At 64.0% G+C, this 114,597-nt stretch carries 103 protein-coding genes, 1 tRNA gene and 4 pseudogenes (1 of these 108 only partly in view); 78 read left to right on the plus strand and 30 right to left on the minus strand.

The annotated features are described in order from the left end of the window. The coding region (locus tag AX729_RS17965; RefSeq protein ID WP_349643758.1) for an ABC transporter permease subunit at positions 1-420 on the minus strand (420 nt) is incomplete at its 3' end. Continuing rightward, complete coding sequence (locus AX729_RS17970) at positions 417-1,199, minus strand: ATP-binding cassette domain-containing protein (RefSeq protein WP_061025376.1); 783 nt, start codon at positions 1,197-1,199, stop codon at positions 417-419. The genes AX729_RS17965 and AX729_RS17970, both read right to left, overlap by 4 nt. 139 nt (positions 1,200-1,338) lie before the next feature. Between AX729_RS17970 and AX729_RS17975 the strand changes: the two genes are divergently transcribed. From AX729_RS17975 to AX729_RS18020, 10 genes are all read left to right on the plus strand, one after another. Further along, positions 1,339-2,157, plus strand: a complete 819-nt coding sequence (locus tag AX729_RS17975) for an ABC transporter ATP-binding protein (protein ID WP_061025378.1) — start codon at positions 1,339-1,341, stop codon at positions 2,155-2,157. Further along, positions 2,157-2,927, plus strand: a complete 771-nt coding sequence (locus AX729_RS17980; RefSeq protein WP_061025380.1) for an ABC transporter permease — start codon at positions 2,157-2,159, stop codon at positions 2,925-2,927. Before AX729_RS17975 ends, AX729_RS17980 begins: the two co-directional genes overlap by 1 nt. 90 nt (positions 2,928-3,017) lie before the next feature. Beyond that, positions 3,018-4,043, plus strand: coding sequence for an ABC transporter substrate-binding protein (locus tag AX729_RS17985; RefSeq protein WP_061025382.1), 1,026 nt, complete (start codon positions 3,018-3,020; stop codon positions 4,041-4,043). Between the two features lie 28 nt (positions 4,044-4,071). Continuing rightward, the gene (locus AX729_RS17990) at positions 4,072-4,776 is read left to right on the plus strand and encodes an NUDIX hydrolase (protein ID WP_061025384.1); all 705 of its coding nucleotides are present in this window, start codon (positions 4,072-4,074) and stop codon (positions 4,774-4,776) included. A gap of 94 nt (positions 4,777-4,870) precedes the next feature. Further along, positions 4,871-6,181 (plus strand): ABC transporter substrate-binding protein, encoded by a 1,311-nt coding sequence (locus tag AX729_RS17995; protein ID WP_061025385.1) that lies wholly within the window; start codon positions 4,871-4,873, stop codon positions 6,179-6,181. A 15-nt stretch (positions 6,182-6,196) separates the two neighbouring features. Continuing rightward, positions 6,197-6,964 (plus strand): ABC transporter ATP-binding protein, encoded by a 768-nt coding sequence (locus AX729_RS18000; protein ID WP_061025387.1) that lies wholly within the window; start codon positions 6,197-6,199, stop codon positions 6,962-6,964. Between the two features lie 3 nt (positions 6,965-6,967). Next, the gene (locus AX729_RS18005) at positions 6,968-7,672 is read left to right on the plus strand and encodes an ABC transporter ATP-binding protein (RefSeq protein ID WP_061025389.1); all 705 of its coding nucleotides are present in this window, start codon (positions 6,968-6,970) and stop codon (positions 7,670-7,672) included. A gap of 5 nt (positions 7,673-7,677) precedes the next feature. Continuing rightward, on the plus strand, positions 7,678-8,559 hold the full coding sequence (locus AX729_RS18010; RefSeq protein WP_061025390.1) for a branched-chain amino acid ABC transporter permease: 882 nt from the start codon (positions 7,678-7,680) through the stop codon (positions 8,557-8,559). After that, positions 8,556-9,575 (plus strand): branched-chain amino acid ABC transporter permease, encoded by a 1,020-nt coding sequence (locus AX729_RS18015; RefSeq protein WP_061025392.1) that lies wholly within the window; start codon positions 8,556-8,558, stop codon positions 9,573-9,575. Before AX729_RS18010 ends, AX729_RS18015 begins: the two co-directional genes overlap by 4 nt. Further along, positions 9,535-10,464: a polyphosphate kinase 2 family protein gene (locus tag AX729_RS18020; RefSeq protein WP_061025394.1), complete on the plus strand. Its 930-nt coding sequence runs from the start codon at positions 9,535-9,537 to the stop codon at positions 10,462-10,464. Before AX729_RS18015 ends, AX729_RS18020 begins: the two co-directional genes overlap by 41 nt. A 286-nt stretch (positions 10,465-10,750) precedes the next feature. On the opposite strand, the gene AX729_RS18025 is transcribed toward AX729_RS18020, so the two are convergent. After that, positions 10,751-11,641 carry an MBL fold metallo-hydrolase gene (locus AX729_RS18025; protein WP_061025395.1) on the minus strand — a complete coding sequence of 297 codons (891 nt, stop codon included), beginning with the start codon at positions 11,639-11,641 and terminating at the stop codon, positions 10,751-10,753. Positions 11,642-12,341: 700 nt separating this feature from the next. Here AX729_RS18025 and AX729_RS18030 point away from each other — a divergent pair. The 4 genes from AX729_RS18030 to AX729_RS40520 all read left to right on the plus strand — a co-directional run bounded on the left by AX729_RS18030 (position 12,342) and on the right by AX729_RS40520 (position 17,663). Next, positions 12,342-14,681, plus strand: a complete 2,340-nt coding sequence (locus AX729_RS18030; RefSeq protein ID WP_061025397.1) for a mechanosensitive ion channel domain-containing protein — start codon at positions 12,342-12,344, stop codon at positions 14,679-14,681. Between the two features lie 309 nt (positions 14,682-14,990). Further along, positions 14,991-16,643 carry an NAD-dependent malic enzyme gene (locus AX729_RS18035; RefSeq protein ID WP_283807807.1) on the plus strand — a complete coding sequence of 551 codons (1,653 nt, stop codon included), beginning with the start codon at positions 14,991-14,993 and terminating at the stop codon, positions 16,641-16,643. A gap of 235 nt (positions 16,644-16,878) precedes the next feature. Then, positions 16,879-17,397, plus strand: a complete 519-nt coding sequence (locus tag AX729_RS18040; protein ID WP_061025401.1) for a septal ring lytic transglycosylase RlpA family protein — start codon at positions 16,879-16,881, stop codon at positions 17,395-17,397. A 98-nt stretch (positions 17,398-17,495) separates the two neighbouring features. Further along, a complete protein-coding gene (locus AX729_RS40520) occupies positions 17,496-17,663 on the plus strand; it encodes a hypothetical protein (RefSeq protein ID WP_197433619.1) in 168 nt (55 codons plus the stop codon). Between the two features lie 17 nt (positions 17,664-17,680). Here the strand turns inward: AX729_RS40520 and AX729_RS18045 are convergent, their stop codons facing one another. The 3 genes from AX729_RS18045 to AX729_RS18055 all read right to left on the minus strand — a co-directional run bounded on the left by AX729_RS18045 (position 17,681) and on the right by AX729_RS18055 (position 21,163). Then, complete coding sequence (locus AX729_RS18045; protein WP_061025403.1) at positions 17,681-17,986, minus strand: hypothetical protein; 306 nt, start codon at positions 17,984-17,986, stop codon at positions 17,681-17,683. Positions 17,987-18,070: 84 nt separating this feature from the next. Next, positions 18,071-18,343 carry a hypothetical protein gene (locus AX729_RS18050; RefSeq protein ID WP_061025405.1) on the minus strand — a complete coding sequence of 91 codons (273 nt, stop codon included), beginning with the start codon at positions 18,341-18,343 and terminating at the stop codon, positions 18,071-18,073. Positions 18,344-18,475: 132 nt separating this feature from the next. Continuing rightward, complete coding sequence (locus AX729_RS18055) at positions 18,476-21,163, minus strand: flavin-containing monooxygenase (protein ID WP_061025407.1); 2,688 nt, start codon at positions 21,161-21,163, stop codon at positions 18,476-18,478. Between the two features lie 191 nt (positions 21,164-21,354). On the opposite strand from AX729_RS18055, the gene AX729_RS18060 reads away from it, so the two are divergent. Both AX729_RS18060 and AX729_RS18065 read left to right on the plus strand, forming a co-directional pair. Beyond that, positions 21,355-21,603: a hypothetical protein gene (locus AX729_RS18060; protein WP_061025409.1), complete on the plus strand. Its 249-nt coding sequence runs from the start codon at positions 21,355-21,357 to the stop codon at positions 21,601-21,603. Between the two features lie 75 nt (positions 21,604-21,678). Next, positions 21,679-23,148: a carboxylesterase/lipase family protein gene (locus tag AX729_RS18065; RefSeq protein ID WP_061025410.1), complete on the plus strand. Its 1,470-nt coding sequence runs from the start codon at positions 21,679-21,681 to the stop codon at positions 23,146-23,148. An 8-nt stretch (positions 23,149-23,156) separates the two neighbouring features. On the opposite strand, the gene AX729_RS18070 is transcribed toward AX729_RS18065, so the two are convergent. Further along, positions 23,157-23,336 carry a hypothetical protein gene (locus AX729_RS18070; RefSeq protein WP_061025412.1) on the minus strand — a complete coding sequence of 60 codons (180 nt, stop codon included), beginning with the start codon at positions 23,334-23,336 and terminating at the stop codon, positions 23,157-23,159. A gap of 155 nt (positions 23,337-23,491) precedes the next feature. On the opposite strand from AX729_RS18070, the gene AX729_RS18075 reads away from it, so the two are divergent. Further along, positions 23,492-24,289 (plus strand): DODA-type extradiol aromatic ring-opening family dioxygenase, encoded by a 798-nt coding sequence (locus tag AX729_RS18075; RefSeq protein ID WP_061025414.1) that lies wholly within the window; start codon positions 23,492-23,494, stop codon positions 24,287-24,289. Between the two features lie 41 nt (positions 24,290-24,330). Here AX729_RS18075 and AX729_RS18080 read toward each other — a convergent pair whose 3' ends face one another. Genes AX729_RS18080 through glgC form a run of 3 tightly spaced genes read right to left on the minus strand, consistent with a single transcriptional unit; the run spans position 24,331 to position 27,337 of the window. Then, positions 24,331-24,591: a SemiSWEET transporter gene (locus tag AX729_RS18080; RefSeq protein WP_061025416.1), complete on the minus strand. Its 261-nt coding sequence runs from the start codon at positions 24,589-24,591 to the stop codon at positions 24,331-24,333. A 32-nt stretch (positions 24,592-24,623) separates the two neighbouring features. Continuing rightward, positions 24,624-26,078 (minus strand): glycogen synthase GlgA, encoded by a 1,455-nt coding sequence (glgA, locus tag AX729_RS18085; RefSeq protein WP_061025417.1) that lies wholly within the window; start codon positions 26,076-26,078, stop codon positions 24,624-24,626. Beyond that, positions 26,075-27,337, minus strand: coding sequence for a glucose-1-phosphate adenylyltransferase (glgC, locus tag AX729_RS18090; RefSeq protein ID WP_061025420.1), 1,263 nt, complete (start codon positions 27,335-27,337; stop codon positions 26,075-26,077). The genes glgA and glgC overlap by 4 nt, the downstream gene beginning before the upstream one ends. Before the next feature lie 331 nt (positions 27,338-27,668). Here glgC and AX729_RS18095 point away from each other — a divergent pair, with 331 nt between their 5' ends. Then, a complete protein-coding gene (locus AX729_RS18095) occupies positions 27,669-28,148 on the plus strand; it encodes a hypothetical protein (protein ID WP_061025423.1) in 480 nt (159 codons plus the stop codon). A gap of 124 nt (positions 28,149-28,272) precedes the next feature. On the opposite strand, the gene AX729_RS18100 is transcribed toward AX729_RS18095, so the two are convergent. Then, positions 28,273-29,253, minus strand: a complete 981-nt coding sequence (locus tag AX729_RS18100) for an ABC transporter substrate-binding protein (protein ID WP_061025626.1) — start codon at positions 29,251-29,253, stop codon at positions 28,273-28,275. A gap of 474 nt (positions 29,254-29,727) precedes the next feature. On the opposite strand from AX729_RS18100, the gene AX729_RS18105 reads away from it, so the two are divergent. The 8 genes and pseudogenes from AX729_RS18105 to AX729_RS39725 form a co-directional block, all read left to right on the plus strand. Continuing rightward, positions 29,728-30,831: an ABC transporter substrate-binding protein gene (locus tag AX729_RS18105; RefSeq protein ID WP_061025424.1), complete on the plus strand. Its 1,104-nt coding sequence runs from the start codon at positions 29,728-29,730 to the stop codon at positions 30,829-30,831. After that, positions 30,809-31,831 carry an ABC transporter permease gene (locus AX729_RS18110; RefSeq protein ID WP_061025427.1) on the plus strand — a complete coding sequence of 341 codons (1,023 nt, stop codon included), beginning with the start codon at positions 30,809-30,811 and terminating at the stop codon, positions 31,829-31,831. The genes AX729_RS18105 and AX729_RS18110 overlap by 23 nt, the downstream gene beginning before the upstream one ends. Beyond that, complete coding sequence (locus tag AX729_RS18115) at positions 31,825-32,610, plus strand: ABC transporter ATP-binding protein (RefSeq protein WP_061025430.1); 786 nt, start codon at positions 31,825-31,827, stop codon at positions 32,608-32,610. Before AX729_RS18110 ends, AX729_RS18115 begins: the two co-directional genes overlap by 7 nt. Beyond that, a complete protein-coding gene (locus AX729_RS18120) occupies positions 32,604-33,776 on the plus strand; it encodes an acyl-CoA dehydrogenase family protein (protein ID WP_061025432.1) in 1,173 nt (390 codons plus the stop codon). Before AX729_RS18115 ends, AX729_RS18120 begins: the two co-directional genes overlap by 7 nt. A gap of 29 nt (positions 33,777-33,805) precedes the next feature. After that, on the plus strand, positions 33,806-34,906 hold the full coding sequence (locus AX729_RS18125) for an LLM class flavin-dependent oxidoreductase (RefSeq protein WP_061025434.1): 1,101 nt from the start codon (positions 33,806-33,808) through the stop codon (positions 34,904-34,906). Further along, positions 34,903-35,841, plus strand: coding sequence for an ABC transporter substrate-binding protein (locus AX729_RS18130; RefSeq protein WP_061025436.1), 939 nt, complete (start codon positions 34,903-34,905; stop codon positions 35,839-35,841). Before AX729_RS18125 ends, AX729_RS18130 begins: the two co-directional genes overlap by 4 nt. A 335-nt stretch (positions 35,842-36,176) precedes the next feature. Then, positions 36,177-37,022, plus strand: coding sequence for a CmcJ/NvfI family oxidoreductase (locus AX729_RS18135; protein WP_061025438.1), 846 nt, complete (start codon positions 36,177-36,179; stop codon positions 37,020-37,022). A 90-nt stretch (positions 37,023-37,112) separates the two neighbouring features. Beyond that, positions 37,113-37,265, plus strand: a pseudogene (locus AX729_RS39725) (gfo/Idh/MocA family oxidoreductase); the annotation flags it as partial. Positions 37,266-37,524: 259 nt separating this feature from the next. Here the strand turns inward: AX729_RS39725 and AX729_RS18145 are convergent. Further along, entirely contained in the window at positions 37,525-38,757 is a 1,233-nt protein-coding gene (locus AX729_RS18145) for an SMP-30/gluconolactonase/LRE family protein (protein ID WP_061025442.1), read from the minus strand. 306 nt (positions 38,758-39,063) lie between these two features. Here AX729_RS18145 and AX729_RS18150 point away from each other — a divergent pair, with 306 nt between their 5' ends. The 9 genes from AX729_RS18150 (at position 39,064) to AX729_RS18185 (ending at position 54,154) form a co-directional block, all read left to right on the plus strand. After that, on the plus strand, positions 39,064-39,327 hold the full coding sequence (locus AX729_RS18150; RefSeq protein ID WP_061025443.1) for a hypothetical protein: 264 nt from the start codon (positions 39,064-39,066) through the stop codon (positions 39,325-39,327). A gap of 438 nt (positions 39,328-39,765) precedes the next feature. Beyond that, the gene (locus AX729_RS18155; RefSeq protein ID WP_061025444.1) at positions 39,766-44,886 is read left to right on the plus strand and encodes a beta strand repeat-containing protein; all 5,121 of its coding nucleotides are present in this window, start codon (positions 39,766-39,768) and stop codon (positions 44,884-44,886) included. Between the two features lie 446 nt (positions 44,887-45,332). After that, the gene (locus tag AX729_RS18160; protein ID WP_061025445.1) at positions 45,333-46,895 is read left to right on the plus strand and encodes a 2-isopropylmalate synthase; all 1,563 of its coding nucleotides are present in this window, start codon (positions 45,333-45,335) and stop codon (positions 46,893-46,895) included. Positions 46,896-47,066: 171 nt separating this feature from the next. Further along, entirely contained in the window at positions 47,067-51,200 is a 4,134-nt protein-coding gene (locus AX729_RS18165; protein WP_061025446.1) for a beta strand repeat-containing protein, read from the plus strand. 178 nt (positions 51,201-51,378) lie between these two features. Then, positions 51,379-52,380: a TRAP transporter substrate-binding protein gene (locus tag AX729_RS18170; protein ID WP_061025448.1), complete on the plus strand. Its 1,002-nt coding sequence runs from the start codon at positions 51,379-51,381 to the stop codon at positions 52,378-52,380. A gap of 194 nt (positions 52,381-52,574) precedes the next feature. Beyond that, positions 52,575-53,177 (plus strand): Spy/CpxP family protein refolding chaperone, encoded by a 603-nt coding sequence (locus tag AX729_RS18175; protein ID WP_197433620.1) that lies wholly within the window; start codon positions 52,575-52,577, stop codon positions 53,175-53,177. A gap of 167 nt (positions 53,178-53,344) precedes the next feature. After that, positions 53,345-53,420 (plus strand) — tRNA-Lys (locus AX729_RS18180). A 244-nt stretch (positions 53,421-53,664) separates the two neighbouring features. Further along, complete coding sequence (locus AX729_RS41525; protein ID WP_283807808.1) at positions 53,665-53,790, plus strand: hypothetical protein; 126 nt, start codon at positions 53,665-53,667, stop codon at positions 53,788-53,790. A gap of 160 nt (positions 53,791-53,950) precedes the next feature. Continuing rightward, the gene (locus tag AX729_RS18185; RefSeq protein WP_061025452.1) at positions 53,951-54,154 is read left to right on the plus strand and encodes a hypothetical protein; all 204 of its coding nucleotides are present in this window, start codon (positions 53,951-53,953) and stop codon (positions 54,152-54,154) included. Positions 54,155-54,158: 4 nt separating this feature from the next. On the opposite strand, the gene AX729_RS39735 is transcribed toward AX729_RS18185, so the two are convergent. The 3 genes from AX729_RS39735 to AX729_RS18195 form a co-directional block, all read right to left on the minus strand. Further along, entirely contained in the window at positions 54,159-54,332 is a 174-nt protein-coding gene (locus AX729_RS39735; protein WP_156457033.1) for a hypothetical protein, read from the minus strand. Positions 54,333-54,510: 178 nt separating this feature from the next. After that, positions 54,511-55,476 carry a polysaccharide deacetylase family protein gene (locus tag AX729_RS18190; RefSeq protein WP_349643759.1) on the minus strand — a complete coding sequence of 322 codons (966 nt, stop codon included), beginning with the start codon at positions 55,474-55,476 and terminating at the stop codon, positions 54,511-54,513. An 8-nt stretch (positions 55,477-55,484) separates the two neighbouring features. Then, the gene (locus AX729_RS18195; RefSeq protein WP_061025454.1) at positions 55,485-56,615 is read right to left on the minus strand and encodes an FAD-dependent oxidoreductase; all 1,131 of its coding nucleotides are present in this window, start codon (positions 56,613-56,615) and stop codon (positions 55,485-55,487) included. A gap of 300 nt (positions 56,616-56,915) precedes the next feature. Here AX729_RS18195 and AX729_RS18200 point away from each other — a divergent pair, with 300 nt between their 5' ends. The 4 genes from AX729_RS18200 (at position 56,916) to AX729_RS18215 (ending at position 60,101) form a co-directional block, all read left to right on the plus strand. Next, positions 56,916-57,887: an ABC transporter substrate-binding protein gene (locus AX729_RS18200; protein WP_063817259.1), complete on the plus strand. Its 972-nt coding sequence runs from the start codon at positions 56,916-56,918 to the stop codon at positions 57,885-57,887. A 110-nt stretch (positions 57,888-57,997) separates the two neighbouring features. Further along, the gene (locus AX729_RS18205) at positions 57,998-58,705 is read left to right on the plus strand and encodes an ABC transporter ATP-binding protein (protein WP_245325246.1); all 708 of its coding nucleotides are present in this window, start codon (positions 57,998-58,000) and stop codon (positions 58,703-58,705) included. Positions 58,706-58,708: 3 nt separating this feature from the next. Continuing rightward, entirely contained in the window at positions 58,709-59,473 is a 765-nt protein-coding gene (locus AX729_RS18210; protein ID WP_061025456.1) for an ABC transporter permease, read from the plus strand. Between the two features lie 31 nt (positions 59,474-59,504). Then, positions 59,505-60,101, plus strand: a complete 597-nt coding sequence (locus tag AX729_RS18215) for a MarR family winged helix-turn-helix transcriptional regulator (protein WP_061025458.1) — start codon at positions 59,505-59,507, stop codon at positions 60,099-60,101. 402 nt (positions 60,102-60,503) lie between these two features. Here the strand turns inward: AX729_RS18215 and AX729_RS18220 are convergent, their stop codons facing one another. Continuing rightward, positions 60,504-61,559 carry an alpha/beta hydrolase gene (locus AX729_RS18220; protein WP_061025460.1) on the minus strand — a complete coding sequence of 352 codons (1,056 nt, stop codon included), beginning with the start codon at positions 61,557-61,559 and terminating at the stop codon, positions 60,504-60,506. A 15-nt stretch (positions 61,560-61,574) separates the two neighbouring features. Beyond that, positions 61,575-62,510, minus strand: coding sequence for an MBL fold metallo-hydrolase (locus tag AX729_RS18225; RefSeq protein ID WP_061025635.1), 936 nt, complete (start codon positions 62,508-62,510; stop codon positions 61,575-61,577). A gap of 230 nt (positions 62,511-62,740) precedes the next feature. Between AX729_RS18225 and AX729_RS18230 the strand changes: the two genes are divergently transcribed. The 3 genes and pseudogenes from AX729_RS18230 (at position 62,741) to AX729_RS18235 (ending at position 64,287) form a co-directional block, all read left to right on the plus strand. Next, positions 62,741-63,700 carry a LysR family transcriptional regulator gene (locus AX729_RS18230; protein ID WP_061025462.1) on the plus strand — a complete coding sequence of 320 codons (960 nt, stop codon included), beginning with the start codon at positions 62,741-62,743 and terminating at the stop codon, positions 63,698-63,700. A 75-nt stretch (positions 63,701-63,775) separates the two neighbouring features. Beyond that, positions 63,776-63,998: pseudogene (locus tag AX729_RS38715) on the plus strand (hypothetical protein); the annotation flags it as partial. Beyond that, entirely contained in the window at positions 63,979-64,287 is a 309-nt protein-coding gene (locus AX729_RS18235; protein ID WP_245325248.1) for a PNPOx family protein, read from the plus strand. The pseudogene AX729_RS38715 and the gene AX729_RS18235, both read left to right, overlap by 20 nt. Positions 64,288-64,354: 67 nt before the next feature. Here AX729_RS18235 and AX729_RS18240 read toward each other — a convergent pair whose 3' ends face one another. The 4 genes from AX729_RS18240 to AX729_RS18255 are packed head-to-tail and all read right to left on the minus strand — an operon-like array spanning position 64,355 to position 69,513. Further along, positions 64,355-65,365 (minus strand): IclR family transcriptional regulator, encoded by a 1,011-nt coding sequence (locus AX729_RS18240; protein WP_245325250.1) that lies wholly within the window; start codon positions 65,363-65,365, stop codon positions 64,355-64,357. Beyond that, on the minus strand, positions 65,284-66,378 hold the full coding sequence (locus tag AX729_RS18245; RefSeq protein WP_061025466.1) for an extracellular solute-binding protein: 1,095 nt from the start codon (positions 66,376-66,378) through the stop codon (positions 65,284-65,286). Before AX729_RS18245 ends, AX729_RS18240 begins: the two co-directional genes overlap by 82 nt. 31 nt (positions 66,379-66,409) lie before the next feature. Next, positions 66,410-68,200, minus strand: a complete 1,791-nt coding sequence (locus tag AX729_RS18250; protein ID WP_061025469.1) for an ABC transporter permease subunit — start codon at positions 68,198-68,200, stop codon at positions 66,410-66,412. Next, the gene (locus AX729_RS18255) at positions 68,197-69,513 is read right to left on the minus strand and encodes an ABC transporter ATP-binding protein (protein ID WP_245325251.1); all 1,317 of its coding nucleotides are present in this window, start codon (positions 69,511-69,513) and stop codon (positions 68,197-68,199) included. Before AX729_RS18255 ends, AX729_RS18250 begins: the two co-directional genes overlap by 4 nt. 86 nt (positions 69,514-69,599) lie before the next feature. Between AX729_RS18255 and AX729_RS18260 the strand changes: the two genes are divergently transcribed. The 8 genes from AX729_RS18260 (at position 69,600) to AX729_RS18295 (ending at position 77,349) form a co-directional block, all read left to right on the plus strand. Continuing rightward, positions 69,600-70,406, plus strand: coding sequence for a CoA transferase subunit A (locus AX729_RS18260; protein ID WP_061025637.1), 807 nt, complete (start codon positions 69,600-69,602; stop codon positions 70,404-70,406). Then, complete coding sequence (locus AX729_RS18265) at positions 70,406-71,164, plus strand: CoA transferase (protein ID WP_061025473.1); 759 nt, start codon at positions 70,406-70,408, stop codon at positions 71,162-71,164. Before AX729_RS18260 ends, AX729_RS18265 begins: the two co-directional genes overlap by 1 nt. Further along, on the plus strand, positions 71,161-73,473 hold the full coding sequence (locus tag AX729_RS18270) for a molybdopterin-dependent oxidoreductase (RefSeq protein WP_061025475.1): 2,313 nt from the start codon (positions 71,161-71,163) through the stop codon (positions 73,471-73,473). Before AX729_RS18265 ends, AX729_RS18270 begins: the two co-directional genes overlap by 4 nt. 14 nt (positions 73,474-73,487) lie before the next feature. Continuing rightward, entirely contained in the window at positions 73,488-74,057 is a 570-nt protein-coding gene (locus tag AX729_RS18275) for a peroxidase-related enzyme (RefSeq protein WP_061025477.1), read from the plus strand. A 126-nt stretch (positions 74,058-74,183) separates the two neighbouring features. After that, positions 74,184-74,843 (plus strand): hypothetical protein, encoded by a 660-nt coding sequence (locus AX729_RS18280; RefSeq protein WP_349643760.1) that lies wholly within the window; start codon positions 74,184-74,186, stop codon positions 74,841-74,843. Between the two features lie 20 nt (positions 74,844-74,863). After that, positions 74,864-75,556, plus strand: coding sequence for an L-fuculose-phosphate aldolase (locus tag AX729_RS18285; RefSeq protein WP_061025640.1), 693 nt, complete (start codon positions 74,864-74,866; stop codon positions 75,554-75,556). Between the two features lie 31 nt (positions 75,557-75,587). Then, entirely contained in the window at positions 75,588-76,550 is a 963-nt protein-coding gene (locus tag AX729_RS18290) for a carbohydrate kinase family protein (protein ID WP_061025481.1), read from the plus strand. Positions 76,551-76,602: 52 nt separating this feature from the next. Beyond that, positions 76,603-77,349, plus strand: a complete 747-nt coding sequence (locus tag AX729_RS18295; protein ID WP_061025483.1) for an SDR family NAD(P)-dependent oxidoreductase — start codon at positions 76,603-76,605, stop codon at positions 77,347-77,349. A gap of 408 nt (positions 77,350-77,757) precedes the next feature. Here the strand turns inward: AX729_RS18295 and AX729_RS18300 are convergent, their stop codons facing one another. Continuing rightward, entirely contained in the window at positions 77,758-78,399 is a 642-nt protein-coding gene (locus tag AX729_RS18300; RefSeq protein ID WP_061025485.1) for an RNA polymerase sigma factor, read from the minus strand. Between the two features lie 242 nt (positions 78,400-78,641). On the opposite strand from AX729_RS18300, the gene AX729_RS18305 reads away from it, so the two are divergent. Further along, positions 78,642-79,079 carry a hypothetical protein gene (locus tag AX729_RS18305; RefSeq protein ID WP_061025493.1) on the plus strand — a complete coding sequence of 146 codons (438 nt, stop codon included), beginning with the start codon at positions 78,642-78,644 and terminating at the stop codon, positions 79,077-79,079. A gap of 130 nt (positions 79,080-79,209) precedes the next feature. Here AX729_RS18305 and AX729_RS18310 read toward each other — a convergent pair whose 3' ends face one another. The 3 genes from AX729_RS18310 to AX729_RS18320 are packed head-to-tail and all read right to left on the minus strand — an operon-like array spanning position 79,210 to position 82,572. Continuing rightward, on the minus strand, positions 79,210-79,707 hold the full coding sequence (locus AX729_RS18310) for a DUF427 domain-containing protein (RefSeq protein WP_061025494.1): 498 nt from the start codon (positions 79,705-79,707) through the stop codon (positions 79,210-79,212). Between the two features lie 37 nt (positions 79,708-79,744). Next, entirely contained in the window at positions 79,745-81,256 is a 1,512-nt protein-coding gene (locus AX729_RS18315; protein WP_061025497.1) for an alpha/beta hydrolase, read from the minus strand. Continuing rightward, positions 81,253-82,572: a DUF3422 family protein gene (locus AX729_RS18320; protein WP_061025498.1), complete on the minus strand. Its 1,320-nt coding sequence runs from the start codon at positions 82,570-82,572 to the stop codon at positions 81,253-81,255. The genes AX729_RS18315 and AX729_RS18320 overlap by 4 nt, the downstream gene beginning before the upstream one ends. A gap of 333 nt (positions 82,573-82,905) precedes the next feature. Between AX729_RS18320 and bchI the strand changes: the two genes are divergently transcribed. Together bchI and AX729_RS18330 are read left to right on the plus strand one after the other, a co-directional pair. Next, entirely contained in the window at positions 82,906-83,928 is a 1,023-nt protein-coding gene (gene bchI, locus AX729_RS18325; protein ID WP_061025500.1) for a magnesium chelatase ATPase subunit I, read from the plus strand. Beyond that, the gene (locus AX729_RS18330; protein ID WP_061025502.1) at positions 83,925-85,682 is read left to right on the plus strand and encodes a magnesium chelatase subunit D; all 1,758 of its coding nucleotides are present in this window, start codon (positions 83,925-83,927) and stop codon (positions 85,680-85,682) included. The genes bchI and AX729_RS18330 overlap by 4 nt, the downstream gene beginning before the upstream one ends. Here AX729_RS18330 and AX729_RS39740 read toward each other — a convergent pair. Next, positions 85,679-85,801 (minus strand): annotated as a pseudogene (locus AX729_RS39740) (uroporphyrinogen decarboxylase family protein); the annotation flags it as partial. The gene AX729_RS18330 and the pseudogene AX729_RS39740 overlap by 4 nt on opposite strands. A gap of 122 nt (positions 85,802-85,923) precedes the next feature. Between AX729_RS39740 and AX729_RS18335 the strand changes: the two are divergent. The 6 genes from AX729_RS18335 (at position 85,924) to AX729_RS40525 (ending at position 91,570) form a co-directional block, all read left to right on the plus strand. Continuing rightward, positions 85,924-86,883 carry an alpha/beta fold hydrolase gene (locus tag AX729_RS18335; protein WP_061025503.1) on the plus strand — a complete coding sequence of 320 codons (960 nt, stop codon included), beginning with the start codon at positions 85,924-85,926 and terminating at the stop codon, positions 86,881-86,883. Positions 86,884-86,891: 8 nt separating this feature from the next. Continuing rightward, positions 86,892-87,782, plus strand: coding sequence for an alpha/beta fold hydrolase BchO (gene bchO, locus AX729_RS18340; protein WP_061025506.1), 891 nt, complete (start codon positions 86,892-86,894; stop codon positions 87,780-87,782). Between the two features lie 62 nt (positions 87,783-87,844). Beyond that, entirely contained in the window at positions 87,845-89,392 is a 1,548-nt protein-coding gene (locus tag AX729_RS18345; RefSeq protein WP_061025509.1) for a phytoene desaturase, read from the plus strand. Next, a complete protein-coding gene (locus tag AX729_RS18350) occupies positions 89,389-90,447 on the plus strand; it encodes a phytoene/squalene synthase family protein (RefSeq protein WP_061025511.1) in 1,059 nt (352 codons plus the stop codon). The genes AX729_RS18345 and AX729_RS18350 overlap by 4 nt, the downstream gene beginning before the upstream one ends. A 10-nt stretch (positions 90,448-90,457) precedes the next feature. Beyond that, positions 90,458-91,360 (plus strand): oxygen-dependent coproporphyrinogen oxidase, encoded by a 903-nt coding sequence (hemF, locus tag AX729_RS18355; protein WP_061025513.1) that lies wholly within the window; start codon positions 90,458-90,460, stop codon positions 91,358-91,360. A gap of 63 nt (positions 91,361-91,423) precedes the next feature. Continuing rightward, entirely contained in the window at positions 91,424-91,570 is a 147-nt protein-coding gene (locus AX729_RS40525; protein WP_197433621.1) for a hypothetical protein, read from the plus strand. A gap of 11 nt (positions 91,571-91,581) precedes the next feature. Here AX729_RS40525 and AX729_RS18360 read toward each other — a convergent pair whose 3' ends face one another. Together AX729_RS18360 and crtD are read right to left on the minus strand one after the other, a co-directional pair. Then, complete coding sequence (locus AX729_RS18360) at positions 91,582-92,445, minus strand: carotenoid 1,2-hydratase family protein (RefSeq protein ID WP_245325252.1); 864 nt, start codon at positions 92,443-92,445, stop codon at positions 91,582-91,584. Continuing rightward, complete coding sequence (crtD, locus tag AX729_RS18365) at positions 92,442-93,980, minus strand: 1-hydroxycarotenoid 3,4-desaturase CrtD (protein WP_061025514.1); 1,539 nt, start codon at positions 93,978-93,980, stop codon at positions 92,442-92,444. Before crtD ends, AX729_RS18360 begins: the two co-directional genes overlap by 4 nt. 104 nt (positions 93,981-94,084) lie before the next feature. Here crtD and AX729_RS18370 point away from each other — a divergent pair, with 104 nt between their 5' ends. The 17 genes and pseudogenes from AX729_RS18370 (at position 94,085) to AX729_RS18450 (ending at position 109,875) form a co-directional block, all read left to right on the plus strand. Next, a complete protein-coding gene (locus AX729_RS18370) occupies positions 94,085-94,951 on the plus strand; it encodes a polyprenyl synthetase family protein (protein WP_061025516.1) in 867 nt (288 codons plus the stop codon). An 89-nt stretch (positions 94,952-95,040) separates the two neighbouring features. Next, complete coding sequence (locus tag AX729_RS18375; protein WP_061025643.1) at positions 95,041-96,183, plus strand: methyltransferase; 1,143 nt, start codon at positions 95,041-95,043, stop codon at positions 96,181-96,183. A gap of 70 nt (positions 96,184-96,253) precedes the next feature. Continuing rightward, complete coding sequence (gene bchC, locus AX729_RS18380; RefSeq protein WP_061025517.1) at positions 96,254-97,195, plus strand: chlorophyll synthesis pathway protein BchC; 942 nt, start codon at positions 96,254-96,256, stop codon at positions 97,193-97,195. Further along, positions 97,192-98,187: a chlorophyllide a reductase iron protein subunit X gene (locus tag AX729_RS18385; RefSeq protein ID WP_061025520.1), complete on the plus strand. Its 996-nt coding sequence runs from the start codon at positions 97,192-97,194 to the stop codon at positions 98,185-98,187. The genes bchC and AX729_RS18385 overlap by 4 nt, the downstream gene beginning before the upstream one ends. A gap of 25 nt (positions 98,188-98,212) precedes the next feature. Then, positions 98,213-99,817 carry a chlorophyllide a reductase subunit Y gene (gene bchY, locus AX729_RS18390; RefSeq protein WP_082770468.1) on the plus strand — a complete coding sequence of 535 codons (1,605 nt, stop codon included), beginning with the start codon at positions 98,213-98,215 and terminating at the stop codon, positions 99,815-99,817. Next, a complete protein-coding gene (bchZ, locus tag AX729_RS18395) occupies positions 99,817-101,268 on the plus strand; it encodes a chlorophyllide a reductase subunit Z (protein ID WP_061025522.1) in 1,452 nt (483 codons plus the stop codon). Before bchY ends, bchZ begins: the two co-directional genes overlap by 1 nt. 2 nt (positions 101,269-101,270) lie before the next feature. Then, the gene (locus tag AX729_RS18400) at positions 101,271-101,579 is read left to right on the plus strand and encodes a hypothetical protein (RefSeq protein ID WP_245325253.1); all 309 of its coding nucleotides are present in this window, start codon (positions 101,271-101,273) and stop codon (positions 101,577-101,579) included. Between the two features lie 118 nt (positions 101,580-101,697). Continuing rightward, a complete protein-coding gene (gene pufB / locus AX729_RS18405; RefSeq protein WP_021076708.1) occupies positions 101,698-101,916 on the plus strand; it encodes a light-harvesting antenna LH1, beta subunit in 219 nt (72 codons plus the stop codon). 12 nt (positions 101,917-101,928) lie between these two features. Then, entirely contained in the window at positions 101,929-102,120 is a 192-nt protein-coding gene (gene pufA, locus AX729_RS18410; protein ID WP_015684467.1) for a light-harvesting antenna LH1, alpha subunit, read from the plus strand. Positions 102,121-102,238: 118 nt separating this feature from the next. Beyond that, the gene (gene pufL, locus AX729_RS18415) at positions 102,239-103,075 is read left to right on the plus strand and encodes a photosynthetic reaction center subunit L (RefSeq protein ID WP_061025524.1); all 837 of its coding nucleotides are present in this window, start codon (positions 102,239-102,241) and stop codon (positions 103,073-103,075) included. Positions 103,076-103,103: 28 nt separating this feature from the next. Continuing rightward, positions 103,104-104,027: a photosynthetic reaction center subunit M gene (gene pufM, locus AX729_RS18420; protein WP_061025526.1), complete on the plus strand. Its 924-nt coding sequence runs from the start codon at positions 103,104-103,106 to the stop codon at positions 104,025-104,027. 243 nt (positions 104,028-104,270) lie between these two features. Then, positions 104,271-105,656, plus strand: coding sequence for a transcriptional regulator PpsR (gene ppsR / locus AX729_RS18425; RefSeq protein WP_245325254.1), 1,386 nt, complete (start codon positions 104,271-104,273; stop codon positions 105,654-105,656). After that, entirely contained in the window at positions 105,634-106,542 is a 909-nt protein-coding gene (gene chlG / locus AX729_RS18430; RefSeq protein ID WP_245325255.1) for a chlorophyll synthase ChlG, read from the plus strand. The genes ppsR (AX729_RS18425) and chlG overlap by 23 nt, the downstream gene beginning before the upstream one ends. Before the next feature lie 2 nt (positions 106,543-106,544). Beyond that, a complete protein-coding gene (locus tag AX729_RS18435) occupies positions 106,545-107,900 on the plus strand; it encodes a BCD family MFS transporter (RefSeq protein WP_061025530.1) in 1,356 nt (451 codons plus the stop codon). Next, positions 107,897-109,079, plus strand: a pseudogene (locus tag AX729_RS18440) (geranylgeranyl diphosphate reductase). The gene AX729_RS18435 and the pseudogene AX729_RS18440 overlap by 4 nt, the downstream one beginning before the upstream one ends. Then, positions 109,079-109,567 (plus strand): TspO/MBR family protein, encoded by a 489-nt coding sequence (locus AX729_RS18445; RefSeq protein ID WP_061025531.1) that lies wholly within the window; start codon positions 109,079-109,081, stop codon positions 109,565-109,567. Before AX729_RS18440 ends, AX729_RS18445 begins: the two are co-directional and overlap by 1 nt. Positions 109,568-109,608: 41 nt before the next feature. Then, positions 109,609-109,875: a hypothetical protein gene (locus AX729_RS18450; RefSeq protein WP_061025534.1), complete on the plus strand. Its 267-nt coding sequence runs from the start codon at positions 109,609-109,611 to the stop codon at positions 109,873-109,875. A gap of 129 nt (positions 109,876-110,004) precedes the next feature. Here the strand turns inward: AX729_RS18450 and AX729_RS18455 are convergent, their stop codons facing one another. Further along, complete coding sequence (locus AX729_RS18455) at positions 110,005-110,397, minus strand: c-type cytochrome (RefSeq protein WP_061025536.1); 393 nt, start codon at positions 110,395-110,397, stop codon at positions 110,005-110,007. 422 nt (positions 110,398-110,819) lie between these two features. On the opposite strand from AX729_RS18455, the gene ppsR (AX729_RS18460) reads away from it, so the two are divergent. Next, complete coding sequence (gene ppsR, locus AX729_RS18460) at positions 110,820-112,193, plus strand: transcriptional regulator PpsR (protein ID WP_061025537.1); 1,374 nt, start codon at positions 110,820-110,822, stop codon at positions 112,191-112,193. Position 112,194: 1 nt separating this feature from the next. Next, complete coding sequence (locus AX729_RS18465) at positions 112,195-114,375, plus strand: GAF domain-containing protein (protein WP_061025538.1); 2,181 nt, start codon at positions 112,195-112,197, stop codon at positions 114,373-114,375. Positions 114,376-114,400: 25 nt separating this feature from the next. Here the strand turns inward: AX729_RS18465 and AX729_RS18470 are convergent, their stop codons facing one another. After that, positions 114,401-114,597: the final stretch of a biliverdin-producing heme oxygenase gene (locus AX729_RS18470; RefSeq protein ID WP_061025539.1), read on the minus strand. Its footprint extends 496 nt past the window's final position; the window shows 197 of its 693 coding nt (coding positions 497-693); its start codon lies beyond the right edge, outside the window; it ends in the stop codon at positions 114,401-114,403.

Genomic DNA, 114,597 nt, shown 5'->3' on the forward strand with positions numbered 1-114,597 from the left:
CCGCGCGGTCATGCCGACGCCCTTGGCGGCTTCGATCAGCGCGGGATCGATGCCGTTGAGACCGGTGATGCCGTTGCGCAGCACCGGCAGCATCGAATAGAGCGCCAGCGCCAGCATCGCCGGCAGGAATCCGAAGGCGGAGAAGGAAACGCCGAACCAGGCCAGCGTGACGGAAGCAGCTAGCAGCAGCAGCGGATAGAACAGCGCAAGCAGCGCCAGCCCGGGCACGGTCTGCACGATGCTGGCGAACGCGAGCAGCATGCCGCGCGGCGCCGGGCGGTTGCGCGTGAGGATTGCCAGCGGCAGGCTCACGGCAAGGCCGAGGGCGAGCGCGGCGAGACTCACCCGCACATGGTTGCCGAGATAGTCGGGCAGATGCGCCAGCGCCTCGCCCCAGCGTGGGTCGGCGAGGAAGCTCATGCCGCCCCGCTCTGCGGCAACAGCGCATTCAACCGCTCGACCTGGCGACGCGGCGTTCGCAGCAGCTCCAGCACGTAGGCGTCGTCGCTCTTGGTGAGCTCGTTGGGCGTCCCTTGCGCGAGCAGCCGTCCACTGCGCATCACCGCGATGCGGTCGGCGAGCAGGATCGCCTCCGTCATGTCATGCGTGATCATCACGGTGGTCAGACCGAGCTTGCGATGCAGCGAACGATAGTCGTCGCCGAGCGCGTCGCGGGTGAGGGGGTCGAGTGCGCCGAACGGTTCGTCCATCAGCACGATGCGGGGCTTTGCCGCGAGCGCCCGCGCCACGCCGACGCGCTGGCGCTGGCCGCCCGAGAGCGCGTCCGGCAGCCGGTCGCGATGCGCAGCGCGGTCGAGCTGTACGAGCTCCAGCAGCTCGTCGACGCGCGCTGCGATATCCGCCGCCGACGCACCCAGCAGTCTTGGTGTGATCCCGATGTTGTCGGCGACGCTCAAATGCGGAAACAGCCCGCCGCTCTGGAAGACGTAGCCGATCCGCCGCCGCAACGCGACCGGATCGACATTCCTCACGTCCTCGCCGTCGACCGTGATGGTGCCGCCGTCGGCTTCGATCAGCCGGTTGGCAAGCCGCAGCAGGGTGGTCTTGCCGGAACCTGAGCCACCGACGATGGCCAGAAATTCGCCTTGCGCGATGTCGAGCGACAAATCGTGGACGGCCCTGAGCGCACCGAAGCTCCTGGTGACCCGGGCGTAGCTGATGGCCAGCTTGGAGGACATCGATGGCAGACTCGCTCTTCCCTAACCCTGCCTCAGCGAAGGGGCAGCACACGCGAGCCCATGCGTAGCACGCTTACCGGGCCGATTGAACTTGGCCGCGCGAGCGGCTAAGGCATCGGCCCGAGTTCGGAGGAAGCATATGTCGACGCCCACGGCGGTGGCGCTGGAGGATACCAAGGTCGCGTTCCGCCTCGGGGACGGTCGGGTCTACACGGCGGTGGAGAAGGCGCATCTCGCGGTGGCGCAGGGCGAGTTCGTCGCCATCGTCGGTCCGACCGGCTGCGGGAAATCGACGCTGCTCAACGTGGCCGCCGGCCTGCTGAAGCCCGCTGCGGGCAGCGTCACGATTTTCGACCGGCCGCTGACGGGGCTGAACCGGGATGCCGGCTACCTGTTCCAGGCCGATGCGCTGTTCCCGTGGAAGACCGCCCTCGACAACGTTGCGATCGGGCTCGAGGTCAAGGGCACGCCGCGTGCAGAGGCGCAGCCGCGGGCGCAGAAATGGCTTACCTCCGTCGGCCTCGGTGCCTTCGCGAACCGCTATCCGCACATGCTCTCGGGCGGCCAGCGCAAGCGGGTGGCGCTGGCGCAGGTGCTGATCCGCGATCCCAGGATCCTGCTGATGGATGAGCCGTTCGGGCCGCTCGATGCGCAGACCCGCCAGGTCATGGGCAACCTCCTGCTCGACCTCTGGAACGCGGACCGCAAGGCGGTGCTGTTCGTCACCCACGATCTCGAAGAGGCGATCGCGCTCGCCGACCGCGTCGTGATCATGTCGGCGGGACCGTCCTCGCGCATCATCGGCGATTGGCGCGTGAGTCTGCCGCGCCCGCGCGACATCTTCGAGGTCCGGCTCGACAAGGCGTTCCATGAGCTCCATCGCGAGATCTGGGGCGTGCTCAAGGACGAGGTGATGAAGGGCTACGCGCAATCCGCGCAACCGGCGGAGGCGGTCTGATGTCGCGCCCGACGCTGCTTGCGCTTCAAATCCTGGTCGCCGTCGTCTGCATCGTGCTGTGGCAAGTGCTGTCGACCGTCCCCGTGTTCGGCAAGATCCTGCTGCCGCCGTTCTTCTTCTCCAACCCGTTCGACGTGTTCAGCCAGATCGTGAAATGGTTCTCGTCCGGCGTGATCTGGAAGCATCTCGGCATCACATTGACGGAGTCGATCCTCGCTTTCGTGATCGGATCCCTCGGCGGCGTGCTGGTCGGCTTCTGGTTCGCGCGCCAGCCGCTGGTGGCTGCGGTGTTCGACCCCTACGTGAAGATGGTCAACGCGCTGCCGCGCGTCGTGCTGGCGCCGATCTTCGCGCTGTGGCTCGGGCTCGGCATCTGGTCCAAGGTCGCGCTCGGCGTCACCCTGGTGTTCTTCATCGTCTTCTTCAACGTCTATCAAGGCGTGAAGGAAGTCAGCCGCACCGTGCTCGACAACGGCCGCATGCTCGGCATGAGCGAGCGGCAGTTGATGCGGCACGTTTATTGGCCGTCGGCGCTGTCCTGGATGTTCTCCTCGCTGCACACCTCGGTCGGTTTCGCGGTGGTCGGCGCGGTCGTCGGCGAGTATCTGGGATCGGCGGCAGGGCTCGGCTATCTGATTCAGCAGGCCGAGGGCATCTTCGACGGCATGTTCGTGCTGTCGGCCTTCGTCATCCTGATCGACTTCGGCGTCACGCTGGTCGAGCGTCGCCTCCTGGTGTGGCGGCCGACCGCGTCTGACGGGCGCGGCTAGGCTGCGGCGGTCTCGATCGAATGGGCCGAGGAGCGCTTCTCAAGCCAGCCTCGCTGCTCTATGGTGCCGCCGGCCGAACGGAGTAAACCAATGAAGAACACGATTGCCAGGCTCGCCGGCGCGCTGCTCGCGCTGACGCTCACCACCTCGCTTGCCGCGGCGCAAAGCAAAGTGACTATCGCTGTCGGCGGCGGCTCTTGCCTATGCTACTTGCCCACGGTGCTGGCCAAGCAGCTCGGTGAATACGAGAAGGCCGGCCTCAATGTCGAGCTCGTGGACCTCAAGGGCGGTTCGGACGCGCTGAAAGCCGTGCTCGGCGGCAGCGCCGACGTGGTCTCTGGCTATTTCGACCATTGCGTCAATCTCGCGGCCAAGAAGCAGGAGCTCCAGGCTTTCGTGGTCTATGACCGCTATCCCGGTCTCGTGCTGGTGGTCGCACCCTCGCGCACCAACGACATCAAATCGGTCAAGGATCTCGCCGGCAAGAAGGTCGGTGTGAGCGCGCCGGGCTCCTCCACCGACTTCTTCCTCAAATACATGCTCAAGAAGAACGGGCTCGATCCCGCCGATACCGCCGTGATCGGGGTCGGCCTCGGCGCCACCGCAGTTGCCGCCATGGAGCAGGGCCAGATCGATGCGGCCGTGATGCTCGATCCATCCGTCACCGTGCTTCAGGGCAGCCACAAGGATCTGCGCATCCTCTCGGACACCCGCACCCAGAAGGACACGCTGGAGACCTTCGGCGGCGAATATCCGGGCGGCGCGCTGTACTCGACGGTGGCCTGGATCAATGGTCACGAGAAGGAGACGCAGGCGCTCACCAATGCGATCCTCGCGACGCTCGCCTGGATCCACTCGCACTCGCCCGAGGAGATCATGGCGAAGATGCCGGAGCAGGTGGTCGGCAAGAACAAGGATCTCTATCTCGCCGCGCTGAAGAACACGATCCCGATGTTCTCCGAAACGGGCAAGATGGATCCGAAGGGCGCCGACGCCGTGCTCGCGGTGTTCAGCGTCGGCTCGCCCGAGGTCGCGAACGCCAAGATCGACGTCAGCAAGACCTTCACCAACAAGTTCGTCGATCAGGCCAAGAAGACGACGGGGAATGCCAAATAGCTGACGCGAAGATGCGGTATCGTCCCTCATGACGACACCAATCATTCATCGCGTCACGACGCTCGATCTCGCCGTTCGGCCGGGAATGTGGCCGTTCGCGGAGGAGCGCCGCGCCGAGATCGCGGCGCATTTCGCCGAAAAGCAGCGCGAGCGGCCGAAGATCTGGAATGGCCGCATCCTGCTCGGGCGCGACCCCGTATTTGCGGGCGGCCATCTCGCCGCGACGTACTTCGAAACCGATTTCGCCAGCTTCCTCGCCTGGCGCGACTGGGGCTTTCCCGATACGGCCGTGTTCAACGGTTTCGGCATGGGCGCGCTGCGGGCCTCCGACGGCGCCTTCGTGATGGGCGAGATGGCGCCGCACACCGCCAACGCCGGACGCATCTATTTCCCGTCGGGCACGCCCGACCTCGGCGACGTCAGGGATGGCGCCCTCGACATTCCCGGCAGCGTCGTTCGCGAGATCGCGGAAGAGACCGGGCTGACCGCCGACGACTACGCGGCGGAGCCGGACTGGCACTGCGTCGTCTCCGGCCGCGCGATTGCGATGATCCGGATCCTCAACCTGGACATGCCGGGCGACGAGGCCCGGGCCCGGATCGAAGCCAATCTCGCGCGCGAGGCCGAGCCTGAACTGTCGGCCATCCATCTCGTGCGCGACATGGGTGATCTCAGGCCGTCCATGCCGCGATTTGTCACGGCTTTCGTCGAGCGCCAGTTCGCCACGCGCTGATGCGCGAGGCTTGACATCGCCGCGCTCAACCCATGTGATGGGCCAAAAGCAAAAGCAACGACAATGCGATGCACAATCGTCCAGGGAGGTTTTGATGCGCCTGCGCATGGCTACCCGTTTGGTACGTGGGCTGTTGGTCGCGATATCAGCGACAGGCTTGGCGGTGTCCGCCGAGGCCCAGGAGAAGAAGCTCAAGATCGGTGTCATCTACGATCTGACCGGCCCGCTCGCCGGCGGCGGCTCGGAGCTGCAATATACCGGCGCAAGAATCATGCTGGATCAGTACAGCGCGAAGGATGTCGAGGGCTACAAGATCGAGGCGATCTATGCCGATGCTCAGAGCAAGCCGGACGTCGCCATCAATGAAGCGATCCGTTTGATCGAGCAGGAAAAGGTCGACATGCTGCTCGGCTTCTTTTCCTCGGCGCAGTGCGTGCCGGTGGCAGCGCGCGTCGAGCAGCTGAAGAAGTTCATGTGGATCACGACCTGCATTTCGTCCGCGGTGCTGGAGAACAAGAACTACAAATACGTGTTTCGGCCGCAGGCCTCCGGCGATCAGTTCGGCATGATGACGATGGACTTCATCGCGCAGAACACGAAGGAAAAATTGGGCAAGGATCCGAAGGACCTGCGGGTCGCCATCATCCATGAGGACGGCGCCTACGGCGTCGACGTCGCCAAAGGCAATGAAGCCGGTGCCAAGAAGGCCGGTTTCAACATCGTGCTCAGGGAAGGCTATTCGGCCACGGCCCCGGATTTGTCCGCGCTGGTCACCAAGCTGAAGCGGGCCAAGCCGGATGTGATCTTCCACACCGGCTACAATCCCGACATCACCCTGTTGCTCCGGCAAGCGCGCGAACAAGGGCTGAAGTTCGGTGCGCTGGTGGGACATGGCGCCGGCTACGGGGTCTATGAGAAGCTGAAGGAAGGCCTGGGCGCCGATGTAAACTACTTCTTCAACACCGATCCGATCTCGATCTGGCTCGCCAACCAGAAGAGCATGGATCCGAAGCTGCCGCCGATCATCAAGGCGGTTGGCGAGGAGTTCGACAAGCGCAAGCCGGGCGTCGCCATCCGTTCGGCTCATGTCGGCATGGCTGCGTCCAACACCTACCTGTTTCTGACCGACGTGCTGCCGCGAGCGATCAAGAAATATGGCGGCATAGATCCCGACTCCCTGCGCAAGGCAGCACTCGATACCGACATACCCGAAGGCGGCACCATGCTCGGCTTCGGCGTCAAATTTCACGGCGAGGGCTCGCCAATGGCCGGCCAGAACGAGCGCTCGTTCCCCGTCGTAATCCAGTACGTCGACGACAAGTCCTACGTGGTGTGGCCCAAGAGTCAGGCGCAGCGCGAGGCCGTGCTGCCGCTGCCGAAAGGCACCACCTACAGCAACCAGTAGCGGCGGAGAGCGGCGGTGCTGGAAGTGAACGGGCTGGTGAAGCGGTTTGGCGGCTTCACCGCCGTGAATAACGTGTCGTTCAGGGTCGACCAGGGCGAGATCCTCGGCCTGATCGGCCCCAACGGTTCGGGCAAGAGCACGATCTTCAACATGCTCTCCGGGACACTGGCGCCGACTTCAGGTTCGATCCTGTTTGCCGGCCACGAGATCGCGGGCCTTCCGCCGCACCGGATCATCAATCGCGGCATCGGCCGCACCTTCCAGATTCCGCGCCCTTTCCGTCGCCTGACCATCTTCGAGAACGTCGTGCTCGCCGGCTTCTACGGCCAGGGCCGCCACAGTCGCGCCAAGGCCGAGGAAGCGGCCGAGCGCGCGCTGGCGATGGTCGGCCTGCCCACCGATCGCCATGCCAGTGTCGATGGTCTCGGCGCTGCTGGCCTGAAGAAGCTCGAACTCGCAAAGGCGCTCGCCACCGCGCCCAAGCTGCTGCTCGCCGACGAGAGCCTCGGCGGTCTCGACGAGGCCGAGATGGACCAGGCGGCTGACATGCTGCGCAACATCCGAGACGAGCTCGGCATCACGATCATCTGGGTCGAGCACATCATGGGTGTGCTGATGCGGGTCGTCGATCGCGTCATGGTGCTCGATCACGGCGAGAAAATCTCGGAAGGCCTGCCGAGCGCGGTCGCCGGTGATCCGCGCGTGATCGAGGTCTATCTCGGCACCGATGCCGAGACCACGCAGGCCGCGGCCGCCGAAGCGCGCCGCCGCGCGGGAGGCTAGCCGATGCTGGAGCTTCGCGGCGTCAATGCCGGCTATGGCACGTTCCAGGCGCTGTTCGATGTCAATATCGACGTGAGAGCCGGCGAAGCCGTCGGCGTCATCGGCCCGAACGGCGCCGGCAAGACCACCTTGATGCGCGTCATCTCCGGCCTGATCCGCCCCTCGCGCGGGTCGGTCAGGATGGAAGGTGTCGACGTCGTGACCACCCCGGCGCACAAGATCGTCAGCCTGGGCATTGCGCATGTGCCGGAGAACCGCCGGCTGTTCCCGCAGCTCACGGTCGACGACAATCTCAAGATGGGCGCCTTCATGAAGGAGGCGCGCGGGCACTATGCCGAGCGGCTCGACGTCGTGTTCGAGCTGTTTCCGCGCCTGAAGGAACGCCGCCACCAGATGGCCGGCACCATGTCCGGCGGCGAGCAGCAGATGTGCGCGATCGGCCGCGCGATGATGTCCAACCCGAAGCTGCTGCTGCTCGACGAGCCCTCGGCGGGCCTTGCGCCGGTCGTGGTGCAGCAGGTGTTCGAGCTGGTGAAACGGATCCGCGCCAGCGGCCTGACCGTGCTGATCGTCGAGCAGAACGTGCAGCAGGTGCTGAAGGTGGTTGACCGGGCCTATCTGATCGAGGCGGGCACGATCCGCGCGTCCGGCACCTCGGCCGAGATGCTGGCGAGCGACACGGTCAAGGAAGCGTATCTCGGGGTGTGACGGGCATGCAGGCGTTCCTGGACGTATTCGACATCTACCTGCTGGAGGCCGTGATCAACGGCATCCTGCTCGGCGGCGTGCTGGCGCTGCTCGCGCTCGGTCTTAATCTGATCTTCGGCGTCATCGACGTCACGTGGATCTGCTATGCCGAGCTCGTGATGATCGGCATGTACGGCATGTACTTCATGGTGCAGTATTACGGCGTCAGCTATTTCGTCGCCGCGCCGTTCACCATCCTGCTGGTCGCGGCGCTCGGCGCGGCGCTGCACTATCTCGTGATCGCGCCGCTGCTCACGGCGCCGCCGATCAACCAGCTGCTCGCGACCGGCGGCGTGCTGTTCGTGCTCCAGAGCTTTGCCACGGTGGCCTTCGGCATCGACTTCCGCAATCTCGGCATCCGCCTGCCGGTGCTCGTCTTCGGTGACATGAACTTCAGCTACGCACGGCTTCTGTCCTTCCTCGCGGCGCTGGTCGGCATGGTCGCCGTCTATCTGTTCATGACGCGCACCTTCACCGGCACCGCGATCCGCGCCATCTCGCAGGACCGGCAGATCATGGCGCTGATGGGCGTCGACACCAGGCGGATCTACCTCATCACCTCGGCGCTCGGCGGCGCGCTGGCCGGGCTCGCGGCCTGCCTCCTGGTGCTGCAATACGATGTGCATCCCTTCGTCGGCCTCTCCTTCGGGCCGATCACCTTCCTGATCTGCGTGCTCGGGGGCCTCGGCAATTTCATCGGCGGCTTCATCGCCGCCTTCGTGTTCGCGGAGATCATCTCGCTCGGCGGCCTGTTCTCCGATCTCGAATGGGGCTATGTGCTCGCCTTCGCCTTCTTCATCGTCATGATGTTCATCCGGCCCGCGGGCCTGCTTGCGAGGCGCCGATGATGGGGCAGGGACGGCTTGCAGCCTGGGGGGTAGGCCTGGCGGCGCTGATCGCGCTGCCCTTCGTCTATCGCGATCCCTATCATCTGCACATTCTGGTGCTGATCCTGATCTGGTCGTTCGCCTACACTTCCTGGTCGATGATGGGGCGGTTCGGCCTGGTCTCGCTCGGCCACGGCGGCTTCATGGGCATCGGCGCCTACGTCACTGCGCTGCTCTGGAATCATCTCGGCCTGTCGCCCTGGATCGGCATTCCCATCGGCATGGTTGCGGCGGGAGCGCTGGCGCTGATCGTCGGCTATCCCTGCTTCCGCTTCCGCATCACCGGCCACTATTTCGTGCTGGTGACGCTGGCGCTGTCCGGAATCGTGCTCCAGGTCATCACGGCGACGCGCGACTATACCGGCGGTTCGCTCGGCTATACCCCGAACCGTGCGTCGGGCAACAAGCTGCTGGCGCTGCAATTCGACGACAAGATCACCTGGTACCTGATCGCGCTCGCGGTCTGGCTTTTCGGCATCGTGGTCTGGCACTTGGTCGATCGCAGCATGGCGCGCTATGCGCTGGAGGCGATCTCGGAGGACGAGGACGCCGCGGCCGCCGCCGGCGTCGACGTCACTGCGGAGAAGCTGAAGATCACGCTGCTCAGTGCGGTGATGACGGCGCTCGCCGGCGCGATCTACTGCCAGTACCAGATGTTCATCACGCCGGACACCGTCAGCGGCATCGCCGTGTCGCTCCAGATGGTGTTTGCCGCCATCGTCGGCGGGCTGTTCGTCTCGCTCGGCCCGACCGTCGGGGCCATCATCACCATCCTGCTGGCCGAAACGTTGCGCATCGGCTTCGGCACCAAGGCGGTCGGCTGGGACAATCTCGTCTACGGCGTGCTGCTCGTGCTCTTCATCATATTCCTTCCCAAGGGTATCCTTGGTAGCTTGCTCGACCGACTGAAGCCGCAACGCAAGGTGCCCCGCGCTCATGAGCAAGATGCCGTCCAAATCGCTCGCCCAGGAACTTGACCGCTACATCACGCCATTCCGCCATGACGGATCGGGCAAGTTTCACCTCAAGGACCACAAGACCGACGAGAGGGGCGATCTCGACAAGGAGAAGGCGCAGGCGATCCTCGATGACAACAAGAAGCGGCTGACCGGGTTTCAGGAGAAGCTCTACGCCCAGGACCGCTGGTCGCTGCTGATCGTATTCCAGGCCATGGACGCCGGCGGCAAGGACAGTGCGATCAAGGCGATCTTCGAGGGCATCAATCCGCAGGGCTGCGAGGTCCATGCCTTCAAGGCGCCGAGCAGCAAGGAGCTCGACCACGATTTCCTCTGGCGCCACGCCGTGGCGCTGCCCGAGCGCGGCCGTATCGGCATCTTCAACCGCTCCCACTACGAGGAATGCCTGGTGACGCGCGTGCATCCGGAGATCCTCGCCAAGGAGAAGCTGCCGCCAAAGCTCGTGACCAAGAACATCTGGAAGGAACGGTTCGAGGACATCTCCGCCTTCGAGCGCTATCTCTCCCGCAACGGCACCGTGGTGCTGAAATTCTTCCTCAACATCTCCAGGGAGGAGCAGCGCAAGCGCTTCCTCGACCGGCTGGAGGATCCGGCCAAGCAGTGGAAATTCTCCATGGGCGACATCGAGGAGCGTGCGCTGTGGCCGCGCTACCAGGCGGTCTACCAGGACATCGTCCGTCATACCGCGACGCCTCATGCGCCGTGGTACGTCGTGCCCGCCGACCACAAATGGTTCGCTCGCGTCGTGATCGGCTCGGTGATCAACGCGACGCTCGAAAAGCTCGACCTGCGCTTCCCCCGCGCCGACAAGGCATCGCTGCAAGAGTTCGAGCAGGTGCGACAGGCGCTGGAGAAGGAGGAGAAGGGGGGCAGGAAGCGGGCAGGGTGACGGCGAGAGGCGGCCGAACCCGGTATGCGACAACGAAAAGTACGAAAACAACCCCATGCACAGTAGCCCGCGCCAACAAAATCAATGGCTTGGCGGGGGGCTTGTGCTCTACGGATTTGACGAAGCCGTTTTGACTCGTCGGGCAAAACAGGGGCATGATGTCATCATCGCTACTGCCGGGTAGGTAGGCGAGGCAACCATTGTTTACCGCGGAGGGACCGGCGGGCACGGCGTACTGGCGCCGTTGCCCACCCCGAAGCCTTGCCCAGGTTTGCTCTCGACCCTCTCAATATCCGCGAGCCCACCAGTAGCAGAACCGCTCGACATTGGCGGGAAGCGTGGTCTCGTAATTCGCCCACTTCTCATATTTCGGCAGCTTCACCTCCTTCATCGCGTTGTCGAAGCACTTGCCGGCGTCGGCCGCCTTCTTCACCTCGGCCGAGAGATCCTCCATGTAGGCGATGTGATCCTCGATGTCCTTCTTGGTGCCGAGGCGACCGCCGGCATAGGGATGGCCGGGGATCATCCGCTCCCAGTCGAGCGACGCCAGCTTCTTCAGCGAGGCGATATATTCCAGCGGCGAGGCGTTGTCGGGAATGTTGCGGAACTGGACCTGCTCGATCGGGGCGAAGTCGACCACGAAGACGAGCTTCTCCTTCGGCAGCCGCATCACCAGCGAATTGTCGGAGTGATTGCGGCCGACATAGTTCAGCTCCAGCGTGGTGCCGCCGAGCGTGATGCTCTTCTTGTCGTCCACCACCTGATCCGGCATCACGACGTCGGCGAGCAGCGATTTCTGCTTCTTCAATTCCGCGAAGCGCTCCTTGACCCGGCGGTGGGCGACGAAGGTGGCGCCGAGATCCTTGAAGGGCTGGCCGCCGGCGATGTGGTCGTAATGATGATGACTGTAGACCACGTATTTGATCGGCTTGTCGGTGACGGCCTTGATCGCGTCGATATAGGGCTTGGCGGGGCGCAAATAGGAGATCGGATCGGTGGCGATGACGCCCTGCGGCGTGACGATGAAGATCGACTGATGGCCACCGTAGCGGAAGATGTAGACGTTGTCGGTGCCGTCGACTTTCCTGGTCGAAGTCTGCGGCGGGTTTTGTGCGGCTGCGGATCCCAGCGAGGCGATGAGCGCTACCAGCGCGGTGAGGCAAATCGATATCTTCATGTCTGGCTTTCTGAAAATGATGGACGGCGGGCGAGGTATCCTCGTCATCACAAACGCTGCCGGGAAGGTTTTATTCCGCTGCATCGGGTCGCAGGCCACAGCGACCCGGGGAACCCGCGGCCAATTGTGATCCTCCGCGACTTTGATGCCGCTTGACAGTTTTATGTCGGAGGAGGACCATACCGCTGGTCGCAAACAAGCGACGCGTAACGTCCACCTCATGAGCAAGGGGAGGTCTATGACTCCACCTCCGCAAATCCAGCCGCGTTAATTGCGATGGAGCTCGTTCGGACTATCGCATAGCGGCAGAAACCGCGAACGGCACGCCGGGACAAGGTTTAGAGGGCTGCATCAGTGAGGCAAAGCCCCTACCTTCCCGGCGCTGTATTTTGTGGCACCTTGACTTTTGATCGTGTCGGATGGCCGCGACGAGGCTGCCGCGACAGGCATCTTTGACCTCCTGCTTTCCCTTTCCTCATCGCAGTTCCGCCATGGCCCGAAAGGTCTTTGGCGCATCACAGCGCTTGGCCGGGGCCTAGGCTGTCCATCCTGCACTGCGGCAAATGCCAAGAGAATGTCGCCTCGGAGGCCAACTTCCGACACAGGGCCGGGGCGAATAGCTGCATCCGACATGACGCATGTGCTTCGGCGGTGACGGTCCCGCCGCCCCCGGGGCTTTGGCATTTTTCAAGGAATCCGCGTGTCGCATAAGCTTGCCCCGGCGCTCCTCGCCGCTCTCTTCCTCGCGATCTCGTCTCTCTCCGGCGCCAGCGCCCAGACGCCTGCGCCGGCGACAATTCATGGTGCCGCACTGTCCCCCGAGGAGGCCACGCGCGCACTGGAGACGCTCCAGGACGAGAAGAAGCGTGCGCAGATGATCGACACGCTGCGCGCGATCGCGAATGCGTCCGGTCAGCAGCAGGCAGGGTCGCCGGCGTCCGAGCCAAAATCCCCGATCCCGCTGGCGGCCGACGGCCTCGGCGCGCAGCTCCTGCTCACGGTGTCGGAGGAAATCGGCGAGATCTCGGGCGAGATCGCCGGCATGGCGCGGACACTCACGCATTTCCCGGCGTTCTATTACTGGATCGTGCGGACCGCGAACGATCCCGCAGCCTACAACCTCCTGATCGAGATCGCCTGGAAGATGGCGCTGGTGCTCGGCTGCGCCCTTGCGGCCGAGTGGGTGATTTTCCGCCTGATCCGCCGTCCGGTCGCGTTCCTGGAAGGACGCGTGCCGCAAACCGTGCATCTGTCGGCACAGGTGCTCCCCATCGCCGACCCGCCGTCATCTGTGGCCGATGTGACTCCCGCACCGGAGCTGAACAAGCGCCGTCATAGCCTTGCGCGCGTCTGGCAGGTCGTGCTGCGGTTGCCCTTCGTGCTGGGGCGCCTCATGCTCGAATTGCTGCCGGTGGTCGTCTTCGTGGGCGCCGCCACGGCGCTGCTCGGGACCGAAATCGGCCAGCCCACGACCGTCCGCCTCGTGATCCTCGCAGTCGTCAACGCCTATGCGTTCTCGCGCGGGCTCATCTGCATGGTCCGGGCGCTGGCGGGACCGTTCGGCCTGTTTCCGGTTCGGGCCGAGACCGCAGCCTATATCGAGATCTGGGCACGCCGCATCGTCGGCGTCGGCGTCTCCGGCATCGCCTTTGCCAACGTTGCGCTGCTGCTCGGCCTGCACCGTGCCGGCTATGCCGCGCTGCTCCGCATGGTGATGCTGGTCGTGCACCTCTTCATCGTCGTGATCATCCTGCAATGCCGCCGGCAGGTCGCCGAAGCCATTCGCGCGCCGGCGGACCGGCAAGGGATCGCGGCCCGTCTGCGCAACCGCATCGCCGTGGGCTGGCACTATCCTGCCATCGCGCTCGATCTCGCGCTGTGGGCGGTTTGGGCGCTCAACATCCGCAACGGCTATTCGCTGCTGCTGCAATATTTCGTCGGCACGGCCGTGGTGGCGCTGGTCACGCGTGTCGCCATCATGCTGACGCTGAGCCTGATCGACCGCGGCTTCCGCATCAGGCCGGAGATCCTCCAGCGCTTTCCCGGTCTCGAGATCCGTGCCAACCGCTATCTGCCGCTGTTGCGCAGGATCGTATCCGGCGTGATCGCCTTCATCGGCTTCGTGGCCGTGCTCGAAGTCTGGGGCGTGGACGCGATCGTCTGGTTCTATGGCGGCCAGATCGGCAGCCGGCTGATCTCGGCCGTGGTGACGATCGGCCTTGCCGTGTTCATCGCAGCCGCGATCTGGGAGGCCAGCAACGCGCTGATGGACCGCCAGATCAACACGCTGTCGCGGGATGGCCACTATGCCCGCGCCGCGCGCTTGCGTACCTTCCAGCCGATGCTGCGCACGGCGCTGCTCTGCCTGATCGCCACGGTGGTCGGCCTCACGGCGCTGAGCGAGATCGGCGTCAATGTCGCCCCGCTGCTCGCGGGCGCCGGCATTGTCGGCATCGCCATCGGTTTCGGCTCGCAGAAGCTGGTGCAGGACCTCATCACCGGCCTGTTCCTGCTGCTGGAGAACACGGTGCAGGTCGGCGACAATGTCAGCGTGTCGGGGCTTTCAGGCGTGGTGGAGAACGTCTCGATCCGCACCATCCGCCTGCGCGCCGGCGATGGCGCCGTCCACATCGTGCCCTTCAGTGCGGTCACGACCATCACCAATGCCAGCCGTGGCGCAGGCAATGCTTCCGTCAGCGTCAACGTCGCCTACAAGGAGGACACCGACCGCGCCGGTCAGATCCTCAAGGACATCGTCGACGAGATGCGCCGCGAACCGGAGTTCCGCGCTTTGATCCGCGGCGACCTCGAACTCTGGGGCATCGACAAGGTCGACGGCGCGATGGTGTCGATCGTCGGCCAGATCCGCTGTACCGAGGCCGGGCGCTGGCCGGTTCAGCGCGAATTCAACCGCCGCATGAAGCTGCGCTTCCAGCAGAATGGGATCCAGGTCGCATCCGCGACGCAGACCATCTTGATGCATATCGCCCCGCCGGCCGACAGCGCCGTCAATCTGACGCCACGGCGGGCGGCTGGATAGACTCGACGATCTTCCCGCTTGCCTCGAAAAAGGCGTTCACCGTGACGTCACCGACGAGGCGTTCGTCTGCGCCCGACTGGCCGACCATCGACGAATCGGGTCTATACAGACTCTACATTTCCTGCCGGCACGGCATCTGGACACCGCAATAGCGCCGTTAACCTTCTTGCGCGCGACTGCCAGGCCTTTCGCGACGGTCTCGCTGCGCTGCGAGATCACAATCGAGGCCCGAGTCTCTCCGTCCTTGATCTGGATGAAGCGGTGTCCGACAATGTCCTCGGTTCAATGAGAAGCTCCTTGGGGGAATACGTGAATAGACCTGCGCGGGTCGTTGCCCAACCGACATCATCCAATCCACCCCAAGGCATGACGCTGCTGCGCGATCCCTTGCTCAACAAGGGCACCGCCTTCACGGAGTCCGAGCGCGAGACGCTCGGCCTGCGCGGCCTCTTGCCGCCCTGCGTGCTGACGATGGAGACGCAGGCCCAGCGCGTGCTCACGAATCTGCGTACGCTGCCGACGGATCTGGAGAAATACGTCGCCCTGAATGCGCTGCATGACCGCAACGAGGCGCTGTTCTTCCGCGTCGTGGTCGACAATATCGACGAGATCCAGCCGATCATCTACACGCCGACGGTCGGGCTCGCCTGCCAGAAATATGGCCTGATCTTCCAGCGGCCTCGCGGCATGTTCATCTCCTCGCGCGATCGTGGCCAGATCGCCGAGATCCTGAAGAACTGGCCTTATCCGGCCAAGCTGATCGTCGTGACCGACGGCGAGCGCATCCTCGGCCTCGGCGACCTCGGCGCCAACGGCATGGGCATTCCGGTCGGCAAGCTCTCGCTCTATTCGGCCTGCGCCGGCGTCCATCCCGAACTCTGCCTGCCTGTTGTCCTCGACGTCGGGACCAACAACGAAGAGCTTTTGAACGATCCCTATTATCTCGGCCTGCGCGAGCGGCGGCTGACGGGCGAGGCCTATGACAGCCTGGTCGACGAGTTCATGCAGGCTGCGCGAAAGACCTTTCCAGGCGTGCTGATCCAGTTCGAGGATTTCGCCAACCATTCCGCGTTCAAGCTGCTGCACAAGTACCGGGACGAGGCCTGCGTCTTCAACGACGACATCCAGGGCACCGCGGCGGTGGCGCTCGCGGGCCTGTTCTCAGGCCTGCGCATCTCCGGCGGCAAGCTCAGGGACCAGCGCATCCTGTTCCTCGGCGCGGGCGAGGCGGCGACCGGCATCGCCGATCTCGTGGTCTCCGCCATGATAGCCGAGGGTGCCACCGAGGCCGAGGCGCTCCGCCGCAACTGGCTGGTGGATTCCCGCGGTCTCGTCGTCAGCGGCCGCGAGAGCCTCTCCGGTCACAAGCTCCGCTATGCCCACACCGACCAGGCGCCGATCGCCGACTTCCTCACCGCGATCAAGACGCTGAAGCCGACGGCGATCATCGGCGTTGCCGCGGTTGGCGGCGCCTTCACGCCCGACGTGCTCCGGACGATGGCCGAGCTCAACGAACGGCCGATCGTGTTCGCGCTCTCCAATCCGACCTCGAAGGCCGAGTGCTCGGCGGAGGACGCCTATCGCTACACCGAGGGCCGCGCGCTGTTCGCCTGTGGCAGCCCCTATGATCCGGTGAAGCTCAACGGCCGCACCTTCGTGCCGCGCCAGGGCAACAACTCCTACATCTTCCCCGGCGTCGGCCTCGGCGTCATCGCCAGCCGCTCGCGCCTCGTCACCGACGAGATGTTCATGGCGGCGGCCCATACGCTGGCGGATTGCGTCGGCAAGGAGGACCTCGCGCAAGGCAGTCTCTATCCGGCCTTGCCGCGCATCCGCGAGGTCTCGGTTCGCATCGCAGCCGCCGTGGCGGATGTCGCCTTCCAGCGCGGGCTCGCCGATGGACCGGCGCCCAACGACGTCAAGGGTCTCGTCCAGTCGCAGATGTACGAGCCGAAATACTGAGCGGGGGAAGCGCACGCGCGCGAACGTCAACCGGCAGGCGCTGTCCAAACTCTGGCGCAGCGCCTGAAAATTCCGCAGCGACCAAGAGCGCGGAGGCTGTCCCGATTCAGGACACGTCACTGTGGTGAAATCGTCACAGCTGGCGCCAAACCGCCGCGGCCTCGGGCCTGCTTTCGTTACGACAAGGTTCTGCCCTCATTGCCCACCGAAATCCAGCCGTTCGGAGGGGCGTACCATGTCTTGCATTGCACGTACCGAAACTGGCCGGATTTCCTTCGCAACCTCGTGCCGCCTGCTGCTCGCTGTCTTCGTCGCAGCATCGCTCGCCGCCTGCGCGCAAGCGCCGGTCAGCCGCCAGAAGGCTGATCTCGCTGCGACCGGCCGGCAGGCCAAGGTGGAGCGTCCGCACAGGGTGGCGGCGCTGCATCCGCGGCAGATCAGCCGGGCGCGCGTTCCCGACCGTGACGCGAAGCAAACACCGTCGCACGGCGTCGCCAGCTTCTATTCGGACACGGAAACCGCGAGCGGCGAGAAGTTCGACAAGAACGAATTGACCGCAGCGCATCCGACCCTGCCATTCGGCACCAAGCTGCGCGTCACGGACACTTCCTCCGGCCGCTTCGTCACCGTCAGGGTCAACGATCGCGGACCTTATGTGCGCGGACGCGTGGTCGACATTTCCCCTTCGGCGGCCGAGGCGCTCGGCATGGTCGACAAGGGTATCACCAATGTCCGTCTGGAGGTCGTGCAATAAGGGCGTCCGTCGACACCAGCACCGCGCGCTTAACCGGCTGTTAGCCGCTTCCCGATCATCATGCGTGTCCACCATCGCGTCTTTCGGGGAGGCGGCGCTTGAACACGATCCAGTATCTCGAAGATCAGGCCGCGCGCGCCGAGCGGCTCGCCAAACGGATCACGGATACGCTGACGATCGAAAAGCTCCTGACCTTCGCGGGCGAACGCCGCCGCGAGATCGAGGTCATCGCGGGCAAGCACCGCAGCCCGCAAACCATGCTGTAGGCGCATTGCGCCAGCGCTCAGGAATGGCTCTCGACGAAGTCGCTGAGATAGTCGGGCAGCCTCACGCCGTCGATGTCGCATCGCGCCCTGATCTCGCCCGCGACATCGGTCGAGATGTCCTTCATCCAATGCTCGAGCGTGTTGAAGGAGATCACCTTGACGGGATCGTGGAAGCAGCCGGCAACGAGCTCGCCAATCGTGGCTTCGAGGTCGTTTCGCTCAATCCGGATCTCGGTCGTCCGGTCGAGGCGATCGATCACCACGAAGATGGTCTGGTCTGCCCCGTAGGGCACGACGGGAGATGGCACGCCAGCTTGAAGCATCCTGGGGCACTCGCGACTTGGCTTCCGGTCCCCGTTAACGAGACAATCCGGGCTAAGGTTCCTGCGCGTGGCTGTGGAGCGTCGTCAGAGAAACTCTCTCAAGCGTGAGAGCTCGATCACATGCTCGGGCGAGAGGATGTCCGTGACCAGCGGTGGTTGTGCCGTCGTCCGAATCTCGTAGAGATGCCGGGTAGCGGCCGGCTTCGCCATGAATGCGGAGATGCAATCGTCGAGCGTGCCCTCGAGGATCTGGTAGGACTCCCGGTCCGGCTGACGCTGGTTCGCTAGCGATGGCCATTTATGCAGCACCGCAAGCGCCCTGAAATCGACCTTTGAATCCCCGACCACGTCCCCCATCACCTCGCCTCACGCAAGAAAGAACCCCGGCACGCAAACCTGCGCGCCGGGGTCTACACCTGTCGCTGCATCTCAATGCCACGAACGCGTAACGCAGCGGCCGGGAAAAGGTTCCCGCCCGCCTTGCTCCCATCAGCTTGCGGCAGCTGCGATGCTGTGCCTTGGGCTGGCATTGACCTGACTGCTCTCGTCGACGCGGCCGACCTCGGGCGGCAGTCCGGCAAAGCGCCGCAAAGCCCGGGCCATCTGCTCCCGGCCAGGCGCGCCGGTGATCACCACGTCCACCATCGCGAAGGACGAGTGGAAATGGCCGCGCGCCTTGAGCTGCTCGACCTCGACACCGGACGCAGCCATTGCCTCGGCATAGGCGACGCCCTCGTCACGCAGGGGGTCGAACTCGCAGGTGACGACGAAGGCCGGCGGCAGGCCGGCGACCTTGCCGCGCAGCGGAGAGACGCGCGGATCGGTGCGGTCGGCCGGCGAGCAGTAGAGGTCCCAGAACCAGTACATCAGCGAGCGCGTCAGGAAGTAGCCGGTCGCATTGTCGTTGTAGGAGGGACGATCGAAGCTGCAGTCGGTGACCGGGCACACCAGCAACTGGCCTGCGATCTCCGGCCCGCCACGATCGCGCGCGAGCTGGCAGGTGACGGCGGCGATGTTGCCGCCGGCGCTCCAGCCGGCGACCAGCACCGGCCCAGGTCTGCCGCCGAGCTCGGCGGCGTGCTCGGCGATCCAGCGCGTCGCCGCATAGCCGTCTTCCGCCGCGGTGGGGAAGCGATGCTCCGGCGCGTGGCGGTAGCCGACGCTGACGAAGATCATGCCGGTCCGCCGTACCATGTCACGGCAGAGCGGCTCGTCCGACTGCTCGTCGCCGAGAACCCAGCCGCCGCCGTGGAAATAGACCACGACCGGATGTGGCCCCGGGGTTGCAGGCTTGTAGACGCGGTAGGGCAGCGAGCCGTCAGCCACGGGCAGGGTGCCGTCGACGATGTCGCCAATTGGTCGCCCCGCGGGCCGGCCCTTGTTGAATTCGTCGACGAAGGCCCGTGCCCCGATCGCGCCCATCGACTCGATCGGCGGCAGGTTCAGCGACGCGAGCAGGTTCATGACCAGCCGCACATCCGGCTGCAGGCGCACCACCTCGCCGTCATTGCATTGCGCGGCGACGCCGGGGCCGGTGAGCCTGAAGCCCAGCATGCCGCGGCTGACGACCTCGTCGCAGATGCTGCGATAGGGGCCCACGCCTCCGGTATAGGGCATCACACCCTGCACCTTGCCGGGCACGTTGGCGCCCGTGTACCAGGTGTTGGCGAGCCGGTGCAGCGTCAGCATCGAACAATCGGCCATGTGCCGGCCCCAGCCGGCCTGCGCCGTCTCGGTCGGCTCGATCGTGGTGAAGCCGGCCTCGCGCAGGGCGACGAGGCGATCAACCACCCAGTCGACATGCTGCTCGATCGACACCGCCATGTTCGACAGCACCGACGGACTGCCGGGGCCGGTGATCATGAAGAAGTTCGGGAAGCCTTCGACGGTGAGGCCGAGATAGGTCTGCGGTCCCTGCGCCCAGACGTCGGAGAGCGATTTGCCGCCGCGCCCGGTGATCGGATGTACGGCGCGGATCGCGCCTGTCATCGCATCGAAGCCGGTCGCGAACACGACCACGTCGAGATCGACGCTGCGCCTGGCCGTCGTGATGCCGCCCGCGGTGATCGCCTTGATCGGCTCCTGGCGCAGATTGACCAGCGTGACGTTCGGCCGGTTGTAGGTGGCGTAGTAGTTGGTGTCGAGGCAGGGACGCTTTGCGCCGAAGGGATGATCGTCCGGTATGAGCGCCGCGGCGGTCTCGGGGTCCTTGACGGCGGCGCGGATCTTCTCGCGGATCAGCTCCTGAACGATCTTGTTGCCGTCGACATCGACGGCCTGGTCGGCCCAGAGCTGCGTGAGGATATAGACGAGGTCGCCCTTGCCCCAGGCATCCTCGAAGCGGGCACGGCGCTCGGCATCGCTGAGCTGCCAGCTCACGGCCGTCTGCTGCGGGTAGGGCACGCCCGCCATCGACTGGCGCGCCTGCTCGCGATAGGCCGCGCGGTCGCTTTGCAGCAGGCTCATGCGGTCTGATGGCGCCGGGCCGTTATGCGCGGGCAGCGCGAAGTTCGGCGTGCGCTGGAACACGGTCAGATGCGCAGCCTGCTCTGCAATCACCGGGATCGACTGGATCGCCGACGAGCCCGTGCCGATCACGGCCACGCGTTTTCCGGCGAGATCGACGCCGTCATGCGGCCAGCGGCCGGTGAAATAGACCTCGCCCTTGAAGTCCTTGACGCCGTCGATCTCCGGCGGTTTTGGGGCGGAGAGGCAGCCGGTGGCCATGATGTAATGGCGGCAGGAGACCGGCGCGCCATTGTCGGTGGTGATGAGCCAGCGCTCGGACGTCTCGTCCCATCGGGCTTCGGTCACCTTGGTCCTGAAGCGAATGTCGCGCCTGAGATCGTAGCGATCGGCGACGAAGCCGAGATAGCGCAGGATCTCGGGCTGCGTGGCGTATTTCTCCGACCAGGTCCAGGCCGTCTCGAGTTCCGGATCGAAGGTGTAGCTGTAGTCGATGGTCTGGATGTCGCAGCGCGCGCCGGGATAGCGGTTCCAGTACCAGGTGCCGCCGACATCGCCGGCCTCCTCGAGGCCGACCGCCGAGAAGCCGGCCTTGCGAAGACGATGAAGGAGATAGAGGCCGGCAAATCCGGCGCCGACGACGGCGACATCGACTTGCTGAGCGGTTCCGCGCTCGCCGGGGGCACGTGTGGCAACCATTGCGTCAGACATGGCATTCCTCCCGTATGTTTTGTTTTGCCGTCAGGCTATCGCCTCAGGCTCAGCTTGTCATTACAGCCAGTGCAATCCTCGGTAGTTTTTCGCGACGGCATCGTTGCCGCGTGAACGTGGCGGGCACCACATGCCCCGCGATGCACAATGGCCGTGATAACCCGGGGTAATCAGACCGCATCCTTGCGTGTATGCTTGCGCTTACAAGTCACGCGTACCGGCCGGGCGTCATGACAGAGTTGAGTGAGCGAACCAGAGCGAACATGGATGTCGTCCTCGAGGAGACGTGCCGGCAATTGCCGCATGGCGGCGATCACGACAGCCGCAGGTTCATCGCCGAGCGCCTGATCGAGGCGGCGCAGTCCGGCCACTCCACGCTCGGCGAGCTCGGCATCGTCGCGCGGCGCGCGCTGGCGGAGTTGATGGGCAAAGGCGGCTAGGCGCGGGCGCGAGCCTTGCATCGCCGACGGCCCTGGACATAACCTGCCCGGGATCCTTCATCGAGATCTTCGAAGATGCGGTCTCTGCTTGCACTTGTTGCGGCTTGCGCAGTCCTGTGTTGTGCACGATCGGCCATGGCTCAGCCGGTTGGACAGTTTCCCTTCGCGCTGACGCGTGAAGGGCAGATGCTCGGCGCGGTGGAAGGCGAGGTGGCGTCCTTCAAGGGGCTGGCTTACGCGGCGCCGCCGGTCGGCATGCTGCGCTGGCGCGCGCCACAGCCGACGACCGAGAGCTCGGACATGCGCACCGCCTATGACCACGGCGCGCCGTGTCTTCAGCCGGCGCTGCGGGACGCGCGCGAGGATTGCCTCACGCTGAACGTGTTCCGTCCTTTCGGGGTCGATGGCCCATTGCCGGTGATGGTCTTCATCCATGGCGGCGCCTTCGTCTCGGGCACCGCGAACGATCTGCTGTTCGATGGCGCCAGGCTGGCGCAGGCGGGCGTGATCGTGGTCACCGTGAATTATCGGCTCGGCGCGCTCGGCTGGCTCACGCACCCCGCGCTGTCGGACGACGGCTCCGGCAATTTCGGTTTGATGGACCTGATCGCCGCGCTGCATTGGGTGCACGACAATGCCGCGGCCTTCGGCGGCGATCCGGGCAACGTCACATTATTCGGTAGCGATGCAGGCGCGACATCGATTGCGCTCCTGATGCTGTCTGCGCAATCGCACGATCTCTTCCAGAAAGCCATTCTGCAATCGGTGCCCGGCCGCGTGCGCCTGCGTTCGGCGCAAGAGGCAGAGGTCATCGGCCGGCAGTTCGTCGCCGCGCTGGGGCCGACGGCGGATTTGCGCGCAGCCGAGCCGAGGCGCCTGCTGGCCGCCGAGAAGCACCTGCTGGAGAAATCACGGCGCAGTTTCGCGCCGGTGATGGATGGACGTCTGGCGACCGAGGACATTGCACCAGGCTTTGCGGCCGGACGTCAAAGCCGCATTCCTCTGATCGTCGGCTCGAACGACGACGAGACGGGTGTGGAGAATGAACCTGATATCAACGAAGAGCTTGTGCGACCCGGTACTGCTGGCGACGAACTTCGCGAGCTTTATCCCGATCTCGCCGGACCTTCGGATCGCGCGGCGAGGTTCTACACCGACAAGATCTACTCGGAGCCGGTGCGACTGCTGGCCCGCCTCCACGCGGCAAGCGGCGCACCAACCTTTCGCTACCGCTTCGCCTACGTGCCGGAGGCAAGGCGCGCGAATCCGGAAGGCGGCCACGGGCGGGAGCTGCAATTCATCTTCGGCACGGAAGGTGTACCCGGCGCAGGCATCCTGTCACGCCGTGATCGCGCGGTCGCGAGCCACATGCGCGCCTACTGGATCAACTTCGCGAGGAGCGGCGACCCCAACGGATCCGACCTGCCACGCTGGGACGCGGCTAAAGGCGATCGCCTGCTGCTGATCACGAACGATCGCATCGCGAGCGGAGACGATCCCCTTGCGGAGCGTCTCGACCGGCTCGCCGGCGAGGGCAGGAAATGAGTTGGAATTTACGCCGCGAGCTCGACGCGGGGAGCCAGCGTCAGGCGCTCTTCCTCCAGATAGTCCACCGTGCCGTCCTTCTCGACGGCATAGAACTGCTTGCCTTCCCTGGACCTGAAGGCGGCGCGGACGACACCGCGGCGGCCCTTGTCACTGTTGACGACGTCCCCCAGCGCAAACTTCCTCATCTCACGTCTCACTTGTCTTCAGGCCGACTCCTTCGGCCACGCCGGGGATTCTGGGCGGCAAATCGTTAACGACTTGCTAACCATGCGGCTTTGCCTATGCTCACGGCGCAGCGAGCGGACAGCTCGCGCGCGCCTGTTGTCAACGAGACGAGCCCATGACGCGATTTCCGACCCTCTTTCTGTCGCATGGCGGCGGCCCCTGGCCGTTCATGGAGGACAGGCGGGTGCAATATGCGAAGACCGCAGAGGCGTTCGCCGGGCTGCCGCAGCTGCTCCCCGCGAGACCGAAGGCGGTGCTCGTCATCACCGGGCATTGGGAGGCGGATGCGTTCACGGTATCCACCTCGCCGCTTCCGCCGATGGTCTACGACTATTACGGTTTCCCCGAGCATACCTACCACCTCAAATATCCGGCGCCGGGCAGGCCGGAGCTCGCCGCGCAGGTGAAGGCACTGCTCACGCGTGCCGGCCTCGATTGCCGGGAGGATCCCAACCAGGGTTTTGATCACGGCACCTTTGTGCCGCTCGGGCTGATGTATCCGAACGCCGACATGCCGATCGTGCTGCTGTCGCTGAAATCGAGCTACGACGCGGCCGAGCACGTCAAGGTGGGACAGGCGATCGCATCGCTGCGCGACGAAGGCATTCTGGTCGTCGGCAGCGGGCTCACCTATCACAACATGCGGGGCTTCAACCGGCCGGAGTCCAAGCCGGTCTCTTACGACTTCGAGGCCTATCTGAACGAGGCCATCATCAATCCCGATGCGGCGCGTCGCAATGCGATGCTGGTCGACTGGGAGAACGCGCCGAGTGCGCGCCTGGCGCATCCGCGCGAGGACCATCTGCTGCCGTTGATGGTCGCGGCCGGTGCTGCCGGCAGCGACGTCGGACGCCGCGTCTTCGTCGACGAGGTCGCGAACGTGGCGATGGCGTCGTATGTGTTTGGCGTGTGACATTGCCCTCTCCGCGCAAGCGGGGAGAGGTGAAGCAAAGCTCACCCGTATTTCAGCTTCATGAACAGGATGCCGCCGGCGAGCACCATGGTGACGGCGTTTGCGGCGACGAGCGGAGCGTCCCCGGAGAGCAGGCCGTAGGCGAGCCAGAGCGCCAGGCCCAGCACCATGACCAGGAACATGCCGAGCGAGATGTCGCGCGCCGAGCGGGTCTTCCAGACCTTGATGAACTGCGGCGCGTAGGCAACGGTGGTGCAGGTGGCTGCGGCAAAGCCGAGCAGCTTGATCGCGAAGGGGTCCATACCCGGCTCTATAGCATGGATTCGGCCCTGCCTCACGCCCGGGCCGCGACGAGGTTGCGGTAGAGTGCGGCATAGTCGCCGGCGCGGTTGCGCCAGGAGACATCGGTCGCAAGGCCGCTTCGTTGCAGCCTGCGCCAGGTCAGCTTGTCGTGGAAGGCGATGTTGGCCTTGCGCAGCGTGCCGGCGAGAGCTTCTGCCGTCACGGGACCGAACTTGAATCCCGTGGCATCGTGGCCGGAGGCGTCGGCCTCGCCGATGTCGACGATGGTGTCTTCGAGGCCGCCGACGCGGGAGACGATCGGGACGGCGCCATAGCGCAATGCGCAGAGCTGGGTCAGGCCGCACGGCTCGAAGCGCGATGGAACGATGAGGGCGTCCGAGCCGGCCTGGATCAGATGCGCCAGGATCTCGTCATAGCCGATCACGACGCCGATCCGGCCGGGATTGGCGCGGGCCGCGGCCTGGTAGCGATCCTGCAGATCGCGGTCGCCGCTGCCGAGCAGTGCGAGTTGCATGCCTTCGCGCAAAATGGTCGGGATGGCCTCGAGCAGGAGATCGAGCCCCTTCTGCCATGACAGCCGGCTGATGACGCCGAGCAATGTTGCTTCGTCGGAGCAGTCGAGGCCGAACTGCTGCTGCAGCACCGCCTTGTTCGCGGCACGGAACGTCAGGTCGTCCGCGCCGAAGCGGTGGGCGATGTGCGGATCGGTTTGCGGATTCCACACCGATGTGTCGATGCCGTTGAGGATGCCGCTGAGCACGCTCGCGCGTGCGCGCAGCAGGCCGCCGAACCCCATGCCGCCTTCATCGCTCTGGATCTCCTTCGCGTAGGTCGGCGATACCGTCGTGATGCGATCGGCGAATTGCAGGCCGGCCTTCAAAAAGCTGATGCCGCCGAAGTATTCGAGCTCGTTGACGCTGAAGGAGTGCCAGGGCAGGCCGATCGTACCGATCAGCTCAGGAGCGAACTTGCCCTGGTAGGCCATGTTGTGAATGGTCATCACGGTGCCGGGCCGTGGACGATTGTCGTAGTGCAGATAGGCCGGTGCAAGGCCGGCCTGCCAGTCATGGGCGTGCACGATATCGGGCACGAAGGCGGGGACGAGGCCGTGGCCGATATCCGCGGCCACGCGCGCCAGCGCGGCGAAGCGCACGCCGTTGTCCGGCCAATCGACGCCTTCGCTCGTGACATAAGGGTTGCCCGGCCGCGCATAGAGATGCGGCACGTCGAGCACGAACAGATCGAGCCCATTGTGCGAGCCGGCGAGCAGTCGTCCCGGGCCGCCGAAATAATCCGGCCAGCGCCGGATCTCCTCTGCGACTGACATCAGGCGCATCACGTCGGGATAGCCCGGCATCAAGGTTCGCATCTCGACGCCATGCGCTTTCAAAGCGAGCGGCAGCGCGCCTGCGACATCCGCGAGGCCACCGGTCTTGACGATGGGATAGACTTCGGAGGCGACCGCGAGGACGCGAACAGGCGTCATGTATTGAGCCTGTCGATCATCGGCTGGGTGATCAGCGAGATGCCCTGCTCGGTGGTGCGGAAGCGCTTTGCGTCGACTTCCGGATCCTCGCCGATCACCAGCCCCTCCGGGATCTCGACGCCGCGGTCGATCACGACGTTCTTCAGTCGGGCGCCGCGGCCGACATTGACGTAAGGCATGATCACGGCGTTCTCGACATTGGCATAGGAGTTGATGCGCACGCCGGTGAACAGCAGCGAACGGCGCAGCGAGGCGCCGGAGATGATGCAGCCGCCGGAGACCAGAGAGCTCACCGCCTGGCCGCGCCGGCTCTCCTCGTCATGGACGAATTTCGCCGGCGGCGTGATCTCGGCATAGGACCAGATCGGCCAGGCGCGGTCGAACAGGTCGAGCTCCGGCACCACGTCGGTGAGGTCGATATTGGCGGCCCAATAGGCATCGACGGTGCCGACGTCGCGCCAATAGGCGCGGGGGTCGCTGCCGGAACGGACGCAGGAGGTCGAGTACTGGTGCGCCATCGCGCGGCCGTTCTTGACGATGTAGGGAATGATATCCTTGCCGAAATCGTGGTTCGAGTTCGGGTCCTCGGCATCGCGCTTGAGCTGGTCGAACAGGAACTTCGCGTCGAACACGTAGATGCCCATGCTGGCGAGCGAGACGTCCGGCTTGCCCGGCATCGGCGGCGGATCATTCGGCTTCTCCAGGAACGACTGGATCCAGCCGTTCTCGTCGACATGCATGATGCCGAAGCCCGAGGATTCCGTCCGCGGCATTTCGAGGCAGCCGACGGTGACGTCGGCGCCGCTCTCGACGTGCTGGCGCAGCATCACCTCGTAGTCCATTTTATAGATGTGATCGCCGGCCAGCACCACGATGAAGCGGCAGGCGTGGGGTTCTATGATGTCGATGTTCTGGTACACCGCGTCCGCTGTGCCGACATACCACATCGTCTCGGAGACACGCTGGCTGGCAGGCAGGATATCGAAACTCTCGTTGCGTTCGGGGCGGAAGAAGTTCCAGCCCATCTGGAGATGGCGGATCAGGCTGTGCGCCTTGTATTGGGTTGCGACCGCGATACGGCGGATGCCCGAGTTCACGGCGTTCGACAGCGCGAAATCGATGATGCGGGACTTGCCGCCGAAATAGACTGCCGGCTTGGCGCGCCGGTCGGTCAGCTCCAGGAGGCGGCTGCCGCGTCCCCCGGCCAGCACGAACGCCAGCGCCTGACGGGCAAGCGGCTCGGATCTCGCGGCACTCATGTCATTCTCCCACAACTCTGGCGCTCGCGAGAAGCCTCCCGGCCGCGCACATTGGAACCGATAGTAATGGCACGAATAGTAAATCGGGAAGGTGGTTGTTGGTTGCGATGCACCGGAAGCTTAATGCTCGCCGGCTGATCGAGCCTCAGGCGCCGTCGTGCCGGTGTCGCACTTGGCGAGATTGTCGATCCTCGCCGGGTACCGGTTGGTCAGAAGGGAGGCAGACGTCTTGTGCGGTGCACGCAAATTCCAGGCTTTGACTTGGCGCAAGGATGCCCGATCATGACGCTGCGATCCTTTTCCTAGCGAAGGTCACACAGGGAGTAAGACGATGAGGATCTGGAAGACGGCAATTGCCTGTTCGCTGGCGGGCTTGGTCGTGGCGAGCCAAGTCGGGCAGGCCACGGCGGGCCCGATGCCGACCAATGTCGCAACCATGAAGGCTGCAGTCGGCGATGACGTCACGCAGGTGCATTGGCGCGGTGGCGGCTGGGGATTTGCCCTTGGTGGTCTCGCCGCCGGCGCGATCATCGGCGGCGCCATCGCCAGCGGCGCGCCTTATGGGTACGGCTATTATGGTCGCCCGTACTACGGCGGCTATGGATATCCGGGCTACGGCTATGGATATCCGGGTTACGGCTATGGCTACGCTCCAGCATATTACGGCGGCTATGGCTACGCGCCGGCCTACACCTATCCGCGATACTATCGACCCTATCGTCCGTACTATAGCTACGGCTATTATCGGCCGTACCGTGCCTATCACCGGCCGTACCGTGTTTATCACCGTCACTATTACCGTAGATGGTGAGCACCGCGCGGCTAGAACGAGAGCTACGCAATCACGCTCGTGTAGGCGACATACGCGAGCATGATCGCGGCGGAGTGCCGCGGGCAAGCCTTGAGGCGAAGCCCGGGCAATCCGCCGCCTGCGCCTAGTTCGATCCCGCGGCCGCGGCAGTGAAGCTGCGGTCGACGGCTCGGCTTACGTCGAGCTTCTTCGGCAGGATGCCGTAGCGGGTCGAGCGGTCTGATGCCTCCTGCACCTCCTTCACGACGGTCTCGTCGATCACGATCGGGCTGGTGCGCTGTGCGGTGTAGGCGGAGAGCAGCACGTCTTCCGGCAACCTGGTCAGCTCGGCCGTATTCCTGGCGTATTCGGCGAGGTGATCAAGCGACCACAGCCGCGCCTTGTTCAGCCGCTGCACGAGATCCTGCACAGCCGCCCGCTTGGAGGCGATGGCGTTGTCGGAGGCAACGATGAAGGTGATCGTCGGCGTCAGGCCTTCGCCGTGGGCGATCACCCGAGCCTTGTCTTTCAGTGTGGCGAACGACACGTAGGGTTCCCACACAGCCCATGCGTCGATCGAGCCGGCGAGCAACGCGATTTTGGCATCGACCGGCCCGAGCGGCGCGAAGGTCGCATCCTCCAGCTTGATCCCGGCCTTCTCCAGCGTCGCGTCGATCAGGAACTGGCCCCAGCCGCCGCGGGTGCCGGCGAGACGCTTGCCCTTGAGATCGGCGGCCGAACCGATCGGGGAATCCTGGCGCACCAGGATAGCCTGGGTCTTTGCGTCCGACCTTGTGCCGCCGATCGCCTTGATCGGCGCGCCCGCCGCATAGACCGACAGGAAGGAGAGATCGCCCGTGTAGCCGACATCGAGCGCACCGGCGTTGAGCGCCTCGAGGATCGGGGCGGCTGCCGGAAATTCCGACCATTCGATCTTGTACGGCAGATCCTTTGCGTAGCCGGAAATTTCGAGCAGCGAGCGGTTGCCGCCCTTCTGGTCGCCGACGCGAAGCACGACGTTGTCCGCCGCGGACGATGCGGCAGCCGTCGACAAGGTGAACGCGGCGGCAAGCAGCGATGCGGCGAGACGGCGAGTGATGGGGAAGTGATGGGAGTTGATGCGCATGTGGCCTGTCTTGTTGCTTAGCTCACGACGCGTGAGCGAACGATGCAGCGAGACGATCAAGTCTATGATCGCGTGATGCGCAGTCAATGAAATGACCATCCGTATTGCGCGTGCATCAGGCAATGACGTTTCAGCAAAGCTGGGCTTTCGAGCATGGTCGATGTGCGCGGCCGAGACTGTGCGGGAATGAAGCGCTTCGAGGAAGCACGGCGCGCTTTGCCGGCAGATGCATCATCGAAAATGCTTTGCTCGTCACCGCACGCGCCGATGGAGAGAATGACTTTGCGGCGCGCAACATTCGAAATTCCATTTCATTGACGATGCGGCAACGGGGCCGCATGATTTGCGCATCGCATCAACGTGGCGGGTGACCGCCGCACAACGACATTCTCTCAACGCAGCTCCGCACGGACCATGCGCAACGCGACACGTTGCGCAAACGGTGGAGCCGTGCCAGCGCAGGAGCGGGGACCGATGAACAACGACAATCAGCGCGCCAGATCGAGTCTCGACCGTCGCCGTCTGATTCAGGCGGGGCTGGCTGCAGCCTTCGCCGCGCCGCTCGGCGCCCTTGGCGCCGCGCAGGCCTTCGTGCCGGGCAGGATTGCGACCGGCGTCGACTTCTCGGAGTTTCCGCTGTGCCGGACGGCATCGGATGCGCCTGCGCTCACCGGCGCGCCGCGCAAGCTGAAGCTGTCCTGGAATGCCGGCGCGGTCTGTCTCGCGCCGGTGCCTGTCGCGATCGAGCACGGCTTCTTCCAGAAGCACAATCTCGACGTCGAGCTCATCAACTATTCCGGTTCGACCGACCAGCTGCTCGAGGCGATCGCGACGGGCAAGAGCGATGCCGGCCTCGGCATGGCGCTACGATGGCTGAAGCCGCTCGAGCAGGGTTTTGACGTGAAGATCGCCGCCGGCACCCATGGTGGCTGCTTGCGCGCTCTGACCCGGGCCGATTCCGGCATCAACAAGCTCGCCGATCTCAAGGGCAAGATCGTCGCGGTCGGCGATCTCGGCGGTCCGGACAAGAACTTCTTCTCCATTCAGCTCGCCAAGCTCGGTATCGATCCGAACAAGGATGTCGACTGGCGCGCCTATCCCGGAAACCTCCTCAACGTTGCCGTCGAGAAGGGCGAGGTGCAGGCCTTCCTGGCGTCCGATCCGCTCGGCTATCTCTGGCTGAAGGATACCCAGTACAAGGAGATCGCGTCGAACCTCGACGGCGAATATCGCGACAGGAGCTGCTGCATCCTTGGCCTGCGCGGCAGCCTGATCCGCGAGGAGCCGCAGGTCGCGCGCGCCCTCACGCAGGCGCTGCTCGATGCCGCGATGTTCACCTCGCAGAACCCGACCGTGACGGCGAAATCGTTCCAGCCCTACGCGCCCAAGACGGCGAGCGTCGCCGACATCGAGGGCATGGTGCGTTACCACACCCACCACCATCATCCCGTCGGCGACGTGCTCAAGCGCGAGCTCAAGGCCTATGCCGACGATCTGAAGAGCGTGCAGGTCTTCAAGCAGAGCACCGATACGGCGAAATTCGCGGAGCGCATCTATGTCGACGTATTCGCTGTCTGACGGCCTCGCTTCCGGCGCGCCGCGCCTGACGCGCGCGCCGCTGCTTGCGGGCTGGCTCCGGGAATCCGGCGTCGGCGTGCTCGCCAGCCTCACCTGGATCGCCTCAGGCCTGTCGTGCCTGTGGTGGGAGGACGTCGGCGACTGGTCGCGCACGCACTCGCTCGGCATTGCCGCCTTCGTCATCGCGGCCGTGGCGCTGTTCGGAACGGTCGGCGCCGACTATCTGGGGTCGGCGGGACAGGCGTTGCGCAAGCGCGCGCCCTGGCTCGTCGCGCTCGGCATCGTCCTCACGATCTGGGAGATCGCGACCGCGAAGTTCGCCTGGCTTCCGCTGCCGTTCTTTCCGCCGCCGCAGGCGATCATCGAGGTCTATACCGACGATCTGCCGAAGCTGCTCGACAGCGTCCTTGCGTCCATAAAGCTGCAGCTCGGCGGTTATCTGATCGGCGCCACGGTCGGCTTCCTGACCGGCGTCTCGATCGGCTGGTCGCGCGCCGTCGGCTACTGGGTGCATCCCGTGCTGCGCTTCATCGGGCCGCTGCCGGCGACCGCCTGGCTGCCGATCGCCTTCTTCACGTTCCCGTCGAGCTGGAGCGCATCGACCTTCCTGATCGCGCTGGCGACCGGCTTCCCCGTCACGGTGCTGACCTGGTCGGGCGTCGCGAGCGTCAGCAACGCCTATTACGACGTCGCGCGCACCCTGGGAGCAAAGCCTTCCTTCCTGGTGCTGAAGGTCGCGATTCCAGCGGCGTTGCCGCATGTCTTCGTCGGCTTGTTCATGGGGCTCGGCTCGTCCTTCGCGGTGCTGGTCGTCGCCGAGATGATCGGCGTCAAGGCCGGGCTCGGCTGGTACCTGCAATGGGCGCAGGGCTGGGCCGCCTACGCCAACATGTATGCGGCGCTGATCGTCATGTCGCTGCTCTGCTCCGGCGCGATCACGCTGCTGTTCGCGATCCGCGATCGCCTGCTGGTCTGGCAGAAGGGGACGGTGAAATGGTAGAAGCAGCTCTCGCCGAGATTGCCACGCATTCGGCCGCCGGCGCTGCGCTCGATATCGAGCAGGTCAGCCACGCCTTCGACATCGACGGCGCCGAGCTGCCGGTGCTCAGCGACGTCAGCATCTCCGTGCAGCCGGGCGAATTCGTCGCGCTGCTCGGCCCTTCCGGCTGTGGCAAGTCCACTCTGTTGCGGCTGGTTGCGGGTCTCGACAAGCCCAAGGTCGGGACGCTGCGTGAGGACGAGGACCGCATTACGCGGCCGCATCCTTCGCGCGTCGTCGTGTTCCAGGATCCAACGCTGTTCCCCTGGCGGTCGGTCTGGGACAACGTCGCGCTGGGTCTCGAGGCCCAGGGCACCCTCAAGAGCCAACGTCAGCGGGTCGACGATGCGCTCGATCTGGTCGGCCTGACGTCTTTTCGCAACGCCTATCCGCACCAGCTCTCCGGCGGCATGGCGCAGCGCGTCGCGCTGGTCAACGATCCGAAGATCCTCATCCTCGACGAGCCGCTCGGAAAACTGGACTCGCTTACCCGCATAACCATGCAAGCCGAACTTGTCGCGCTGTGGCAACGCAAGGGATTCACCACGCTGCTCGTCACGCATGACGCCGAGGAGGCGCTTGTGCTCGCCAACCGCGTCATCGTGTTCAGCGACCGCCCGGCACGCGTGAAAGCCGACATCCGCGTCGACCGCCCCTATCCACGTCACCGCGGCGATCCGTATCTGTCCGACCTGCGCCGGCAGATTCTCGGTCTTTTGGGGCTGGATGCCACATGGTGACCCCCGCAGCCCAGGGGCGGACGCCCCATAGCGAGCCTGACTACGTCGCTCGCGCCGAGGCGCTGGCCATGAGCTTTGCCTCGCGCGCGGCCGAGCATGATCGCACCGGCAGCTTCCCATTCGAGAACTTTCGCGAGCTGTCCGAGGCGGGCCTGCTGTCGCTGACGGTGCCGGCAATACATGGCGGTGCAGGCGCCGGCGCAAGATACGCGGCGCGCGTCATCGGCATCCTCGCCAAGGCTGATCCGTCGACGGCGCTGGTGCTGGCGATGCACTATATCAACCACCTCGTCATGGCGCGCAGCCCGACCTGGCCGGCCCGGCTGTCGCGCAAGCTTGCGCGCGAGACGGTCGAAGGCGTCGCGCTCGTCAACGCGCTGCGCGTCGAGCCCGAGCTGGGTTCACCGGCGCGCGGCGGCCTGCCGGCGACGATCGCGCGGCGGACCGAGACCGGCTGGCGCCTTTCCGGCCACAAGATCTATTCGACGGGCTCGCCAATCCTGAAATGGTATCTGGTCTGGGCGCGGACTGACGAGGCCGAACCGCGCATCGGACAGTTCCTGGTGCCGGCGGGCCTGCCGGGCACGCGCATCGTCGAGACCTGGGATCATCACGGCCTGCGTGCCAGCGGCAGCCACGATGTGATCTTCGACGACGTGGTGATCCCCCTGGATGCCGAGGTGGATGTCCGCAAACCCGCCGACTGGCAGGGTCCTGACGTGACGCAGGCGACCGTCCACACCGTCTTCGTCGCTGCGATCTATGACGGCGTTGCACGCGCCGCGCGCGACTGGCTGATCTCGTTCCTGAAGCAGCGGGCTCCCGCCAGCCTCGGCGCGCCACTGGCGAGCTTGCCGCGCGCGCAGGAGATCCTCGGCGCCATCGAAGCCCGGCTCGCGGTCAACGCGCGGCTGATCGAGTCCTTTGCCCGTGACTTCGATGACGGGGTCAAGCTCTCCGCGGGGGAATCCAACGTCATCAAGCTCACCGTGACGGGAAACGCCGTCGCCGCGGTCGAGGACGCGCTGTCGCTCTCCGGCAATCACGGCCTGTCCCGCGCCAATCCGCTGGAGCGGCATTATCGCGACGTGCTGTGCGGGCGGGTGCACACGCCACAGGACGATACCACGCGCATCGGCCTCGGCCGCACCGCATTGGGCCTCTAGCTTTCCGGACAACAATCAGGGAGACGATCATGTCGATCGAGTTCATCGGCTTCATCAGCAACAACAATTCGTCCGAGACCATCGTCCGCGAAGGACCTGTCCTCGACCCGACCCACATCGAGACGGTGGCGAAGGCGCATGAGAATGCCGGCTTCGATCGTGCGCTGCTGGCTTTTCATTCGACGACGCCGGATGCGCTTCAGGTGGCCCAGCACGTGCTCAACACGACCAGCCACCTCAACGTGCTGATCGCGCAGCGGCCCGGCTTCACCGCGCCGACACTGCTGGCGCGGCAGTTCGCCGTGCTCGATCAGTTCTCCCGCGGCAGGGTCGCGATCCACGTCATCACCGGCGGCAACGCTACCGAGCTTCGGCAGGACGGCAACACGCTGGACGACAAGGACGAGCGCTATGCCCGCACCTCGGAGTTTCTCGATGTCCTCAAGCTGGAATGGGCAAGCGACAAGCCGTTCAGCTACAAGGGCAAGTACTATCAGGTCGAGAACGCCTTCTCGCAGGTGAAGCCCTATCGTCCGGAGGGCATCCGGATCTATTTCGGCGGCGCCTCGGATGCGGCGATTGACGTCGCCGGCAAGCATGCCGACACATTTGCGTTGTGGGGCGAATCCTATGCACAGGTACGCGACATCACGTCCCGCGTCCACAACGCGGCGGTCCGGCATGGGCGGCCAACGCCGCGCTTCAGTCTCTCGGTGCGGCCGATCATCGCGCCGACCGAGAAGCAGGCCTGGGAGAAGGCAGAGGAGATCCTGGCGCGCGCCACGGCGCTGCAGGACAAGACCGGCTATCGCAAGCCGGCCGACGGTCACGCCACCGCGGGCGCGCGGCGCCTGCTGGCGCTGGCCGACCAGGGCAGTCGGATCGACAAGCGGCTGTGGACCGAGATCGCCAAGCTCACCGGCGCCAACAGCAACACCACCGCGCTGGTCGGCACGCCCGAGCAGGTCGCCGAAGTGTTCGGCGACTACTACGACCTCGGCATCAGCCACTTCCTGATCCGCGGCTTCGATCCGCTGATTGACGCCATCGAATACGGCCGAGAGCTGATACCGCTGACGCGCAAGCTGATCGCCGAGCGTCAGGCCGTTCGCGGCGAGGCCGCGGAATGATCCGCCTCGTGCTCGCCGGAGCGCTGCTATTCGGCTCGTTCGAGCTCGCGGCAGCGCAAACCACCTTGCGGGTGGGCGACCAGAAGGGCAATGCGCAGGCCGTGATGGAAGCGGCCGGCGTGCTCAAGGACGTGCCCTACAGGATCGAGTGGAAGGAGTTTCCGGCAGCCGCGCCGCTGCTCGAGGCGCTCAGTGCAGGGGCGATCGAGACCGGGCTCGTCGGGGATGCGCCCTTCCCCTTCGCCGCCGCCTCCGGCGCACCGGTGAAAGCGATTGCCGCGATCCGGCAGACCCGCGAGGGGCTTGCGATCCTCGTGCCCGAGACCTCGCCGATCAAGACGTTCGCCGACCTGCGCGGCAAGAAGATCGCAACCGGCCGCGGCTCGATCGGCCATCAACTGATCCTCGCTGCGCTCGAGAAGAACGGCTGGAGTGCGGGTGACGTGCAGATCGCATTCCTGGCCCCCTCGGATGCCAAGATCGCGTACACGCAAGGCTCAGTCGATGCATGGTCGACCTGGGAGCCCTATGTCAGCCAGGAGGAGGTGCTGTTCAAGTCGCGCCGCATCATCACCTCGGAAGGGCTCACGCCGGGCTTGAGCTTCCAGGTCGCACGGCCCGACGCCATCCGCGACAAGCGCGCGGAGCTGACGGACTTCATCCGGCGCCTCACCGCGGCACGGGCGTGGTCGCTGAACAATGTCGACGGCTATGCCGCGACCTGGGGCAGGCTGATGAACATCCCGACCGCGGTGCCGCAGAACTGGCTCTCCCGCGCAAAGATCCGCATCGCGCCGATCGACGATGGCGTCGTCGCTGACGAGCAGAGCACGATCGACCTCTATTTCCGCTGGGGCTTGATCAAGCAGAAGCTCGATGCGGCCGCGATCGTTGATCGCTCGTTCACGGATGCGATTGCGAAGGCAGGACTCTGACCCTCTCCCCTTGTGGGAGAGGGTGGCTCGCCGCGTAGCGGCGAGACGGGTGAGGGGTTTCTCTCCGCGCACTTCGATGTCACCGTATGGATAGATACCCCTCATCCGGCGCTTCGCGCCACCTTCTCCCACAAGGGGAGAAGGAAGAAGCGCCCTCACGATCACTTCAAGGACTCGTGAGGAAAAGAAGATTTCCGGTGCAAGCGCAATCCTCGACACGTTCTTGCTGCATCTGACGCTACCGACAACACCCCCATTGCTATTTGCACCGCCTCCCTTGCACCGCGCTTCACTCCCGCAAAAATCAGACAGACGACCACATCGGGAGACCGGCCATGGGCCTGCAAGAAACAAAAATCGAGTCGCTTCCTTTCGTTACTGCCGAACTCAACTATCTCGCGCCGACATCGGGAAAGCCGCGAACCTACGCATTCGATCCGCCGCCGGGCGAGCCGAAGAGCACGGCGCTGGCCGAGCCGCATCAGGTCCCGATCTTCGATGCACGGCTGATCGCGCAGAACCTCTCACTCGACCGCGAAGGTTTTGCACTGGTGCGCCATTCGACGCGGGTGAGAGACTTCTACAACGACGAGGAGGTGAAGGCGGTCTACTATCCCGCCGTCGAGGCCTTTCTGCGCGCCACGCTGAAGGCCGACCGGGTCGTCATCTTCGACCACACCGTGCGCAAGCGCGTGGATGGCGCCGCCGATATTCGCAGCAGTGGCCCTCGCCAGCCTGCAACGCGCGTCCATGTCGACCAGACCGCCATCTCCGGCGCCAACCGCGTGCGCGAGCACCTGCCTGACGAAGCCGAAGAGCTGCTCAAGGGCCGCGTGCAGGTGATCAATCTGTGGCGGCCGATCCGGGGCCCCTTGCGCGATTCACCTTTGGCGATGGCGGACGGCACCACGGTTGCGCCCGACGATCTCGTCGCCTCGGATCTGATCTATCCGAACCGCCACGGCGAGACCTATTCGGTGAAGTACAATCCGAACCATCGCTGGTTCTATTTCCCCGAGATGACGGCGGATGAGGCGTTGCTGCTCAAGTGCTACGATTCCGCAACCGACGGGCGCACGCGGTTTGGGCCGCACACCGCCTTCATCGATCCGACCACGCCGGCGGATGCACCGCCGCGCGAGAGCATCGAAGTGCGCACGCTGGTGTTCCATCGGCGGTAACAAATGATGAGCGCCGGCGTGGTGCGTGTCTTGGTGGATCAGGGCCGCCTGCAGGCTATAGTGCCGCCCAAAGCAAGGGTGAGGGGCGCTATGGCTGGGATCAGGGCGGGACTCGTCGGCTGGGGCTTCGTGTCGGAGCTGCATGTGTATGCATACCGGCGTGTCTATGGCGTCGACGTCGAGCTCGCGGCAGTGGCCGCGCGCGGCGATCATGTCGTCGACTTTGCCGCCCGTCACAATATCCTATCCTCCCTCTGAACCGTCGTTCTACCGGCTATTTTCGGCGAAGTGTTGAGCGGGGGTTGGAAAGTCAACATCGCCGGAGGTCGATGAGGCGGCGGCGTCGAACGCAATTGCGAAGGGCGGCAACGAGCCCGGCGCATCGTGCGATGCAGGTCCCCATGATGCTGCGGCCGCAGATCACAACGCGCGGTGCGGATGGAAAGCATCGGACGCCGACGGTTCACGTCGACGTCCTCGATTGCGGGTCCCTCGTTTCCGCTCAGCCGGGCCCTGCGCCTTGCGTGGCCGTGTAGACTGCGTAGAGCGACTGGCTCGCCGCCATGAACAGGCGGTTGCGCTTGGGGCCGCCGAAGCAGACGTTGCCGCAGACTTCCGGCAGGCGGATGCGGCCGAGCAGCTTGCCCTCCGGCGACCAAACAGTGACGCCGCTGTAGCCGACGGCGCGGCCGGCATTGCTGGAGGCCCAGAGATTGCCGTTGACGTCGCAGCGCAGGCCATCCGGTCCGCACTTCACGCCCTCGATCACGCAATCGCTGAACTTCTTGAGGTTGGAGAGCTTGTTGTCGCTGCCGACGTCGAACACGAAGATCTCGCCCTTGCCGCCGGGACCGGTGTCTCCGGGCCCTTTGCCCGTCGAGGCGATGTAGAGCTTCTTGTAGTCCGGCGAGAAGCAGAGCCCGTTCGGGTCAGGCACCTGCTCCTCCGTGACGACGAGATCGACGCGGCCCGAGGGATCGATACGATAGCAATTGGTCGGCAGCTCGCGCCTGCCCGGCACGAAGCCGGCCGGCTGGCCGATCCGCGGATTGAGCTTGCCGCCCGCATTGCTCGGGCCGCCCGCGACGTCGGGCTCGCCCTCATAGAGCTGGCCGCCATAGGGCGGATCGGTGAACCAGTAGCTGCCGTCGGGATGCGCGGCGATGTCGTTCGGCGAGTTCAGCCGCTTGCCCTGATAGGAGTCGGCGAGCACGGTCGCGGTGCCGTCGTGCTCGTACCGCGTCACCCGCCGCGTCAGGTGCTCGCAGGAGAGCTGGCGGCCCTGGAAGTCGAACGAGTTGCCGTTGGAATTGTTGGACGGCGAGCGAAACACGCTGACGCGGCCGTCGTCCTCGGTCCAGCGCATCTGCCGGTTGTTGGGAATGTCGCTCCAGAGCAGATAGCGGCCTTGCGCACTCCACGCCGGGCCTTCGGCCCACAACAGGCCGGTGTACAGGCGCTTGATCGCGGTGTTGGGCTGCGCGAGATCGTTGAAGGACGGATCCACCGCGATGATGTCCGGGTCCCAGAAATAAGTGGTCGGTGCGCCGCTCGGACCGAAGTCGCGTGGCGGCGTGGTGATTGTCGTCGGCGGAGCGGCGGGTCCGGTCTGGGCCAGCGCGGGGCCGGCCATCGTGGCGGCGGCGCCGAGCGCGAGTCCCCGGACAAGTGTTCGTCGTGAAAGCGCAGCATCCTGCTCACGCTGCTCGTGGTCACGAGCCTGCTGGCGTGTCATCGCGTCCTCCCGGTCATGTTCGGCTAGCCGGTTGATCCGGCCGAGCGGTGCGGAGGTTAGTCCGGTCTGAGCCCGGTTGCGAGAGGCAGGTTCGCATCCTTTGCGCGATTGCAGACCGGCAAAGGCTGGAACGCGGCTGCATTGCGGCGAGGCGAGGGCAGAATCGACAATTCGTCCCGGACTCGTGGTTCGGGGCCCTGCCGTCGGCCTTGGCGGATAGCCCGAGCGGTTTTTAGGGCGTGTCAAGCCTTGACCTCACGCGCGATGTTGGCAGAACGTTTCCAGGGGCATTGACCGGAGTTCGATGTGCAAGGCGTCGTCGTACTGATCATATTGCTCGGGATCGCATTTGCGGCCGGCTACTTCACGCGCGACTACGTCTCCCGCAAACGACGCGCGGAGGCGCGCCGCTGGCGCGACTATGGCGAGCCGGGCTGGCTCACCGCCGCTGCGCCCGCCAACACCAACGAGGCCGCGAAAACCAACGCGGCTGCGCCTTCGGCGACCGGCGAACTCGGCCAGATGCTGGACCGCTGGGAAAACCGGGCGCGCGCCCGGCGCACGGGATAGCGGCGCCGACGTCGAGACGCCGCGCAACCTCAATTCGAATGAGCGACTTGTCCGCCGCAGTTCGAACGGAAGCGATCTCCGGACAGACCGAAATCCGTCAATCGACATCCTGAGATGACAGGAGCGCTGCGAAACTATCGCAGCGTGCGCATCTGAATGGAGTCCCGCGCGCGAGGCCCTGCGATGAGCCGGCGGGGCGTGCGCGTGATGAGAAGATCGGCATGCCGTGGCGGCGCGATTGCCGGCTATGCACGCGACGGCGCCCGAGTGTTGTTTGACCTTCATGTAACAGACATATCATTATGCGACATAAATTATGATACGTGGTGAATTTTCCTGTTACGGGATCGTGTGCCGCCGTCTCGGCCTGATCCCGGGGGGATCCGCCGCAAGAGTTCATGAAGCTCCGTCCCGTGGGCGGCAACAAGGAAAACAACCATGACCGACGCACTCGCTGCCGGCTCGATCGCATTCACCGGCTTCAACGCTGACGGCGATGACGGCCTCGCTTTCGTCTCGTTCTCCGACATCAAGGCCGGCACCGTCATCCATTTCACCGACAACGCCTGGAACGGCACGAGCTTCGCCACCGACGAGAACGTCTGGAGCTGGACCGCGACCAGCGACGTCGCCGCCGGGACGATCATCAGCATGAGCGGTCTCGGCGCCGGCGGCAGTGCTTCGTCCAATGTCGGAACCGTGGCGTTCGACACCGCCAACACGCGCGACATCGCCGACATCAACGAAGTCGTCTACGCCTACACCGGCGACGTTTCCGCGCCGGTGTTCCTGACCGCCATCACCAATTCCGTCTTCAACGCCAGCCTCGGACGCGGCACGCTCAATGGCACCGGCCTCACCAACGGGGTCAACGCCAAGCAAATGTCTACCAGTCCCGACATCGCCGTCTATGTCGGCGACCGGTCGAGCCTTGCCAGTATCGAGGACTACAAGAAGAGCATCTACGCCACGGCCAACTGGCAGCTGCAGGGTGGTAACGGTGACCAGAGTCAAGACGGCACCGCCCCCGATCTGCCATTTTCGACCCAGGCCTTCACCGCCGATCCGACCGCACAAAAGATCGAGTTCGCCTCCGTCACGGCGAGCGTCACCGAAGGCGATAGCGGCGACACGGTGCTGACGCTGACGTTGACCCGCATCGGTTCGACCGCGGGCATCACGACCTTCTCCGGCACGGTGGGCAACGCGTCCGGCATGTACGGCTACGCCAACGCCGACGATTTCGGCGGCGCGTTGCCGACGTTCAGCGGCAGCTTCGCCGACGGCGCCTCGACCGCGACCGTGACGTTCCACATCAGCGGCGACACCACCTACGAGCCGGATGAACATTTCTTCGCCAAGCTCGATACGGTCGCGAGCGCCGGCGGCCTCGTCTATGTCGGCGACAAGGCGGTTGTGGACGCAACCATCGTCAACGACGACCCGGTCCAGTTCTTCGGCTTCGCCGAGAATTCGCTGACGGTTTCGCAGGCGGAAGGCAATGCCGGCGATGTCAGGACCTTCACCTTCGTGGTCGAGCGGACCCGCGGCACGGAAGGCGATCTTTCGTTCAGCGGCGTGATCTCGTCGGGCTCCGCAGATGCTGCCGACTTCGGCGGCACGGCGCCGTTGACGTTCTCCGGCGTCATCAAGGCCGGCGAGAGCACCGCCACTGTCACCGTCACGACCACAGGCGACGTCACGCTGGAGGGTAACGACAGCTTCAGCCTGCATCTGACCGATGCGAGCTCCAGCAACAATACCGCCATTGTTCTCACCTACACCGATGCGGCCGGCATCATCGTCAACGACGATCCGCTGCACATCGGCGCCGGCGAGAGCGTGACGTCGCCGCTCACGCTCGCCGATGGCGACCATCTCATCGTCGACCAGGGCGGCGCGCTCGCCGTTCCGGACCCGCAGGACGGGACGAGCGTCAACGCAATCCTTTGGTCCGGCGGCACAGTGACCGTCGACAATGCCGGTGGCATCGGGGTCGATGGCACGAACTATCATGTGACGGATGCCAGCGACGTTACCGGATCGTTCACGTTCAACAACGCCGCGACCGGGGCAACGTGGGGCAGCATCGGGTTCAACTACCTTGGTTCCGGGTCCGTCGTCACGGTGAACAATGCCGGCCTGATGAATGGTGGCGTCGGTTACGCGCTGGTTTTCACCGACGTCGGCAAGGTCTCCACGGTGACCGTCAACAACTTCACCGGTGGCATCATCACCAACAGTCAGGCCAGTGCCGACGTGGTGCGCGGTGGCGCCAACATGGTGCTCAACAATTCCGGCATCATCCGGTCGATGGTGGATGATGCTGCCAACGGCTACTATGGCGGCGATGCGGTCGATTACAGCGGCAGCGCCGGCGGCATCGTGCACAATTTCTCCGGTGGCCTGATCGAGGCGTCCCGCCACGCCGTCACCAACAAGAAGGGTATCACCGTCATCAACGATGCCGGCGCGACCCTGATCGGCCGCAACGGTTCCGGCGTCAACATCGACAACGACGCAACCGTCGCCAATACGGTCTATGTCACCAACCGCGGCACGATCATCGGCGCCTCCGCTGCATATGATGACAGCGATGGCGATGCGATCGACACCGACGGCCTCGTCAAGCTCGACAATTACGGGCTGGTCGCGGGCGTCGGCGCCAACGGCTATCACAACGGCGAGGTCAACGTCTCCGAGGGCGCGGCGATCGGCGGCGGCGTGATCAACAATTATGCCGGCGGCGCCATCTACGGCTACGGCCGCGCCATCCAGGTCGACAATTCCTCGAACGGCGCGGCCCTTGGCGCCACCACCATCTACAATGAAGGCCTGATCCAGGGCGACGGCCATGGCCCCGAGGGCGTCGATCCGGCCGACGCGGCCGCAATGAACGCCAGGATCGCCGGCCGCGAGGCGATCGACATCCTCGGCAGCTTCGCCGACAGCATCACCAACAAGGGCACGATCCTCGGCGGCATCTTCACCGATGGCGGCGCTGACGTGCTCGATAACAGCGGCCTGATCGTGGCGAGGGGCGGTGCGGCGGTCGATCTCGGCGACGACAACGACACTCTCACCAACAGCGGCATCGTCTCCGGCGACGTGCTGCTGGGCGCGGGCGACGACACCGTCAATCTCGTCACCGGCTCGACCGTCTCGGGCACCATCAATGGTGGCGACGATAGCGACATCCTCCATCTGTCTGGCGACGGCATCGGGAACCTCGGCGTCACGGCCAATGTCGAGAAGCTGGTAGTCGACAGCGGCACATGGTCGGTGGCCGACAGTGCGCGGGGGTTCTCGAATATCTCCATCAAGGGCGGCGCCGCAGTGACGTCGGCGATCCAGATCAGCAACACCGACACTCTCCAGATCGAGCACGGGGGCATGCTCACGGCGCGGTTGGACTTCACCAACGATGGCTCCAATACGACCGGAGTTATGGCGCTCGACAATGCCGGCGAGATCTCCGTAGCGACCGCTACGGCAGTTGCGCTTCAGCTCTCGTCGCTGGACACGAAGGTCACCCTCAGGAACGAGGAAGGCGGCGTCATCCAATCGGGAGCCGGCAGCAGCAAGGCGGGCACGATCAATGTCGGCGCCATACCGGCGATCGCGCCTACGGCCGATGTCGAGATCGATAACGCCGGCCTGATCGCCAGCGGCGGCGTGGCGATCTACGCCTATAACTTCGGCGGCGACGAGTTCGTCCTGAACAACTTCGCCACCGGGATCATCCGCGGCGGTTCCGCAGGGGCGACAGTGGTCGGCTGGATCGATACCGTGAACAATGCGGGGCGCATCGAGGGCGGGATCGACGGCTTCAGCTACGACCGCAATCCGAACGCCACGTTCAACAACCTCGAGGGTGGCCACATCGAAGGTAATCGTCATGCCGTCACCGGCAAGGGCGGTGCAAGGATCAACAACGCGGCCGGAGCCACGATGGTTGGTCGCAACGGTTCGGCTGTCAACGTCGACAACAACGCCTCGGTCGCGAACACCGTCTACGTCACCAACCACGGCGTCATGGAAGGCCGCTCGGCGAACGCCGCCGACAGCGACGGCGATGGGATCGATATCGACGGCCTTGTGACGCTCGACAATTATGGCCAGGTCAGGGGTCTCGGCGCCAACGGCTATCATAATGGAGAGGCCAACGTTTCCGAAGGCGTCGCGATCGGCGGCGGCGTCATCAACAACCATGCCGGCGCGACGATCTACGGTTACGGCCGTGCGATCCAGGTCGACAACTCCGCGAACGGTCCGGCTTCTGCAGAGACCACTATCGACAATGAGGGCCTTATCTGGGGCGACGGCTTCGGACCGACCGGCGTTTCCGAGGGTGACGCGGCCGCGATGAACGCCAGGATCGTCGGCCGCGAGGCGATCAACATCATCGGCAGCTTCGACGACACCATCACCAACAAGGGCACGATCCTCGGCGGCGTCTTCGCCGACGGGGGGGCCGACACGCTGATGAACAGCGGTCTGATGGTCGCGAAGGATGGCGCGGCAGTCGATCTGGGCAGCGGCGACGATAGCTTCACCAACAGCGGCATCGTCTCCGGCGACGTGTTGTTGGGGGCCGGCGACGACACCATCAACCTCGTCGCGGGCTCGACCGTTTCGGGCATCATCGACGGAGGTGCCGGCGGCGACACTCTCATCCTGTCTGGCACGGGGGAGGGAACGCTGGGCAAGGGCACCGGTATCGAGAACGTCGACGTACAGAGCGGCGCCTGGGCGATCAACAGCGATGGCAGCTTCAACGATGTCACGGTCCAAAGCGGTGCCCTTGCCCAGCGTTCCCTCCCCCGTGCCAGACGCGAGCAGCGCGTCATCAATGGTGCCGCGGCGAATGGCACCAGCATCGAGGGCGGTACGCAGCATGTCTACGGCACCGCCGACGACACCACCATCGACGCGGCCGGGCTGCAGCACGTCCATGGCAGCGCGACCGATACCGTCGTCAATGCCGGCGGCGAACAGAACGTCTATGCGGGTGCGATCGCCACCGGCACGACGCTGAACACGGGCGGCCTTCAGATCGACTGGGGCACCACGATCGCCACCACGATCGCGGGCGGCAGCCAGTACGTCTACGGCATGGCGGCCGACACGGTGATCCTGTCCGGCACGCAATATGTCGAGGCCGGCGGCGCCAGCTACGGTGCCATGATCGGGAGCGGCACGCTGCACGCTTTTGCCGGCGCCTCGGTGCACAACGTCACCTTCGCGGGGGCGGATGCCACGCTGGTGCTGGACCACGCTTCCGACTTCAGCGGTTTCCTGTCCGGCTGGCAGGACGGCAATCATCTGGATCTCGGCGACATCCAGTTCGGCGAGAGCACAACGCTGGCCTATGTGGCCAATGCCGGCAGCAATGGCGGCAAGCTGACGGTGTCGGACGGCTCGCACACGGTGTCGCTGGCGCTGCTCGGCCAGTACACGGCGGCCGACTTCGCGCTGTCGAGCGACGGCCATGGCGGCAGCCTGATCAGCGACCCCGGCGTGCAGGTGCAGAACCAGCTCGCGATGGCGCAGGCCTGAGGCGTGGGCGGCGCCGCGCGATGATCCCGCACGGCGCCGCTCCGGTCTCCGGGGAGCAAAGGGAGACGGGCCGCACCAACAAGGTCACCCATCCTGACTATCTTTTGGCGTTGCAGTTGCAGCCGTTTCTCGTCTAGAAACGGTCTCATCGAGCCATCGGCAACCAACCGTCAACGGTTTTGACCGAGGATTTCAGGGCTCAAAAGGGTCTGGCAATGCTGATTCGCGGCCAAATCGAGGGGATTTCGGGGGAGGTGGCTCTGGCCGCCGCCACGATCCCGGCCGCGCTGCTGCCCACCCTCCTTATTGGCGGCCTTCTTCTTACCTGCCCCTGAGGGCCGGCTGGGCGCACGCGCCTGGGCACTCAGGGGTTTGGTCGAGATCACCGGACAACCCCAGGCGCTCGAGGCAGATGAAGGGCGCCAAAGCTCAAAAGGACATTTGAAATGGCCCCCGTGAACAAGTCCGACAAGGACCGCGTCATCATTTTCGACACCACGTTGCGCGACGGCGAGCAGTGCCCCGGCGCGACCATGACCTTCGAGGAGAAGCTCGAGGTCGCCGAGCTGCTGGACGACATGGGCGTCGACGTCATCGAGGCCGGTTTCCCGATCACCTCCGAGGGCGACTTCCAGGCGGTCAGCGAGATCGCCCGCCGCTCCAAGAACGCCGTCATCGCCGGGCTGTCGCGTGCCCATCCGGCCGACATCGACCGCTGCGCCGAAGCCGTGAAGTTCGCCAAGCGCGGCCGCGTCCACACCGTGATCGCGACCTCGCCGCTGCACATGCGCGTGAAGCTGAACAAGACGCCGGAGCAGGTGATCGAGACCTCGGTCGCCATGGTCGCGCGCGCCCGCAACCAGATCGACGACGTCGAATGGTCGGCGGAAGACGGCACCCGCAGCGAGATGGACTTCCTGTGCCGCATCGTCGAGGCCGTGATCAAGGCCGGCGCCACCACCGTGAACATCCCCGACACGGTCGGCTACACGGTGCCGGAGGAATACACCCACTTCATGAAGACGCTGATCGAGCGCGTGCCGAACTCCGACAAGGCGGTGTTCTCGGTGCACTGCCATAACGACCTCGGCATGGCTGTGGCGAATTCGCTGGCCGGCATCGTCGGCGGCGCGCGCCAGGTCGAGTGCACCATCAACGGCATCGGCGAGCGTGCCGGCAACGCTGCGCTCGAAGAGATCGTGATGGCGATCAACGTGCGCAACGACAAATTCCCGTACTGGAACAAGATCGACACCACGCAGCTGACCCGCGCCTCGAAGGTGGTGTCGGCGGCGACCTCGTTTCCCGTCCAGTACAACAAGGCGATCGTCGGCCGCAACGCGTTCGCGCATGAGAGCGGCATCCACCAGGACGGCGTGCTCAAGGACGCCTCCACCTACGAGATCATGCGGCCGGAGATGGTCGGCCTGAAGCAGTCCTCGCTGGTGCTCGGCAAGCATTCCGGCCGCCACGCCTTCGTGCACAAGCTGGAGGAGATGGGCTACAAGCTCGGCCCGAACCAGCTGGAAGATGCGTTCACGCGGATGAAGGCGCTCGCCGACCGCAAGAAGGACATCTACGACGAGGACATCGAGGCGCTGGTCGACGAGGAGATGGCGGCCTCGCACGACCGCATCAAGCTGACCTCGCTGACCGTGATCGCCGGCACTCATGGTCCGCAGCGCGCGACCATGAAGCTCGACGTCGACGGCCAGATCAAGATCGAGGAGGCCGAGGGCAACGGACCGGTCGATGCCGTGTTCAACTGCATCAAGCGCCTCGTGCCGCACGAGGCCAAGCTCGAGCTCTACCAGGTCCACGCCGTGACCGAGGGCACCGACGCGCAGGCGGAAGTGTCCGTGCGGCTGGCCCAGGACGGCCGCTCGATGACGGCGCGCGCGGCCGATCCGGATACGCTGGTCGCCTCCGCCAAAGCCTATCTCGGTGCGCTGAACAAGATCGTCATGAAGCGCCAGCGCGATACGGTGACGACGGCTGCTGCGAGCTGACCGCGTTCGGTCAAGGCTGAATCTGCGAAAACGCGGCGCCCCCGGCGCCGCGTTTTTCTTCGGCCGCGAGCGCGTCATGTGAAGGTGCGCCGCAACAATTGTGTTATTAACATGTCATGTTAACATTCCATTAACCGGCAGCGTCGCTCCCCCGCTGCTGGAGAATTTGAAATGGCCTTGACTGCTGGTTCCATCGCCTTCACCGGATTCAACGGCGACGGCAACGACAATCTGTCCTTCGTTGCGTTGACCGACATTCCGCAGGGCACGGTGATCAACTTCACCGACAGCAACTGGAACGGCAGCAGCTTCGCCTCGGGCAGCAGCTCGGAAAGCACGATCGCCTGGACCGCGACGACCGCAATTCCCGCCGGCACCGTCATCGACATCAACAACGTCGGCAAGGGCACGTTTGGCGCCAGCGCCGGCTCCGTCACCTTCACGAATGCAAACAATACGGGTCTGTCGAACGACAGCGAGGTGGTCTACGCCTATGTCGGCTCCGCCAGCGCGCCGACCTTCCTCGCCGCGATCTCCAATGTCGGCTATGCGACCTCCGACGGCACCCTGACCGGCACCGGCCTCGTGGCCGGCCAGACGGCCGTCAGCTTCACCGGCGGCCTCGACATCGTCGGCTATAACGGGCCCCGCTCGGGCCTGACGAGCTTTGCGGACTATCTCGCCGCGATCGGCGACACCGCCAACTGGCAGACCCAGAACGGCAGCGGCGACCAGAGCGCGGACGGCACCGCGCCGAACGCGCCGTTCCCGACCACCGCATTCACCGTTGTGCCCCCCGCCGCGCAGTCGATCTCGTTCTCGCCGTCCAGCGTGTCGGTGACCGAGGGTGACAGCGGCACCAAGATCATGACCTTCACCGTCGTGCGCAGCGGCGGCACCACAGGCACCATCAGCTTCTCCGGCAGTTTCGCCGCCGGCACCACCAATGCCGCGGACTTCGGCGGCGCGCTGCCGAACCCGACGTTCGCCGGCAGCCTCGCAGACGGCGTGAATTCGGCGACCGTCACCATCACGATCTCCGGCGACGCCGTTGCGGAGTCCGATGAAAGCTTCACCCTGACGTTGACCAGCGCCAGCAATCCCGGTGCCACCGTCACGATCGGCACCGCGACCGCGACCGGCACCATCCTCAACGACGATGGCACGCTGGTCTCCGGCAACTCCTCCAATCCGGTCACGCTGGCCAACAACGATCATCTCACCGTGCTCGCCGGCGCGACGCTGTCGGGCTCGACCCCGGTGACCTGGATCGGCGGCAGCACCGCGCCCGGCGCGCTGGTCGACAATTTCGGCACCATCAGCGGCAGCAGCCGGGCCATCTACACCAGCGGCTCGACCAGCGGCAGCTTCACAATCAACAATGAGGCGGGCGCGACCATCACGGCGATCAAGGACGCAGTGAAGATCTCGAACCTGGTCTCGGGCACCACCGGCACGCTCACCATCACCAACGAGGGCACGATCTCCTCGACCGGAACCGGCGGCAATGCCGGCCAGGCGCTCGATCTCGACGACGTCAATTCGAGCGACGTGCAGACCATCATCACCAACGCAGCTGGCGCTGTCATCTCGGCGGCCGATGCCGACGCGGTCCGGGCCGGCGCCAACGCCACCATTTACAATTACGGGCTGATCGTCAGCCACAACGCCTCCGCATCCTCGTCCGGCAACGACGCGATCGACTTCCAGTCGGTCAATGGCGGAGGTGTGATTTACAATTATGCCGGCGGCATCATCGACGGCGCGCGCCACGGCATCACCGGCGACCAGCCGATCACCGTCAGCAACGACGGCACGATCACCGGCGAAGCCGGGGCCGGCATCAACATGGACAGCGCCCCGGACACCACCACGACGGTGACCAATCACGGCACCATCGCCGGCACGTCGGTCGGCGGCGCCGATGCCGACGGCATCGACGTCGACGGTCTCGTCTGGATCGACAATTTCGGCACCATCGAGGCGGTCGGCCTCGTCGACGCCGCCAACGGCCTCAACGAGGCGCTCGCGATCGGCGGCGGCTTCGTCCACAACGAGGTCGGCGGCCTGATCGTCAGCGACCAGCGCGCGATCACGGTGGACGACAGCGACGACGGCGACGCCTTCGGCGTCATGACGATCATCAACGACGGCACGATCCGCGGCAACAACGGCGAGGCGATCTCGATCGTCGGCACGTTCGGCGACAGCCTCACCAACTCGGCGACCGGCAAGATCATCGGCGGCATCTTCACCGATGGCGGCGACGACACGCTGAGCAATGACGGCACCATCACCGCGCTGCACGGCTCGGCGGTCAATCTCGGCGACGGCGACGACCTGCTGATCAATCGTGGGACGATCACCGGCGCGGTCCAGACCGGCGCGGGCGATGACGAGATCATCACCACCAGCACCGGAATCTTCGACGGTGCGGTCTCGATGGGCGACGGCGACGACAAGCTCGGCAATTCCGGCAAGATCACCGGGACGGTCGACATGGGGGCTGGCGACGACGTCGTGAACCTCTATATCGGCACCAACGTCACCGGGACGATACAGCTCGGGACCGGCAACGACCGGCTCACCGCCGACATGTATCAGAGCCAGGGCTTCACGGTGGATGCCGGGGACGGCGACGACCTCGTGACGACGAGCTTCGGCAACGACGTGATTCACGGCGGCGTCGGCAACGACACGATCTATGCCAGCGAGGGCGACGATGAGGTCTTCGGCGACGACGGCGACGACCTCCTGGTCGGCGAGGCCGGTTCCGACCTGCTCGACGGCGGCGCGGGCAACGACCGTATCCTCGCCGGCGCGGGCGACACCGTGCTCGGCGGCGCGGGCGACGACACGATCGAGCTTACGGCCTATCGCGGCACGCCCGCTTCGATCGACGGCGGCGACGGCAACGATACGCTGGTGCTCACCGACACCGGCACCGGCGCGCTGCTCGGCACGGTCGTCCATGTCGAGAAGCTCGACGTCCAGAGCGGCATCTGGCGCATCAAGGATGCCGCCGGCTATTCCGAGATCGATGTCCAGAGCGGCGCGGGCGTCGTCCTCGAAGGCTCGGCCGACGGGATGGTGGTGGCCGCAGGCGCCGTGCTGTCGGTTTATGGCTCGGCCGCGAACTCGGTGATCTCAGGCACTCAGTACATCCAGGTCGGAGGCTCGGCGGACGGCACCACGATCAAGACCGGTGGTGAGCAGGACATCTATGGCGGCGGAGTCGCCTCCAATACCGCTGTGGACGGCGGCACCCAAACGGTGTTCGGCTTGGCGATCGGGACCACGATCGCGAATGGCGGGCTCCAGCACATCCACAACAACGTCTTCTCGACCATCGTGAATGACGGCGGCGAACAGAACGTCTATATCGATGGCAGCGCGACCGGAACAACCATCAATGCCGGCGGCCTCCAGATCGACTGGGGATTCACCATCACCACGACGATCAGCGGCGGCCACCAGTTCGTGTTCGGGTCCGCGACCCTGACGACGATCAATTCGGGCGTGCAGACCGTCCAGAGCGGCGGAACGGCCAGCGAGACGACGATCCATGGCGGCGAGCAGGACGTCTATTCGGGCGGGACCGCGATCAACACCACGATGGACGGCGGCAGCCAAGCGGTCTACGGCAGCGTGACACAGACCATCATCGGTAACGGCGCCATCCAGTATCTCCACGGCAGCGCCTCGCTCACCACCGTCAATGCCGGCAGCCAGCAGAATGTTTATGCCGACGGCTTCGCGACCGGCACCACGATCAATGCCGGCGGCTACCAGCTCGACTGGGGCACAGCCAGCGGCACCATCGTCAACGGCGGCGAGCAGTATGTCTTCGGCAGCGCGACCGGCACGACGGTTCTGGCCGGCGCGCAGCACGTGCAGTCCGGTGGCAGTGCGGACGACACCACGATCGGTGCCGGCGCACTCGCCTATGTGCATGCGGGCGGCACGATCGACGACGTCGTCTTCGCCGGCGGCAACGCCTCGCTGGTGCTCGATCAGGCCTCGAGCTTCATCGGCACCATCTCCGGCTGGCAGGATCATGACAGCATCGTTCTCGGTGACATCCTGTTCAGCGACGGCGTCACCTCGCTGGCCTATGCGGCGAACGGCGACAACAGCGGCGGCACACTGACCGTATCGGACGGCACGCATACCGCGACGCTGAACCTGCTCGGGCAATATAGCGCCGCCGATTTCGCGTTGTCGTCGGACGGCCATGGCGGCACGCTGATCAGCGATCCCGGTGTGGTTCAGCAGAGCCAGCTCGCAGCGACGCTGCACGGCTGACGGTCCGCTGGGGGATGGCGGCCGTTCCGCCATGCCCAAGGCTTTTTGCTGCACGGCACAATATGCAAGTCGGCCCCTGCGAAGGGGCAATGGCGCCCCGGCCGACTTCGCGATAAAGCTTCCAAACAATCAAGCCGGGGCGGCCCGCCCGCGCCCGGCAAAACGTGCGGGAGGAAGCATGCGGAAACTCATCTGGGCTGCGGCATCGATTGCAGCTCTGGCACTGGCCGGGCCGGCAATGGCCCAATCGCCCATCATCATCAAGTTCAGCCACGTCGTCGCCACCGACACGCCGAAAGGCAAGGGGGCGGAGAAGTTCAAGGAGCTTGCCGAGAAGTACACCGGCGGCAAGGTCAAGGTCGAAGTCTATCCGAACTCGACGCTCTACAAGGACAAGGAAGAGCTCGAGGCGCTCCAGCTCGGCAGCGTCCAGATGCTGGCGCCGTCCAACTCGAAATTCGGTCCGCTCGGCATCCGCGAGTTCGAGGTGTTCGATCTGCCCTACATCCTTCCCGACCTGAAGACGCTGCGGAAGGTGACGGAAGGCCCGCTCGGCACGAAGCTGCTCAAGCTGCTGGACGCCAAGGGCATCACCGGCCTTGCCTATTGGGACAACGGCTTCAAGCAGATGAGCGCCAACAAGAAGCTGGTGACGCCTGCCGACTACCAGGGCGTCAAATTCCGCATCCAGTCGTCGCGCGTGATCCAGGCCCAATTCAAGGCGCTCGGCTCGCTGCCGCAGGTGATGGCATTCTCGGAAGTCTACCAGGCGCTCCAGACTGGCGTCGTCGACGGTCAGGAGAACACCTGGTCGAACATCTATACCCAGAAGATGCACGAGGTGCAGAAGTACATCACCGAGACCAACCACGGCTACATCGGCTACGTCGTGATCGTGAACAAGAAGTTCTGGGAAGATCTGCCGGCCGACATCCGCGACCAGCTCTCCAAGGCGATGAAGGAGGCGACCGCCTTCAGCAATGCGCAGTCGCAGAAGGAGAATGACGACGCGCTCGCCGAGATCAAGAAGAGCGGCAAGAGCGAGATCATCAAGCTCACGGCCGAGCAGGACGAGGCGATGCGCAAGGCGATGGAGCCGGTCTACAAGGATGCCGCAAGCCGCATCGGCCAGTCGCTGATCGACGAGTTCCAGAAGGAAGCGAAGAGCACGACGAACTGATCCAGGCGGACGATGAAGGAAGGCTTCCGTGCAGTTGGCACGGAAGCCTTTTTGTTGCGAATGATTTCCGATTGCGGCTGGAGGTAAAATCGGCCGTTACATCTTCGTAACAACGCGCTCCCTGTCCAACTTGTAAGTTGCGCGTCAGCAGCGGCGCGCTCATCCTTCGGGACATCCTGCCGGAGGAGATCCCCATGAGGAAGTTCACCATCGCCGCCATCGCCGTGCTCAGCATCGCCGGCTCGAGCGCGGTCTACGCCCAATATCATCGCCCGTGGATGGAGCACGCCCGCCACATGCGCATGAACCCCGAGGACCGCGCCGCCTTCGTCGACGCGCGGATCGCCGCCGTCCACGCCGGGCTGAAGCTCAACGCCGATCAGGAGAAACTGTGGCCGCCGGTCGAGACCGCAGTGCGGGAATTCGCCAAGCTGCGCATCGATCGCGCCAATGCGCGGATGAATGCCGGCCCGGGCGATGCCGACAAGCCCGAGGATCCGATTGCCCGACTGCGCCAGCGCGCCGAGGACATGGGCGCCAGCTCCGCCGCCCTGAAGAAGATCGCCGATGCCGCCGATCCGCTCTACAAGACGCTGGACGAGGGCCAGAAGCGGCGCCTCGCCGTGCTGACCCGCCACCGCGGCCCGTTCGGCGGCGGCGAAGACGGCCCGCGGCACCGCCACCACTTCATGGAACGCGGCATGGACCGCATGATGGAACGCGGCATGGACCATTTCCACCATGACCGTTTCGACCGTGACGGCGGCGAGGGCCGGGACCGCGAGGGCCGGCTCTGAGCGGGCCCGGCTCCCGAGCCGTCAACCCTGGCGAAGCCGCTGGAATCCAGTGGCTTTTCGCCCATCCGGGCTTTTGGACGAAGCCTTGGAAAACTTCGGCCCGATCGCTTGCCATCCCCGGATCGCTTTGCTAAACGACCGGCCTCGCAAGGCATTGACCGCCTTTCGGGCGCATAGCTCAGTTGGTAGAGCAGCTGACTCTTAATCAGCGGGTCCCAGGTTCGAGCCCTGGTGCGCCCACCATCCCAAAGCCCTGCTGGTGCAGGGTTTTTTCATTTCAGGTCGCGGAACAAAACGCGTCTCGTGCGACGCTTTTCGTGGTCGGACGTCGCTCGGTGCGATCAGTTGACGTCTGTTCGTGGAATGTTCTTGGTGGTCGGCATGACCCATCCGCCTCGTCAAAGACCGTGATTACTACGTTGAAGTTTGGAACGGCGCCGACGAGCACTGCATCCGGATCGAAGCGCTCGACAGCTTCGATGCGGCGGTGCGGCTGTTCAAGAAACTGACGAAGGGCGAGCCTGACATGCGCGTCGTGATGCGCCGGCGCGCGCACGTGTTCGATGTCTGGATACCGAAGCGGCTGCGAAGCGATCTGGATCGGAAGGCTTGATCCGATGCCCGGATGCCCGCGCGAATCTACTAGGATCGGAGAGTACGCACTGCTCGTTTAAATCCTGCATCGGGGAGGCTCGATCTTTCTGGAGAAAAAACCGAAGTAGCTGTCGCAGAAGGATGCCGCTCGTCTCTATGCGGGCGTACATGCCGCTGCCGTGGTCAACGTCGCCATTCTGACCGCGCTGTCGGAAACGCAGAGGGCAGCGATCATCAAGGCGCTGAAAACGGCAGTGGCGACCAAAATGTCGGAGCCTGATCTGCCGGCAGGGTTCGGCGAGGAGAACAAGCAGGTGTACAGGAACGCGCTGAGCGGCATCCTGCAGTTGTACATTGAAGCGGAAGAAGAGCGAGGCAGCTAGCCCCTTATCCCGCCATCCCTTCTTTCCGGACCTGCAACACCAGCCGGTCAATCCCCGCATCGGCGCGATCGGGGTAGCGCGCGCGGTAGTGCTTCACGATGGTCTGCGCGCTCTTGTAGCTGTGGCCGGTGATGTCGCAGATCGTGAGCAAGTCGCAGCTGGCGCGATCGAGCAGCATGACGCAGGTGTCGCGGAGATCCTGGTCGTGCTTCTTGTCGGGCTGGCCGGTATTCTCGTTGATGAAGGCGAGCTAAACCGCCAGATCAGATTTAGGTTTCTTGAGAACGCTGTCCGCAGCTGACGACCGCGACGGGGTGCGCGCGGATACGCTGTCATCCGACGATCGTAAGACTCTTTCAGGTGCCTGGCGGAAAATGCGCACGCCAGTGCCTCGCAATGTCGATACCGCGACAGAACCAGACGCCGTCAGTGGCCTTCATGTGCTGCAGCAGCTTGATCAGGCCGCCGGCGCGACCGGGGCGGCCAATCAGACGGTCATGCAAACCGATCGACAGCAGCTTCGGCGATCCCGCGACGCCTTCGGCGTACAGGATATCGAAAGCGTCGCGCATGTACTCGAAGAACTGCCCGCTGGTGGAGAAGCCTGAATTTTCGTTGAAGCGGTTGTCGTTGGCTTCGTAGGAGTACGGAATGACCAGATGGGGTCCATGTGCGGTTGCGATCCAGTATGGCAGCTCGTCGGCGAGCGAATCGCGATCATAAAGAAAGCCGCCTTCCTCAGCGATCAGGCGGCGCGTATTCGGGCCCGGACGCCCCGTCATCCAGCCGAGCGGGCGGCTGCCGGTGAGTTTGGTGAGCGTGTCGACGGCCTGGCGGATGTGCTCGCGCTCGGTCGTCTCATCGACATCGCAATAATCGATCCAGCGATAGCCGTGGCTGACCATCTCGTGGCCGCGCTCGACGCAGGCGCGGGCCAGCGCCGGATTTTGCTCCAGCGCGCGCGCCACGCCCAGGATGCTGACCGGAACCGCGAACCGCTGCAGGATATCGAGGACGCGCCAAGCGCCGCGACGGCTGCCATATTCGAACACGGACTCGACCAGCGGCACGCGCACCCCGCTCTTGGTGGCAACGCCGATGTCGTTGAGCATTCCCTCCGACACGGCGTCGCCATTGGCCAATGTGGACTCGCCGCCGCCCTCGATGTTGAGGCTGAAGCTGACGGCGATCTTCGCGCCGCCCGGCCAGCGAGGATCCGGCGGCGTTTCGCCATAACCGACCAGATCGCGCGCCTGCATGGGATCGGGCCGGATATGGCCTGGCGCCATGGATTTGAGGTCGACGGGTTTGAAATCAGACATGTCGGCTCCTATGCGGCGGCGTCGAGCGAAACGAGACAGGGATCGTAACCGAAGAACCAGTCGGTTTCTGTCGGGCCGCGCATCCAGGTGTTGTCGATCGAAATCTGCTGGACCTCGGCGACGCGTGGAATACGGATCGCGGCGTATCGTGCGAAGGCGGTCGAAGGATCATCGAATTCCGTGATACAGCGGCTGAGAATCGCGGCGTCCTCGATCGCCATCGAACCGCCGGCCGCCATGAACGGGCGCACCGCGTGGCACGCATCGCCCATCAGCACCACCGGCCCGTTGCTCCAGCAGTCATTGCGCGTGCGATCGTGAATCGGCCACACCATCACATCACCGGCTGCCTCCGCCGTGCGCAGCAGGTCGGGATGCGCACCGTCGAAAGCCGCGATGAACTCGTCGCGATCGCCGCGCACCGGCGAACCGTCGCCATCCCAATGTTCAGCCGGCAATGCGGCCATGAGATAGACTTCGTCGCGCCGGGCAGACATGTAATACGCAAGCGCGTGGCGATCTGTCGCCCACCATTTGGTGCAGTCGCCGATCAGCTCGCCCTTGATCCGGTTGGTCGGAAACACCGCGCGCGGCGCGCTGCGGCCGATGAAGCGCGGCTCTTCGGCGCCGAGTATGATTTCACGCACCCTTGAGCGAATGCCGTCGGCGCCGATGGCAATATCGCAATCTGCGATCATGCCATTATGAAACGACAATGTTACGCCGTTCGCGGTCTCCTCGATCCCCGCAAGCTTGTGCCCGTAGTGAATCGTGCCGGGCTGAAGCGGCCGTTGCAGCAGCTCATGCAGATCGGCGCGGTGGATATTGACGAACGGCCCGCCGAAGCGCGCCTCGCAGGCCTCGTCGAACGCCAGCCGGTAGAGGGTTTCGCCGCTGTCCCAGGCGCGACTGACAAAAGCGTCAGGCCGGATGCCGGTGGTGGCGAAAGCCTTCTCCAGATCGAGTTGGCGCAGCACCTTGGCGACATTGGCGCCGAGAATGATGCCGGCGCCGATACGCGAGAAACTGGGTGACTGCTCATACACTGCAACGGTGAAGCCCGCGCGCTGAAGCAACCCGGCGACCGCTAGGCCGGCCAGGCCGGCGCCGATGACTGCGATTCTCGTTCCACGATCCATTGCAAACCCTGTCAAAACCGCACCGGAGCGACCGATTGAGATCATTCGATAGCTAACGAAGCGGGATAAATCGAGGGGATTTCGGCTGTCAAGTGAAGCGGGGGGTGATGCACGGCGATGAGGCGGATTGGCTGCAAAATGCGCTCAAAATTGCCAAGCTTGATCAAATCTTGAGCGTGGGACTCGTTGATCTCTGGCAGAGCGAGAACTAATTTTCATTTGATTTCGAATGAAATGGCCGCCGCGACGTTCGCGGCAGTGCCGGCTCCATTCAGCACGTCCATCAATGAAGGTCGGACCATGAAACTAAGCGCTCGCCTTGCCGTTGCTCTCGCCTGGACGTTGGTCGCTGCCGGCGTGCGGCCTGCAGATGCAGCTGAGACCAATTTCGTCACTGATTTCGGCTTCAACGGTCGTCATGCCTATTTCTACGTCGCGCGCGAGAAGGGCTATTACAAGGCCGAGGGTTTCGACGTGAACTTTGTGCGCGGGCAGGGTTCGGCCGATGCGATCAAAAAAGTCGCCGCCGGTATCGCGACATTCGGTTTCGCCGACGCAGGATCGCTGGTGCTGGCGCGCGGCAATGACGGCGTTCCGGTGAAGCTGGTGTCGATCGTCTACGCAAGGCCCCCGCAGTCGATCTTCGCGATCAAGGGCAGCGGCGTTGCCTCGCCGAAGGACCTCGAAGGCAAGACGGTAGCCGATACGGCATCGAGCTCGGTCCGCCTGCTGTTTCCGGCGTTTGCCAAGGCGGCGGGCATCGATGCAAGCAAAGTGAAGTGGGTCGTGGCGGAAGGCTCCGCGCTGCCGTCGCTGTTGGCGAACGGCCGCGCCGACGCGATCTGCCAGTTCTCCGTCGGCGAGCCGCTGATCGCGGCAGCGACCGCACCGAAAGAGATTGTCCGCATCGATTACAAGAATTCCGGCCTTGATTACTATGGCAATGGACTGATCGCCTCCGAGGAGACCATCGCAAAGAACCCCGAGCAGGTCCGTGCCTTCGTCCGCGCGACGATCAGAGGCATGAGGGACGCGTTCGCTGATCCTGCGGAGGCCGCGGCGATCATGGCGAAGTACCAGAAGGAATTGTCCCCGGCGGTCATCGAAGGCGAGACCAGGCTCGTGACCGAACTCGCCGAGGTGAAGGGCAAGCCGCTCGGCCAAATCGACCCGAAGAGCATTGCGGGCACCGTCGAGGTGATATCTGCGAATTTCACGCTGAAGAATCCTGTGCCGCCCGCCGAACTGTTCGCGCCCGGCTTCGTCGAATGATTGCTGCGACCGGCCTTCGCGCAGCGGCGCCGCCATCAACGGCGGCAAGCGTTGCGGCGATCGACCTCAAGGGGGTCACCAAGGTTTATGCCGGCCGCGACGGCGCTCCGGTGCATGCGCTGGGTCCGGTCGACCTGAAGATCGAGCCCGGCAGCTTCGTCTCGGTGGTCGGTCCGTCCGGCTGCGGCAAGTCCACGTTGCTGCGGCTGGTCGCCGGGTTGGAGATGCCGGATCAAGGCATCATGCAGCGTTACGGCGTCTCGCTGGACGGACCATCGCATGAAGTCGGCATTGTGTTCCAAGAGCACGTGCTGTTTCCATGGATCTCCGTGCTGGAAAACGTGCTGCTGCCTGCGGACGTCCTGTCGCTGCCAAAGGCAGCGTCCAGCGAGCGCGCGATGCGCCTTTTGGAAATGACAGGCCTGAAGGATTTTGCGCAACTGCGCCCGCAGATGCTGTCGGGCGGCATGAAACAGCGCGCCGCCTTCTGCCGCGCGATGTTATCCGACCCACGCCTGCTGTTGCTGGATGAACCATTCGGCGCGCTGGATGCCTTGACGCGCGAAGAACTGTCGCTGGAATTGTCGCGGCTGTGGCAAGATCTCGGTCGGACCGCGCTACTGATCACCCATGACATCGAGGAGGCGATCCTCCTTGGCGACCGCATCCTGATCATGTCGGATCGGCCGGGTACGATTCGCGCCGAAATCGCCGTGGACCTGCCGCGCCCCCGCAATGCCGAGACCGCCAGACTGCCGCGCTTTCAGGAGATCAAGAATCAGGTGCGCGACATTATCTTCAACCGCGCGGGGGCCTGACCTATGGCTGCTTCTTCCTCTTCCTCGAAGTTCGCCAATCGCGCGGCCACGCCACTGATCTATGTTGCACTGCTCGCGTTGTGGGAGCTGTTGGCTCACCTGCTCAAGGTGCCTACCTGGATTCTGCCGGCGCCCTCGACGATTTTCGAGGCAGCGGTGAAATGGGCGCCCGAGCTGGCGCATAACACTTGGGTGACCCTGCGCGAGACCGTTATCGGTTTCATGCTCGCGATCATATTGTCGCTGCCGCTGGCGATCCTGATCAGCCTCAACTCACTGGCGCGCCGGCTGCTCTACCCGATCTTGCTCGGCTTGCAATCGGTGCCGAAGGTGGCGGTCGCACCCTTGGTCATCCTGTGGTTTGGGCTGTCGGAATGGCCGAAGATCATCGTGGTTGTGCTGGTCTGCTTTTTCCCGATCCTCGTCAACATGGTCGCCGGGCTGGAGGCGGTGCCGAAGACGATGCTGGATCTGATGCGCTCGCTCGGCGCATCGCCGCACAAGGTATTTCGTCGTCTCAGGGTGCCGGTGGCGCTGCCGCACTTCTTCACCGGCTGCAAGGTCGCCGTCACATTCGCCGTGATCGGTGCGGTCATCAGTGAATTCGTGGCGGCGCAGGACGGCCTCGGCTATCTCATTTTGATATCGACCGCGCAGTCTCAAACTCCGCTTGCTTTTGCGGCCATTGCGCTGCTGACTGTGCTCAGCATTGCGCTTTTTCACGGGATAGAATTTCTCGAGCGACGCGTGGTCGACTGGACGCCGTGAGCCTGGCGTCCGGTGCGCGAAGGAAATAGACATGAGCAGGTCGAAGCCGACAGCAGGGCGGTCCAAGGATCATTCGACAGCGAAACCGCCGACGCGCCGGGTCACGAAGGGGCGTGCGGCGCGCGAGCAGGTCGACGCCATCTTCTCGCAATGGCGAACCGAGCGGCCGGATATCGACACCAGCCCGGTGCAAGTCTATGGCTTGATCGGTCGCATCCAGATGCAGTGCACCGCTTTCATCGAGGAAGTGCTGGAGCCGTTCGGACTGACGCGCGGCACCTTTGACGTGCTGACTGCGCTGCGCCGTGCCGGCTCGCCTTACTGCCTGTCGCCGAAGCAGATCGCTCAGTCGCTGCTGCTGAGCGGCGCGGGGTTGACCAGCCGGCTCAACAAGCTGGAGGCTCAGAAATATCTTGCGCGGCTGCCAGAGCCGAATGATCGCCGAACCCTCCGGGTGCAACTGACTGCGTCGGGCGAGGTCGTCATCAATGAAGCGATACCGCGCGTCTTCGAAGCACAACGAATCCGGCTGTTGCCGCTGGGGGACGATGGTCAAAAGCGCCTTGTCGAGGAGTTGACGAGGTTCGCCGACGTGATAGATGGCTGGCCGTCCGTCCCAACGGCCTAGCTGCTTGGGCTATGATGCCTTCTCGGGCGTGCTGGTTAGCGGCCACAATTCGCTCCCCCGGACACGGGGTCGAACGTCCGACCGTTTCCTCGGAAGCAAGCATCGCAAACCTTATCTGCCGCGACAACGGTGCAAGCAGCGTTCTGCCTTTCTCCTGATGCCCTAAATGTGAGCTTTCAGGAGGTTATCCATCCGTTCTGGAATGAGGTTTCATTGCCCGAGCTAATTCCCCGCTGCCACAGGCGCCGAAGCGGTTGCGGCGCTACGAGCTCGAACATCCCGGCGAGTTGATCCACATCTACATTGGAGAGCTCTGCTAGTCCAATCGTATGGTCATCGCATCACCGGCGATCACTGGTTGTGAAGTAGCGTCGCCTGGCGATGTTTCCTCTTCCTGTCCAATTACCCGGCCGTCAATGAAGGAATATCGGCCGGAGCACCCGTGTCCTTGCCGCGTTCGTCATGCTCATACTTCTCCGAGAAGAACTGGTTGATCGCGTCGAATGCCTGCAACCGGTTCTTTTCCAGCAGGATCATGTGCGTGCCTTCGCCGATCTCGACCCACCTACGATACGGCGCGTGCTTCAGCGAGAGAAAGAGATCCTGCGCCGAGCTGATGGGCACGTCCCGATCCCATTCGGCGTGAACCAGGAGCACCGGCACGCGAATGTCGCTGGCATGGTAAAGGGCGTTGCCGGCCGCCCAGTATTCACGGATATCTAGAATGGGACCGTTCACCGCACGCATGAGCGGAGAAGTTCCCGCGCTGAATTCTGGGTCCGTCGCCAGTGAGATGTTTGCCCAGAGTTCGAATCCGCCCGCTGGAATGAGTCCTGGCCGCGCTTTCTCCGGCGCTGCCGAAAGCCAGCGCTCCCTGAAGTCCAGCACAGGGACCTTACGATAGGCCCCAAGGCGGCCCCCCGCGTCGATCGGAGCCGGGCCATTCAGCAACCAGAGTGGCGCGACCAGCGCGAGCTTCACGATCTTGTCGTTATTCACTGCCGTATAGGCGCCGGCCACGGAGCCGCCCCAAGACATGGCGAGCAGATTGAGCCGCGTGATGTCGCGATGCTTCAGGACGTACTGGACTGCGCTGGCGAGGTCACGCACGCCGACTTCGGTGCGCACAAGCGGCTCAGAGTCCTCGGGTGGCGCATCCATTTCGGACGGACGCGTCGATCCGCCATAGCCGCGCACGTCCAGTGCGAAGACGTCGTAGCCATGCCCGGCGAGATGATCCATGAAGGAGCTTCCGCCGAGGGGCACATCGAACAGACTTCCCGACGAATAGGTCGCACCGTGCATCATCAGGATGGTACGCTCGGCTGAAAACGTCTTGAGCGCCGCTGGTCGCTTGTTGCGCAAATGAAGCGAAATACCTGGCGTGTCGCTCGGGATCATGAGATCCTCGACTACAATTGCCGGCTCCTGTGCCCTTGCGGAAATGTGCTGGTCCATGATCGGTCTCCTTGATCAGAGGAAATGCCAAGCGAAGCGATCTCCGCGGCGGTCGATGCGTCCGACGGAAGATTGTGCGAAGTGCGTGGTGAAGACGGTTGCGCCACGTTCGGCTGCGTCCTCGAGAACGAGCGCGCGAGAGCGCAAAGCAGCCTCAGGAAATTCGCAGAAGCACGAATTGAGCGAAGGCTCATACACTTGCAGCGAGTGGTGCATCACATCGCCGGCAAACAGCGCTTGCTCGCCCCGTGAAACCAGCCGGATAGATGCATGATCGACGCTATGGCCTGGCGTCGGAACGAAGGAGATGCCATCGAGGACTTCGTCACCATTCACGGTGATGGGCTTGGCAAGACCGGCTTCGATCACCGGCCTCACACTGTCTTCATAGACACCATCGGCGGGCTTGCGTGCCGCCGGCCCAAGGGTGGGGTCTGGTCGAGCTGCTCCGGCCGGCTCCTTGCCCGCTGCAAGGCTCTCGCTATAGGCCTGTTCGATCCGGGAGAAGACATAGGTCGCGTTCGGGAATGTTGGGATCCAGCGACCATCGACGAGACGCGTGTTCCAGCCGACGTGATCGGCATGGAGGTGGGTGAGCAGAACGTAGTCCACCTGTTCCGGAGTAACGCCTGCATCCCCAAGCCGCTCGAGGAAGGGCTCGTTGAGCTGGTGCAGCGGCGGGATGTCGGGCCTGTGCTTGTCGTTGCCGGTTGCCGTATCGATCAGAATCGTGTGGTGCGGAGTTTTGACCAGCCAGCTGTGAATACTTTGAATGAAGGTGCCAGTCTCAGGATCGAACGAGCCCGCCTCGAGCTGGTCGCGGTGGCGCTCCAGCGCCTCCGGCTCGGCACCAGGATAGAGGGCGTCGAACTTGAATGCGGCAAGCCGCAACTCATCAACTCGTGTGATGGCCGCATCGCCGATGCGGTAGCTTTTTGTCGCTTGCGTCACCAAGATGTCCTCCGGGTCGTGGCTCAGCCGGGCTGATTGCCTGCGCCGGCCTGACCGTGAAGTACGAAGCGGCCCACTCCGCCGGGAGAGCCGTGAGTTCGATAGGTCTTATCGACGTCGTCGATGTCGGCGGCTCTGCCAGCGCGGCTTTTCAGGCCGCCGTTTTGGCTTTACCCCTCCTGTCGCGGCCCGTCCGGCCGCGATCATGTGCCTTGGATGGAGAAGAACCGATGCTGGATGCGGAACACGGTTCAGGTCGGCTGACCGGTGATGCCGATATTGCCGAGATTGATCTCGGCCTTCTGCTCGCCCTGGAGGCCCTGCTGCGCGAGCGGAACGTCACGCGCGCGGCGTCGCGCCTGAACATTGGGCAACCGGCGCTGTCGGCTCGGCTGAACCGGCTGCGACAGGTCTTTGCCGACCCATTGTTCGTGCCGGCCGCCGCGGGCCGCGGCGTAGTGCCGACGACGAGAGCGGTGGAACTGCAGGCGGAGCTGGCGGATGTGCTCGGCAAGCTTCGTCGCATGGTCGAGGGGCCGGCGGTATTCGACCCGATCCACAGTCAGCGCACCTTTGTCGTTGCCATCCATGAGAATCCAGCCGTGACGCTGGCGCCGGGGTTCGTCGCGCAGTTGACCGCCACCGCGAGGCGGGCGCGGCTCGCCTTCGTTCACCCTACGCGCGACGTCGTCGATCGCCTCGAACGAGGCGAGATCGATATCCTGGTGACGGGGGCCGACGGGGCACACGGTGAGCTGATGCAGCGTCTACTTTTCGAGGACAGCTTCTTGTCCGCGCAGCGTAAAGGTCATCCCCGCGGCAATGAGCCGCTCGATTTGGATTGCTTCTGTGCGCTCGATCATCTGCTTATCTCTGCCGACGGCGGCGGCTTCTCAGGCCTTGTGGACGATTCCCTTGCGGCGCTCGGCCGCTCCCGGCGCGTCGCCGTCTCGATCCAAACCTATGCGCTCGCGCCGGTCATCCTTGCCCACAGCGACTGCATCTGCACTCTTCCACGACGCTTTCTCATGCGCTTCGCCCACGAGCTCGATCTCACGTCGCCGCCGCTCGATCTGCCGCCCGCACGCATCGTCGCGCTCTGGCATCCGCGCAATCAGGAGGATCGAGCTCATGCCTGGCTGCGAGAGTGCCTGTACCAGGCCGCGGTCGTGTCCCCGGAGGTGGTGTAGCTGTTAAGCAAAGCCGCTCGCGATGCGCGCTCCGATCCGGCGCATATCAGGTTTCTCGGCTTCTTCAAGCCGGCCTACTACAAGAACGGCAAGTTCCGCGAGGACGGCCGCATGGTCCACGATATGTATCTGTTCGAGGTCAAGAAGCCGGAAGAATCCAACGCGGCATGGGACCACTACAAGCTGCTCGCCCCCGGCCGGTCAAGCTTTCCAGCCCTTGGCGCTGTCGTGGTGCCCGTTGATGAAAAGTAGAGCTGAGGCGACTGGAGGGCCTCTTCATGGTGCCCGGAATCAATGAGACCCTGCGCGTCAACGGGCGTGCGGAGATCTCGCAGGATGCCGAGCTGTTGACGCCGCTCGCGGTGCAGAACGTCGTCCCGATCATCGGGCTCAGAATCCACGTCGAGGAGACCTACTTCCACTGCGGCAAGGCGCTCATGCGTTCCAAGCTGTGGAGTCCGGCGGCACAGGTCGAGCGCAACAGCTTCCCGACACTCGGCCGCATCATCGCCGAGCAGACTGCCGCCATCGAGCCCGAAGTCGCTGAGAAGACGTTGGAAGAAGGCTATCGTACGAGGCTCTACTGAATGACGACTTCGGCTTTGCCATACCGAGGCGCTGTCGACACTGCTGCAGATAACGTGACCGGCAAAATCAAGGGGCGCGTCGCGATTGATGTGGAGGCGGAGAATCGCCTCTTACTGGGGAGTATGCCGCCAGCCTATTGGAATAGCCGAGAGCAGCGCCGATGGTTCTGGCTGCCTCCATCACGTGAACTGAATACTCCTTGATCTGCTTGCGCTTGATGCGGGTGTCGGGGCCGGACATGCCGACCGCTCCGACGAGCTCGCCGGAACGGCCGAGGATCGCGCAAGCGCAGGCCGCGATGCCCTCGCGCCATTCGCCATGCAGCACGGCGGAGTAACCCTGCGCGCGCGCCAGCTCGATGTCTTCCCGCAGTTCCTCGATCGTCGTTCGCGTCGTTTCCGTGTAGCGTCTGAGATGCGGCCGGAATCGTTCCAGGTAGTCATCAGGCATATGTGCGAGCATCGCCTTGCCTGTCGCCATGGTGAAAGCGGGTGCGCGCATGCCCACGCTCGTATGGGCGCGGATATGGTGAGCGCTTTCGATCTTGTCGACGTAGACGACGTCGGTGTCTTCGAGCACGGACAGATGAATGGTTTCGCCGGTGATCTCGGCAAGCTTCGTCATTGCCGGTCGCGCGACGTTGATGAGATCCATCCGGTGAATGACATGGCTGCCGAGCGCCCAGATCTTGGTCGTGAGCTCGTAGGTGCTGTGCGGGGGGATCTGGCGCACATAGCCTTGGGACTGCAAGGTCACCAGCAGCCGATGTACGTTGCTCTTGGTGAGCTTCAGCTCACTCGCGAGGTCGGTGACCCCACGGGGCTGCTCGCTCAGAGCAAGTGCTTCCAGGAGACGCAGTCCCTTGATAAAAGCCTTATCCATCCACCAGCCAAAATAGAATGATCTTTCCCTCGATCTAGCATGGCCGCGCGAACGGCAATAGCCCTGGTGTGGAATCGGCCCCGATCCGTTCGGATCGGGGCCGATCAGCCTGCCTATTGCGCCAGCAAGGCGTTGAGCTTCTCCTGCCCGTACTCTTCGTTGGTGGATTTTCCGGCCGGCGAAGCTGCGCCCCAATAATCCGGACTCCATTCGATTGCCTTCGAGACGTTGTCCGGGTTGTTGGCCCAGTAGCGGGCGAGCTTCTTGTCGGTTGCTGCCTCGAACACGACCTGGGAAGGAAGGGCGACCGGGAAGGTCGAGGTGAGCTGCGCTGCGCGTTTGGGCTCGAGCCGCCAGGAAAGCAGTTTCAGCGCGTTGTCGTAGTTCGGTGCTCCCTTGGGGATCGAGAAGAAGTCGTAGTAGATGAAGCCCTGATTGAAGGTCAGCTCGATCGGGGCGCCTTCCAGGGCGAGCTTGCTCATCGAGCCGGTATAAGCCATGCACATGTCGGCCTCGCCATCGAGCAATAGCTGCGGCGGCTGTGCAGATGTCGTCCACCACTTGGCGATGTGTGGCTTGATCTCCTTGACCTTCTTCAGCGCCCGCTCCATGTCGATCGGGTAGAGCTTGCTCTTCTCCACGCCGTCGGCCATCAGCGCCGCTTCGAATACGAAACGCGGCCAGGCGGGCATGCAGCGCCGTCCGGGAAATTTCTTCACGTCCCAGAAATCGGCCCAAGTGGTCGGTACGTTTTCGCCCTTGTACTTGTCCTTGTTGTAGACGAGGCCCACGCCGATCACCTGGAGTGCCACGCCTTTCTTGCGCTTCAGATTGTCCGGCATTGCCGCCAGCGTCTGCTTCGCGCCGTCCGACAGCTTGGAATAGTCGATATCGGCCAGGCAGCAGTCGCCGAGCAGCTTCGTTTCCTGGTCGAAGATGAATGTCAGATCCCATTGCGCTTTGCCGGCTTCAGCTTGAGCCTTGATGCGCGGACCGCTTCGGGCCTCCTGGACGGTGACCACCTTGATGCCGGTCTCCTTCTCGAACGGGTCGTACATGACCTTGCGCAATGCATCGCCGTATCCGCCGCCCGGATCCTGCATGATCACGACGTTGCTCTGCGCTTGAGCCAGACCCGTCCCCATCGCGACGAGCAGGGCCGAGGCCAATACGGAAGCCGATAGTCGCCAGCGTTTCATTCCCAGCATTTTTCTTTCCTCCAGTTGAAATTGATCTGCGTCACGTCGCCTTCCGTGACGTGGCGAGAACGGGTCGTGCAAGCACCAGCCCTGCGACGACCAGAAGCACCTCCAGCGTCGAGACCACGGCCAGCACCGGATTGAGCCGGTAATTGACGTCACCCCACAGCATGAGCGGGAGCGTCTTCAGCTCCGCGCTCGACAGGAACAGCGTCAGCACCAACTCGTCGAACGAGTGCAGGAAGGCGAAGAATGTCGCGGCAGCCAGGCCCGGCATGATGGCCGGCAGCGTCACCAGGCGGAACACAGTCAGCGACGATGCGCCATGGACGGCAGCGGCCTGTTCGAGCCTGGCATCGACGCCCTGAAGCGATGCGCACAGGATCACCACGACGAGGGGGAGGCCGCCGATCGCATGCGCCGCGGCAAGGCCGAAGACGGAGCCAACCATATCGAAACGCAGGAACAGGCTGTAGAGAGACAGGCCGAGCACGACCGGAGGGACGATGATCGGACTTACGAGAAGCAGCATGATGGTGGACTTGCCGCGGATGCTGCTCCTGACGATGCCGAGGGCGGCCGACGCGCCCAGCACGATCGCGATGCCGGCCGACATTGCTGCGACGACCAGGGATGTCCAGAACGCCCGCATCCAGTTCGAATCCGAAAAGAACTGCTCATACCAGCGCAGCGAGAAGCCCGGCGGCGGGAAGGTCAGATAGCTTGCGCTGCTGAAGGAAATGATCATCACCACGATGATCGGCAGGATGAGAATGGCAATGACCAGCCCACCCATGAGACGAACGGTCCAGGTCCCGAAGCTCGCCGGCAGCCGCCCGAACAGCCTCAGAAGCGGCCAGCCGATCACGTCGGCAGCCGACGCGCCGAGACTCCGGCGGCCGGTATCGGCGGCGCGGCGGTTGATCGTCGTTGGTGCGGCCTCGGTGAGCTTGCGGCCGCCCCAGATGAATTCGAAGCCGAGGAAACGTCCGGCCACCGCGACCACCGCCAGCGTGATCGTCAGCAGCACAACGCCCAAGGCCTGCAGGAATCCTTCCGACGTGACCGAGTCTGCCTGCTGCGTGATATGCATGGCGAACATCTGGTCGCCGGGTCCTCCGAGCAGCGTGGGCGTAATGAAGAAGCCGATCGCGGCGACGAAGACCAGCAGGAAGCCGGCGCCCATGCCGGGCAGGGTCAGCGGCAGCAACACGCGCCAGAACGCGGCAATGGGCCCGGCGCCGCTGGCGAGCGCCGCGCGGGTCAGGCTTTGATCGAGGCGCGCCACGCTGGAATAGATCGTCAGCACCATCAGCGGCAGTAGCACCGCGGTCATGCCGAGAAGCACCGTGCCGCGATTGAAGAGAAGCTGCGCGGGCTCGCTCAAGATGCCGAGCGAAACCAGCAGCTTGTTGACCGGTCCGTTGCGGCCGAGCAGGACCATCCAGGCGTAGGTCCGGATCAGGATGGCGATGAAATAGGGCAGCACGATCGCAGTCGCGATCAGGGCCTGGGCAATGCCGCGGCTGCGGTGAATGAGCAGCGCCGTCGGATATCCGAACAGCAGGCACAGGCCGGCAACCGTAACCGAGATCTGCATCGTCCGGACGAGCGAGTCCCAATAGAGCGGTATCGCGAATACACGCTCGAAGTAGGACGACCATGATGGCCCGCTCAGGCTGATACGAATGAGGTCGATCAGCGGCAGGAGGTAGATGAAGGCCAGGAAGGCGAGCGCGGGCAGGAGCAACAGCGCGGGATCCCTTAACCTCCTGACGAGATCAAGATCCGCGGGACGGTCTGCCTGGACGCCGATCGATGCCGAGGTCATGCAAGCACCCAGCAGTCCGCAGCGCCCCAGCTCACGTGCAGACGATCCCCGACGGTCGGCAGAGGCCGGTCGGCCATGTCGGTACACCTGATCAGGAGCGGCTCTCCACCCTCCATCTGGGCCTCGATCCGCAGGATCTCGCCGAGGAAGATCGCAGACGTGACGCTGACGGGCGCGGAGTTCGCAGTCGGCTCGTTCGACACGGCGATGCGTTCCGGGCGCACGAGCACCGTTGCGCGCCCAACGTCGATCGTGTCCCGGCTTTCGGCGTTGAACACGTATCCTGCGCGGTTCTTCATCGTCAGCGTCGATCCGCGCTTCTGCAGAATCTCGGCCTCGATCAGATTGCTCTCGCCGACGAACGAGGCGACGAAGCGATCGGTCGGATGCCGGTAGATGTCCAGCGGGCGGCCGATCTGAACGATCTTGCCGGCGTTGAGCACCGCGATGCGGTCGCTCATCGTCAGGGCTTCGCCCTGGTCATGGGTGACGAACAGGATCGTGCTGCCGATGGTCCGGTGAAGGTCGCGGATCTCGATCTGGATCGACTCGCGCAAACGCCGGTCCAGCGCGCTGAGGGGTTCGTCCATCAGCACGACCTTGGGCCTCCTGACGATCGCACGGGCAATGGCGACGCGCTGCTGCTGCCCGCCCGACATTTGCGAAGGAGACTTCGTCGCGTGCTCCGTCAGCCGCATGATCTCCAGCGTTTCGGCGACACGTCGCTCCGCAGTCGCCCGGTCGACACCCGCCATGCGAAGTGGAAACGCGACGTTTTGGCTGACGGTCATGTTCGGAAAGAGCGCGTAGCTCTGGAACACCATGCCGAATCCACGCTTGTGCGTGGGCACATTGTGGACAGGCTTGCCGTCGACCAGGATCTCGCCGTTGTCGAGGCTCTGGAATCCCGCCACGAGGTTGAGCAGCGTGGTCTTTCCGCTGCCGGAAGGGCCAAGAAGCGTGATGAACTCGCCGGGCTCGATGTCGATGCTGATGCGGTCGACCGCGTGAAAGCTGCCGTATCTTTTCACCGCGTCGCGGACGGCGATGCTCGACCCGATGGCGTCGCGTTCCCGGAGGCGGTCAGTCGGCGACGTCCGAACGTTAGCATCGCCGGAGCGCATTGCGCGCAGAGCCGCGGGCTCAGCCATTCTCTCCTCCCAGATTGTTCTATATTGTAGAACACTATTCCAATTATTGTTGGCGCAACGCGCCATCTTGTCAAGTCGTGCAGAACGATCGCGGGGCAATGGCGCCCCGCTACGATCCATGCGCAGACGAGATCCCCTGTAAACAAAGGCTTCGCCGGCCAAGCCAGATTGACAGTGTCGTCCGGATCCGCCTAACATAACTTGGAATAGTGTTCTACAATATAGAACATGTTGCAGGGAGGATGGTGATGTTGAGCGAGCCTCGCGCAATGGCGAAGCACATCGAGCCGGGCATGCGCGTGGCGCTGCCGGTCGACTACGCCGGCGTCTCCATGGTCATGACGCGGCACATCATCGAGCATGGCGCGGGCAATCTCGATCTCGTCTGCGTGCCAACCGGCGGATTGCAGGTCGACCAGCTTGTCGGCTCGGGTCTTGTCCGGACGGTGGAGACCAGCGCCGTCTCGCTGGGTGAAGCCGGTGCGGCGCCCCGGTTCAACGCTGCGGTCAAGGAGGGCGCCGTTCGATTGAAGGATGCAACGTGTCCTGCCATCCATGCCGGCCTCATGGCGGCGCAGAAGGGCAGTCCCTTCATGCCGCTCCGGGGGCTGATCGGAACGGACCTGCTCCGTCATCGCGACGATTGGCGCGTCGTCGACAATCCGCTGGCGGACGGAGGCGATCCGATCGTGCTGATTCCGGCCATCAAGCCCGACGTCACGATCTTCCACGTGCCCATGGCTGATCGCTTTGGCAATGTCTGGATCGGACGGCGACGCGAGCTTGCCGCCATGGCCTACGCTTCGCGCACCGTTCTGGTCACGGTGGAGCGAATCGTCGAGGAAAATCTGCTCGCCGATGAGATGAGCGCCGCCGGCGTGCTGCCGGCACTCTACGTCACGGCAGTCGCGCGCGCTCCGAAGGGGGCGTGGCCCTACGGTCTGTGGGGTGAGTATCCGGCCGATAGCGCGGAGATCGCGCGCTATGCGAAGGCCGCGCGAACGGCCGACGGCTTCTCTGCCTATATGGCGCAGGCGCAGATGGAGCCCGCGTGATGGCCGAAGTTCTCCCTCGCGAAGTGCTGATTTGCACGATCGCGCGGTTGCTCGACGGGGTCAGGCACGTCGCCGTAGGCGCCTCCTCTCCGATTCCTGCCGCCGGCGCGATGCTGCTGCGTGCAATGAAGGAGGCGGGCGGCACCGTCGGCCCACGCATCTCCATTCTCGGTTCTGTCGAGCATAACTTCTTCACCAACGGCTCGGCGGAGCTGTTCGATTGTGCCGGTCAGGGCCGGATCGATGCGTTCTTCCTGGGCGGAGGACAGATCGACGGATTCGGCAACGTGAACCTCGTCGGGACCGGCGACTATCCGCGCTCCAGCGTGCGCTGGCCCGGCTCGTTCGGGTCGGCCTATCTCTACTTTGTCGTGCCGCGAGTCATCCTCTTCCGCGAGGAACATACGCCCCGCGTCTTCGTCGAGCACGTGGACTTCATTAGTGCGCCGGGCGTCAGTCCCGAGGGAGTCTTCCGGAGCGGCGGCCCCATTGCTCTCTTGACCGGCAAGGGACTCTTTCGATTCGACAAGACGCGGCCGGGATTCGACCTGGAGAGCGTCCATCCCGGGCACGATCTTGCGGAGATCAAGCAAGCGACCGGTTTTCGCTTTGGCCACGACGCCGAGCCGCGACAGACCCCGCTGCCTGATCGATCCACGCTCGACCTGCTTCGCGGCCGTGTGTTCGACGAACTCGCCGAGACCTATCCCGAATTCGCCGCGCAGATGCGGCGCGATCTTGTGGCGGTCGACGCATGAGCAGGATCAAGCGGATCCCGCATTGCAGCCATTGGGGTGCGTACACGATCCTCGTCGAGGATAATCGAATCGTGGGCATCGAGCCGTTCGAGCACGATCCGGCGCCTTCCCCGATCATCCATTCCGTCGCCGAATGGGCCAACCCGGAGCGGCGTGTGTTGCGACCGATGGTCCGCTCCGGTTGGCTCGACAGACGCGAGAAAAGCGATCGCCGGGGCAGAGGCCGCGAGAAATTCGTGCCGGTGAGCTGGGACGAGGCGACGACGCTGGTCGCCGAAGAAGTGTGCCGCGTGGCCGGCACGTTCGGCAACGCGTCGATCTTCGCGGGTTCTTATGGCTGGACCAACTCCGGCCGCCTGCATCATGCTTCTTCGCTCTTGAAGCGCATGCTCAATCTGGTTGGCGGCTTCACCAGGCACGTCGACACCTATTCCATCGCGGCAGGTCCCGTGATCTTGCGCCACACGCTGGGCAGCGACGACGCATGCGGCGGCCGCGCCAATACGCTCGACACGATCGCACAGCAGACCGAGACGCTGGTGGTGTTCGGTGCTCTCTCGCCGCGAACCGCGCAAAACGAGGCCGGAGGAATTGGCAGCCATCGCCTCGAGACTTATCTCAGGAAAATCGTCGAACGCGGCGTCAAGGTCGTCCACGTCTCGCCGCTAAAGGACGATCTGCCCGACTGGGTCGATGCCGAATGGTGGCCGATTCGGCCGAACACGGACACTGCACTGATGCTCGGCCTTGCCGGCGAGATCGTGAAGGCGGGCCGGCACGACAGGGATTTCCTCGCGCGCTGCACCAGCGGCTCGGATCGTCTTCTTCGCTATCTCGAAGGCCAGGCGGATGGCGGACGCAAGGATGCCGCGTGGGCCGCCGGCATCTGCGGGCTTGATGCGGGTCGGATTGCCGAGCTCGCAAGACGCCTCGTCGACACGCGGAGCATGCTGACGGTGAGCTGGAGCCTGCAGCGTGCTCATCACGGCGAACAGCCGTTCTGGGCGGCGCTCGGACTTGCGTCGGTTGTCGGCCAGATCGGATTGCCGGGCGGGGGCGTCGGCTACGGCTACGCTTCACTGGGGGGCGTGGGCGCACCGCTCAATCTGGGCCGCTCTCCTGCAATTTCACAGCTGACCAGGCCGATCGACAGCTTCATTCCGGTGGCGCGGATCAGCGACATGCTGCTCAATCCCGGCAGGCCGTTCAGCTACGAGGGCGAGGTCCGAACCTATCCGGATACGAGGCTGGTCTATTGGGCGGGCGGCAATCCCTACCATCATCACCAGGACCTCAATCGCCTGTCGGAAGCCTGGTCGAGGCCCGAGACGATCATCGTGCAGGACCCGATGTTCACGGCGACGGCCCAGCGTGCCGATATCGTGCTGCCGGCAACCACGTCGATCGAGCGCAACGATCTTGCCGGCAACAGGCGCTCCGACTTCATCCTGGCGATGAAGCAGGCCATCGAGCCGCTGGGCGAATCCCGTTCCGACTTCGATATCTTCAACGCGATCGCGGGCAAGCTCGGCGTGGCCGATCGGTTCAACGAGGGCCGGGACGAGATGGGCTGGGTCCGGCATCTCTACGAAGGCTGCCGCAGCGACGCCTCGCAGCGCTTCGGCTTCGCAATGCCGGATTTCGATGCGTTCTGGGAAGCCGGCCATGCGCGCTGCCCGGTCAAGACAGGGCATACGTTCCTGGCCGACTTCCGCAACGAGCCGGAGGCGCATCCGCTCAGGACCGAAAGCGGAAAGATCGTGCTCGGCAGCGAGACCCTGGCCAGGCTGGACTACGCCGACTGCCGCGCGCATCCCGCCTGGATCGAGCCGGCCGAATGGCTCGGCAATGCGGCCACCCCTGGCCAGATGCACCTCATCTCGCACCAGCCGACCGGCCGTCTTCACAGTCAGCTCGAAACCGGCGCATCGAGCCGGGGCATGAAACGCAATGGCCGTGAAAGGGCTCGCCTTCATCCTGACGATGCGGCTGTTCTCGGCATCGCCGACGGCCAGACGATCCGCATCTGGAACGGCCGCGGGGAGTGTCTTGCGACGGCAGAGATCACCGACAAGGTCCGTCAGGGCGTACTGGTGCTTCCGACCGGTGCCTGGTTCACGCCGACCGGCAATAGCGGCCTGGAGATCGCCGGAAATCCGAACGTGCTCACGCTCGATATCGGCACGTCTCAGTTCGGCCAGGGCTGCTCTGCCCATACCTGCCTCGTGCGAGTCGAGCCGTACGCCGCCGAGCGGCGCGATGCGTTCGAGGCCTATCAGGAAACGCTCGTCGCGCTCGCGGCAGTCTAACAGGAGCTTGGAACATGTCTGCGCCCGCCATCAGCCGCTTTCCCGTCCCCGACATCGCAAAACTCCCCGAGGATATCCGCTCGCGTATCGAGGCGGTTCAGGAGAAGTCCGGCTTCGTTCCCAACGTCTTCCTGACACTCGCGCATCGCCCGGACGAGTTCCGGGCGTTCTTCGCCTATCACGACGCCCTGATGGACAAGCCCGGGCCGATCACCAAGGCCGAGCGCGAGATGATCGTTGTCGCGACCAGCAGCGCCAATCAATGCCAGTATTGCGTCGTCGCACACGGCGCCATCCTGCGCGTGCGCGCGAAGAATCCGTTGATCGCGGACCAGGTCGCAGTCAATTATCGCAAGGCCGATATCACCGCCCGGCAGAGGGCGATGCTCGATTTCGCGATGAAGGTCTCGGCGCGCGCCTATGAGGTGGACGATTCCGACATCGTGGATCTCAAGGGACACGGATTCACCGAAGAGGACGTCTGGGACATTGCGGCCATAGCCGCATTCTTCGGCATGTCGAATCGCCTCGCCAACGTCACCAGCATGCGTCCGAACCACGAGTTCTTCGCGATGGGACGCTGAACGCCGCGGACGAAAACTGCCATGGTATCATTGGTCATCGACAGACGCTTCCGGGGCCCGCCCAACTCCGCCAACGGAGGTTACGTTTGCGGATGTCTCGCAAGGCACGTCGCCGGAGACGCCGAAGTGACGTTGCGCGCCCCGCCGCCGCTGGAACGGCCGCTCGACGTGTTGACGAAGGCCGACGGCGCGATCGAGTTGCGCGAAAACGACAGGCTGCTCGCGACGGCGCGTGCAGCAGGCATCGATGTGTCGGACATTCCCAGGGTGAGCTACGAGGCGGCCGAAGAGGCGGTCGGCAGAACACCCTACGACGAGCAGAGCCACAATCTTCCGGGATGCTTCGTCTGCGGCCCCGCACGTGGCCATGGCGACGGTCTCCGGATCTTCGCAGGTCCGCTGCAGGCGGGGTCAGTCCCGGGCAAGCCCGTCGTGTTCGCGGCCTCCTGGGTGCCTCATGGCAGTCTGTCCGGCGAGGACGGTCATGTCGCGCCCGAATTCGTCTGGGCCGCTCTCGATTGCCCGACCGGCTATTGCAGCGTGGGCGCCCGTCACCTGGGATTGAACGGTGACGAGACGGCTCTGCTCGGACGCATGGCGGCACGGATCGATCGCCGGCCACGTTCCGGAGATCGATGCGTGGTGGTGGCGTGGCCGACGGGGCGGGAAGGCCGCAAGCTCTTTGCCGAGAGCGCTTTGCTTGATGCGGAGCAGGGGGTGCTGGCGACCGCGCGAGCCACCTGGCTGTTGGTCGACCGGCAGGTCCAGCTCGGAGCAAGTGTATGAACGCGAATTGGAAGCAGGGCATGAGCGGTTGCGATACAGAGCTCGAACTTCGTCAATCCATCATCGATGCGTGCCGCGAGATGGCGGCGCAAGGCATCAACCAGGGAACGTCGGGAAACATCAGCGTCCGAACCGACGACGGCATCCTGCTCACGCCGTCCGGTCTTCCATACGACCGCATGAAGCCCGAAGACATCGTGGCCATGAAGTGGGACGGCTCGTGGACCGCGTCGGCCGGCAACGTTCCTTCGACGGAATGGCGTTTTCACCTCGACATCCTGAGGTCGAAGCCGGAGGTCGGCGCCGTGGTTCACGCCCATCCGATCTTCTGCACGATCATCGCGATCATGAATCGATCGATCCCCGCGATTCACTACATGATCGCCGCTGCCGGCGGAAACGACATTCCCTGCGCGCCCTATGCTCAATACGGCACGGCCGAGCTGTCGGAGGCGGCCCTCAACGCACTTCGCTATCGCCGCGCCTGCCTGCTCGCACATCACGGGCTGATCGCCATCGGTCCCAACCTGCGCAAGGCCATGTGGCTCGCGGTGGAGGTCGAAGTGCTCGCCAAGCAGTATCACGGCTGCCTTCAACTTGGTTCTCCTCCGCTGCTGCCGGACGAGGAAATCGACAGCATTCTGAAGCGATGGGGACAGTACGGCCTGCGCGATAACGACGACACGCCCAAGATCCCCCAGCGTTCGAGCTAGATCACGATCCAACCACTGTCTGCGAGAAATCATGGCTCACTCTCACGACGTCAGCGTCTGCGGTACTTATATTCTGGATATTCTGGGGGTCCCGGTGACCGAGATTCCGCCCGGTGGCGGCCGCTTATTGATCGAAGAGATTCGGCTGGCGGTCGCAGGCACCGCCGGCGGAACGGTCGTCCCTTGCGCGCGTCTCGGGCTGAAGGCGCTCGCGGTCGGCGCCGTCGGCTCCGACGAGAAGGCCGACTGGATGCTGAACGCGCTGGAACGTGAAGGCATCGACATCTCTCTCATGGAGCGGATGGCCGACAGTCCGACCTCGGCCACCATCCTGCCGATCCGGCCCGACGGCTCGCGTCCGGTCATGCATGCAAGGGGCGCATCCGCCCGCTGGCGTATCGCACCCGACACGCAAAAGGCCGCCTGCCGGAGCAGGATTCTGCATCTCGGCGGGGTTGGTTCCTTGCTCGCGATGGATGGAGCGCCGTCCGTCGCATTGCTGCGCGATGCGAAGGCGGCTGGTTGCACGACGACGCTCGATCTCATCCAGGCGCGACGTGAAACGCTGGCGCTGGTCGAGCCGCTGCTGCCCTATGTCGACTTCTTCATGCCGAGCATCGATGAGACCAATGCCATGGTCGGAACCGACGATCCCGCCGCGTGTGCGCGGTTCTTCATCGACAAGGGCGCGGGGGCATGCGCCATTTCTCTCGGTGCCGATGGTTCGTTCGTGATGACACGCGACGGACGTCAGTTCACCGTGCCGGCGTTCGAGGTCGCGGTCCGCGATACCTCGGGATGCGGCGATTCCTACACGGGCGGCTTCATCGCGGGTCTGGCTCGCGACTGGGACCTGCTCGACTGCGCCAGGCTTGCGACCGCGACGGCCGCGATCGTCGCGACGGGGCTGGGTTCGGGCGCCAATCTCGTGTCGTTCGAGGAGACCGTGAAGGCCATGAACACCCTCCCGGTCCGCAAGGCTGCTCGCGCCTGATCCATTCACATCGGTAAAAAACATTCATCCGAACAACAGGGGAGAACGCAACATGGCCCGACATGCGATCGTGACGGGAGCAAGCCGCGGAATTGGCCGCGCGATAGCCATTGGTCTTGCGAGGCGCGGCTACGATCTGGCGCTGACTGACATCGCTGCCCAGGAGAAGGTCCTTCTCGAGACCGTCGCAGAGGTCAGGGAGCTTGGTGGCCGGTGCATCCCGGTGCTGGGCGATGTGAGCGATGTCGGCGATTGCAGGCGGGCGGTGGCTGAAGCCATCCAGGGACTTGGGCACATCGATGTCCTCGTCAATAATGCGGGAATCCTCAGGCTGGCGACCATCGACGAACTGACGACCGATACGTGGGATCAGACGTTCGCCGTCAACACGCGCGGCGTCTTCCAGATGACCCAGGCCGTGGTGACGCATATGAAGGAGCGCAGATACGGACGGATCGTCAACATCGCCTCGCTCGCCGCCCGAACGGGCGGTCCGGGACAATCCCACTACGCTGCATCGAAGTCAGCCGTGGTCGGCTTCACCCGGGTTTCGTCCATGGAGTTCGGAGGCTACGGTATCACGGTCAATGCCGTTTGCCCGGGCATCATCGTGACCGAGATGGGGATGAACAATCTTCGTGATCCCGAGCGCGTCGCGTATTTCGAGAAGGTCACGGACTTGCACCGGCTTGGACAGCCCGAGGATGTCGTCGGTCCCGTGGCATTCTTTGCGTCGGATGATTCTGCGTTCGTGACCGGCCAGGCTCTCAATGTCGACGGAGGTATCTTCTACAGCTAGCCACAGGGGTGGTCGCCGAAAGAACTCGCTATTGGCCGGGTTCAGCACGCCGGTTCTGCTTGGAAGCCGGAGCGGCGTGCATGGGCTCATTCCTGTTGGCAGGCAGTAGCCCAACGATCGACTTGACGTCAAACGCGAGACTGGATCGCGGTGAAGCCGTCCTGTTGGCTGAATTCCGCACGGCAGCTGCGCGGCGCTGGACGCATTCGCGTTGACGCATTGCACGACATAATTGCGCTCAGCTTGACGTTGGCGCGCCTTCTCCTGGTTCAGATTGGTTGTGCTGCACAGCGCGATCTTGTTGTGCCCGAGTTCCTCGGCACCGGCTGTCCTTAACTCGGGCTTGAGGCGCCCAAGAATGCTGAGCTGCGCCGGTGTGCCCAAGTCTCCATCTTGATTGTGCCGTTGCTAAAGGCGTAGGGCGGACGTGAGCGCGCCTGCATCATGATCGGCCGGCGGTAAGGCCCCGATCTGTGCCCGCACGTGCAGTAGCGCGCGTCGCAGCCAGGTCTTGATGGTGTTGACGGGGACGCCGTACTGCTCGGCCAGCCGGTGCCGGCTCTCACCGTGGATATAGGCCGCGATCACCAGATGACGCCGTGTCGGGTCGAGCGTTTGCAGGGCGGACAACATGCTCTGCTGAAGCCTGACGGTGTCGCTTTCGTTCTCCCTGCTCTCCATGCTCTCCAGCGCCGTGGGGGCGTCGGTGGGAAACTCCAGCAGGACCGAATGGTCGCGATAGATTTCCCGCGATGGTCTTCGCACGGCATCGATTGCGAGATTCTTGGCGATCGTGATCATCCACATCATGGGCGAGGCCAGCGCCGGACGATACGCGGCCGCGTTCAGCCAGATGCGAACATAGGCCTCCTGCACGATCTCTTCGGCGAGATGCCGGCGTCTGACGACCAGCAGCACGGTGGAGAACAGCTTGTGCCACGTGGCGGCGTGCAGCTTTTCGAAGGCCGGCTCATCGCCCCCCGCCATGCGCAGCAGGAGCCGCTCGAGCTCGGTCGGATCGGACCGTTCAGTGCGGAGGTCGCTCGTCATTGGCGCCATATCATCCCCCCGGGACTGCCCCGTAATTCCGTCCGGCCAAGCTCTCCGATGCTGGCGCAACTGTCAACTATAGTTTACAGTTTGATCTGACAATTCTGACCCGGGCGTACGAAGTCTTTCAATAATTGGCATAAATTCAATGGCATGGTTCGACCGAAGGCCTGCGGGGTCGCTCATTGGAACGAAGTGCAATCGCTCCCATTGTCTTCTCAATCGTACAATGGAGGCTTCCCGTGCAAGGCGACAACCCGATCAGCTGGCTGATGTTCTTCACCCTCGCGGCGACGACATTCATCATTGCCGGCGCATTCATCTACTTCCTTCGGTCCCGCACCAACCGCGAAATCGCGGCGATGGCGCTCGAAGGCAACGGAAACAGCCGAGGCGTCGCGCCGAGCGGAGCCGGACCCGAATTGATCGGGTTCGCCGTCCTCGCGCTCGCGGTGATGGGCCTGCTCACGGTCGGCTACAACGGCAAATCCCGCATTGAAACTGCTCAGGCACCCACCTCGGTCGGTGGCGCAACCACAGGCATGGCGCAGCCGGCTGGCACGCCTGATCAGCCGAAGCGTTACCAGCCGGTCAATCCCGCACCGGACACCCGCGCCGCCCCGACATCGTCGGATACCGGGTCCGGCTCCGAGAACGGCTCCACTGGTCAGCCGAAGTAAAGACAACGAGCAGGAAACTCGGAAAGCGGAATCGTTCTCACGGATCGGCAGCCTTTGCTGTCGATCCGTCCTTGTCTGACGATCCAGTTCCTGATTTCGGGTCGTGTTGCCGAAAAGGTGTCTTCGCGTTCTACCAACCGCGAGTCCCGGCGCCGCCCTTGAACGGTCCAACGATACGCGAGGTGATCCAGCCGCCGTAGAAGTCGCCTTCCTGAGGAAGCACGCGTTCGTCATCCACCCAACATTCATCGACACGCGAGGCATAAAAGGCCAGATGACCCGCGATGTCAGAAAATTCCGACGATGGCGACGGATAGCTCCAGGCCGCGCGTTCGGACGTCCGTCCATCGACGAGGAGCGACCAGTATCTTGCCTGCCCCTTGAATTCGCACCACGAGCCGCCCGGCACGTCCAGCAGATATTGCCGGGCGATATCGTCGGGCGGAATGTAATAGGCTGGCGGATGACTGGTCTCGAGGACGCGATAGCCCGCCGTGGTATCGGCAACGGTGCGACCGTTGAAAATGACGCGCAGCCGCGCGCCGGTTTTCTCCAGCCGTGGCGGACGGGGATAATCCCAGACGGACTCTTGTCCGATCGAGGGCTCGATGCGCTTGGGTCTCCACATGTCTCGTCAACTCCAGCAGGAGATCGTCCGGGAATACTCATCGCACGATCATCGGAAATGTCACCGCGATTGCCCATGCGAACACCGCGCCGTTGGCGAGTGCACCCGGCAGCGGATGCCGGGTCGCCGCGTAGCTCCAGCGGCTGATCAGCCCAAAGGCCAGGAACAGCAACAGGATCGCCGGCACGATGATGACGAGAAAGAACAGCTTCATCGGGTTGAGCGCCACGGCAATCGCGAGCGAGAGCAAAAAGCAGACTTTGGTGAGGGCGTAAGCGCCGGTCCGGGCCTCGCTGCCACTTGTCAGCCATTCGTCGGCAATGAAGTAGGGCAGGGTCCCGCAGGCGATTGCGGCGATCAGCGGCAACCGCGCCGGAATCGGCAGGAACGAGAACACATAAGCGTCGATGGGAAGGCCGAAGGCCAGGACGTTGTAGGCAGACACGGCGGCTGCTGCGATCGCGACGCGTGTCCAGGCGACCGTCGCGGCGGTTGGCTGTTGCCCCCTGCGCAAATAGACCAGGATTGCGGTCGTCAGAGCGCCATAGAGCAGAAAATGCAATGTCAGATAGTCGCCGAGCAGGATCGGCAGAAAGTCAGTCGGCATTTTCCAGAGCAGCAGCGGGGTCACGACCGCCGGCAGGAACGCAGCAGTCATCAGTGCCTTCCAGCCCAGACTTGCGCCCGCCGGACTCGGGCTCACCGCGGGCAACGCTGCGGACAGCGGCCAGGCGAGTGCGACGATGCCGGCAAACACCAGCGCCAGCCAGCGCCCGCGGCTGTCGACCTCTTCATACGGCCGGTCGCCGAACGCGGCATTCATCCAGCGCAATGCTTCGACCATGCCGTCATGACTGTAGAGCACGCCGATATGTTCGACCCCGCGCGCCAGCACCAGCTTTCGTGCGGTGCCGTCGGAGAATCGTCCGTAGGTCTCGCCGGGGATTGCCGTGCCGCTGGCCGTCAGATTGACGATGCGCAGACCCTCGTTCCGGAGCATCGCAGGCTCCAGCGCGCCGACGATGACAAGCAGATTGCGCGGACTGGTCGGTGTTACGACGGGTGAAAACACCGAGACCGCGACGGTGGTCTCGACGTCCGGATGGGCTTGCGCAAACCGCACCACGATGTCGGACGCCATCGAATGTCCGAGCACCGCGAGCCGGCCATCCCTCCCGGGCAGCCTGCGTGCTGACGCCGCGACGTCGGTCAGTTCCTTCAGCAACGCGGTGGTGATGGCCAAGCCCTCGGTGATATCACCATGCATGGGAACCGGGTTGCGCCCGTGGCCGGGGAAATCGAAGGTCACGGCCATGTAGCCGTTGCGCGCAAGCGTTTCGGCGAACGGTTGCATCAGTTGTTGCGAACCGGCAAAGCCGTGCGCGATCACGACGACCGGCGCGGGCGCGGCGGATTGCCGTCTGAATACCGTGACCGGCGTTTCGCCGACGACGGTCCGCGTCACGTTCAGTTCACTTCTGCCTTCATGCAGTTCAAAGAGCCCGATCAGGATCGCCACTGTCGCGATAAACCCGACGAGGAACCTCATCGATCTTCGCCGGCGATGTGCTTCCTGCGGATACTTCGCACCGTCCACCAGATCGCAAAGCCCGCAACCGGAACGAAGACGGCCGTCGCGACGCCGGGCTCGACATGAAGAGCACCGCTATCATGCGCCGCCTTTGCGATGTATCCGAACAGACTCACGACGTAGTAGGTGATCGCCGCGACCGACAGGCCTTCGACCGTGGCTTGCAGCCGCAGTTGCAGCCGCGTCCGCGCGTTCATCGACTTCAGAAGCTCCTGGTTCTGCTGCTCGAGCTCGACATCGACGCGGGTGCGCAACAGGTTTGCAGCGCGTGCGAGCTTCAACGACAGGCTGGATTGCCGCGCCTCGGTGGTGACGCACGTGCGCAGCGCCGGCTTCATCCGGCGTGCGAGAAACGACGACCACGTCGGGAGGCCGCCGACCTTGCGTTCGCCGATAGTCTGCAAGCGTTGCTCGACGATTTCCTCGTAGGCACGGCTGGCGCCGAAGCGGAACACGCTGGAGGCCGCCCCGGCTTCGACCTCGGCGGCGAGGGCCGTCAGCTCGTCGAGCAACTTGTGATTGGCGGCGAGGTCGCCGGCGTGTCGCATCTGGTCGGTCACTTCGACGAGCCGGCGCTCCGCCGCCGCGATCGACGGCGACAGCCGTTGCGCTTCCGGCAGGCCGAGCAGGGCAAGCGTCCGGTAGGTTTCGAGCTCGACCACCCGCTGTACCAGTGCTCCGGCCCGTTCCGGCGACATCGTGCGGTTGGCAACGAGGATGCGGACAAAGCCCGAGGGTCCAGGCTGGAAGTCGGTCGCGTAGAGCGCGGCGCCGTCGGAGTTCTCGGCGACGGCCAGACTGGATTTGTCGAAGAGTCGTTCTGGCGCAGTTCGTTGCAGATCCTCCGTCAGAAGATGCAGATCGACTGCCACCAGCAGCGGGCCGGGCTGCGGCACCAGCCGCATCGGCAGCGCCAGCGAGGCTGCATCCGGATGGAACGGCGCGGCCGCAGGATCGGCCGGCATTTCCCAGGTGTAGGTCGTGAACTCGGAGTGCTGCTCCCATCGCAGCGCGGTCGTTCCGAACGGGACACGATGATGCTTTTCGGCAGGCGACGGCGGTTGCAGCCCGCGCGATGTGCAGAACGCGATCAGGTTGACGCGGTCGGCTTGTGCGCGTGACCCCGACGTATCGAAGGCAAAATGCACGACGCGCGACGGCACCGCAATCGGTGTGAACGGGCGGGCATGAACCTCGCCGAGCACCGCTGCTCGCAATGGATGAGGTGTCAGCCGGGCCGCCTCGCCGTCACCTATCAGAACATCCGTGCTCATCGCATCTCGATCTCCGGTGGTTGATTGCTTCTTGGGGCCGCTACGCTACGAGTAACACTCCGTCGTGCCGGGCAGAAGCCGGAAGGCGTCCACTACGCTTCGGCAAAAAAAACATGGCGCGCGGTGAAACGCCGGATGATTGGCTCGTATATCTTCCGTGGTGTTGCGTCTTGATATCGGAGTGTGCACCGCACGCTGGCCTTGGTTTGCATTCCGGCAACGGCCGGCCTTAATCTCTGCCCGCGCCGCGGAACGTCGAGCGGCTGCGATTGGAGCTTGGTGGTGGCAGTCTCTATCATTGCGCGTATGCGGCCAGGGCCATGAAAGGTTAGCATGGCAACAGCGTTTCCATTCTCCGCGATTGTCGGCCAGGACGAGATCAAGCTCGCGCTCCTGATCGCAGCGGTCGATCCCAAGGTCGGTGGCGTGCTGGCCTTCGGCGATCGGGGCTCGGGCAAGTCCACCGCGGTCCGTGCGCTTGCGGCGTTGCTGCCGAAGATGAAGGTCGTTGTCGGTTGCCGATATAATTGCGATCCGGATCGGCCGGCGGAGTATTGCGAGGATTGCCGAGTTCGCGCGGCCGGGGGCGGGCTGAAATCCGTGCAGGTGTCGGTGCCGGTCGTCGATCTTCCGCTCGGGGCGACCGAGGATCGCGTGGTCGGGGCACTCGATCTGGAACGCGCTTTGGCGCGCGGGGAGAAGGCGTTCGAGCCGGGATTGCTGGCCCGCGCCCATCGCGGGTTCTTGTACATCGACGAAGCCAACCTGCTGGAGGATCATCTCGTGGATCTCCTGCTCGATGTTGCCGCGTCCGGCGAAAATGTCGTCGAGCGCGAGGGCTTGAGCATACGTCATCCGGCGCGATTCGTGCTGGTCGGCACGGGAAATCCCGAGGAAGGCGAGTTGCGCCCGCAATTGCTGGACCGCTTCGGCATGTCGGTGGAGGTGAAGACACCGGGCAGTCTCGCGGACCGGATCGAAGTCGTGCGGCGCCGTGACGCCTTCGAAAGCGATAGCGAAGCTTTCGTCACCAAATGGGCCAAGGACGAGGCCAAGCTTCGCAAGAAGATCATCGCGGCGCGGGAGAAACTGTCCTCGGTTTCGGTGCCCGACGTGACGCTCGAGCGCGCCGCAAAACTCTGCATGTCGCTCGGCACCGACGGCTTACGGGGCGAACTGACATTGATGCGCGCGGCCCGTGCGCTCGCCGCACTCGACTCCGCCAAGACTGTGACCGACGATCATCTGCGCCGGATGGCGCCTTCGGCCTTGCGGCATCGCCTGCGGCGCAATCCCCTCGATGATGCAGGCTCCTCGGTACGCGTCGACCGTGCGATAACGGAGGTGCTGGGATGACTGGCGCTGCCGCCTGGTTCGATGCGGTGACGGCAGCGCGATTGTTCGCCGTAGACCCGTCGGGGATCGGTGGCGTGGTGTTGAGATCGCGCGCGGGCCCGGTGCGGGACCGCTGGCTCGCCTTGCTTCGTGCAGCGCTGCCGCCATCCGGCAATTTGAAGCAGGTGCCGCTCAACATCGCCGAAAGCCGATTGCTCGGCGGGCTCGACCTCAACGCTACGTTGCTCGCGGGCCGCCCCGTTGCCGAACGCGGACTCCTGGCGGAAGCCGATGGCGGCGTCATTATGCTGGCGATGGCGGAGCGGCTCTCGGCAGCAACGACGGTCCATGTCACGGCCGCGATGGATGCCGGGGAGACGATCGTCGAGCGCGACGGTCTGTCGCTTCGGATGCCTGCGCGTTTCGGCGTCATCGCCCTTGACGAAGGCGCTGAGGATGAATTCGCGCCTGCATCGCTGCGCGATCGTCTCGCGCTTCACGTCGATCTCAACGCAATCGGCATCCGTGACGCCGAGGAGTTCGCGCTTGATGCCCGGGAAACAGCGGCGGCACGCGCGAAGGTGCCGTCCCTCGAGGCCGACGCGGCCCAGATCGAGGCACTTTGTACCGCGGCCACTGCGCTTGGAATCGCCTCGTTGCGTGCGCCATTGCTCGCGCTGCGCATCGCCTGCGCCAGTGCCGCGCTCGCAGGTCATTCCAAAGTCGAAAAGGATGATCTCGCTCTGGCTGCGCGGTTGGTGCTGGCGCCCCGCGCGCTGGTGTTTCCGCCGGCGGGTGAGGCGACCCAACCGGAGGAGCCACCGCCGCCGATCGAAGATGAAGCGGATGAGTCCGGTGGCGCAGATCAAACCCCCGACATCGATCGCGCGCTCGACGAGGTCATTCTGGCCGCAGCGCAGGCGGCGATCCCGCCGGATGTGCTGATCGCCCTTCGTACGGGATCTGCGGGACGATCGCACGGTCGTTCCTCCGGAAAGGCCGGTGCGTTGCAGAAATCCAGCAAGCGCGGCCGGCCGGCCGGCGTGCTGCGCGGCGTGTTGCGCGCCGGTGCCAGGCTCAACGTCATCGAGACCTTGCACGCGTCGGCACCATGGCAACCTTTGCGACGCCGCGAGGCGACCGGACCGGGCGAGGAATCCCGCCCCCGCATCCTGATCCGCAAGGATGACTTTCGTATCTCGCGTTTCAAGCAGCGTACGGAAACGGTCACGATTTTCGTCGTCGATGCGTCCGGGTCCGCGGCATTGCATCGGCTCGCGGAAGCCAAGGGTGCGGTCGAGTTGCTTCTGGCGGATTGCTACATCCGGCGGGACCAGGTGGCGCTGATCGCGTTTCGCGCAAATGCCGCGGAACTGCTGCTGCCGCCGACCCGTTCGTTGGCGCGCGCCAAGCGAAGTCTTGCAGGATTGCCTGGCGGCGGCGGTACGCCGCTGGCCGCAGGGCTCGATGCCGCCTTCGTACTGTCGGACTCGATCCGCCGCAAGGGACAGACGCCGACAGTGATCGTCCTGACCGACGGCCGGGCCAACATCGCGCGCGATGGCGGGCAAGGGCGTCCGCGTGCCGAGGATGATGCGATGAGCGCGGCGCGGCAGTTGCGCGGCGCAGGTATTGCGGCCGTCCTGGTCGATACGTCCCCGCGTCCGGGAATTTCTGGAGAAGCCATCGCCAAGGAGATGGGCGCACGCTATCTTCCGCTGCCGCACGCCGACGCAGTGACCTTGTCAAAGGCCGTGCTCACCAGCGTCGGCTAAAGCGATCCCTTGTAAGCCCGAACCCGCTTCAACATCTGCTCGACATGCGCGATCGGGGTTTCCGGCTGGATCTCGTGGCCGAGGTTGAAGATCAGCCGGCCACCCGCGAAATTCGTCAGCGGAGCTTGTGTCAAGCGGCATTTCCGTTGCCGGCCGACAACTCTGATTGTCAGTCCTGATACACTGCTGTTACGGTCTCTGCCACGGCGAATGCGGCCTGGTTCGACAAAGGAGATTTGCGATGAGCGCAGCCGCCCCGACAAACAGTCCCGTCGCTTTGCGTGGCACGAACGAACTGCCAGCGCCCGTCTCCGGGCAGCGCCACGAGATCGGAAGCCCGGTCGGACGGTTGACTTATTATTCGGCCGGTCCCGACATTCCCGGCAAATCTCCACCGCTGCTGCTGGTTCACAGTATCAATGCCGCAGCCTCGGCTTACGAGGTCAAGCCGCTTTACGAACATTACAGGCGAACCCGGACTGTCTATGCGCTCGAGCTCCCTGGTTTTGGTCATTCTGAACGCGGAGAACGCGAATACACCGTGCGCATGATGACGGATGCGATCCTGGTCGCGGTTCGCGAGATCCAGAACGACTTCGGCCGTATTCCGATCGACGCGTTGGCGGTGTCGCTGTCCTCGGAGTTTCTTGCGCGTGCCGTTTCGGAGTCGCCGCTTGCGTTCCGCTCTCTGGCGCTCGTCAGCCCGACCGGCTTCACCACACTCGACAAGAATACCAACTGGCGCGAAGGCACCCGCGGCAAGCCGTGGCTGCGCCGGCTTTTCGAGTTTCCCTTGTGGAGCGATGGCTTCTTCCGGCTGCTGACCAGCCGGCGCATCATCCGCTACTTCCTGAACAAGACCTGGGGCTCGACCAATATCGACGAAGGTTTGCTGGACTATGACTACCTTACCGCGCATCAACCGGGAGCACAGCACGCGCCATACTACTTTGTTTCGGGCTTCCTGTTCAGCAAGGACATTCCGAGGATCTACAATTCGCTGACGCTGCCGGTCTGGATGAGCCACGGCGTGCGCGGCGATTTCGTCGACTACACCAACAAGTCACAAGTCGAGGGCCGCGCCAACTGGACCATTCGGGTGTTCTCGACCGGTGCGATGCCGCACTTCGAAGCCGAAGCCGAATTCATTGCGGCCTACGACGCGTTCCTGGCCGGCGTGCCGTCGGCACCACTCGGATAGGCGCTGCCGTGTCCGGTCTCGTCTGGAACCGCGATGGTGCAGATTGGCCCAACCGGGATGCCAGTGCGTTCGTTGAAGCGGCCGGCATCTGCTGGCATGTGCAGCGGATGGGCGAAGGCCCTCCACTTCTGTTGATCCACGGCACCGGGGCCGCGACTCATTCCTGGCGCGAATTGTTGCCGCTGCTGGCCCATAATTTCTCGGTGATCGCGCCGGATTTGCCCGGACACGGATTCACGCAATCGCCGCCGGCACATCGGTTGTCGCTGCCGGGAATGGCGGCGGACATCGGCGCGCTGCTGCGCAAGCTGGAGGTCAGGCCGGAGATCGCGGTCGGTCATTCCGCGGGGGCGGCGATATCGGCGCGCATGTATCTTGCCGGCCGCATGGCGCCGCGCCTGCTGATCGCCCTGAATGGCGCCTTCATGCCGTTCGGCGGCGTTGCAAACCATCTGTTCTCCCCGCTTGCAAATCTGCTGGTGATGAACCCGTTGGTGCCGCGCGTGTTCGCCTGGCAGGCATCTCATGCCGGCGCGGTCGAGCGGTTGATCGCCAACACCGGTTCGACGATCGATCAGGAAGGCGTTGCGCTCTACCGCAAGTTGGTGCGCAATCCGGCGCATGTCGCGGCCGCACTGCGAATGATGGCGAACTGGAAACTCGAGCCGCTGCTGCACGATCTGCCACGGTTGACGACGGCGCTGGTCTTGGTGGCCGCTACCAATGATCGCTCGATATCGCCGGAGGTCGCGCGACAGGTTCGCGAGATTCTTCCAAGTGCCGTGATCGAGCAGCTGCCCGGCCTCGGCCATCTCGCGCACGAAGAGCAACCGCAACTCATCGCGCAGCTCATCTTGAAGTACGCGCACGCAAATGCTGCCGGGCAAGCGGCACAATAAATGTAACTTAGAATATACACTTTAGGGCTTGGAAACTGTCAAGATATAGTTACAGTGACCTGATGCTGGATTCAACGTCGGTCCCACCAACGCAGCAAGCGCCATCACATCGCCAGCCGCATGCGGTGGTGATCGGCAGCGGCTTTGGCGGATTGGCAGCGGCGGTCCGGTTGGGCGCAAAAGGCTATCGCGTCACCGTTCTCGAAAAGCTCGATGCCCCCGGCGGCCGTGCCTACGTCTATCGGCAGGACGGCTTCACCTTCGACGCGGGGCCGACCATCGTCACCGCGCCGTTCCTGTTCGAGGAATTGTGGAAGCTGTGCGGACGAAAGATGTCCGACGACGTGACGCTGGTGCCGGTCTCGCCGTTCTATCGGATCCGGTTTCAGGACGGATCGCATTTCGACTATTCCGGCGACCCCGGCGCGATGCGCGGCGAGATCGCGCGATTTTCGCCTGATGACGTTGACGGCTACGACGCGTACATGAAGGCCAGCGAGGAGATATTCAAGGTCGGCTTCGAGCGGCTGGGCGACGTGCCGTTCAACAAATGGACGGACATGGCGAGGATCGCGCCAGAGATGCTGCGCCTGGCCAGCTATCGCAGCGTCTACTCGCTGGTTTCGAAATTCTTCCGCGATACGCGGTTGCGCGTCGTGTTCAGCTTTCATCCGTTGTTGATCGGCGGCAATCCCCTCACTGCGAGTTCGATCTATTGCCTGATCGCATTTCTGGAGCGGCGTTGGGGCGTGCATTTTGCGCTTGGCGGTACGGGACGAATGGTCGATGGGCTGGTCAAGCTGATCGAGGGGCAGGGCGGCCGGCTCCGCTGCAATCAGGAGGTCCGCGAGATCGTCGTGAACAACGGCGTCGCCTGCGGCGTACGGCTCGCTTCGGGCGAAACAGTTCATTCCGATATCGTCGTGTCCAACGCGGATTCCGCCTGGACCTATCGGCATCTCGTGCCTGCGTCAGCGCGATCGCGCTGGACCGACAGGCGTATTGAACGTGCGCGGTATTCGATGAGCCTCTTCGTCTGGTACTTCGGCACACGTCGTAGATACGATGGGGTGCCGCACCACACGATTCTGCTGGGACCGCGCTACAAGAGATTGCTGACCGACATTTTCGAACGCAAGGTTCTTGCCGACGATTTCAGCCTGTATCTGCATCGCCCGACTGCGACGGACACGTCCCTCGCACCGGATGGCTGCGACGCGTTCTACGTGCTTTCACCCGTCCCGCATCTGCAGAGCGGAACCGACTGGAGCGTGGTGGCGGAGGATTATCGCCAGGCGATTGCTGGCGAGCTATCGAGGACGGTGCTGCCCGGTCTGCAGAACGAGATCATCAGTTCGCGCCTGCTCACGCCGCAGGATTTTCAGGACCGGCTATGCTCGTTTCTCGGCGCCGCCTTCGGGCTCGAGCCGATATTGACGCAAAGCGCGTGGTTCCGCCCGCACAACAAGAGCGAAGATATCGAGCATTTGTATCTGGTCGGCGCAGGCACCCATCCCGGCGCAGGTTTGCCCGGCGTGCTCTCATCGGCCCGCGTTCTGGATTCTCTGGTGCCTGATGTCCAACATTTTGCAAGCCTGGTGACCGCATGACGATAAGGCTAGATCCCGCCGATATGGCCGCCTGCCGCGCCTTGCTCAGAGGCGGCTCGCGGACCTTCAATGCGGCCTCGAAGGTGCTTCCACGCGGGGTCGCCGACCCCGCCATCGCACTCTACGCGTTTTGTCGTCTGGCCGATGATGCCGTCGACCTCGGCAGCGACCGCGGCGCGGCAGTGGCGCGGTTGCGAGACCGACTCGATCGTGCCTATCGCCATCAGCCAATGGACCTCGCCGCGGATCGCTTGTTCGCCGAGATCGTCACCAAATTCTGCATTCCTCGTGAGCTGCCGGAAGCCCTGCTCGAAGGACTGGCCTGGGATGCGGCGGTCCGGCGTTACGAGACGTTGCAGGACCTGACCGCCTATGCCGCGCGGGTCGCGGGCGCCGTTGGAGCGATGATGACGCTGCTGATGGGGCAACGCGCCCCCGAAATCGTCGCTCGGGCCTGCGAGCTCGGAATTGCGATGCAGTTTACCAACATCGCTCGCGATGTGGGCGAGGACGCTCGCGCCGGGCGGCTCTATCTTCCGCAGTCGTGGCTGCGTGAGACGGGGATTGATCCGGACACGTGGCTGGCGAACCCTTGCTTCACGTCTGATGTCGCGGCCATCGTACAGAGGCTGCTGGATGCGGCCGATGTCTTCTATTCCCGCGCGACGCACGGGATCGCCAATTTGCCGATCGGCTGCCGCCCCGGCATCTATGCGGCCCGCGCGCTCTATGCCGAGATCGGCCGCGAACTGGAGCGCGGGGGGCTGGATTCCGTGTCGAGGCGTGCGGTCGTCTCGACCAGTCGGAAGCTCGCGGTCTTGGCGCGAACGCTGCTCTTGCCGCAAACGGAATGGGCACCCGCGAGAAGGCTTGACGTCAAGACCGCGGATATTGAAGAGACCCGCTTCCTGATCGACGCCATAGCGGCCACGCCGCTGCGCGAGAATGCCAAGCCGCGGTGGCGGCCGATCGAGGACCGCGTGGTCTGGGTGATCGACCTGTTCGAGCGGCTGGAACGCCGCGATCAGCTGCAACGTACGGTCTCCTACCGGTAGAACAGACGAGATGCACGGGACCGAGCCCATCCGGGAAGGCAACAACGGTCTCGCCGAACGGCAGCGAGCTCAAGCGAAAGTCTGGTTCGAATCGCTTCGCAACAGGATCTGCGCCGAGGTCGAGTTGCTGGAGCGCGAGGCGCCGGCCGAGCTGTTTCCCGCGGAGCCCGCCACCTTCACTTACAAGCCTTGGCAGCGCGCGACCGGCAGCGGCGGCGGTACCGGTGGTTTCCTCAGCGGTGGCAGACTGTTCGAGAAGATCGGTATCCATACGTCATCGGCCAACGGGACGCTTACGCCAGAGATGGCCAAAGCGCTGCCGGGCGGCGGCATTCAGCTCGACTACGTTTCCACGAGCATCAGCCTGATCATTCATCCGCGCAGCCCGCGGGTGCCGACCGTGCACATGAATACGCGGTTTCTGTCGACCGCGAAGGGGTGGTTCGGCGGGGGTGCGGATCTCACGCCGATGCTGCCGGAACAGAGAAGCCAGGATGCGCCTGACGCCGTGACGTTCCACGCCGCGATGAGACAGGCCTGCGACGCTCATGATCTCGCCTATTACGGCAGGTTCAAATCGTGGGCGGATACCTACTTCTTCCTCCCGCACCGCGGTCAGGCGCGCGGCGTCGGCGGCATCTTCTACGATCATCTCAACACTGGCGACTTCGAGAAGGATTTTGCCTTCACGCGCGACGTCGGGCTCGCTTTGCTGGATGTCTATCCCCGGATCGTACGCCGGCGGATGATGGAACCGTGGACCGAAACCGAGCGCGCGCAGCAGCTCGCTTGCCGGGGCCTCTATGTCGAGTTCAATCTGCTCTACGACCGCGGCACCATGTTCGGACTTCAGACTGGCGGCAACATCGAGACCATCCTCAGTTCGATGCCGCCGCTGGTGAGCTGGGCGTAGCTTTCGGCCGAAACCAATTCTGCGCTGTAGCGGTAGCTGCGGAGAGTTGCGCGGGGCGACATCATGGACAGCTATCTTGGTTTCATCGAGCTCTTCGCGGTGCTCATGTTCGCGGCGGCCTGGGGCATCCTCGAACTGGTTTGCCGGCGACTCGACAGAAAGAAGGAAGCCGAACGCGCGAAGCAGCAAAAGCCGACCGCCTCACCCTGACCCCACCAGTTCTACCCCCGCGCCCGCGGCATGCGGAATGGCAGCATGGCCTGCACTATCGGCATTTTGAATCGATCGAGTGACAGGCTCTCGTGCATCAGACTCACGGCCTCACCGAGAAGCCTGGCCGAGACCACCGAGCGGGCATAGAACGGTGCGTCTTCGAGATTCTTGACGATCTTGGCGGAGTTCGCGCTGCGCACGCTGCGGGACATGCGCCAGCCGGTGCGCCTCAGCTCCACCATCGGCGGCGGCTCGAAAAGTTGCAACCGTCCGTTCGGATCGAAGGTCATCGCGAGGTCGACCCTGCTGCCGTCCCGGCGCAGCGCTTCGTAAAGGATCACCGTGCCGTCCTGCATCGCGCCGCGCGACCATTGCCAGTTGGAAAAGCCCTGCTCCAGCGGTGCGTCACCGCAGTTCATGTCGAAATAGCCGTCACCCTCCCAGCTCAGGCGCGGATGATCGAGCCGCACCTGGACGCGCGCGCACGGCGCTATCGGCCACCATCGATGATGACCTTCCCCGTTCAGCAAGAAGGCCTGTTGTGCGATCGCGGTGGGAACCAGTCGGATGGTGCCGCGCAGACGTCCGGGGATCGGAACCGAGATTTCATCGACGTTGATGGTGAGCGATTCGCCGTCCCAGGACAGGTGGCTTGGGCCCACTGTGAACGTGTCCATCGTGCGGATGACCGCCCCGCGCGGCCGCTCCGTCATCGCCCAACGATTGCCGCCGCTTCGATAGACCGCGACATTGACGGCGCAATGATTGAGCGGATCTGTCGGTCCTTTGCGCCGTGCGAATGCGTAATAGGGTGAGAACACGCTGCCGATGAAGGCGATGATGGTGATGCCGTCCTGCCCGTCGTCGCTCAACGCATCGACATACCACCACGCATAGCCGTTCGCCGGAACGACCCGTGAGAAGTCAGGTCCGCGAGCAGGCTGGCTGCTGCCGCTCGACCCGACAATGCCGCCATCGGCACGCCCGGCCCCGGATGCGTGCTGCCCCCCGCCAGGTACAGGCCCGGAATTCTGGTTCGCGCTCCCGGACGCTGGAAAGAGGCCATCCATCCGTGCGAGCTGCGGCCGTAAAGCGCGCCGCCGGTGGCCGGAAACATCCGGTTGAAATCCGCTGGCGTCGTCACTTGCATCGCCGTCGCCTGCGGCTGGATTCGCAGGCCGCATCGCTCCAGCATGCCAAATGTCCTCTGCGTGCATTGCTCCACCTCCGCTGAATCGTAAACGTGCCGGTCGCCATTTGCTGGCGCGTTGACGAGGACCAGGAATTTCTCGGTATCGCCCGGCGCGATATCACGGTCGTCGCGATCCTGGGCGCAGACATAGACGGTCGGCTCGCGAGGGAGCTGGTCGTGTGCGAGAATGTCGTCGAATTCGGCCGCATAGTCGCCCGAGAAGAAAACGTTGTGCCGGTGGAGCGGGAAGCCATCCGGCTTTGCCACGACGCTCCACGTCATGGCTGACAGCGAGCGGGCTCGGAGCGGGATCGCCGTTGTCGCGCGACGGGCAGGGATGCCGAACGCTCCGTCCGCGACAGCGCCGACATCCGCGTTCACGATCACGGCGTCCGCTGCAATGCGTTCGCCGCTTGCCAGCGTGACGCCACTGACGCGGTCGCCGGAGATGAGAACTTCGCTGACCTCTTCACCGTAGCGGATCGTCGCGCCAAAGGAGCTTGCGCAATCCGCCAGCGCTTTGGCGAGCGCATGCATGCCGCCGTCGATGGACCAGACCCCCTCGCGCTCGACATGCGCGACAAGCATTAGCGTTGCCGGCGCAAGATATGGCGACGATCCGCAATAGGTCGCATAGCGTCCGAACAGCTGACGCAGGCGTGGATCGGCAAAGTATCGTCCGAGCGCCGACCACATCGACGAGAAAGGCTTGATTTGCGGCAGCCGCATCAGCCCGCGAAAGCCATCGGCGCCGATCAGTCCGCCCATGCTCGGCTGGGTGGAGCGCAGGAACGGCTTTTCGAGGATCTCGTAGATGCGTCTGGTATCCCGGCAGAAGGCGCGGTAGCCGTCCGCTTCCTCCGCGCCCGCAAAATCCCCGATTGCTTCGACCGTGCGTTCCCGATCCGCAAATAAATCGAGCCGGGCGTGCTCGTCCCAGGCGTGTCTGGCCAGAATATCCAGCGGGCTTAAGCGGACGTGGTCCGCGAAATTCTGGCCGGCTGCGGCGAACAGTTCGTCGAAGACCCAGCGCATTGTGAAGACGGTCGGACCACTGTCGATCAGCGAGGTGCCGATCGCGATCTGCCGCATCTTGCCGCCCGGCGAGGCGGCGCGTTCGAGAACAGTTACGTCGAGGCCGCGTGCTGCGAGCGCGAAGGCGGAGACGAGCCCTGCGACGCCGCTGCCGACAACGACAACACGATCTCTGGGCATAGGCGACCGGCTCCGGGTTGTCCGATTGACAAGTGTCTATATTTCTTTACACTTCATTGGACAAGATAAATTGACATTCCTTTTGTCGAGCACGGGAGGCTGCCATGGACGTCACGAGCCGGATCGAACGGGCCCTCAACGACGCGATTGACCAGGCCGAGCTCCCCGGCTGTCCGCCCCGGTTGGCGGCGGCCATGCGTTACGCGGTGTTTCCCCGCGGTGCGCGGGTGCGGCCAAGGCTATGCCACAGCGTCGCTGCGGCCTGCGGCGAGGATCATCCCGCCGCCACTGACGCTGCCGGCGCCGCGCTCGAGCTCCTGCATTGTGCCTCGCTCGTGCATGACGACCTGCCGTGCTTCGACGCGGCAGAGACGCGGCGCGGCCGTCCTTCCGTGCACAAGGCGTTCGGCGAGCCGCTCGCGGTTCTCACCGGAGATGCGCTGATCGTGCTCGCATTCCAGACTCTGGCGCGTCTTCAATGCACGCCGGAGCGGTTGGCCACGCTCACCCTGACGGTGGCCCGATCCGTCGGCGTGCCCTCGGGCATCGTCGCAGGGCAAGCCTGGGAATGCGAAGAACAGATCGATCTCGCGCATTATCACCGCGCCAAGACCGGTGCGTTGTTCGCCGCGGCAACCGTGGCAGGGGCCGCATCAGCCGGCGCCGATTGCGAGCCGTGGCGGATGGTCGGGGAGAAGCTCGGCGAGGCCTATCAGGTCGCCGACGATATTCGTGATGCGGCCTCGGACGAAGACGAGATCGGCAAGCCCGTCGGCCGCGACCTCGCGCTCGGGCGTCCCAGCGCGGTGATCGAGCTCGGCCTCGATGGCGCGCTTTACCGTCTGCATGACCTGGTGCGCGGCGCGATCGATGCGATCCCGCCCTGTCCCAATGGCGCCGAGCTGCGTTCGCTGATGCTCTCGGAAGCCAGGCGCCTGGTGCCTGCCAAGCTTGCCCAGTTCGCTGCGTAGCCACCATGGCTGCGATCACGCATCGTGAGGGCGGTGGTGAGACATCCGACACGGCGCGCGGTGCGGACATCGTACCTTCGGGGCACGGCGTGTCTCGGCTGTCTCTGCATGATCGCCTGCTGGCCTGGCGCGATTCGATCCTCGCCAGTTCGCGTTTCCAGCGATTTGCAGCCAATTTCGCACTGACGCGGCCGATCGCGCGACGCAGGGCAAGCGGGCTGTTCGATCTCTGTGCCGGCTTCGTCTATTCGCAGGTTCTGTTCGCGTGCGTCCGTTTGAACCTGTTCGATCAACTGGCGGATGGCCCGCTGAGTTCGGCAGAGCTGGCATCGCGTGTGCCGTTGCCGGCCGATGCGACGCTGATGCTGCTCGATGCGGCGGTCTCGCTGCAACTGCTGCAGCGGCGCAGCGACGGCCGTTACGGTCTCGGTTCGCTCGGCGCTGCCCTGAGGGGCAATCCCGGCGTCGTTGCCATGATCAAGCATCATGCGATGCTGTACGACGACCTGCGGGATCCGATCGCGCTGCTGCGCGGTGACGTCGGGGCAGGGCATCTCGCCGCGTACTGGCCTTATGCAGGTAATCGCAAGGCTGCCAATCTGTCGCGTGAGGCGATCGCGCCTTACACCGCATTGATGGCGGCGTCTCAACCGATGATCTCACAGCAGGTGCTGTCGGCATACTCCTTTCGTAGACATCGATGCCTGCTCGACATTGGCGGCGGCGACGGCTCCTTCATCGCTGCCGTCGCGGCACAGACACCAAAACTGCGCTGCGTGTTGTTCGATTTGCCGGCGGTGGCCGATCAGGCCAGCGAACGGTTTCGTGTGGAGGGTCTGTCATCACGCGCGGTCGCAATCGGTGGGAGCTTCCTTGCGAGCCGTCTGCCCGAGGGCGCCGACATCGTCTCGCTGGTGCGGGTGATCCACGATCACGACGACGCTGACGTCATGACGTTGCTGCGCGCCATTCACTCTTCCTTGCCGATCGACGGCACGCTTCTGATTGCCGAGCCCATCTCCGGCGTTCGCGGCGCCGAGCGGATCGGTGACGCCTATTTCGCTTTCTATCTGCTCGCGATGGGCAGCGGTCGACCGCGCAGCTTGGCGCAGCTGCGCGGCATGCTCACCGAGGCAGGCTTCGGCGATATTGCGCTGCGGCCGGTCGCGATGCCGATGCTGGCGAGCGTGATCACAGCGCGAAAGAACGAGATTGTCGTTAATCAATCTTGACAGTTCAAAATGTAAGTCTAGCATGACAATCGCGGAGTCCCTCCGCATCCGCCGCAGATCGGAGTGGGCGATGGAGACCATCGCGGTAGTTCTCAAGCAGCCGGAGCAGATCGAGCTCAATCGGCTGGCTTTGACTCCTCCGACCGCCGACGACGTCGTCGTGGATGTCGACTGGAGCGGCGTCAGCACAGGTACTGAGCGGCTGCTGTGGTCGGGACGAATGCCTTCGTTTCCGGGCATGGGATATCCGCTGGTGCCCGGCTACGAGTCGGTCGGGCATGTGGTCGAGGCTGGATCCGCCGCCGATCTGCATCCCGGACAACGCGTTTTCGTTCCCGGCGCAAAATGCTTCGGCGAGATTCGCGGCCTATTCGGCGCCTCCGCCTCACGCCTGGTGGTGCCGGCGAAACGCGTGGTCGCACTCGATCAGAGTCTCGGCGAACGTGGAATCCTGCTGGCGCTGGCGGCGACGGCCTATCACGCCATTGCGGCGCGCGGTGCCTCGGCGCCGGACTGCATCGTCGGTCATGGCGTGCTCGGGCGGTTGCTGGCGCGCATCTCCATCGCGGTTCGCAACGAGCCGCCGACCGTGTGGGAGAAGAATCCGGCGCGCATCGGCGGTGCCGTCGATTATGGCGTGATCGATCCCGAGCACGATACGCGGCGCGACTACAAGAGTATCTATGATGTCAGCGGCGATGCAGGACTGCTCGATTCCCTGATCGGCCGCATGGCTCGCGGCGGCGAAATCGTGCTGGCCGGATTCTACAGCGAGCGACTGTCCTTTGCGTTCCCGCCCGCGTTCATGCGCGAGGCGCGGCTTCGCACCGCCGCCGAATGGCAGCCGTCCGATCTCGTCGCGATCAAGTCCCTGATCGAAGCTGGGCGTCTCTCACTCGACGGCCTGATCACCCACCACCACGACGCCAGTGATGCCTCGAATGCCTATCGCATCGCGTTCGAGGATCCGGCGTGCCTGAAAATGGTCCTGAACTGGAGTTCGCTCTCATGAATGTCGTGCCAACCATCAACATGAAGGACGCTCTGCGGGCGGAAGCGTCGATCGAGCCGGACGCGCCGGTGACGACGCCGGCGACCAAGGAGACCCAGATCATCGCGATCTACGGCAAGGGCGGCATCGGCAAGAGTTTTACGCTGGCCAATCTGTCTTACATGATGGCGCAACAAGGCAAGAGAGTGCTGCTGATCGGTTGTGACCCGAAGAGCGACACCACGTCGCTGCTGTTCGGCGGCCGCGCCTGTCCGACCATCATCGAGACGTCGTCGAAGAAGAAGCTTGCCGGCGAGGAAGTGAAGATCGGCGACGTCTGCTTCAAGCGCGACGGCGTGTTCGCGATGGAGCTCGGCGGCCCCGAGGTCGGTCGCGGCTGCGGCGGCCGTGGCATCATCCATGGCTTCGAGCTCCTGGAGAAGCTCGGCTTCCACGAGTGGGGGTTCGACTATGTGCTGCTCGACTTCCTCGGCGACGTCGTCTGCGGCGGGTTCGGCCTGCCGATCGCGCGTGACATGTGCCAGAAAGTCATCGTCGTCGGCTCGAACGATTTGCAGTCGCTGTATGTCGCGAACAACGTCTGCTCGGCGGTGGAGTATTTCCGCAAACTCGGCGGCAATGTCGGTGTCGCCGGCATGGTCATCAACAAGGACGACGGCACCGGTGAGGCGACTGAGTTTGCGCGGACGGTCGGCATTCCCGTTCTTGCGGCGATCCCGGCCGACGACGACATCCGCAGGAAGAGCGCGAACTACGAGATCATCGGATTGCCGGGCGGGCAATGGAGTTCCCTGTTTGAACAGCTTGCCACCAATGTCGGCCTGGCGCCGCCGGTTCGCCCCGCGCCGCTGACTCAGGACGGTCTGCTCGGCCTGTTCAAGGGCGAAGCGGTCGGTCGCGGGGTTGTGCTCGAGCCTGCGACCATGGAGGACATGTGCGGCAAGTCCATCGTCGACAGGCCGTCCCTCGAAGTTGTCTACGACGCGGCGTGACCGGCAGCATGATGCGGAGAGCAACATGAACGTCATTCTGCCGCGATACGCAGGCGCGATAGCCGAATCCGTCGTGAACGATCCCGTCGAGGTCGACGCAGTTGCGACGGATGCCGCCGCTGTGCCCACGATCCACGCCGCGGCGACCAAGAGCGACGGCCTGGGCTGTCATGCCGGTGCTGATGAGCTCAAGGCCGCCGCCAGTGTTGCGGGAAAGAGCGACATTCTCGATCGTTATGCCGTCGACTATCCCAAGGGTCCGCATGACCAGCCGCAAAGCATGTGCCCGGCGTTCGGTTCGCTCCGAGTCGGCCTGCGGATGCGGCGCACCGCGACGATCCTGTCGGGCTCGGCTTGTTGCGTCTATGGGCTGACCTTCACTTCACATTTCTACGGTGCGCGACGCACGGTTGGCTACGTTCCCTTCAATTCGGAGACATTGGTCACCGGCAAGCTGTTCGAGGACATCCGCGAAGCCGTCTTCAAGCTCGCCGATCCCGCGCTGTACGACACCATCATCATCACCAATCTCTGCGTACCGACGGCGTCCGGCGTTCCGCTCGATCTGTTGCCGGACGAAATCAACGGCGTGCGCATCATTGGCATCGACGTACCGGGCTTTGGTGTGCCGACCCATGCCGAGGCCAAGGATGTACTGGCAGCGGCGATGCTGGAATATGCCCGCAAGGAAGTGGAGCAGGGGCCGGTTCAGGCGCCGCGCGGCGGCAAGAGCGAACGGCCGACAGTTACCCTGGTCGGCGAAATGTTTCCCGCGGATCCCGTCGGCATCGGCATGATGCTGGAGCCGCTTGGTCTTGCGGCCGGTCCGGTGGTGCCGACGCGGGAGTGGCGCGAACTCTATGCCGCGCTGGATGGCTCCGTCATTGCCGCGATCCATCCGTTCTACACGGCGAGCTTCCGCCAGTTCGAACTGGCCGGCCGCAAGATCGTTGGCTCCGCGCCGGTCGGCCACGACGGCACCGAAGCTTGGCTCGAATCCATCGGCGCGGCCTGCAACGTCGCGCGCGAGAGAATAGACGCCGCCAAGAATCGTTTCCTGCCGATGATCAAGGCGGCGTTGGCCGCAAAACCGATCGACGCGCGCATTACGGTCTCTGGCTACGAAGGTTCAGAACTGCTCGTCGCGCGGCTGCTCATCGAGAGCGGCGCTCGCGTGCCCTATGTCGGCACAGCCTGCCCAAGGACGCAATGGTCAGACGCCGATCGGGAATGGCTGGAGGCCAGGGGCACGCGGATTCAGTACCGCGCATCGCTGGAGATGGATCTGGCCGCAGTCGGCGAGTTCAAGCCCGATCTGGCCATCGGCACGACGCCTATCGTCCAGAAGGCAAAGCAGCTCGCCATCCCGGCGCTGTATTTCACCAATCTGATTTCGGCGCGGCCGTTGTTCGGCGTCGCCGGTGCCGGCTCTCTGGCGCAGGTCGTCAATGCCGCGCTCGCCAATCAAAGCCGTTTCGACGAGATGAAGGAATTCTTCGGCGATGTCGGCGAAGGCCACGCTGCCGGCGTCTGGGAAGACACGCCGATTGAAAACGTGGCTTTCCGGGAGAAGCACAAGAAGCAGATCGAAGCCCAGGCCAGGAAGCGCAAAGCCGAGGAGATGATCTGATGCTGGTCCTCGACCATGATCGCGCGGGCGGTTATTGGGGCGCGGTCTATGCCTTTACCGCAGTGAAGGGCATGCAGGTCATCATCGATGGTCCGGTCGGCTGTGAGAATCTGCCGGTCACTTCGGTGCTGCACTATACTGATGCGTTGCCGCCGCATGAGCTACCGATCGTGGTAACGGGCCTCGGCGAGGAAGAACTCGGTCAGACCGGCACCGAAGGTGCGATGAAGCGCGCGCACCGTGTGCTCGATCCCTATCTGCCGGCAGTGGTGGTCACGGGTTCTATCGCCGAGATGATCGGCGGCGGCGTGACGCCGGAAGGGACCAACATCAAGCGCTTCCTGCCGCGCACCATCGACGAGGATCAGTGGCAGAGCGCCGATCGCGCCATCGTCTGGCTCTGGAAAGAATATGGCGTCAAGAAGATTCCCGAGCGCAAGCCGCGCGTTGAGGGTGTCAAACCGCGCGTCAATATCATCGGCCCGATCTACGGCACCTTCAATATGCCGTCCGACCTCGCGGAGATCCGCCGGCTGATCGAGGGCATCGGCGCCGACGTCAATATGGTGTTCCCGCTCGGCAGCCACCTCTCCGACATTCCGAAGCTGGTGAATGCGGACGTCAACGTCTGCATGTACCGCGAGTTCGGCCGGATGCTGTGCGAGGCGCTGGAGCGGCCCTATCTGCAGGCGCCGATCGGCCTGCACTCCACCACCAAGTTCCTGCGCAAACTCGGCGAACTGCTTGGCCTAGACCCCGAGCCGTTCATCGCGCGCGAGAAGCACACCACCATCAAGCCGCTGTGGGATCTCTGGCGGTCGGTGACCCAGGATTTCCTCGGCACAGCCAGCTTCGCCATCGTCGCCAACGAGACTTATGCGCGCGGCGTCAGAAACTTCCTGGAGACGGAAATGGGCCTGCCATGCACCTTCTCCTTTGCGCGCAAGGCCGGCGTCAAGCCGGATAACGATGCCGTACGATCTGCGGTGCGCGAGAAGCCGCCGCTGATCCTGTTCGGTAGCTACAACGAACGCATGTACCTGGCCGAGGCTGGTGGCCGGGCGATCTATGTGCCGGCGTCGTTTCCGGGCGCGGTGATCCGCCGTCACACCGGCACGCCGTTCATGGGTTATTCCGGCGCCACTTATCTCGTTCAGGAAGTCTGCAACGCGCTGTTCGACGCGCTGTTCAACATCTTGCCGCTCGCGGCCGATCTCGATCGTGTCGATCCGACGCCGGCCCGGCTGCACGAGGAAATTCCCTGGAGCGACGAAGCCAAGGCGTTGCTCGACGAGGTGCTGGAGGCCCATCCGGTGCTGGTGCGAATCTCGGCAGCCAAGCGCCTGCGCGATGCCGCCGAGAGCGGCGCCCGCCAGGCAGGCGAGGCGCGCGTCACCACGGATTTCGTGACCAGAGCGCGCACGGCGCTGATCAGTGGAGCGCCAGCATGAGAATGGTCAAGGCCGGCCTGTTTCCGGTGATTCCTCATCCGCACGTGCAAGGCCGCAATCGGGAGGTGATTTCGATGTCCGACTATGCTTATGGCGATCGACCGAGGACACAGGGCGCGAACAAGTCAGTCGAAACGCGGGTGATGTTCGGCGCGTGCTACATGGCCTTTCTGTTCCGGGCTGTGGTCGCACGGCTGATCCCCTGGCGCAAACGGGCGGCATTCGATCAATCAAGGAATCGCGAGTCGATCTTCACGGAGGCCCGCACTGCTGCGGGCACGATCGTGACGTCGTCGTTCATGGGCTTGTGACCGGGATTCCGTCCGGCGGTCGCCGGGTGGATAAGCGCCGTATCGAAAGGTCCGGCATTCGCTGTCGCCCACGCTCGGGCGGCGAACGGCCGTAAGGCCATCACTAGGAGGATACCAAATGAAGGACGGTTCCTTATCGGGGCTATCCGAAGCCGAAGCCAAGGAATTCCATTCGATATTCATGACGAGCTTCCTGCTCTTCACGGCTGTCGCGGTGGTTGCCCATATCCTCGCCTGGATGTGGCGTCCCTGGTTGCCCGGCCCGGGCGGCTACAAGACGACGGCGCTGGATAGCATCCAGCACGTCGCCAGCGTCGCTCTTTCGTACCTGACATAAAGGGAGGCAACCATGTGGCGAATTTGGCTTCTGTTCGATCCGCGCCGTGCCTTGGTCGCGCTCTTCACGTTCCTGTTCGGACTGGCGATCGTGATCCACTTCATCCTGCTCTCGACCGACCGGTTCAACTGGTTGGACGGGCCCCGCAAGGCGAAGACGTCAGAGATCACTCTGCCGTACACACCACCAAGCATGCCGTCCTGATGGCATGACGAACTGCGTACCGGAACGGACGAGGCAGGATCGAGCGACCCGTCTCGTCCGCTTCCGGTAGCGACCACGATGATGGCTACGCTGGTTTTCGCAGGCGGAGGAACGATCGATGGCTATGCTCAGCTTTGAAAGAAAATACCGCGTTCGCGGCGGAACGCTCGTCGGCGGCGACCTGTTCGACTTCTGGGTCGGCCCGTTCTACGTCGGGTTCTTCGGGGTCACGACGGTGTTCTTCTCGTTCGTCGGCATCGCGATGATCCTCTGGAGCACCGCGCTCGGCCCAACGTGGAATCTCTGGCAGATCAGCGTGAACCCGCCGGACGTCAAGTACGGCTTGTCTTTCGCTCCGCTGCAGGAAGGCGGCATCTGGCAGATCGTCACGGTCTGCGCACTCGGCGCCTTCGTTTCCTGGGCGCTACGCGAGGTCGAGATCTGTCGCAAGCTCGGGATCGGCTACCATGTGCCGTTCGCCTTCGGCTTCGCGATCTTCGCCTATTTCAGCCTGGTGGTGATCCGGCCAGTGCTGATGGGATCCTGGAGCTACGGTTTCCCCTACGGCATCATCACTCATCTCGATTGGGTGTCCAACACCGGCTACCAGTACGGCAACTTTCATTACAACCCCGCGCATATGATCGCCATCACGTTCTTCTTCACGACGTGCCTGGCGCTGGCGCTGCACGGCGGCCTCATCCTGTCGTCGACCAATCCTGACAAGGGTGAACCGGTCAAGACGCCCGAGCACGAGAACACGATGTTCCGGGATCTGATCGGCTATTCGGTCGGCACCATCGGCATCCATCGCCTCGGACTGTTCATCGCGCTATCCGCGGTGTTCTTCAGCGCGGTCTGCATCGTGATCAGCGGACCATTATGGTCGGAAGGCCAGGCCTGGTCGGAGTGGTGGAACTGGTGGCGCAATCTTCCGATCTGGTCATCCAACTAATTTCGGTCGTCAGAGAGAGTCCTGAGCCATGGCCCAATATCAGAACTTCTTCACGCAGGTGCAGGTGCGCAGCACCATCTACCCCGGAATTCCGATCCAACCCGGAATATGGGTTCGTTCCAGCGAGGGCCGGTTCAGCTACTGGCTCGGAAAGATCGGCGACGCCCAGGTCGGCCCGGTCTATCTCGGATTTCTCGGACTTGCCTCCATCGCCTGCGGCATCGTTGCGATCGAGATCATCGGCCTCAACATGCTGGCGTCGGTGAACTGGAGCCCAATCGAATTCGTCAGGCAACTGCCCTGGCTTTCGCTGGAACCGCCGAAGCCCGAATACGGCATCAGCTTTCCGCCGTTGCAGGAAGGTGGGTGGTGGTTGATGGCCGGCTTCTTCCTGACCACCTCGATCCTGTTGTGGTGGGGACGAACATATCGGCGAGCGCGGGCGCTCGGCATGGGTACGCACGTGTCGTGGGCCTTCGCATCCGCGATCTGGCTCTATCTGGTGCTTGGCTTCATCCGGCCGCTGCTGATGGGGCAGTTCAGCGAAGCCGTTCCCTTCGGGATATTCCCGCATCTCGACTGGACCAACAATTTCTCGATCACGCACGGTAACCTCTTCTACAATCCGTTCCATATGCTCTCGATCGCGTTCCTGTACGGCTCGGCCCTGCTGTTCGCCATGCACGGTGCGACGATCCTCGCGGTCAGCCGTTACGGCGGCGAGCGCGAGATCGAGCAGATCGTCGACCGCGGCACGGCGCTGGAGCGGGCGGCCCTGTTCTGGCGCTGGACCATGGGCTTCAACGCGACGGCCGAGTCGATCCATCGCTGGGCCTGGTGGTTTGCCGTGCTTTGTCCGCTGACGGGCGGCATCGGGATCCTGCTCTCCGGCACCGTCGTCGACAATTGGTTCGACTGGGGCGTCAAGCACGGTCTAGCGCCGCCGCGATAATTCACATGAGGTTTTGGACGCGCGCCGGATTGCAACATGCCGCTGCGACGCGCGTGCGCTTTCATCGTCTTCCCGGCTCGGCTGTCCGAGACGACGCGGCGGCGTACGGCCCAATACGGGCTTCGTGCGTCAACAAAAACGGGTTCGAGGAACGCTAGGTGAGAGATCACGGGTTGTTGGAGGATATTTGCCCTGGTTCAGGTGTTCAAATCTCCGAAGGAGTCGCTGGGGAATCTCGGCGCATTGCCGCTCGCGAACCTGATCGCGGTGGCCAGCGACGTCGCTGTGATCATCGACGGCGAGGGAGTGATTCGGGACGTTGCCTTCAACAAGGAAGACCTTTCGCTCGAGCTCGACGCCCATGGCCGCTGGCTCGGTTCGAAGCTCGCCGAAGTCGTCACCTCGGAAACCAGTTCGAAGGCCAGGGAACTGCTCCAGGATGCGATGAGCCGAAAACTGTCGATCTGGCGTCAGGTGAACCATCCGTCGCCCGGAGGCGTGGATATTCCCGTGCTGTATTCGGCAGTCAACATCGGACGCAACGATCGCTTTGTCGTTGTCGGTCGCGACCTGCGGCCGCTCGCGGCGATGCAACAGCGGCTCGTCAACGCCCAGCAATCGATGGAGCGCGACTATGTCCGGTTGCGCCACGCCGAAACACGCTATCGTTTGCTATTTCAGGTCTCGTCGGAAGCTGTCATGATCGTTGATGCGTCCAACAATGCCATTCTTGAGGTCAATCCGGCGGCGCTGGCACTGCTCGACGAGAGCGCGCCGCAGGTTCTGAAATCGAATCTTTCCTCACATTTCAATGCGGCGGATGCCGAGCCGGTCCAAACCCTTCTGTCGAGCGTTCGCGCCACCGGTCGTGACGGCAATGTTCGTGCCCGGCTTGCGAAGGGAGACCGCGAGTGCCGTGTCGCCGTGTCCCAGTTCCGGCAGGAGAACGCGACCTTGTTTCTGGTCCGTCTGTCGTCGCAGCAGGTGCCGCCGCAAGCCGGCGCGACGAAGGCAGCATCGGGCTTGCTGGAGTATTTCGAAGCCGCGCCCGACGCGTTGGTCATCACCGGGCACGACGGCCGCATCGTCAAGGTGAACCCGGCATTCACGGAGATGGCGCAGCTCGGCAGCGCGGAGCAGTCGCGCGGCGAATCACTGGATCGCTGGCTCGGCCGCGCCGGCGTCGACTTTGCGGTGGCTTTCGCCAATCTTCGCCAGACCGGTTCGATCAAGCTGTTCTCGACTTCGCTGCGCGGTGAGCATGGCGCGACGACGGATGTTGAGGTCTCGGCCGTATCTCTGATCCAGGACGACCGCAAGCAGGGTTTCGGTTTCGCGATCCGCAATGTCGAGAAGCGTCTTTCGGCATCGCCGTCCTCGGCCCGCGAGCTCCCGCGCTCTGTCGCCCAACTCACCGAACGGATCGGCCGTGTGCCGCTTCGCGATCTCGTACGCGAGGCCACCGACGTCATCGAAAAGCTCTCCATCGAGGCTGCGCTGGAATTGACCGGCGACAACCGCGCATCCGCTGCGGAGATGCTCGGGCTCAGCCGTCAAAGCCTATATGTCAAGCTCCGGCGCTTCGGGCTTGCCGAGCACGCGGGTGATGGGGAGGCCGAAGATGACTAGTGCCGTTGTCAGTCATCCCGCGCCATCGGTCATTCTCGAACTGCTGAAGCCGATCACCTGGTTTCCGCCGATGTGGGCCTTGGGATGCGGGATCGTGTCATCGGGCGTTTCGCCGGGCCAGCGTTGGCCGATGATCATCGCCGGCGTGCTGCTGGCGGGACCCATGGTCTGCGGCACCAGCCAGGCCGTGAACGACTGGTATGACCGGCATGTCGATGCCATCAACGAGCCGGACCGGCCGATTCCGTCGGGACGTATTCCCGGCCGCTGGGGTCTCTATATCGCGATCGTGTGGACGGCCCTCTCGTTGTTGCTTGCGACCACGCTCGGCACCTGGGGCTTTGCTGCTGCAATCGTCGGTCTCGTGCTGGCCTGGGCCTACAGCGCACCGCCGATCCGCCTCAAGCAGAACGGCTGGTGGGGTAACGCCGCGTGCGGACTTTGCTACGAAGGTCTACCCTGGTTCACCGGGGCCGCTGTGATGAGCGCATCCGCGCCCGATTGGCGTGTCGTTTTGATCGCGCTGCTCTACAGCATCGGCGCCCACGGCATCATGACCCTCAACGACTTCAAGTCCGTCGAGGGCGACAAGCGGATGGGGATCGATTCGCTCCCTGTGCTGCTCGGCGTCGGCAATGCTGCGCGCTTTGCCTGTCTGGTGATGGCGGTGCCGCAGGTTGCTGTCGTGGCGCTGTTGCTGGCATGGCAGCGGCCATTTTATGCGGCGGCAGTTGCTGCGTTGGTGCTCGCGCAGTTGTTTCTGATGGTCCATTTCCTGAAAAGCCCGCGCGAGCGCGCGCCTTGGTACAACGGTACCGGGATCAGTTGCTATGTCGTTGGTATGCTCATCAGCGCCTTCGCGCTGGCAGCACTGAAAGTGAGCTGATCATGAACAAGCCGGTTCTTTCATGGTTAGGCATCGTCAGGCTGGGCCTGGTTCAGACCGGCCTCGGTGCGGTCGTGGTCCTGACGACCTCGACGCTCAACAGGGTCATGGTGGTCGAGCTGGCGATGCCCGCGATCCTGCCGGGGGCGCTCGTTGCCATTCACTATGCGCTTCAGGTTTTCCGGCCGGCATGGGGCCATGGTTCCGATATCGGCGCCCGGCGGACGCCGTGGATCGTCGGCGGCATGGCGGTGCTCGCAACCGGCGGCTTGACGGCCTCGGTCGCGACGGCGTGGATGACGACGCATCCGTTGTTTGGCATCGCGCTTGCGGTTGTTGCCTTTTGCCTGATCGGCGCGGGTGTCGGCGCCGCCGGTACGTCGTTGCTGGTGCTGCTCGCCAAGCGCACCGACGACAACCGTCGCGCGGCGGCGGCGACCATCGTCTGGGTGATGATGATCGCCGGCTTCATCGTGACCACTGGTGTTGCCGGCCATTGGCTCGATCCCTTCTCGCCAGTGCGACTGATCATTGTCTCGGGATCGGTATCCGCGGCGGCGATGGTTCTCACCGTCGTCGGCGTATGGGGTGTCGAGGGAAGTTCCGTCGCCCGCGTCCCGCCGGTTTTGAGTTCGCCGACGCGTCAGGCGTCCTTTCGCGAAGCTTTCATGGAAGTATGGACCGAATCAAAATCGCGGCGGTTCGCGATCTTCGTCTTCGTTTCGATGCTGGCCTATAGCGCGCAGGATCTGATCCTCGAGCCGTTCGCCGGCGCGGTGTTTGGCTTCACGCCCGGCGAAACGACGAAGCTCTCGGGTGTCCAGCATGCGGGAACGTTGATCGGCATGGCATTGGTGCCGTTGATCGGCGCCGTCTATCCGCGGTCTCGCGGCAACCTTCATATCTGGACCATTGGCGGGTGCATCGCTTCGGCGATCGCGCTGTCGTGCTTGGCGGTAGCGGCGGTCGTTGGATCGTCCTGGCCGTTGCGTGAGACCGTGTTCATGCTCGGCGTCACCAACGGGGCCTATGCGGTGGCCGCGATCGGCTCGATGATGGCGCTGGTCGGAGCAGGCGGCGAGAAGCGCGAGGGAGTCCGGATGGGCCTGTGGGGCGCGGCGCAGGCGTTCGCGTTCGGGATCGGCGGATTCCTGGGCACGCTGGCCAGCGACGTCGCGCGCTACGTCCTGACGTCGCCGGCGTTGTCCTATTCTGCGGTGTTCGCATCGGAGGCAGGCCTGTTCGTCGCTGCCGCCGTCATGGCCGTTTGGGTTCATCGCCCGCCGGCAAAGGACGCGATGCAGCAACGCGTGCCCGATAAGTTTCCGGTTGCTATCGCAGAGGGAGCGCGGTCATGACCAGTTCGGAGATCTTCGATGTCGTGGTTGTCGGCGGAGGACCGTCCGGGGCGACGGCAGCACACGATCTCGCCAGGCTCGGGCGGAGTGTGTTGTTGCTCGACCGTGCCGGTCGCATCAAGCCTTGCGGCGGGGCTGATCCGTGATTTCGATATTCCCGATCATCTGCTGGTCGCACGCGTCAATTCCGCCCGGATGGTGTCGCCGTCGGACCAGCAGGTCGACATGCCCATCGACGGGGGCTTCGTCGGCATGGTCGACCGCGAAATGTTCGACGAATGGTTGCGGACACGTGCCGCGGAGGCCGGCGCGAAGCGGCGAACCGGGTTGTTCAAGCGTTTCGAACGCGACGAGTCCGGGACGACCGTCGTCCATTATGAAAAACGTGCCGCCGACGGGACGATGGTGGAAAGCTCGGTTCGGGCCCGCGCGTTGATCGGCGCCGATGGCGCATTGTCGGCCGTTGCACGACAATGTCTTCCCGGCGCGGATCGGCTGCCTTATGTGTTTGCCTATCATGAGATCGTTCGCGCGCCGCCGGCGGTGTCCAGCTTCGATGGCACACGTTGCGACGTCTACTACCGCGGCAGCGTGTCTCCCGACTTCTACGGCTGGGTCTTCCCGCATGGCGACACGGTCAGCGTCGGCACAGGCTCCGCCTGCAAGGGATTTTCATTGCGGGAGTCCGTGGGCGGCCTGCGCGATGCCGCGGGGCTTGGGGCGTCCGAGACCATTCGCCGCGAAGGCGCCCCGATCCCGCTGCATCCGCTGCCGCGGTGGGACGATGGGCACAGTGTGCTGCTCGCCGGCGATGCGGCGGGCGTCGTTGCCCCCGCGTCAGGCGAGGGGATTTACTACGCGATGATCGGCGGACGCTTGTCGGCGGAGGCGGTCGACGAGTTTCTGGAGACCGGGAGCGCCAAGGCCCTGCGCAATGCGCGAAAGCGCTTCATGCGGTTGCACGGTGTCGTGTTCTGGATTCTCGGCGTGATGCAGTGGTACTGGTACTCCAACGATCGTCGCCGCGAGCGCTTCGTCAGCATCTGCCGCGACCGCGACGTCCAGAAGCTGACGTGGGATGCCTATATGAACAAGGAACTGGTTCGCGCCAAGCCGGTCGCTCATGTGCGCATCTTCTTCAAGAATCTTGCCCACATGGCAGGACTGGCATCGGCGTAATGGCCACCCGCGGCAGTTTCTGGAAGCCCGTCCTGATCGCAGCTTCGGTCGCGATCTTCATCGCGGTGCTCGGCGGCACGCTGACCGACACCGGGGTCTGGTACCAGAGTCTGCTGAAACCCTCATGGCAGCCGCCGGACTGGCTGTTCGGCCCCGCCTGGACCTTGATCTTTGCGCTGGCGACCGCCTCGGCGGTTGACGCCTGGCGCAGCGCCGAGAGCCGTGCGCAACGGGAATGGGTCATCGCGCTGTTCGCCCTGAACGGATTTCTCAATGTGTCGTGGAGCACGCTGTTCTTCGCTCTGAAGCGTCCGGATTGGGCGTTGATCGAGGTGGCGTTCCTGTGGCTCTCGATCCTGTTGCCGATCATCGTGTTCTGGCGCTTCGCCAGGCCCGCAAGCCTCTATCTGGTGCCCTATTTGTTGTGGGTGTCGTTCGCCGCATTTCTCAACCTCACGGTCGTCCGCCTCAACGCACCGTTTGCGTGAGGAACGGTTGCCTGGACCGGCCCTCCATGTGATCTTGCGGCATGGCTGACCTGTTCGCGAGTGGACACCTCGTCGATCTCATTCTCGCCGTGGTCGTTGTCGAGGCTGCGGTCTTGTTCGTCTATTGGTCTCGTACCCGGCGGGGCATTGCGCCACGCGACCTGTTACCCAATCTATGCGCCGGTGCATTTCTTCTGCTTGCGCTACGCGCGACCCTTGCCGGCAGCGGCTGGATGTTGGCAAGTCTCTTCCTCGCGGCCGCCGGTCTCGCGCATCTGACAGACGTCGCCCGGCGGTGGCGCAACTAGAGCCGTTCCCGTTCCAATGGAATCGGAGCGCGGCTCTAGCTTCTTGTTTTGACGCGTTTTCTTGACGCGAACCGGTGCCCACTTCGCTCGAAAATGCTCTAGCCACCGCGCCGGTCCTGCGGCGGCTGACTATTTCTTTTCGGAGAATTTGTTGAGGTAGGCGATGACGTCCTTGCGCTGCTGCTCGTCGGTAAGCTTGAACGCCATCTTCGTCGAACCGGTCGCCAGATCCGCTTTGCCCTTTTCGGTCAGGAATTTCTTCAGGAATGCGTTCGGATCGGACAGATACTGGAAGATCAGGTCGTCGGACCAGACCAGTCCGTTCTCGCCGGCGGCCTTGTTGAGCGCCGAATAGGCGAAGCCTGGCGCCGTTCCCGACTGGCGGCCGATGACGCCGGTCAAGGCCGGACCAACCAGGTTCTTGGCATCCGGCCCGATGCGGTGGCAGGTCATGCACTGCTTGAAAACCTGCTCGCCTTTGGCCGCATCCTGTGCGAAGGCCGCGCTGCCTGAAAAGACCATGGCTGCCGCAGCAAAAGCAAAAACTTCGAATTTCACCGGCACGTTTGAACTCCCTGACTTCTTTTTGGTCTCGACCTGAGTGTTAGGATACATTGACAGTTGTAAATATCAATTAGAGTTGTCGGTTCCTGACGTTCTTTTTGAGCGGGGTCAATCGAGCTTCCCGTGGATTGTGCTAGCTGGGATCGATCGACCGGATTCCTGCCGCGACGGCACAGCCGGTGTCAGGCAAATGTGACAACTAAAACCTTCAAAACAAAGGTGTTTCTTGACTTTGCGCGGGATTTTGCGCATTCCTAGCAAGCAGGGCTTCAGTTTCGGGTGCCAAGTGTCAGGCAACATTGGCACGTCGTGTGCATCGCCCGACTGCCGTCGTTTCAACAGCTTCACGCTTCCGCAAAGAATGATCGGCAGATAACAGAATGGCCGCATTACCGACCGTACAGCCCGACATCACCCTCCTGCTCGACATGGAAGGGGTGATCCGCGAGGCGACGCTGTCTCCGTCGATGGGCAGCGAGAGCGTCGATGGATGGCTCGGCCGACCGTGGGTCGAAGTCGCCGGCGAAATGGGCGGCGAGAAGGTGAAGCGGATGGTCGACGACGCCCGGGTCACCGGCATTTCGGCCTTCCGCCAGATCAATCAGCGCTTTCCGAGCGGCCTCGAAATTCCGATGGAGTACACCACGGTGCTGCTGGGCGGCCGTGCCGGGATGCTCGCGATCGGCAAGAACCTGCAGGCGGTCGCCGAGTTGCAGTCGCGCCTGATCGCGGCCCAGCAGACGATGGAGCGCGACTATTGGAAGCTGCGCGAAATCGAGACCCGCTATCGGCTGGTATTCGACGCATCCAACGAAGCCGTCTTGATCGTATCGGCCGCCAATCTGCGGATACTGGAAGCCAACCGTACCGCGATTGAAGCGCTCAATTCGCCGCGTCGCCGCAACGAGGACATCGCGGGCCGCGAACTGCTGCACGACATCGCCGCTCAAGACCGCGACGCGGTTCGCGAAGTGCTGGCGCGCATCCGCGAGCGTGGCAAGGCGCTGAGCATCCTCGTGCATCTTGGACCCGAAGCCAAGCCTTGGATGCTGCGGGGCTCGCTGATGACGGCGGAACCCGGCCATGTGTTTCTGCTGCAATTCACTGCAGCTACCGACCTGTCGGTTTCGAAGGAGAAGGGCGAGCCTTCGACCGTCGAAGAGTTGATCGAGCACTTGCCGGACGCGTTCGTGGCGCTCGATGCAACCGGCATCATTCGCCATGCCAATCAGGCCTTCCTCGATCTGGTGCAGGTCGGCTCGAAGGCGTCCGCAGTTGGGGAATCGCTTGGACGGTGGCTCTGGCAGCCGGGCGCCGATCTGAATGCACTTCTTTCGAATATCCAGCGCCACAAGACCGTCCGGCTGTTCACGACGTCGGTCCGCGGGGAACTCGGTACCGAGACCGAGGTCGAGATCTCGGCCGGAACCGGGGAGGGCGAGCCGGGTCAGATCGGCGTGCTGCTTCGCAACGTAGCCCGTCGCCTGCCGTCGGGCAGCGAGAGTGATTTTCTGCGCACCGCGCTGGGCTCGATGAGCGAGCAGATCGGCAAGTCGTCGCTCCGCCAGCTCGTCAAGAATACGGTTGGCGTCGTCGAACAGCACTATGTGAAGCAGGCGCTCGAGCTTGCGGGTGGCAACCGGACGGCGACGGCTGAACTTCTGGGATTGAGCCGCCAGAGCCTTTATGCAAAGCTCAATCGTTACGGCCTGGACGACAAGGAGCCGGACGTCGAGGAAACCCCAGAGGACTGAGTTGGCGCTGCATTCGCTCGCTACACCAGCATTCGGAAAAGCCGACCTTTCGAACTGCGAACGGGAAGAGATCCATCTCGCGGGCTCGATTCAGCCACACGGCGCCCTGTTGGTCGTCAGCGAGCCCGATCACCGTGTCGTGCAGGCCAGCGCCAATGCCGCGGCGTTTCTCAATCTGAAGCAAGTCGTTGGCATGGCGCTCGCCGATCTCGATGGCGATCTGCTGGTTCGAATTCTTCCGCACCTCGACCCGACCGCCCAGGGAATGCCGATCGCGGTGCGCTGCAGGATCGGAAGCCCCGGCGCCGAATATGACGGACTGTTGCATCGTCCGCCCGAAGGCGGGCTGGTCATCGAGCTGGAGCGGGCCGGACCGTCGGTCGATTTGACCAGACACATCGCCAAGGCGCTCGAGAAGATTCGCACCGCGTCCTCGATTCGCGCGCTGTGCGAAGAGGCCGCGACCTTGTTTCAGGATCGTACCGGTTACGACCGGGTCATGGTCTACCGTTTCGACGACGAGGGACACGGCGAAGTCTTTTCGGAACGCCGCAAGCCGGAGCTCGAAGCGTATCTGGGCAATCGCTATCCTGCGACCGATATTCCGCAGATGGCGCGGCGGCTCTATGAGCGTACGCGAGTCCGCGTGCTGGTGGATGTGAACTATCAGCCCGTCCCGCTGCAGCCCCGGCTTTCGCCCATTACGGGGCGGGATCTGGACATGTCACTCTGCTTCCTGCGCAGCATGTCGCCGATCCATCTTCAGTACCTGAAGAACATGGGCGTGGGCGCCACCCTGGTGATCTCGCTGGTGGTCGGCGGAAAGCTGTGGGGCCTCGTCGCCTGTCACCATTACGAACCGCGCTTCATCCATTTTGAATTGCGGGCGGTCTGTGAACTGCTTGCCGAGGCGATCGCGACACGCATCGCCGCGCTCGAGAGCTTTGCGCAAAGCCAGTCCGAGCTCTTCGTGCAACGGCTCGAGCAGCGAATGATCGAGGCCATGTCGCGCGAAGGCGACTGGCGAGGCGCGATCTTCGATAGCTCGCAATCGATCCTCCAGCCGCTGGGAGCGAGTGGAAGCGCTCTGATCTACGAAGGTCAGATCATCTCGACCGGCGAGGTGCCGGGAACGCAGGAAATCAGGGAGATCGGCGCGTGGCTGGACACGCATCGCGATCGGTCTGTGATGGCCACGGCATCGCTCGGTCTGGATCTCCCCCAATTCGCGGGAATCACGAAGGTCGCGAGCGGCATCGCGGTGACGCCGATTTCCAGCAATCCCGGCGAATACCTGATCTGGTTCCGGCCGGAGCGCATCCGCACGGTGACCTGGGGCGGCGATCCGTTGAAGCCGTTCGTCATCGGCGACAATCCGCTGGATCTGTCGCCGCGCCGGTCGTTCGCGCAGTGGCATCAGCAGGTCGAGGGCACGTCCGAGCCCTGGACGCCCGCCGACCTCGCCGCTGCCCGCCTGATCGGCCAGTCGGTGGCGGATATAGTGCTGCAATTCCGCGCGGTGCGCACCCTCATCGCTCAGGATCAGCTCGAACAGTTCAGCCGCCATGTGCGCGTGTCCGAGCAACCGGTAATCATCGCCGACATCGACGGCAGGATCCTGCTGATGAACGAGGCGTTCAAGACATTGCTGCCGAAGGATCACACTGCGTTCGATCGGCTTGACGAGCTGGCCGGGGCATTTCAACAATCGGACCGTTTCCTTCGCGATGTTGCGGACCTCATTCGTCACCATCGCTCGTGGCGCGGCGAGTTGCTGTTGCGCAGCGAAAGCAACCAAGAAAAGCCGTTGATGATAAGGGCCGATCCCGTGCAGCCGTCGCGCGACCGGGTGCTCGGCTTCGTGCTGATCTTCACCGATATCACCGACCGAAAGGCCGCCGAGCTCGCGCGCAGCCGTTTCCAGGAAGGCATCGTTCAGAGCAACCGGATCGGCAGCGTTCGTCTCGATTCCAAGACCGACCTCGTCTACCAGAACCTGCTGTCGTCGGTGATCGAGAACGCCCAGCTCGCCGCGCTCGAAATCACCTATGGTGTGGAGACCGGCCGGATCGCCGAGATGCTCGAGAGCGTCCGTAATTCGACGCTGCGCACTGCCGAAGTGCTGGAGCATCTGATTTGGCATGCTTCTCGCACGTCGGGCAGGGGCAAGCCGAACGCCTGAAGCTGCTGCGCGCGGCCGGTTTGACCTAGTCCACGGCAGCGACCGCGGCCGGTCCATGCGGCGCCGCAACCTCGACGGCACAGGACAGGTCGATGTTCATCGAAAAGGCAATTGCGCCTTCCTCCACCACGACCTGCGGATCTGGCGCAATTGCGCCGGCCTCGTCCAGCGCCCTGCGGTAGTCGGCTTTCAGCAACTCCAGATCCGCGAAGTGCGGAAAAT

It is taken from the genome of Bradyrhizobium sp. CCH5-F6 (genome assembly GCF_001556045.1).
GTDB lineage: Bacteria > Pseudomonadota > Alphaproteobacteria > Rhizobiales > Xanthobacteraceae > Bradyrhizobium.

What these genes read in the sequence shown, in the direction of transcription:
- AX729_RS17970 (WP_061025376.1), bottom strand. Translation starts at nt 1,199, where the DNA reads ATGTCCTCCAAGCTGGCCATCAGCTACGCCCGGGTCACCAGGAGCTTC.
- AX729_RS17975 (WP_061025378.1), top strand. Translation starts at nt 1,339, where the DNA reads ATGTCGACGCCCACGGCGGTGGCGCTGGAGGATACCAAGGTCGCGTTC.
- AX729_RS17980 (WP_061025380.1), top strand. Translation starts at nt 2,157, where the DNA reads ATGTCGCGCCCGACGCTGCTTGCGCTTCAAATCCTGGTCGCCGTCGTC.
- AX729_RS17985 (WP_061025382.1), top strand. Translation starts at nt 3,018, where the DNA reads ATGAAGAACACGATTGCCAGGCTCGCCGGCGCGCTGCTCGCGCTGACG.
- AX729_RS17990 (WP_061025384.1), top strand. Translation starts at nt 4,072, where the DNA reads ATGACGACACCAATCATTCATCGCGTCACGACGCTCGATCTCGCCGTT.
- AX729_RS17995 (WP_061025385.1), top strand. Translation starts at nt 4,871, where the DNA reads ATGCGCCTGCGCATGGCTACCCGTTTGGTACGTGGGCTGTTGGTCGCG.
- AX729_RS18005 (WP_061025389.1), top strand. Translation starts at nt 6,968, where the DNA reads ATGCTGGAGCTTCGCGGCGTCAATGCCGGCTATGGCACGTTCCAGGCG.
- AX729_RS18010 (WP_061025390.1), top strand. Translation starts at nt 7,678, where the DNA reads ATGCAGGCGTTCCTGGACGTATTCGACATCTACCTGCTGGAGGCCGTG.
- AX729_RS18015 (WP_061025392.1), top strand. Translation starts at nt 8,556, where the DNA reads ATGATGGGGCAGGGACGGCTTGCAGCCTGGGGGGTAGGCCTGGCGGCG.
- AX729_RS18020 (WP_061025394.1), top strand. Translation starts at nt 9,535, where the DNA reads ATGAGCAAGATGCCGTCCAAATCGCTCGCCCAGGAACTTGACCGCTAC.
- AX729_RS18025 (WP_061025395.1), bottom strand. Translation starts at nt 11,641, where the DNA reads ATGAAGATATCGATTTGCCTCACCGCGCTGGTAGCGCTCATCGCCTCG.
- AX729_RS18040 (WP_061025401.1), top strand. Translation starts at nt 16,879, where the DNA reads ATGTCTTGCATTGCACGTACCGAAACTGGCCGGATTTCCTTCGCAACC.
- AX729_RS18045 (WP_061025403.1), bottom strand. Translation starts at nt 17,986, where the DNA reads ATGCTTCAAGCTGGCGTGCCATCTCCCGTCGTGCCCTACGGGGCAGAC.
- AX729_RS18050 (WP_061025405.1), bottom strand. Translation starts at nt 18,343, where the DNA reads ATGGGGGACGTGGTCGGGGATTCAAAGGTCGATTTCAGGGCGCTTGCG.
- AX729_RS18055 (WP_061025407.1), bottom strand. Translation starts at nt 21,163, where the DNA reads ATGTCTGACGCAATGGTTGCCACACGTGCCCCCGGCGAGCGCGGAACC.
- AX729_RS18060 (WP_061025409.1), top strand. Translation starts at nt 21,355, where the DNA reads ATGCTTGCGCTTACAAGTCACGCGTACCGGCCGGGCGTCATGACAGAG.
- AX729_RS18065 (WP_061025410.1), top strand. Translation starts at nt 21,679, where the DNA reads ATGCGGTCTCTGCTTGCACTTGTTGCGGCTTGCGCAGTCCTGTGTTGT.
- AX729_RS18070 (WP_061025412.1), bottom strand. Translation starts at nt 23,336, where the DNA reads ATGAGGAAGTTTGCGCTGGGGGACGTCGTCAACAGTGACAAGGGCCGC.
- AX729_RS18075 (WP_061025414.1), top strand. Translation starts at nt 23,492, where the DNA reads ATGACGCGATTTCCGACCCTCTTTCTGTCGCATGGCGGCGGCCCCTGG.
- AX729_RS18080 (WP_061025416.1), bottom strand. Translation starts at nt 24,591, where the DNA reads ATGGACCCCTTCGCGATCAAGCTGCTCGGCTTTGCCGCAGCCACCTGC.
- glgA (WP_061025417.1), bottom strand. Translation starts at nt 26,078, where the DNA reads ATGACGCCTGTTCGCGTCCTCGCGGTCGCCTCCGAAGTCTATCCCATC.
- glgC (WP_061025420.1), bottom strand. Translation starts at nt 27,337, where the DNA reads ATGAGTGCCGCGAGATCCGAGCCGCTTGCCCGTCAGGCGCTGGCGTTC.
- AX729_RS18095 (WP_061025423.1), top strand. Translation starts at nt 27,669, where the DNA reads ATGAGGATCTGGAAGACGGCAATTGCCTGTTCGCTGGCGGGCTTGGTC.
- AX729_RS18100 (WP_061025626.1), bottom strand. Translation starts at nt 29,253, where the DNA reads ATGCGCATCAACTCCCATCACTTCCCCATCACTCGCCGTCTCGCCGCA.
- AX729_RS18105 (WP_061025424.1), top strand. Translation starts at nt 29,728, where the DNA reads ATGAACAACGACAATCAGCGCGCCAGATCGAGTCTCGACCGTCGCCGT.
- AX729_RS18110 (WP_061025427.1), top strand. Translation starts at nt 30,809, where the DNA reads ATGTCGACGTATTCGCTGTCTGACGGCCTCGCTTCCGGCGCGCCGCGC.
- AX729_RS18115 (WP_061025430.1), top strand. Translation starts at nt 31,825, where the DNA reads ATGGTAGAAGCAGCTCTCGCCGAGATTGCCACGCATTCGGCCGCCGGC.
- AX729_RS18120 (WP_061025432.1), top strand. Translation starts at nt 32,604, where the DNA reads ATGGTGACCCCCGCAGCCCAGGGGCGGACGCCCCATAGCGAGCCTGAC.
- AX729_RS18125 (WP_061025434.1), top strand. Translation starts at nt 33,806, where the DNA reads ATGTCGATCGAGTTCATCGGCTTCATCAGCAACAACAATTCGTCCGAG.
- AX729_RS18130 (WP_061025436.1), top strand. Translation starts at nt 34,903, where the DNA reads ATGATCCGCCTCGTGCTCGCCGGAGCGCTGCTATTCGGCTCGTTCGAG.
- AX729_RS18135 (WP_061025438.1), top strand. Translation starts at nt 36,177, where the DNA reads ATGGGCCTGCAAGAAACAAAAATCGAGTCGCTTCCTTTCGTTACTGCC.
- AX729_RS18145 (WP_061025442.1), bottom strand. Translation starts at nt 38,757, where the DNA reads ATGACACGCCAGCAGGCTCGTGACCACGAGCAGCGTGAGCAGGATGCT.
- AX729_RS18155 (WP_061025444.1), top strand. Translation starts at nt 39,766, where the DNA reads ATGACCGACGCACTCGCTGCCGGCTCGATCGCATTCACCGGCTTCAAC.
- AX729_RS18160 (WP_061025445.1), top strand. Translation starts at nt 45,333, where the DNA reads ATGGCCCCCGTGAACAAGTCCGACAAGGACCGCGTCATCATTTTCGAC.
- AX729_RS18165 (WP_061025446.1), top strand. Translation starts at nt 47,067, where the DNA reads ATGGCCTTGACTGCTGGTTCCATCGCCTTCACCGGATTCAACGGCGAC.
- AX729_RS18170 (WP_061025448.1), top strand. Translation starts at nt 51,379, where the DNA reads ATGCGGAAACTCATCTGGGCTGCGGCATCGATTGCAGCTCTGGCACTG.
- AX729_RS18175 (WP_197433620.1), top strand. Translation starts at nt 52,575, where the DNA reads ATGAGGAAGTTCACCATCGCCGCCATCGCCGTGCTCAGCATCGCCGGC.
- AX729_RS39735 (WP_156457033.1), bottom strand. Translation starts at nt 54,332, where the DNA reads ATGCTGCTCGATCGCGCCAGCTGCGACTTGCTCACGATCTGCGACATC.
- AX729_RS18190 (WP_349643759.1), bottom strand. Translation starts at nt 55,476, where the DNA reads ATGTCTGATTTCAAACCCGTCGACCTCAAATCCATGGCGCCAGGCCAT.
- AX729_RS18195 (WP_061025454.1), bottom strand. Translation starts at nt 56,615, where the DNA reads ATGGATCGTGGAACGAGAATCGCAGTCATCGGCGCCGGCCTGGCCGGC.
- AX729_RS18200 (WP_063817259.1), top strand. Translation starts at nt 56,916, where the DNA reads ATGAAACTAAGCGCTCGCCTTGCCGTTGCTCTCGCCTGGACGTTGGTC.
- AX729_RS18210 (WP_061025456.1), top strand. Translation starts at nt 58,709, where the DNA reads ATGGCTGCTTCTTCCTCTTCCTCGAAGTTCGCCAATCGCGCGGCCACG.
- AX729_RS18215 (WP_061025458.1), top strand. Translation starts at nt 59,505, where the DNA reads ATGAGCAGGTCGAAGCCGACAGCAGGGCGGTCCAAGGATCATTCGACA.
- AX729_RS18220 (WP_061025460.1), bottom strand. Translation starts at nt 61,559, where the DNA reads ATGGACCAGCACATTTCCGCAAGGGCACAGGAGCCGGCAATTGTAGTC.
- AX729_RS18230 (WP_061025462.1), top strand. Translation starts at nt 62,741, where the DNA reads ATGCTGGATGCGGAACACGGTTCAGGTCGGCTGACCGGTGATGCCGAT.
- AX729_RS18235 (WP_245325248.1), top strand. Translation starts at nt 63,979, where the DNA reads ATGGTGCCCGGAATCAATGAGACCCTGCGCGTCAACGGGCGTGCGGAG.
- AX729_RS18245 (WP_061025466.1), bottom strand. Translation starts at nt 66,378, where the DNA reads ATGCTGGGAATGAAACGCTGGCGACTATCGGCTTCCGTATTGGCCTCG.
- AX729_RS18250 (WP_061025469.1), bottom strand. Translation starts at nt 68,200, where the DNA reads ATGACCTCGGCATCGATCGGCGTCCAGGCAGACCGTCCCGCGGATCTT.
- AX729_RS18260 (WP_061025637.1), top strand. Translation starts at nt 69,600, where the DNA reads ATGTTGAGCGAGCCTCGCGCAATGGCGAAGCACATCGAGCCGGGCATG.
- AX729_RS18265 (WP_061025473.1), top strand. Translation starts at nt 70,406, where the DNA reads ATGGCCGAAGTTCTCCCTCGCGAAGTGCTGATTTGCACGATCGCGCGG.
- AX729_RS18270 (WP_061025475.1), top strand. Translation starts at nt 71,161, where the DNA reads ATGAGCAGGATCAAGCGGATCCCGCATTGCAGCCATTGGGGTGCGTAC.
- AX729_RS18275 (WP_061025477.1), top strand. Translation starts at nt 73,488, where the DNA reads ATGTCTGCGCCCGCCATCAGCCGCTTTCCCGTCCCCGACATCGCAAAA.
- AX729_RS18285 (WP_061025640.1), top strand. Translation starts at nt 74,864, where the DNA reads ATGAGCGGTTGCGATACAGAGCTCGAACTTCGTCAATCCATCATCGAT.
- AX729_RS18290 (WP_061025481.1), top strand. Translation starts at nt 75,588, where the DNA reads ATGGCTCACTCTCACGACGTCAGCGTCTGCGGTACTTATATTCTGGAT.
- AX729_RS18295 (WP_061025483.1), top strand. Translation starts at nt 76,603, where the DNA reads ATGGCCCGACATGCGATCGTGACGGGAGCAAGCCGCGGAATTGGCCGC.
- AX729_RS18300 (WP_061025485.1), bottom strand. Translation starts at nt 78,399, where the DNA reads ATGACGAGCGACCTCCGCACTGAACGGTCCGATCCGACCGAGCTCGAG.
- AX729_RS18310 (WP_061025494.1), bottom strand. Translation starts at nt 79,707, where the DNA reads ATGTGGAGACCCAAGCGCATCGAGCCCTCGATCGGACAAGAGTCCGTC.
- AX729_RS18315 (WP_061025497.1), bottom strand. Translation starts at nt 81,256, where the DNA reads ATGAGGTTCCTCGTCGGGTTTATCGCGACAGTGGCGATCCTGATCGGG.
- AX729_RS18320 (WP_061025498.1), bottom strand. Translation starts at nt 82,572, where the DNA reads ATGAGCACGGATGTTCTGATAGGTGACGGCGAGGCGGCCCGGCTGACA.
- bchI (WP_061025500.1), top strand. Translation starts at nt 82,906, where the DNA reads ATGGCAACAGCGTTTCCATTCTCCGCGATTGTCGGCCAGGACGAGATC.
- AX729_RS18330 (WP_061025502.1), top strand. Translation starts at nt 83,925, where the DNA reads ATGACTGGCGCTGCCGCCTGGTTCGATGCGGTGACGGCAGCGCGATTG.
- AX729_RS18335 (WP_061025503.1), top strand. Translation starts at nt 85,924, where the DNA reads ATGAGCGCAGCCGCCCCGACAAACAGTCCCGTCGCTTTGCGTGGCACG.
- AX729_RS18345 (WP_061025509.1), top strand. Translation starts at nt 87,845, where the DNA reads ATGCTGGATTCAACGTCGGTCCCACCAACGCAGCAAGCGCCATCACAT.
- AX729_RS18350 (WP_061025511.1), top strand. Translation starts at nt 89,389, where the DNA reads ATGACGATAAGGCTAGATCCCGCCGATATGGCCGCCTGCCGCGCCTTG.
- hemF (WP_061025513.1), top strand. Translation starts at nt 90,458, where the DNA reads ATGCACGGGACCGAGCCCATCCGGGAAGGCAACAACGGTCTCGCCGAA.
- AX729_RS40525 (WP_197433621.1), top strand. Translation starts at nt 91,424, where the DNA reads ATGGACAGCTATCTTGGTTTCATCGAGCTCTTCGCGGTGCTCATGTTC.
- crtD (WP_061025514.1), bottom strand. Translation starts at nt 93,980, where the DNA reads ATGCCCAGAGATCGTGTTGTCGTTGTCGGCAGCGGCGTCGCAGGGCTC.
- AX729_RS18370 (WP_061025516.1), top strand. Translation starts at nt 94,085, where the DNA reads ATGGACGTCACGAGCCGGATCGAACGGGCCCTCAACGACGCGATTGAC.
- bchC (WP_061025517.1), top strand. Translation starts at nt 96,254, where the DNA reads ATGGAGACCATCGCGGTAGTTCTCAAGCAGCCGGAGCAGATCGAGCTC.
- AX729_RS18385 (WP_061025520.1), top strand. Translation starts at nt 97,192, where the DNA reads ATGAATGTCGTGCCAACCATCAACATGAAGGACGCTCTGCGGGCGGAA.
- bchY (WP_082770468.1), top strand. Translation starts at nt 98,213, where the DNA reads ATGAACGTCATTCTGCCGCGATACGCAGGCGCGATAGCCGAATCCGTC.
- bchZ (WP_061025522.1), top strand. Translation starts at nt 99,817, where the DNA reads ATGCTGGTCCTCGACCATGATCGCGCGGGCGGTTATTGGGGCGCGGTC.
- AX729_RS18400 (WP_245325253.1), top strand. Translation starts at nt 101,271, where the DNA reads ATGGTCAAGGCCGGCCTGTTTCCGGTGATTCCTCATCCGCACGTGCAA.
- pufB (WP_021076708.1), top strand. Translation starts at nt 101,698, where the DNA reads ATGAAGGACGGTTCCTTATCGGGGCTATCCGAAGCCGAAGCCAAGGAA.
- pufA (WP_015684467.1), top strand. Translation starts at nt 101,929, where the DNA reads ATGTGGCGAATTTGGCTTCTGTTCGATCCGCGCCGTGCCTTGGTCGCG.
- pufL (WP_061025524.1), top strand. Translation starts at nt 102,239, where the DNA reads ATGGCTATGCTCAGCTTTGAAAGAAAATACCGCGTTCGCGGCGGAACG.
- pufM (WP_061025526.1), top strand. Translation starts at nt 103,104, where the DNA reads ATGGCCCAATATCAGAACTTCTTCACGCAGGTGCAGGTGCGCAGCACC.
- chlG (WP_245325255.1), top strand. Translation starts at nt 105,634, where the DNA reads ATGGGGAGGCCGAAGATGACTAGTGCCGTTGTCAGTCATCCCGCGCCA.
- AX729_RS18435 (WP_061025530.1), top strand. Translation starts at nt 106,545, where the DNA reads ATGAACAAGCCGGTTCTTTCATGGTTAGGCATCGTCAGGCTGGGCCTG.
- AX729_RS18445 (WP_061025531.1), top strand. Translation starts at nt 109,079, where the DNA reads ATGGCCACCCGCGGCAGTTTCTGGAAGCCCGTCCTGATCGCAGCTTCG.
- AX729_RS18450 (WP_061025534.1), top strand. Translation starts at nt 109,609, where the DNA reads ATGGCTGACCTGTTCGCGAGTGGACACCTCGTCGATCTCATTCTCGCC.
- AX729_RS18455 (WP_061025536.1), bottom strand. Translation starts at nt 110,397, where the DNA reads ATGGTCTTTTCAGGCAGCGCGGCCTTCGCACAGGATGCGGCCAAAGGC.
- ppsR (WP_061025537.1), top strand. Translation starts at nt 110,820, where the DNA reads ATGGCCGCATTACCGACCGTACAGCCCGACATCACCCTCCTGCTCGAC.